The 115,343-nt window shown below is 60.1% G+C and carries 92 protein-coding genes and 1 pseudogene (2 of these 93 only partly in view); 49 read left to right on the plus strand and 44 right to left on the minus strand.

Annotation, left to right across the window (positions count from 1 at the left end; translation table 11 throughout):
- Positions 1 to 373, minus strand: partial view of a methyl-accepting chemotaxis protein gene (locus tag LOY31_RS14075; RefSeq protein WP_258713546.1) — the 5' portion only. It extends 1,262 nt beyond the left edge of the window; 373 of the gene's 1,635 nt are visible here — the first part of the coding sequence; it begins with the start codon at positions 371 to 373; its stop codon lies beyond the left edge, outside the window.
- Between the two features lie 304 nt (positions 374 to 677).
- On the opposite strand from LOY31_RS14075, the gene LOY31_RS14080 reads away from it, so the two are divergent.
- Positions 678 to 1,508: an undecaprenyl-diphosphate phosphatase gene (locus LOY31_RS14080; RefSeq protein ID WP_258713547.1), complete on the plus strand. Its 831-nt coding sequence runs from the start codon at positions 678 to 680 to the stop codon at positions 1,506 to 1,508.
- Positions 1,505 to 1,933 (plus strand): DUF1294 domain-containing protein, encoded by a 429-nt coding sequence (locus tag LOY31_RS14085; protein WP_258713548.1) that lies wholly within the window; start codon positions 1,505 to 1,507, stop codon positions 1,931 to 1,933. Before LOY31_RS14080 ends, LOY31_RS14085 begins: the two co-directional genes overlap by 4 nt.
- Here the strand turns inward: LOY31_RS14085 and LOY31_RS14090 are convergent.
- A complete protein-coding gene (locus tag LOY31_RS14090; protein WP_085603902.1) occupies positions 1,930 to 2,289 on the minus strand; it encodes an MmcQ/YjbR family DNA-binding protein in 360 nt (119 codons plus the stop codon). The two genes, LOY31_RS14085 and LOY31_RS14090, sit on opposite strands and share 4 nt — an antisense overlap.
- A complete protein-coding gene (locus tag LOY31_RS14095; RefSeq protein ID WP_258713549.1) occupies positions 2,286 to 3,194 on the minus strand; it encodes a LysR substrate-binding domain-containing protein in 909 nt (302 codons plus the stop codon). The genes LOY31_RS14090 and LOY31_RS14095 overlap by 4 nt, the downstream gene beginning before the upstream one ends.
- Positions 3,195 to 3,321: 127 nt before the next feature.
- On the opposite strand from LOY31_RS14095, the gene LOY31_RS14100 reads away from it, so the two are divergent.
- Both LOY31_RS14100 and LOY31_RS14105 read left to right on the plus strand, forming a co-directional pair.
- Positions 3,322 to 3,933 carry an FMN-dependent NADH-azoreductase gene (locus LOY31_RS14100; RefSeq protein WP_258713550.1) on the plus strand — a complete coding sequence of 204 codons (612 nt, stop codon included), beginning with the start codon at positions 3,322 to 3,324 and terminating at the stop codon, positions 3,931 to 3,933.
- A gap of 235 nt (positions 3,934 to 4,168) precedes the next feature.
- Positions 4,169 to 5,206: a hypothetical protein gene (locus LOY31_RS14105; RefSeq protein WP_007957461.1), complete on the plus strand. Its 1,038-nt coding sequence runs from the start codon at positions 4,169 to 4,171 to the stop codon at positions 5,204 to 5,206.
- 4 nt (positions 5,207 to 5,210) lie between these two features.
- On the opposite strand, the gene LOY31_RS14110 is transcribed toward LOY31_RS14105, so the two are convergent.
- Together LOY31_RS14110 and LOY31_RS14115 are read right to left on the minus strand one after the other, a co-directional pair.
- Positions 5,211 to 6,398: an MFS transporter gene (locus LOY31_RS14110; RefSeq protein WP_258713551.1), complete on the minus strand. Its 1,188-nt coding sequence runs from the start codon at positions 6,396 to 6,398 to the stop codon at positions 5,211 to 5,213.
- 295 nt (positions 6,399 to 6,693) lie between these two features.
- On the minus strand, positions 6,694 to 8,280 hold the full coding sequence (locus LOY31_RS14115; protein ID WP_045121838.1) for an ABC-F family ATPase: 1,587 nt from the start codon (positions 8,278 to 8,280) through the stop codon (positions 6,694 to 6,696).
- A 390-nt stretch (positions 8,281 to 8,670) separates the two neighbouring features.
- Between LOY31_RS14115 and lpxO the strand changes: the two genes are divergently transcribed.
- Positions 8,671 to 9,570, plus strand: a complete 900-nt coding sequence (gene lpxO, locus LOY31_RS14120) for a lipid A hydroxylase LpxO (protein WP_221535435.1) — start codon at positions 8,671 to 8,673, stop codon at positions 9,568 to 9,570.
- 42 nt (positions 9,571 to 9,612) lie between these two features.
- Here the strand turns inward: lpxO and LOY31_RS14125 are convergent, their stop codons facing one another.
- Positions 9,613 to 10,473, minus strand: a complete 861-nt coding sequence (locus LOY31_RS14125; protein ID WP_258713552.1) for a Ku protein — start codon at positions 10,471 to 10,473, stop codon at positions 9,613 to 9,615.
- A 194-nt stretch (positions 10,474 to 10,667) separates the two neighbouring features.
- On the opposite strand from LOY31_RS14125, the gene LOY31_RS14130 reads away from it, so the two are divergent.
- Both LOY31_RS14130 and LOY31_RS14135 read left to right on the plus strand, forming a co-directional pair.
- Positions 10,668 to 11,009, plus strand: a complete 342-nt coding sequence (locus LOY31_RS14130) for a hypothetical protein (protein ID WP_085603893.1) — start codon at positions 10,668 to 10,670, stop codon at positions 11,007 to 11,009.
- A 50-nt stretch (positions 11,010 to 11,059) separates the two neighbouring features.
- Positions 11,060 to 12,205 (plus strand): PQQ-dependent sugar dehydrogenase, encoded by a 1,146-nt coding sequence (locus LOY31_RS14135; RefSeq protein ID WP_258713553.1) that lies wholly within the window; start codon positions 11,060 to 11,062, stop codon positions 12,203 to 12,205.
- A 5-nt stretch (positions 12,206 to 12,210) separates the two neighbouring features.
- Here the strand turns inward: LOY31_RS14135 and LOY31_RS14140 are convergent, their stop codons facing one another.
- Positions 12,211 to 13,314, minus strand: a complete 1,104-nt coding sequence (locus LOY31_RS14140) for a GNAT family N-acetyltransferase/peptidase C39 family protein (protein WP_258713554.1) — start codon at positions 13,312 to 13,314, stop codon at positions 12,211 to 12,213.
- A gap of 92 nt (positions 13,315 to 13,406) precedes the next feature.
- Here LOY31_RS14140 and LOY31_RS14145 point away from each other — a divergent pair, with 92 nt between their 5' ends.
- Positions 13,407 to 14,981, plus strand: coding sequence for a RimK family protein (locus tag LOY31_RS14145; RefSeq protein ID WP_258713555.1), 1,575 nt, complete (start codon positions 13,407 to 13,409; stop codon positions 14,979 to 14,981).
- A 7-nt stretch (positions 14,982 to 14,988) separates the two neighbouring features.
- On the plus strand, positions 14,989 to 15,912 hold the full coding sequence (locus LOY31_RS14150) for a magnesium transporter CorA family protein (RefSeq protein WP_258713556.1): 924 nt from the start codon (positions 14,989 to 14,991) through the stop codon (positions 15,910 to 15,912).
- Here LOY31_RS14150 and LOY31_RS14155 read toward each other — a convergent pair.
- Positions 15,893 to 16,231, minus strand: a complete 339-nt coding sequence (locus LOY31_RS14155) for a DUF2834 domain-containing protein (RefSeq protein ID WP_085603881.1) — start codon at positions 16,229 to 16,231, stop codon at positions 15,893 to 15,895. The genes LOY31_RS14150 and LOY31_RS14155 overlap by 20 nt on opposite strands.
- Positions 16,232 to 16,482: 251 nt before the next feature.
- Here LOY31_RS14155 and ilvA point away from each other — a divergent pair.
- Positions 16,483 to 17,472: pseudogene (ilvA, locus tag LOY31_RS14160) on the plus strand (threonine ammonia-lyase, biosynthetic); the annotation flags it as partial.
- A gap of 26 nt (positions 17,473 to 17,498) precedes the next feature.
- Here the strand turns inward: ilvA and eco are convergent.
- Positions 17,499 to 17,984: a serine protease inhibitor ecotin gene (gene eco / locus LOY31_RS14165; RefSeq protein WP_258713557.1), complete on the minus strand. Its 486-nt coding sequence runs from the start codon at positions 17,982 to 17,984 to the stop codon at positions 17,499 to 17,501.
- 371 nt (positions 17,985 to 18,355) lie between these two features.
- Between eco and LOY31_RS14170 the strand changes: the two genes are divergently transcribed.
- Positions 18,356 to 18,622 carry a DUF1652 domain-containing protein gene (locus tag LOY31_RS14170; RefSeq protein WP_007957441.1) on the plus strand — a complete coding sequence of 89 codons (267 nt, stop codon included), beginning with the start codon at positions 18,356 to 18,358 and terminating at the stop codon, positions 18,620 to 18,622.
- Here the strand turns inward: LOY31_RS14170 and LOY31_RS14175 are convergent.
- Positions 18,619 to 19,017, minus strand: a complete 399-nt coding sequence (locus LOY31_RS14175; RefSeq protein WP_258713558.1) for a hypothetical protein — start codon at positions 19,015 to 19,017, stop codon at positions 18,619 to 18,621. The two genes, LOY31_RS14170 and LOY31_RS14175, sit on opposite strands and share 4 nt — an antisense overlap.
- Before the next feature lie 90 nt (positions 19,018 to 19,107).
- A complete protein-coding gene (locus LOY31_RS14180) occupies positions 19,108 to 19,377 on the minus strand; it encodes a DUF2790 domain-containing protein (RefSeq protein ID WP_258713559.1) in 270 nt (89 codons plus the stop codon).
- On the opposite strand from LOY31_RS14180, the gene LOY31_RS14185 reads away from it, so the two are divergent.
- Together LOY31_RS14185 and LOY31_RS14190 are read left to right on the plus strand one after the other, a co-directional pair.
- Entirely contained in the window at positions 19,370 to 19,507 is a 138-nt protein-coding gene (locus LOY31_RS14185) for a hypothetical protein (protein WP_258713560.1), read from the plus strand. The two genes, LOY31_RS14180 and LOY31_RS14185, sit on opposite strands and share 8 nt — an antisense overlap.
- Before the next feature lie 364 nt (positions 19,508 to 19,871).
- Positions 19,872 to 20,168, plus strand: coding sequence for a hypothetical protein (locus tag LOY31_RS14190; RefSeq protein WP_039768225.1), 297 nt, complete (start codon positions 19,872 to 19,874; stop codon positions 20,166 to 20,168).
- 59 nt (positions 20,169 to 20,227) lie between these two features.
- Here the strand turns inward: LOY31_RS14190 and LOY31_RS14195 are convergent, their stop codons facing one another.
- The 5 genes from LOY31_RS14195 to LOY31_RS14215 form a co-directional block, all read right to left on the minus strand.
- On the minus strand, positions 20,228 to 22,453 hold the full coding sequence (locus tag LOY31_RS14195) for a lipase family protein (protein ID WP_258713561.1): 2,226 nt from the start codon (positions 22,451 to 22,453) through the stop codon (positions 20,228 to 20,230).
- An 11-nt stretch (positions 22,454 to 22,464) separates the two neighbouring features.
- Complete coding sequence (locus LOY31_RS14200) at positions 22,465 to 23,325, minus strand: hypothetical protein (protein ID WP_258713562.1); 861 nt, start codon at positions 23,323 to 23,325, stop codon at positions 22,465 to 22,467.
- Positions 23,318 to 24,208 carry a hypothetical protein gene (locus tag LOY31_RS14205; protein ID WP_258713563.1) on the minus strand — a complete coding sequence of 297 codons (891 nt, stop codon included), beginning with the start codon at positions 24,206 to 24,208 and terminating at the stop codon, positions 23,318 to 23,320. Before LOY31_RS14205 ends, LOY31_RS14200 begins: the two co-directional genes overlap by 8 nt.
- Positions 24,209 to 25,054: 846 nt before the next feature.
- On the minus strand, positions 25,055 to 25,903 hold the full coding sequence (locus tag LOY31_RS14210; RefSeq protein WP_258713564.1) for a DUF4123 domain-containing protein: 849 nt from the start codon (positions 25,901 to 25,903) through the stop codon (positions 25,055 to 25,057).
- On the minus strand, positions 25,900 to 27,972 hold the full coding sequence (locus LOY31_RS14215; protein WP_258713565.1) for a type VI secretion system tip protein VgrG: 2,073 nt from the start codon (positions 27,970 to 27,972) through the stop codon (positions 25,900 to 25,902). Before LOY31_RS14215 ends, LOY31_RS14210 begins: the two co-directional genes overlap by 4 nt.
- A gap of 362 nt (positions 27,973 to 28,334) precedes the next feature.
- On the opposite strand from LOY31_RS14215, the gene LOY31_RS14220 reads away from it, so the two are divergent.
- Positions 28,335 to 29,636 (plus strand): OprD family porin, encoded by a 1,302-nt coding sequence (locus tag LOY31_RS14220; RefSeq protein WP_258713566.1) that lies wholly within the window; start codon positions 28,335 to 28,337, stop codon positions 29,634 to 29,636.
- A gap of 57 nt (positions 29,637 to 29,693) precedes the next feature.
- Here the strand turns inward: LOY31_RS14220 and LOY31_RS14225 are convergent, their stop codons facing one another.
- From LOY31_RS14225 to LOY31_RS14280, 12 genes are all read right to left on the minus strand, one after another.
- Positions 29,694 to 30,314 (minus strand): lipoprotein, encoded by a 621-nt coding sequence (locus LOY31_RS14225; RefSeq protein ID WP_039768240.1) that lies wholly within the window; start codon positions 30,312 to 30,314, stop codon positions 29,694 to 29,696.
- A 44-nt stretch (positions 30,315 to 30,358) separates the two neighbouring features.
- Positions 30,359 to 31,297, minus strand: a complete 939-nt coding sequence (locus LOY31_RS14230) for a carbohydrate kinase (protein WP_258713567.1) — start codon at positions 31,295 to 31,297, stop codon at positions 30,359 to 30,361.
- Between the two features lie 13 nt (positions 31,298 to 31,310).
- Positions 31,311 to 32,807: a xylulokinase gene (gene xylB, locus LOY31_RS14235; RefSeq protein WP_258713568.1), complete on the minus strand. Its 1,497-nt coding sequence runs from the start codon at positions 32,805 to 32,807 to the stop codon at positions 31,311 to 31,313.
- A gap of 123 nt (positions 32,808 to 32,930) precedes the next feature.
- Positions 32,931 to 34,406 (minus strand): mannitol dehydrogenase family protein, encoded by a 1,476-nt coding sequence (locus tag LOY31_RS14240; protein WP_085603841.1) that lies wholly within the window; start codon positions 34,404 to 34,406, stop codon positions 32,931 to 32,933.
- Positions 34,407 to 34,422: 16 nt separating this feature from the next.
- Complete coding sequence (locus LOY31_RS14245) at positions 34,423 to 35,526, minus strand: ABC transporter ATP-binding protein (protein ID WP_258713569.1); 1,104 nt, start codon at positions 35,524 to 35,526, stop codon at positions 34,423 to 34,425.
- A gap of 23 nt (positions 35,527 to 35,549) precedes the next feature.
- On the minus strand, positions 35,550 to 36,380 hold the full coding sequence (locus tag LOY31_RS14250; RefSeq protein ID WP_007957423.1) for a carbohydrate ABC transporter permease: 831 nt from the start codon (positions 36,378 to 36,380) through the stop codon (positions 35,550 to 35,552).
- An 8-nt stretch (positions 36,381 to 36,388) separates the two neighbouring features.
- Entirely contained in the window at positions 36,389 to 37,315 is a 927-nt protein-coding gene (locus tag LOY31_RS14255; RefSeq protein WP_039768250.1) for a carbohydrate ABC transporter permease, read from the minus strand.
- A 153-nt stretch (positions 37,316 to 37,468) separates the two neighbouring features.
- Entirely contained in the window at positions 37,469 to 38,779 is a 1,311-nt protein-coding gene (locus LOY31_RS14260) for a sugar ABC transporter substrate-binding protein (protein WP_221533323.1), read from the minus strand.
- A 226-nt stretch (positions 38,780 to 39,005) separates the two neighbouring features.
- Positions 39,006 to 39,911 carry an AraC family transcriptional regulator gene (locus LOY31_RS14265; RefSeq protein ID WP_085603832.1) on the minus strand — a complete coding sequence of 302 codons (906 nt, stop codon included), beginning with the start codon at positions 39,909 to 39,911 and terminating at the stop codon, positions 39,006 to 39,008.
- Between the two features lie 75 nt (positions 39,912 to 39,986).
- Positions 39,987 to 40,832, minus strand: a complete 846-nt coding sequence (locus tag LOY31_RS14270) for a phospholipase (RefSeq protein WP_258713570.1) — start codon at positions 40,830 to 40,832, stop codon at positions 39,987 to 39,989.
- A 154-nt stretch (positions 40,833 to 40,986) separates the two neighbouring features.
- The gene (locus tag LOY31_RS14275) at positions 40,987 to 42,276 is read right to left on the minus strand and encodes a glycosyltransferase (protein WP_258713571.1); all 1,290 of its coding nucleotides are present in this window, start codon (positions 42,274 to 42,276) and stop codon (positions 40,987 to 40,989) included.
- Between the two features lie 165 nt (positions 42,277 to 42,441).
- Positions 42,442 to 42,807 carry a response regulator gene (locus LOY31_RS14280; RefSeq protein ID WP_258713572.1) on the minus strand — a complete coding sequence of 122 codons (366 nt, stop codon included), beginning with the start codon at positions 42,805 to 42,807 and terminating at the stop codon, positions 42,442 to 42,444.
- Between the two features lie 263 nt (positions 42,808 to 43,070).
- Between LOY31_RS14280 and LOY31_RS14285 the strand changes: the two genes are divergently transcribed.
- From LOY31_RS14285 to LOY31_RS14305, 5 genes are read left to right on the plus strand one after another with little or no spacing between them, the layout of a single operon-like run.
- Entirely contained in the window at positions 43,071 to 46,562 is a 3,492-nt protein-coding gene (locus LOY31_RS14285) for a response regulator (protein ID WP_258713573.1), read from the plus strand.
- Positions 46,562 to 47,395, plus strand: a complete 834-nt coding sequence (locus tag LOY31_RS14290) for a protein-glutamate O-methyltransferase CheR (RefSeq protein WP_085603817.1) — start codon at positions 46,562 to 46,564, stop codon at positions 47,393 to 47,395. Before LOY31_RS14285 ends, LOY31_RS14290 begins: the two co-directional genes overlap by 1 nt.
- Entirely contained in the window at positions 47,392 to 47,985 is a 594-nt protein-coding gene (locus LOY31_RS14295; protein ID WP_221533319.1) for a chemotaxis protein CheB, read from the plus strand. Before LOY31_RS14290 ends, LOY31_RS14295 begins: the two co-directional genes overlap by 4 nt.
- Positions 47,979 to 49,193 (plus strand): hybrid sensor histidine kinase/response regulator, encoded by a 1,215-nt coding sequence (locus tag LOY31_RS14300; protein WP_221533318.1) that lies wholly within the window; start codon positions 47,979 to 47,981, stop codon positions 49,191 to 49,193. Before LOY31_RS14295 ends, LOY31_RS14300 begins: the two co-directional genes overlap by 7 nt.
- Positions 49,194 to 49,237: 44 nt before the next feature.
- Complete coding sequence (locus tag LOY31_RS14305; protein ID WP_007954537.1) at positions 49,238 to 49,615, plus strand: response regulator; 378 nt, start codon at positions 49,238 to 49,240, stop codon at positions 49,613 to 49,615.
- A gap of 13 nt (positions 49,616 to 49,628) precedes the next feature.
- Here LOY31_RS14305 and LOY31_RS14310 read toward each other — a convergent pair whose 3' ends face one another.
- The 3 genes from LOY31_RS14310 to LOY31_RS14320 form a co-directional block, all read right to left on the minus strand.
- Positions 49,629 to 51,299 (minus strand): ATP-binding protein, encoded by a 1,671-nt coding sequence (locus LOY31_RS14310; RefSeq protein WP_221533317.1) that lies wholly within the window; start codon positions 51,297 to 51,299, stop codon positions 49,629 to 49,631.
- Positions 51,296 to 52,798, minus strand: a complete 1,503-nt coding sequence (locus LOY31_RS14315) for an ATPase domain-containing protein (RefSeq protein ID WP_085603805.1) — start codon at positions 52,796 to 52,798, stop codon at positions 51,296 to 51,298. Before LOY31_RS14315 ends, LOY31_RS14310 begins: the two co-directional genes overlap by 4 nt.
- Positions 52,799 to 52,927: 129 nt before the next feature.
- Positions 52,928 to 53,983, minus strand: a complete 1,056-nt coding sequence (locus tag LOY31_RS14320; RefSeq protein ID WP_085603802.1) for a tetratricopeptide repeat protein — start codon at positions 53,981 to 53,983, stop codon at positions 52,928 to 52,930.
- Positions 53,984 to 54,175: 192 nt separating this feature from the next.
- On the opposite strand from LOY31_RS14320, the gene LOY31_RS14325 reads away from it, so the two are divergent.
- The 3 genes from LOY31_RS14325 to LOY31_RS14335 are packed head-to-tail and all read left to right on the plus strand — an operon-like array spanning position 54,176 to position 57,486.
- A complete protein-coding gene (locus LOY31_RS14325; RefSeq protein ID WP_085603800.1) occupies positions 54,176 to 56,311 on the plus strand; it encodes an FUSC family protein in 2,136 nt (711 codons plus the stop codon).
- Positions 56,301 to 56,501 carry a DUF1656 domain-containing protein gene (locus LOY31_RS14330; protein WP_039768281.1) on the plus strand — a complete coding sequence of 67 codons (201 nt, stop codon included), beginning with the start codon at positions 56,301 to 56,303 and terminating at the stop codon, positions 56,499 to 56,501. The genes LOY31_RS14325 and LOY31_RS14330 overlap by 11 nt, the downstream gene beginning before the upstream one ends.
- A gap of 4 nt (positions 56,502 to 56,505) precedes the next feature.
- Positions 56,506 to 57,486 carry an HlyD family secretion protein gene (locus LOY31_RS14335; protein ID WP_085603797.1) on the plus strand — a complete coding sequence of 327 codons (981 nt, stop codon included), beginning with the start codon at positions 56,506 to 56,508 and terminating at the stop codon, positions 57,484 to 57,486.
- 59 nt (positions 57,487 to 57,545) lie between these two features.
- Here the strand turns inward: LOY31_RS14335 and LOY31_RS14340 are convergent, their stop codons facing one another.
- The 6 genes from LOY31_RS14340 to LOY31_RS14365 all read right to left on the minus strand — a co-directional run bounded on the left by LOY31_RS14340 (position 57,546) and on the right by LOY31_RS14365 (position 66,589).
- A complete protein-coding gene (locus LOY31_RS14340) occupies positions 57,546 to 58,967 on the minus strand; it encodes an efflux transporter outer membrane subunit (protein WP_127798089.1) in 1,422 nt (473 codons plus the stop codon).
- Positions 58,964 to 62,155, minus strand: coding sequence for an efflux RND transporter permease subunit (locus LOY31_RS14345; protein WP_258713574.1), 3,192 nt, complete (start codon positions 62,153 to 62,155; stop codon positions 58,964 to 58,966). Before LOY31_RS14345 ends, LOY31_RS14340 begins: the two co-directional genes overlap by 4 nt.
- Before the next feature lie 15 nt (positions 62,156 to 62,170).
- On the minus strand, positions 62,171 to 63,424 hold the full coding sequence (mexE, locus tag LOY31_RS14350) for a multidrug efflux RND transporter periplasmic adaptor subunit MexE (protein ID WP_258713575.1): 1,254 nt from the start codon (positions 63,422 to 63,424) through the stop codon (positions 62,171 to 62,173).
- Between the two features lie 796 nt (positions 63,425 to 64,220).
- The gene (locus LOY31_RS14355; protein ID WP_258713576.1) at positions 64,221 to 64,955 is read right to left on the minus strand and encodes an alpha/beta hydrolase; all 735 of its coding nucleotides are present in this window, start codon (positions 64,953 to 64,955) and stop codon (positions 64,221 to 64,223) included.
- A 5-nt stretch (positions 64,956 to 64,960) separates the two neighbouring features.
- Positions 64,961 to 65,458, minus strand: a complete 498-nt coding sequence (locus LOY31_RS14360; RefSeq protein WP_085603781.1) for a PAAR domain-containing protein — start codon at positions 65,456 to 65,458, stop codon at positions 64,961 to 64,963.
- A 213-nt stretch (positions 65,459 to 65,671) separates the two neighbouring features.
- Positions 65,672 to 66,589, minus strand: a complete 918-nt coding sequence (locus LOY31_RS14365; RefSeq protein WP_258713577.1) for a LysR family transcriptional regulator — start codon at positions 66,587 to 66,589, stop codon at positions 65,672 to 65,674.
- A 270-nt stretch (positions 66,590 to 66,859) separates the two neighbouring features.
- Here LOY31_RS14365 and LOY31_RS14370 point away from each other — a divergent pair, with 270 nt between their 5' ends.
- The 4 genes from LOY31_RS14370 to pgm all read left to right on the plus strand — a co-directional run bounded on the left by LOY31_RS14370 (position 66,860) and on the right by pgm (position 73,087).
- A complete protein-coding gene (locus LOY31_RS14370) occupies positions 66,860 to 67,882 on the plus strand; it encodes a zinc-dependent alcohol dehydrogenase family protein (protein WP_007954559.1) in 1,023 nt (340 codons plus the stop codon).
- A 547-nt stretch (positions 67,883 to 68,429) separates the two neighbouring features.
- Complete coding sequence (locus LOY31_RS14375) at positions 68,430 to 69,884, plus strand: hypothetical protein (protein WP_258713578.1); 1,455 nt, start codon at positions 68,430 to 68,432, stop codon at positions 69,882 to 69,884.
- 49 nt (positions 69,885 to 69,933) lie between these two features.
- Positions 69,934 to 71,364 (plus strand): PLP-dependent aminotransferase family protein, encoded by a 1,431-nt coding sequence (locus LOY31_RS14380; RefSeq protein ID WP_085603773.1) that lies wholly within the window; start codon positions 69,934 to 69,936, stop codon positions 71,362 to 71,364.
- A 76-nt stretch (positions 71,365 to 71,440) separates the two neighbouring features.
- Positions 71,441 to 73,087 carry a phosphoglucomutase (alpha-D-glucose-1,6-bisphosphate-dependent) gene (gene pgm, locus LOY31_RS14385; RefSeq protein ID WP_192561059.1) on the plus strand — a complete coding sequence of 549 codons (1,647 nt, stop codon included), beginning with the start codon at positions 71,441 to 71,443 and terminating at the stop codon, positions 73,085 to 73,087.
- A 61-nt stretch (positions 73,088 to 73,148) separates the two neighbouring features.
- Here pgm and LOY31_RS14390 read toward each other — a convergent pair whose 3' ends face one another.
- Entirely contained in the window at positions 73,149 to 73,844 is a 696-nt protein-coding gene (locus tag LOY31_RS14390; RefSeq protein ID WP_085603767.1) for a pirin family protein, read from the minus strand.
- A 278-nt stretch (positions 73,845 to 74,122) separates the two neighbouring features.
- Between LOY31_RS14390 and LOY31_RS14395 the strand changes: the two genes are divergently transcribed.
- A complete protein-coding gene (locus LOY31_RS14395; protein WP_258713579.1) occupies positions 74,123 to 76,597 on the plus strand; it encodes a UvrD-helicase domain-containing protein in 2,475 nt (824 codons plus the stop codon).
- 58 nt (positions 76,598 to 76,655) lie between these two features.
- Here LOY31_RS14395 and LOY31_RS14400 read toward each other — a convergent pair whose 3' ends face one another.
- Positions 76,656 to 76,928, minus strand: a complete 273-nt coding sequence (locus tag LOY31_RS14400) for a DUF1652 domain-containing protein (RefSeq protein WP_011334086.1) — start codon at positions 76,926 to 76,928, stop codon at positions 76,656 to 76,658.
- A 263-nt stretch (positions 76,929 to 77,191) separates the two neighbouring features.
- On the opposite strand from LOY31_RS14400, the gene LOY31_RS14405 reads away from it, so the two are divergent.
- The 14 genes from LOY31_RS14405 to LOY31_RS14470 all read left to right on the plus strand — a co-directional run bounded on the left by LOY31_RS14405 (position 77,192) and on the right by LOY31_RS14470 (position 98,592).
- A complete protein-coding gene (locus tag LOY31_RS14405) occupies positions 77,192 to 78,007 on the plus strand; it encodes an AraC family transcriptional regulator (protein ID WP_085603761.1) in 816 nt (271 codons plus the stop codon).
- Positions 78,008 to 78,058: 51 nt separating this feature from the next.
- Positions 78,059 to 79,465 (plus strand): FAD-binding oxidoreductase, encoded by a 1,407-nt coding sequence (locus LOY31_RS14410; protein WP_085603757.1) that lies wholly within the window; start codon positions 78,059 to 78,061, stop codon positions 79,463 to 79,465.
- Positions 79,466 to 79,494: 29 nt separating this feature from the next.
- A complete protein-coding gene (locus LOY31_RS14415) occupies positions 79,495 to 79,839 on the plus strand; it encodes a cupin domain-containing protein (RefSeq protein ID WP_011334089.1) in 345 nt (114 codons plus the stop codon).
- 56 nt (positions 79,840 to 79,895) lie between these two features.
- Positions 79,896 to 80,981 (plus strand): polyamine ABC transporter substrate-binding protein, encoded by a 1,086-nt coding sequence (locus LOY31_RS14420; RefSeq protein WP_085603755.1) that lies wholly within the window; start codon positions 79,896 to 79,898, stop codon positions 80,979 to 80,981.
- Positions 80,982 to 81,367: 386 nt separating this feature from the next.
- Positions 81,368 to 82,834 carry a serralysin family metalloprotease gene (locus LOY31_RS14425; RefSeq protein ID WP_007954582.1) on the plus strand — a complete coding sequence of 489 codons (1,467 nt, stop codon included), beginning with the start codon at positions 81,368 to 81,370 and terminating at the stop codon, positions 82,832 to 82,834.
- A gap of 93 nt (positions 82,835 to 82,927) precedes the next feature.
- Positions 82,928 to 83,356, plus strand: a complete 429-nt coding sequence (locus LOY31_RS14430) for a protease inhibitor Inh/omp19 family protein (protein ID WP_258713580.1) — start codon at positions 82,928 to 82,930, stop codon at positions 83,354 to 83,356.
- Between the two features lie 204 nt (positions 83,357 to 83,560).
- On the plus strand, positions 83,561 to 85,348 hold the full coding sequence (locus LOY31_RS14435) for a type I secretion system permease/ATPase (RefSeq protein WP_258713581.1): 1,788 nt from the start codon (positions 83,561 to 83,563) through the stop codon (positions 85,346 to 85,348).
- Positions 85,345 to 86,694 carry an HlyD family type I secretion periplasmic adaptor subunit gene (locus tag LOY31_RS14440; RefSeq protein ID WP_127798103.1) on the plus strand — a complete coding sequence of 450 codons (1,350 nt, stop codon included), beginning with the start codon at positions 85,345 to 85,347 and terminating at the stop codon, positions 86,692 to 86,694. The genes LOY31_RS14435 and LOY31_RS14440 overlap by 4 nt, the downstream gene beginning before the upstream one ends.
- A 2-nt stretch (positions 86,695 to 86,696) precedes the next feature.
- The gene (locus LOY31_RS14445; protein WP_045121741.1) at positions 86,697 to 88,064 is read left to right on the plus strand and encodes a TolC family outer membrane protein; all 1,368 of its coding nucleotides are present in this window, start codon (positions 86,697 to 86,699) and stop codon (positions 88,062 to 88,064) included.
- Between the two features lie 56 nt (positions 88,065 to 88,120).
- Complete coding sequence (locus LOY31_RS14450; protein ID WP_258711714.1) at positions 88,121 to 91,072, plus strand: autotransporter serine protease; 2,952 nt, start codon at positions 88,121 to 88,123, stop codon at positions 91,070 to 91,072.
- A 201-nt stretch (positions 91,073 to 91,273) separates the two neighbouring features.
- Complete coding sequence (locus LOY31_RS14455; protein ID WP_258711715.1) at positions 91,274 to 94,360, plus strand: autotransporter serine protease; 3,087 nt, start codon at positions 91,274 to 91,276, stop codon at positions 94,358 to 94,360.
- A gap of 57 nt (positions 94,361 to 94,417) precedes the next feature.
- A complete protein-coding gene (locus LOY31_RS14460; RefSeq protein ID WP_007951424.1) occupies positions 94,418 to 96,106 on the plus strand; it encodes a hypothetical protein in 1,689 nt (562 codons plus the stop codon).
- Between the two features lie 100 nt (positions 96,107 to 96,206).
- Positions 96,207 to 98,060 (plus strand): polyurethanase, encoded by a 1,854-nt coding sequence (locus LOY31_RS14465; RefSeq protein ID WP_258711716.1) that lies wholly within the window; start codon positions 96,207 to 96,209, stop codon positions 98,058 to 98,060.
- Positions 98,061 to 98,217: 157 nt separating this feature from the next.
- Positions 98,218 to 98,592 (plus strand): hypothetical protein, encoded by a 375-nt coding sequence (locus LOY31_RS14470; protein WP_221533295.1) that lies wholly within the window; start codon positions 98,218 to 98,220, stop codon positions 98,590 to 98,592.
- A gap of 60 nt (positions 98,593 to 98,652) precedes the next feature.
- Here the strand turns inward: LOY31_RS14470 and LOY31_RS14475 are convergent, their stop codons facing one another.
- Positions 98,653 to 98,877, minus strand: coding sequence for a YgdI/YgdR family lipoprotein (locus LOY31_RS14475; protein WP_011334101.1), 225 nt, complete (start codon positions 98,875 to 98,877; stop codon positions 98,653 to 98,655).
- Between the two features lie 195 nt (positions 98,878 to 99,072).
- Between LOY31_RS14475 and LOY31_RS14480 the strand changes: the two genes are divergently transcribed.
- From LOY31_RS14480 to LOY31_RS14495, 4 genes are all read left to right on the plus strand, one after another.
- On the plus strand, positions 99,073 to 100,725 hold the full coding sequence (locus LOY31_RS14480) for a VRR-NUC domain-containing protein (protein WP_258711717.1): 1,653 nt from the start codon (positions 99,073 to 99,075) through the stop codon (positions 100,723 to 100,725).
- Positions 100,722 to 103,040: an ATP-dependent DNA helicase gene (locus LOY31_RS14485; RefSeq protein WP_258711718.1), complete on the plus strand. Its 2,319-nt coding sequence runs from the start codon at positions 100,722 to 100,724 to the stop codon at positions 103,038 to 103,040. Before LOY31_RS14480 ends, LOY31_RS14485 begins: the two co-directional genes overlap by 4 nt.
- A 10-nt stretch (positions 103,041 to 103,050) precedes the next feature.
- Entirely contained in the window at positions 103,051 to 104,970 is a 1,920-nt protein-coding gene (locus tag LOY31_RS14490; protein WP_258711719.1) for a PAS domain-containing sensor histidine kinase, read from the plus strand.
- 73 nt (positions 104,971 to 105,043) lie between these two features.
- On the plus strand, positions 105,044 to 105,580 hold the full coding sequence (locus tag LOY31_RS14495; protein WP_007951411.1) for a hypothetical protein: 537 nt from the start codon (positions 105,044 to 105,046) through the stop codon (positions 105,578 to 105,580).
- On the opposite strand, the gene LOY31_RS14500 is transcribed toward LOY31_RS14495, so the two are convergent.
- From LOY31_RS14500 to LOY31_RS14515, 4 genes are all read right to left on the minus strand, one after another.
- Complete coding sequence (locus LOY31_RS14500; RefSeq protein ID WP_258711720.1) at positions 105,479 to 106,942, minus strand: sodium:proton antiporter; 1,464 nt, start codon at positions 106,940 to 106,942, stop codon at positions 105,479 to 105,481. The two genes, LOY31_RS14495 and LOY31_RS14500, sit on opposite strands and share 102 nt — an antisense overlap.
- A gap of 48 nt (positions 106,943 to 106,990) precedes the next feature.
- Complete coding sequence (locus LOY31_RS14505; RefSeq protein WP_085603717.1) at positions 106,991 to 107,602, minus strand: Yip1 family protein; 612 nt, start codon at positions 107,600 to 107,602, stop codon at positions 106,991 to 106,993.
- A gap of 90 nt (positions 107,603 to 107,692) precedes the next feature.
- Positions 107,693 to 108,550 carry a glucose 1-dehydrogenase gene (locus LOY31_RS14510; RefSeq protein ID WP_007951408.1) on the minus strand — a complete coding sequence of 286 codons (858 nt, stop codon included), beginning with the start codon at positions 108,548 to 108,550 and terminating at the stop codon, positions 107,693 to 107,695.
- A gap of 95 nt (positions 108,551 to 108,645) precedes the next feature.
- Positions 108,646 to 109,794 carry a MalY/PatB family protein gene (locus LOY31_RS14515; RefSeq protein ID WP_258711721.1) on the minus strand — a complete coding sequence of 383 codons (1,149 nt, stop codon included), beginning with the start codon at positions 109,792 to 109,794 and terminating at the stop codon, positions 108,646 to 108,648.
- Positions 109,795 to 110,013: 219 nt separating this feature from the next.
- Between LOY31_RS14515 and fdnG the strand changes: the two genes are divergently transcribed.
- The 4 genes in view from fdnG to fdhE are tightly spaced (at most 14 nt apart) and all read left to right on the plus strand, a layout consistent with a single transcriptional unit that may run on beyond the window.
- Entirely contained in the window at positions 110,014 to 113,079 is a 3,066-nt protein-coding gene (fdnG, locus tag LOY31_RS14520) for a formate dehydrogenase-N subunit alpha (RefSeq protein ID WP_258711722.1), read from the plus strand.
- Between the two features lie 14 nt (positions 113,080 to 113,093).
- Complete coding sequence (fdxH, locus tag LOY31_RS14525) at positions 113,094 to 114,029, plus strand: formate dehydrogenase subunit beta (RefSeq protein WP_007951403.1); 936 nt, start codon at positions 113,094 to 113,096, stop codon at positions 114,027 to 114,029.
- Entirely contained in the window at positions 114,026 to 114,679 is a 654-nt protein-coding gene (locus tag LOY31_RS14530; protein WP_064381623.1) for a formate dehydrogenase subunit gamma, read from the plus strand. Before fdxH ends, LOY31_RS14530 begins: the two co-directional genes overlap by 4 nt.
- A 3-nt stretch (positions 114,680 to 114,682) precedes the next feature.
- A protein-coding gene (gene fdhE, locus LOY31_RS14535) for a formate dehydrogenase accessory protein FdhE (RefSeq protein ID WP_258711723.1) crosses the window boundary here: on the plus strand, positions 114,683 to 115,343 show its 5' portion. Its footprint extends 266 nt past the window's final position; the window shows 661 of its 927 coding nt (coding positions 1–661); it begins with the start codon at positions 114,683 to 114,685; the stop codon falls past the right edge of the window.

Raw genomic sequence — 115,343 nt, forward strand, 5'->3', positions numbered from 1 at the left:
CGTCCGGGTCGCGGATCGCCGAGAGGTTCTGGCCTTCAAGCTTGGGATTGGTCGGGTGCATGACCATCACGGGTGTGAGGTCGTTGATCCAGAAGTAATCGTTCTGGTCATAGCGCAGGCCACGGATCGCGGTCAGCGCCTGTTTCTGCGCCACATCGCGGGTCAGGGTCCCCGCAGCTTCGAGGCCCTGGTAGTAAGTCAGCAAACCGCTGGCGGTCTGCACCACATGCTGGGTTTTCTGGGCCTTGGCGTGGTAAAGGTCATCGTGGATCTGCTTGAGCATCAACACGCCCAAGGTCAGCAGCATGACCACTGCCACAATCAAGATGAGCCACAAGCGTCGGCTGATCGACACACTGCGCAAGCTGTTCATAACGCTGTCACTCCGGATTCTTTTTCTTGTAATAAACCACCGCCAGCATCCAACCACGTTTCGGTAGCCGGGCATACGCGACCCAAGTCGTATAACGCGGCAGCGCTATTACGGCTTGTCTGTTAGGATTTCGGCGCCGCGCGTGAAAACCTGAATCCAAATTGATTTTTCACGGAATTTTGACTGTTTCGTGTGGATCCTGTGCGTGCGGAATCGGTACAGCTTTAACCAGCTACGCTGAACGCAGTGAACGTAAAAAAATACTATCGGGGCATGCCGCCGGGCATCGCTCTTTGGGGGATTGATGGATCTTTGGACCGCCTTGCAGGCATTGATTCTAGGAGTTGTAGAGGGGCTGACGGAGTTTTTGCCCATTTCCAGTACCGGACACCAGATCATTGTTGCCGACCTGCTCGATTTCGGAGGCGAGCGGGCCATGGCGTTCAACATCATCATCCAGCTCGGCGCGATTCTCGCGGTGGTCTGGGAATTCCGCCGCAAGATCCTCGACGTGGTCATCGGCCTGCCAACCCAGCCGAGTGCGCGGCGTTTTACCGCCAACCTGCTGATCGCCTTCCTGCCCGCCGTGGTGCTGGGCGTGATCTTCGCGGATCTGATTCACCATTACCTGTTCAACCCGATCACCGTGGCCACCGCGCTGGTGGTGGGCGGTATCGTGATGTTGTGGGCCGAGCAGCGTCAGCATGAAGTGCACGCCGAAACGGTCGACGAGATTCGCTGGACGGATGCGCTGAAGATCGGCTTCGCCCAGTGCCTGGCGATGATCCCCGGCACTTCGCGTTCCGGCTCGACCATCATCGGCGGCCTGTTGTTTGGCCTGTCGCGCAAGACCGCCACCGAGTTCTCGTTCTTCCTGGCGATGCCGACCATGGTCGGTGCGGCGGTGTATTCGGGCTACAAGTATCGCGACCTGTTCGTTCCGGCAGACTTCCCGGTGTTCGCCATCGGTTTCGTCACGGCGTTCATCTTCGCCATGATCGCGGTGCGCGGGCTGCTCAAGTTCATCGGCAGCCACAGCTACGCGGCGTTCGCCTGGTACCGGATCGTCTTCGGTCTGGTGATCCTGGCGACCTGGCAGTTCGGCTGGATCGACTGGACGGCCGCCCAGCCATGAGTGATTCCCGCGCACGCCGCCCTGATCGCGGGCCTTCCGGTGGCAATATTCAGCATCTTAAATTGAAGCTGGTGGTGCTGCTGATCGTCTGCGCGTTGCCGTTGTCCGGCTCGCTGTCGATGTGGCTGCGCGGGATTTCCCTGATACCGCTGACGGCTTACGGGCTGGTCAGCGTGCTGGCGTTTTTTCTGTACTGGGCGGACAAACGCAAGGCCCGCGCCGACGCCTGGCGCACACCGGAAAACATCCTGCACGCGGTGGAACTGGCCGGCGGCTGGCCGGGCGCATTGATCGCCCAGCAGGTCTTCCGGCACAAGACGCGCAAGGTGTCGTTTCAGGTGCTTTTCTGGATGATCGTGGCGTTGCACCAGGTGTTCTGGATCGATCAGTTGTTCCTCGGTTCGAACCTGCTGGCGCTGTTCTAGAGCAACAGCCCGACCTGCACGCGCTTGGGCAGCTTGCTCACCACCAGTTGATGGGAGCGCTGCAGCAACCCTTGCAGCTCCTCGGTGCCCAGCGGGTAGGGCGGGTGCATGATGATCCATTGCGCCCGGGCCAGATACGGTGCCGGGTGAATGCCCGGACGGTCGCAATGACCGAGAAACAGGTCCTTGTCGACCTTGAACGCCAGCGAATCACCGCGCAAACCCTGCAAGGCAAACATCTTGTTGCCGGCAATCGAAAACACCCGCACGCCACCCCATTTGTAGTCTTCCCGGGCGCCGGGCAGGGCCAGACAGAAATCCGCGACATCCTGCTCGTTCATCTTCCCTTGTTTCATAACAGCCGCTCTCCACAGGCATTGAACGATTCGACCAGATGATCGATCCATGCGCGCACCGCCGGCATCACCCCACGCCGGTGCGGATACACCGCTTGCAGCCAGCCGCCGGGCAGTGACCAGTCCGGCAGCAACTGCACCAGCGTGCCTTTGTTCAGCTCCGCTTCGCAATACATCATCGGCAACAGGGTGAACCCCTGGCCGGCCAGCACACAGGCCTTGCGCACGATGAAATCGTCGATGCCCAGCCGTGCTTCCAGCGCCAGATCACAACTCTCGCCGTGCTGATCGAGCAGGCGCACATGCACCATGCGATCCGCTTCCAGCGCGCCCAACACCGGCAGGTTCTTCAGGTCCTGCGGATGATTGATTTCCACGCCCTGTATAAAGGAAGGGCTCGCCACCACCACCATTTGCGCCTGACGCAGGCGGCGGGTCACCAGCATCGGTTCTTCATCGCCGTGTTCGCGCACGCGCAGGGCCACGTCGATGCCTTCGGTGATGAGGTCGACCCGGCGATTGATCAGGGTCACTTCCAGTTGCACCTTGGGGTATTTGCCAAGGAAATTGCTGATCACCACCGGGAGCATTTCATGGGCCAAGCCCGTCGGGCTCGAAACCCGCAGGCGTCCGCGAGGCTCGCTGGACATGCTGGCCACCGTCTCGTCGGCCATTTCCGCTTCCAGCAGCATTGCCTGACAGTGACGCAAATAGCGTTCGCCGACGGCTGTCAGCTTCAATTGGCGAGTGGTGCGTTGCAGCAAGCGTGCGCCGAGGCGTTCTTCCAGCTCGGCGATGCGCCGCGAAAGGCGTGACTTGGGAATGCCCAGCAAGCGGCCGGCGGCGGCGAATCCGCCGGCTTCGACCACTTTGGCGAAATAGTAGAGATCGTTGAGGTCTTGCATCTGGAAATCCGACTGTTCTATCAGTGGGACAAACTATCGCATTGTTGCCGTCTAATCAGCTATTGGTTTCGTCGGTAGGATTGTCTCCATTCCGTCGCCACCGGCGATTCATTCCAGGAGATTCCACATGAAACTGCTGCACATCGATTCGAGCATTCTGGGCGACAACTCCGCTTCCCGTCAGCTGAGCAGTCAGGTGACTCAAGCCTGGCAAGCCGCCGAGCCAAGCGCTGTCGTGACCTACCGCGACCTGGCCGCCGACGCCATCAGCCACTTCTCGTCGACTACTCTGGTTGCCGCCGGCACCACCGCTGAACTGCGCAACGCCGCCCAACAGCACGAAGCCGAACTGAGCGCCACCACCCTGGCCGAATTCATCGCCGCCGACGCCATCGTCGTTGCTGCACCGATGTACAACTTCACCGTGCCGACCCAGCTCAAAGCCTGGATCGACCGCATCGCCGTCGCCGGCCAGACCTTCCGTTACACCGAAGCCGGCCCTGAAGGCCTGTGCGGTGGCAAGAAAGTGGTGATCGTGTCCACCGCTGGCGGCATCCACGCAGGTCAAGCTTCGGGCGTAGCGCACGAAGACTACCTGAAACTGGTCTTCGGCTTCCTCGGCATCAGCGACATCGAAGTCGTGCGTGCCGAAGGCCTGGCCTACGGCGAAGAAGTGCGCAACAACGCCATGACTGCCGCTCAGGCGAAGATCAGCGAGCAACTGTTCGCCGCCGCGTAAGGCTTGCGTAAAGAACAGCTCCTGTTCAGGCAAACCCAAAAAAACTCTGTATTCTGGTTCCGCAAGGGCCAGATACGGAGTTTTTTGTTTCTGACTGTTACATAATCTGGCCCAGGTTATGCAGTCTGATGATCAACGTCTGAGTGCAACGTCGCGCCGGATCACCGAACCTCGGAATTTCGGGCGTCGAACACAACGGATCTTTCGATTGAGTAACAACAGGGTGGGGCATCCCATGATGCGTCTTTGTGCAGCGTTACTGATTTGCCTGCTCGGCAGCCTGAATTCAGTGCACGCTGCGCCCGGGCAGCACCCGCGCTGGAGCGTCGGCTATCACGAGATGACGTTCCTCGATCCGCTCGACCTGCAACCGATGCGCGCCATCGCGTTCTATCCCTCCAGCGACCGCGAACACATGAGCCTGCTCGAAGGCTATTCTGTCGAAGCCGGCGAAGACACCAAAGTCGCCATCGGCCGCTTCCCGATGCTGATGCTGTCCCACGGCAACACCGGCACGCCACTGGCACTGCACGACCTGGCCACGTCACTGGCACGCAAGGGCTTTGTAGTGGTGGCGGTGATTCACCCCGGCGACAACTCCAAGGATCACAGCCGCCTCGGCACACTGAGCAACCTTTATGGCCGGCCGATCCAGATTTCCGAAGCCATTACCGCGACGTTGGGCGATCGCATGCTCGCGCCGTATGTGAACGCCGAGCAGGTCGGCGTGATCGGCTATTCGGCGGGCGGCGAAACGGCGCTGATTCTGTCCGGCGCACAGCCGGATCTGGATCGTCTGCGCCGTTACTGCCAGGAACGCCCGGACGACCGCGACGCCTGCAACACCCAAGGTGAGTTGATTGTCGACCGCGACGATCTGCAACCGGTGGCCGATCCGCGCGTGCATGCGTTGTTGCTGATGGCACCGTTGAGTCTGAAATTCGGTCGGCACACTTTGGCTGATGTGCATGTGCCGGTGCTGCTCTACAGCGGCGACGGCGACAAACTGGTGGCCTTCGACAAAAACGCCGCCGCCCTGGCGCGCAAACTGCCGACCGCACCCGACTTCAAATTGCTGGCCGGGGCAGGGCACTTCGTGTTCATGGCGCCGTGCACCGAAGAGCAGATCCTCGCCATGCCGGCGCTGTGCACCGATGCCGATGGCGTGGACCGCGAAGACATCCACCGCAACCTGATTTCCGAGGCCGGGCGGTTCTTCTCCCATGCCTTGGGCCGGCCGACCCGCGCGGGGATGCAGACGGCGGATCAGTGAGCCTTTACGTCATGGCTCGGCGCTTGAGCAGCAAGGTCAGTCCCAGTCCGGTCACGGACAGCACCGCTGCGCTGAAGAAAATCCACGAATAGCCCAGATTCAGCGCCACCGCGCCCATCAACGGCCCGGCAATCGCCAGCGCCAGATCGAAAAACACCGCATAGGCACTCAGCCCGGCACCGCGACTGGAGTTGGGCACTTGCTTGATCGCCTCGACGCCCAGCGCCGGATACACCAGCGACAGGCCGAAGCCGGCCAGACCGGCGCCAATCAAGGCATACGCGGTCGAGGGCGCCAGCCACAGCATGACCAGGCCGACGGTTTCGATGGTCATGCAGGCAATCGCCGAGGTGAATCCGCCGAAACGCCCGATGGCCGAAATGAACAGCAACCGCGACAGAATGAAACACACGCCGAATACGGTCAGGCAGTACGCCGCACCGGACCAGCCGCGATTGAGGTAATACAGGGTGATGAAGGTGGTCAGCGTGCCGTAGCCAATCGACGCCAGGCTCAGACTGGCGCCGAACGGTGCAATCCGCCCGAACACTGCCCAGAACGGCAGCCGTTCACCGCGCACCACCGGCACCGACGGCTTGTTGCGGATCAGCAGCAGTGCGCCGGCTGCGAGCAGCGACAACGCAATGCCAAGGCTTTCGAAACCGTAATCGGCGACCATCACCACGCCCAGCGGCGCACCGATGGCAATCGCACCGTAGGACGCGATGCCGTTCCAGGAAATCGAGCGTGCGGTGTGTTCGGCACCGACCTGGCCCATGCACCAACTGATGGTGCCGACGCCGATCAAACCCTGCGCGATCCCCAGCAACAGGCGACCGACGATCAGGATCGACAGGCTCAACAACGGCAAGCTCTGCAGCAGCGTCGAAACCAGCGTCAACACGCCGCTGAGCACAATCCCCGACAAGCCATACACAATCGCCCGTTTGGTGCCGATGGTGTCCGACATGCGCCCGGCCATCGGTCGGCTGAGCAGGGTGGCCAGGTATTGCGAACCGATCACCAGCCCCGCGATCACGGCGCTGAAACCCAATTGTTCGTGCACGTAGCCGGGCAGCACCGCAATCGGCAGGCCGATGCAGAGGAAGGCAATAAAGGTATAGAAAACGATGGAGACGATCTGCAGGGTGATCGCCATGGAGCTTTGCGGTGGCTGTTGCTGCGCAGACATGAGGACTCGTTCGCGGGCGGCGGTGGGAGAGTCCGCATCATGGCGTGGCGCTGAAATAAAAGAAAGCAGGCTAACGATCGTTTCCCCGTTTCCCCGTTTCCCCGTTTCCCCGTTTCCCGTTGATCGTTCCCACGCTCCGCGTGGGAATGCAGCCCGGGGCGCTCCGCGTCCCTTCCAGAGCTGGAACGCGGAGCGTCCCTTGAGGCATTCCCACGCAGAGCGTGGGAACGATCAGGAATGAGTAAAAAAAACCCTGTCACAAGGACAGGGCTTTCTGTTTACCGCTCGATTCGACTTAGAACACTACGCCTTGGCTGCGCAGGTAATCGTCGTAGGTGCCGCTGAAGTCGGTCACGCCGTTCGGGCTCAGCTCGATGATGCGCGTGGCCAGGGACGATACGAACTCACGGTCGTGGCTGACGAAGATCAGCGTGCCCGGGTAGTTTTCCAGCGCCAGGTTCAGCGCCTCGATCGATTCCATGTCCAGGTGGTTGGTCGGTTCGTCCATCACCAGTACGTTCGGCTTTTGCAGGATCAGCTTGCCGAACAGCATGCGACCTTGCTCACCACCGGAAATCACCTTCACCGACTTGAGGATCTCGTCGTTGGAGAACAGCATGCGACCGAGGGTGCCACGGATCACTTGCTCGCCCTGAGTCCACTGACCCATCCAGTCGAACAGGCTGACGTCGTCTTCGAAGTCGTGGGCGTGGTCCTGAGCGTAGTAGCCCAGCTCCGCGCTTTCGGTCCACTTCACCGTGCCTGCGTCCGGGGTCAGTTCGCCCATCAGCGTGCGCAGCAGAGTGGTCTTGCCGATACCGTTCGGGCCGATGATCGCCACGCGCTCGCCGGCTTCAACGGTGAAGCTGAAGTTCTTGAACAGGGTCTTGCCGTCGAAGCCCTTGGACATCTGCTCGATGGTCACGGCCTGGCGGTGCAGCTTCTTGGTCTGTTCGAAACGGATGAAAGGGCTCACGCGGCTCGATGGCTTGACCTCGGCCAGTTGGATCTTGTCGATCTGCTTGGCGCGGGAAGTGGCCTGCTTGGCTTTCGAGGCGTTGGCCGAGAAGCGGCTGACGAACGTTTGCAGTTCGGCGATCTGGGCTTTCTTCTTGGCGTTGTCCGACAGCAGTTGCTCGCGGGACTGGGTCGCCGCAGTCATGTACTCGTCGTAGTTGCCCGGGAACAGACGCAGCTCGCCGTAGTCCAGGTCGGCCATGTGGGTGCAGACGCTGTTCAGGAAGTGACGGTCGTGGGAAATGATGATCATGGTGCTGTTACGCGCCGTCAAAATCGTTTCCAGCCAGCGGATGGTGTTGATGTCCAGGTGGTTGGTCGGTTCGTCGAGCAGCAGCACTTCCGGATCGGAGAACAGTGCCTGGGCCAACAGAACACGCAGTTTCCAGCCCGGCGCAACTTCAGTCATCGGGCCGAAATGCTGTTCCAGCGGAATGCCCAGACCCAGCAGCAGTTCACCGGCGCGGGATTCGGCGGTGTAGCCGTCCATCTCGGCGAACTCGGTTTCCAGCTCGGCCACGGCCATGCCGTCTTCTTCGCTCATTTCCGGCAGCGAGTAGATGCGGTCGCGCTCGGCCTTGACCTTCCACAGCTCTTCGTGACCCATGATCACGGTGTCGATCACGGTGAATTCTTCGTAGGCGAACTGATCCTGGCGCAGTTTACCCAGGCGAATGTTCGGCTCCAGCATGACCTGGCCACCGGACGGCTCGAGGTCGCCGCCGAGGATTTTCATGAAGGTCGACTTGCCGCAACCGTTGGCGCCGATCAGGCCGTAGCGGTTGCCGCCATTGAATTTGACCGAAACGTTTTCAAACAGCGGCTTGGCGCCGAACTGCATGGTGATGTTAGCTGTAGAAATCAAAGGTTTTTCCTGCGAAGCGTGCTGAGTAGCGAGGGTGCAGCCGGAGCGCTTGGCCCGAGTCGAAGTGCGCTGAGGCGGGACAATCCCGTCATCAACCAAGGGGGGCGCGTAAAGTTTGGCGGCGATTGTACTGGTCTGGCTCTTTAAACGATAGGGCAGTGACATCCCGATTGCCGTTTGGCGCGATCGCGGGACAGTTTTTCACAGATGAGTGTTCACTATTGGTTACAAACTGTGGCTAAAATGCCATCCATTCACCCAATGCCTTGTACGGCATGGGCTCAAGGATGCGCCACCGGGACGCTTTTTGATTTCAGACCACTGCCACAGACCTTGGGCCACAGCCCTAAAGGCGCGCAGTTTGTTCACTTCTGACGTGTGACGATTTCCGTGAAACTCATCATTGCCGCTGTATATGTCATTTCCATTGCATACGTTCACCTGCGCGGTCGTGTGCGCCACAAAATCGGTCGTCAACTGAGCGATCACTCTTCGTTTCTGGCACCGATCAACTGCTTCCTTTACCTGTTCTCGAAAAAACCCAACACGCCGTACCTGGATCCGAAGGACTTTCCGGATCTGAGCCCGTTGCAGGCGCACTGGGAAGAAATCCGCGAGGAAGGCCGCAACCTGCTGCGCGCCGGCGAAATCAAACGTTCCAACCAGTACGACGACGTCGGTTTCAACTCGTTTTTCAAGACTGGCTGGAAGCGTTTCTACCTGAAGTGGTACGGCGACAGCCACCCGTCGGCGCTGCAATTGTGCCCGCGCACCACTGAACTGGTGCAGAGCATCGGCTCGATCAAGGCTGCGATGTTTGCAGAATTGCCGCCGGGCTCGAAACTGGTGCGTCACCGCGACCCATACGCCGGTTCCTACCGTTATCACCTGGGCCTGGAAACGCCGAACGACGCCGGTTGCTACATCAACGTCGATGGCGAGAACTATCACTGGCGTGATGGCGAAGCGGTGATGTTCGACGAGACCTTCATTCATTACGCGGAAAACACCACCGACCAGAACCGCATCATCCTGTTCTGTGACGTTGAACGTCCGATGAAGTATCGCTGGGCAGCGGCGTTCAACGGCTGGTTCAGCCGCAACGTGATGTCGGCGGCCGGTGCGCCTAACGATGCGGGTGACCGCACCGGTGGCATCAACCGCTTGTTTACCAAAATCTACAAGATTCGCCTGCGCGGCAAAGAACTGAAAAAGCGCAATCGCAAACTCTATTACATGGAAAAGTGGGCGATCTTCGGCGGTCTGCTGGCGATCTTCATTCTGATCTGATGAGTCGGGCGACTGTTGAAAGACAGTCGCCCGATTTCATTTTCACGACGCTTTTTTGGTTTTTTTCGCCGCTGTGGTCTTGCTGGCGGTCTTCTTCGCCGGTTTGGCCGGGGCTTTCCCGCCGAGACTGCGCTTGAGCAGTTCGGTCAGGTCGATAACATCGGCCGATTTACGCTCTTCTTCACCGGAAACCGTCTCAACGTCTTCGATCTTGCCTTCATGGGCCTTTTTGTCCACCAGCGCCATGATTTTGTTTTCGAACTCGTCGCTGTAATCCTCTGGCGTCCAGTCCGCCGTCATGTCTTCCACCAGCCGTTTGGCCATGTCCAGTTCACCCTTGGCCAACTGCGGCTTGGTCACTTCGCTGCCCAGCGCCAATTCGTCGAGGCTGCGCACTTCCTGCGGCCAGCGCAGCTTCACCAGCACCAGCGCCGATTCCAGAGGCATCAGCGCCGCCAGGTATTGGCGCGTGTGTAAAACCACACGGGCGAGGGCGACCTTCTGGGTTTTGCTCAGGGTTTCACGCAGCAAGGCGTAGACCTTGCCACCGCGCTTGTCCGGGGCCAGGTAATAGGGCGTGTCGATGTTCTGCAACGGAATTTGCTCGCTGTCGACGAAGGCGAAGATGTCGATGGTTTGAGTCGATACCGGGTGCGCCGAACGGATTTCTTCTTCGCTGAGCACCACATAGCGGCCTTTTTCGAACTGCACGCCTTTGACGATGTGCTCTTTGGTGACTTCCTTGCCGGTGACCTTGTTGACCCGTTTATAGCCGACCGGATCCATGCTGCGGCTGTCGAGCCAGTCGAAATCGACGCCTTGGGACGAGGTCGCCGAAACGAGCGCCACGGGGATGTGCACCAGACCGAAACTGATTGCGCCTTTCCAGATTGCCCGAGCCATGGTGCTGTTCTCCGAGTGATGTTCGGGTGACCCGTGGCCCGGCGTAAAAGTTTCCGTTGTTTGCGGGGTGCGGCGGTAAACGGCAGGTCAAGCCGTGTTACATCTTGTTTAGCGGTGACGGGTTAACAAATCCGAACCCTGGGCGTAGCGTGGACTCGAAGGCTCTAATCCACGTGCATCGAGAGAGGCCGTTCATGAACCGTTTCCTGCTTGGCATTGCGTTGCTGGTCCTCAGTGGCGGGCTGGTTCACGCCGAGGACGCCACCACGCATTCATCGTTGTTGCTGGCACAAAGTCCGACCGGCAACAGCAACAACCCCTACAACAGCCCGATCCGCCGGGCGAACCCCAACAGCATGCAAGGCACCCAGCCCAGCGCTCCGCCTGTACGCGGGCCGAACACGGTGCCCGTGCCTCGGCCGCCGACCCTGGAAAACCACGGCATCGGCAATGGCCAGCCGCTGCGCTCGGTCCCGAGCACGCCACCCACCTTCATTCCCAATCCTCCAGCCCGTGACAGCGGGAGCAACCGTTGAATGGCAGAACCGCTTCTGTCAGCCCTTCAAACGAACAAAAGGAATCGTGCATGTTGCGTAAAACCCTTCTGGCCGGCCTGTGTGCCAGTGCACTGATCGCCGCCCCGGCGTTCGCTGCCGCTCCCAAAGAGCTGCAAAGCGAGCAGGGCACCCTTGAAGTCACGACGATTACCCAAGGCCTCGAGCATCCATGGGCCTTGGCGTTCCTGCCGGATCGCCAGGGCATGCTGGTGACAGAACGCCCCGGCAACCTGCGTGTGGTAGGCGCTGACGGCAAACTGTCTGCGCCGATCACCGGTGTGCCGGATGTCTGGGCCAAGGGGCAGGGCGGATTGCTCGACGTGGTGCTGTCACCGGACTTCAAACAGGATCGTCTCGTGTACCTGTCCTACGCCGAGGGCGGCGGAGCGGGTGACAAGGCCGGAACGGCGGTGGGGCGCGGGCGTCTGTCGGATGACCTGAAAACCCTGAAGGACTTCAACGTGATTTTCCGTCAGGAACCGAAACTGTCGGTCGGCAACCACTTCGGCTCGCGGCTGGTGTTCGACCGGGACGGTTATCTGTTCATCACTCTGGGCGAAAACAATGATCGCCCGACCGCGCAGGATCTGGACAAGCTGCAAGGCAAGGTCGTGCGGATCTACCCCGACGGCAAAGTACCCGATGACAATCCCTTTGTCGGCCAGTCCGGTGTGCGCCCGGAGATCTGGTCCTACGGGCACCGCAATCCCCAGGGCGCCGCGCTCAATCCGTGGACCGGAACCGTGTGGGAAAACGAGCACGGCCCGCGCGGTGGCGACGAGGTGAACATCATCGAACGCGGCAAAAATTACGGCTGGCCGCTGGCGACCCACGGCATCAATTACTCCATGCAACCGATCCCGGAAGCCAAGGGCAAGACCGCCGAAGGCACGGTCGGGCCGCACCATGTGTGGGAAAAGTCCCCGGGTGTCACCGGTATGGCGTTCTACGATGCCGATCGGTTCAAACCCTGGCAGCACAACGTGTTCATCGGAGCGCTGGTTACGCAGGAACTGATCCGTTTGCAGTTCGACGGCGACAAGGTGGTGCATGAAGAACGCTTGCTGGGCGAACTGAAACAGCGGATCCGTGATGTGCGCCAAGGGCCGGACGGTTACCTGTATGTGCTGACGGATGAGTCCGACGGCTCGCTGTACAAGATCGGACTCAAATGAAGCCTTCATGCGGGTGAGCGAGCGTAAAGCACCACCGCTGCCCGCAACTTGCCGCGACCGAAGCGGCACATCTTCTCGAACTCCCCATGGCTGACCGGCACGTGCTGGCAGTCCATGGGCTGACGATGCTGGCTGTGATCGACATCAGGGTCGTGCAGGTAGACGAAGTCTTCATCGCAGTCGGTGACGATCACCCAGTGCGGCGACTTGGACCGGGTCAGGCGATAGCTGCTGATCAGCACCAAGGGTTGACCACCGTTGGCCAGCAATGCGGGCAAGTCCAGCATTACGCCAATGACCTGATCGACGTCTGTGTCGTTCAGTTGCGCCATGAACTCGTCGTGTACCAGGCGCATGACATCTTTTTTATGCGCATCGCGCACGCCGTCGAGAAATAGCGGCCCGGTCATGCTCAGTTGCAAACGCACTTTAAAACCCCGGCGCCACGCCGCAAGCGCCAAGCCTTGGGGGCTGCAACCGCCATGGCCGGCCGTCATGAACACCGTGGTTGCCTCGCGCCACAACTGCAACTCTTCGCGCCGCTCCAGCAAACGATCGGCCTGCAATGCGCCCATGGCCATCAACAAGCAGGCCGGGCCGCAGGTGAAATCGGTGGTTTGTCGGTAATAGGGGACCTTGATGTTGCGTGAGTCGCGGTGCTGGAGAATGCGTTTCTCCAGACGCAGCGCGTCGGCGTGATCCTCGTAGTAGTCATGGATCAGCGCAAAGCGCCGGTAACCGTTGCGCTCGTACAGGGCGATGGCGGCCGGATTGTCTGTGCGCACTTCCAGCCGGAGGTAGGCGCAGTCGTGCTCGAGCGCGCAGGCCTCGATCCGATGCAGCAATTGCTTGCCCAGACCACCGCCGCGCGCCTCGGGAGCAATCGCAATCGAATACAACCGGGCCAGCGAGGTGCCGCGATGAAACAGCACCAGCGCATACCCGGCCAGTTGACCCTCGCGTTCGGCCACCCACAATTGCCCGTGGGCCCGGGTGATCATCCATTGGAAACTGCGGCGGGTGAGCCGGTCCGTGGTGAAGCAGTGCATTTCCAGCGTGAGCAACGCTGGCAAATCATCAACGACCGCCAGGCGAAAAACAGCATTCATATGACCACCGTAAAAGTTGCGTAACGAAACGGGACTTTCGAAAAACTTCGTGCTTAATAGAAAAGGTCTTGTTCTCCAACGGATCAATTTCTATGTCAGCGGTACAGGGTCATTGGCGCGAAGTATCCAGTCAAAGTTTGCCACCGGCAACTTATTTAAAACCGCAGATCAGAACTTCCAGTCAAGTGTTGATCATCGTCGAACGCAAGGAAGACTGGGCCTCGTACTTCCCCAGCGAAGACATCCTGACGGCTCAGGAATACCTCGAACAACCACCCGACAGCGAGCCGGGAAAACGGGTGCAGGTGATCAACCTGTGCCGCAGCTACAAGTACCTGGGCCACGGCTATTACTGCTCGCTGTTGGCTGAAGCCCGGGGGCACAAGGTGATTCCTTCGGTGCGCACCATCAGCGAGCTGACGCGAAAATCTCTTTATGGCCTGGCACTGGACGACCTGGATAAAACCCTGGAAAAAGCCCTCAGCCATCATCTCTACAGCGACACCGAAGGTTTTACGCTGACACTTTATTTCGGCAGAACCCATATTGAGCCATTGCAGGATCTGGCCCGGCAATTGTTTGAAGTGTTCCCGTGTCCGATTCTGTTAGTTGAATTCCGTAGAACTAACGGCTGGCACATCGAAGGTATAAAGTCCGGCGTCTTGCACAAGTTGCGCGACGATCAGGAAGATCAGTTCGCCAATGCGCTGGACGGCTTCAGTCGCAAGGTCTGGCGTGTTCCGCGTTCGCCGCAAGTGGCGCGTTATGACCTGGCGATCCTGCACGATCCGCAGGAGGCGTTGCCGCCATCCAACGCTCGCGCGCTGGAAAACTTCGTGCGGGTCGGCAAGGGCATGGGCATCGATGTCGAGCTGATCGAACGCAAGGACTACGCAAGGCTGGCCGAGTACGACGGCCTGCTGATCCGCGAGACCACCAGCGTCGACAACCACACTTACCGCTTCGCCAAGAAAGCCGAAAGTGAAGGGCTGGTGGTGATGGACGACCCGACGTCGATCCTGCGCTGCACGAACAAGGTCTACCTCACCGACCTGCTCAACAGCCATCAACTGGGCATGCCGGCTACGGAAATCCTCTACAAGGAGCGACCCGAAGACTTCGAGCGGGTCGGCGAGCGCCTCGGTTTTCCGCTGGTGCTGAAGATCCCCGACGGTTGTTTCTCCCGTGGCGTGATCAAGGTCGAGAGCCAGCAGGCCTTGCTGGAAGCCACCGCCGAACTGTTCGAGCATTCGGTGCTGCTGCTGGCTCAGGAGTTTTTCTACACCGAGTACGACTGGCGCATCGGCGTGCTCAACCGCAAACCGATCTTTGCCTGCCAGTACTTCATGTCCAAGGGCCATTGGCAGATCTACAACCACAAGGCCAAAGGCCAGGACGTCAACGGCGAATGCCGCACGCTGGCGATCCACGAGGCGCCGCGTGCGGTGGTGGAACTGGCGGTGAAAACCGCCAACCTGATCGGCGACGGACTTTACGGTGTCGATTTGAAACAGGCCGGCGACAAGGTGGTGGTGATCGAGGTCAACGACAACCCGAACCTCGACGCCGGCATCGAAGACGCCTACCTGCAGGACGACCTGTATTCGCTGGTACTGGAAGAGTTCGTGCGGCGCCTCGAACTCAAACGTCGCGGCCAGGCCTGGTGACCGGCCGATGATCAACAGCTTTGCACTCAATCACGGCGCCTTGCAGCGGGTCGAGCGGCTGGACGCCGAGGTGATGCTGTTCAGCGACCCCGACGCCGCCGAGCGCGACTTGCTGCACAGTCACTTCAAACTCGATGAACACGCGCTGGCCTCGGCGCTCGACCCGGACGAGGTGTCGCGGATCGAGTTTCACCCCGATCACTTGTTTCTGATCTGGAAACGCCCGGAAAACTATTCCGGCGGTGGCAGCCTGGCCTTCGAGGTGTCGTCCTGCGGTTTGCTGTTCTCACCGGGCCAGTTGCTGGTCATCGCCACCGACGACACGCCGTTGCACGGCGTCGGCACACGTCAGCCACTGAACACTCCGCTGGATGTGTTGCTGGATCTGCTGTTCAACAACATCCATCACTACCTCGGGCACCTGAAGGTGATCAAACTGGTCGCCCGGGAGTTGCAGCAGAAATTCAACGCCTCGATGCAAAACCATCATCTGGTGCAGATGTTCAATCTCAGCGAAAGCCTGATCTATTACATCAACGCCCTGCACAGCAACGGCGCGGTGCTCACGCGGTTGCGCAATCACGCGGAAAAACAGCATTTCGGCAGCGAAGCGATCGGCCTGATCGACGACCTGATCATCGAAAACAACCAGTGCTACAAGCAGGCGGAAATCTACTCGACGGTTTTCTCCGGGCTGATCGACGCCCGGGGCAACCTGATGAACAACAGCATGAACAACCTGCTGCGCAAACTGACGCTGATCAACGTGGTGTTTCTGCCGCTCAACCTGATTGCGAGCATCGGCGGCATGTCGGAATTCAGCATGATGACCGCCGGCACGCCGTGGTGGGTGTCGTACCCGTTGTTCCTGGCGGCGATGCTGTTGGGGGCGGGGGGGATGCTGTTCGGGCTCAGGCGTCTGGCGAAATGACCGGGGCCGGGCGTTTGCGATCCTGCAGGCCCCGAATCACCAGGTACAAAAGCGGCCCGACTGAAACAAACACCGCCGTCAGCAACAGATACGGCACCACGGACCAGCCCGACTGCCCACGCTTGCGCGCGTCCTTGTACATCCAGACGCCGGCCAGTGTTGCCAGCAGATAGAGGTCGATCACCACTTGCGCTGTGTCGGGCCGCGACATCAGGCTGATGCCGAAGTCGATCAGCGATTGCTCGGCTTGCAGCATCACGGAAACGGTGTAGCCGCTGAAGGCAATCAATGCAGTGAGGGGCAGGGCGATGGACATCAGGTATTCCTTCCTTGGGCAGATGAGCGAAAGGCCAGCCTACAGACCCGCCGCAAAAATCGCCATTGACTTGCCAGCACCGCCCGGGCTAATTTCGGGGCCATGACTTTCACCGTACTGCGCTGCCAGCCAAGCATTATTACCGCCATTCCTCATTTGGCGGGCTAGCTCACGACTGCAGCACCCAACCCGCCCTAGAGGCGGGTTTTTACTTTCTGTCTCCGGGGTTCTGAATCACACGTCAGGAGACGACCATGCGCTACAGCCCCGCCCAGCAAGCCCTGCTTGAGCAGTACGTGAAAAAGATCCTCGCCGCGCCAGTGTATGAACTGGCGGTGCGCACGCCGTTGCAACCAGCGCCGGCGCTGTCCGAAGCGCTGGGCAACCGGATTTTGCTCAAACGCGAGGATCTACAACCGACGTTCTCCTTCAAGATCCGTGGTGCCTACAACAAACTGGTGCAGCTGAGTGATGAGCAGAAGGCGCGCGGGGTAATTACGGCGTCGGCGGGCAATCATGCGCAAGGCGTAGCGCTGGCGGCGCGGGAACTGGGCATTGCCGCGACCATAGTCATGCCGGCAACCACGCCTGAGTTGAAAGTGCTGGGCGTCAGTAGTCGCGGAGCCGAGGCGCTATTGCATGGAGAAAGCTTCCCCTTTGCCCTGGCTCACGCGCTGCAACTGGCTGAGCAGACCGGCCGAACGTTCGTCTCGCCATTCGACGATCCCGATGTGATCGCCGGCCAGGGCACGGTCGCGATGGAAATCCTGCGCGAGCACCAGGGCGCACTGGATGCGATCTTCGTCCCGGTGGGCGGCGGCGGGTTGATCGCCGGCATCGCGGCGTATGTGAAATACCTGCGACCTGAAGTACGGATCATCGGTGTCGAGTCGGAGCACTCGGCCTGCCTGAAGGCTGCCATGCAAGCAGATGAGCGAGTGGTGCTGCCCAAAGTGGGCACATTCGCCGATGGTGTGGCGGTGGCGCAGATCGGCGCTTACGGGTTCGAGGTTTGTCGCTTCTGCGTGGATGAGGTCATCACCGTCAGCAACGATGAGCTCTGCGCGGCGATCAAGAATATCTACGACGATACCCGCTCGATCACCGAGCCTTCCGGTGCATTGGCGGTCGCAGGCATCAAACAGTACGTCGCGCAAACCGGCGCACGGAATCAGACGTTTATCGCCATCGATTCCGGCGCCAATATCAACTTCGACAGCCTGCGCCATGTCGCCGAGCGAGCGGCGGCGTGCGGCGTTGTGGCTTGAGATTATTCGGGAATGGCCACGCCAACCTTGTCCGCAGCCGACCAGATGCGGAAGCGCACTTCGACGTCCTGCGGTGCGTAGATCACGATCGGCAGCTTGCTGTTGTAGCGCACGGTGAAACCGTCACCGATTACCGGTACGAACGCGCGTTTTTTCGGGGTGCCGGGTGGGCAGGCCATCAGCGTGCTCATCGGGCCGCTGACTTTTTCCAGTCGGTAGAACGGATAGCCCCAGCCTTCGAGGTTTTTCTCTTCGAGGGTGCCGCCCAGACGCTGGCGGTTGCAGTCGACTTCGAGGGTCTTGCCAGCGAGGATTTCTACTTTGAAGTTTTCTTCCTGGGCTTGTTGCGGCAGGTGGATGACCTGGCGCGTGAAGCCCGCTTCGGCCTTCGGATAAGGCGCGGTGTCTTCAAGCTTGGCGGCGTGGGCGAGGGTGGACAGGCTGGCGAGCATCAGGCCGGCGGTCGCGTAAACAGTGAAATTTCCCATTGAAGCCTCCTGGCGGGTGTACGTTGGTTGGCGGGCATTCTCACTGTCACAGGCGATGAATGCAAACCGCCAGCCGCATGCAAATTGCAGTGCCTGCACGATCGAATCTTGCATTTTGCAACTGGCCAGTGGCCTGCCTTTTCCACAAGTCATTGATTTGCAAGGAGGTGAAAGCGACCCGATGAAAGGCACGTTTTATGCGTTGATTTGGTGCGGCGCACCGAGTCTGGGCGCCTACACTCCAATGGGCATTTCGCATTACAGCCGCTTGTCACACCCAAGGATTCAGCGGGGATACACCCGTGGGAAGCCGTGGCAACGGTCGACGTGAATACTTGATTGGCAGTCTCACAGTAAGGAGAGGTTTCGCCATGTTTCTGTCTGCCTTGGAACTCCGCAACATCATAGAAAGCAGCTTTCTACCAAAACGCTGCCAGTGCACGCTGTCCCCGGATCTGTCGATGACCGTTAAGGTGTATGGCGATCACCAGACCGATCAGGTTGAGCTGCTGGTGAGTGGCATCGATGCCAGTCACTTGAACAGCTGTCGCGAAATCAACGGCCTGATCGCCGGGTTGCGCTCGGATCTTGCGCAACATTCGGCAACTCATTCAGTGCCGCGATCCCGAGTCGTCTAACCGACTGTTTCACCCAGTTCGACCGTCACGCGCCGGGCCTGCAAGAAGCCAAGGCCCAGCGCGAACTCGACCAGCACCGCAAGCAGAATCCCGGGGCCGGCGTGGCCGTTAAGCCATTCAGCAAACCCCAGCACTGCCAGGCCAAAACAGCCGACGATAAAGCCGTTGCTCAGCGCATTGCGCGCGATCGACACCGGCGCGTTGCGCACCAGATAAAACATCACCCCCAAGGCTGCAAACAGCACCGCACTGCGCCGTGCGACGAATCCGGCTGCTTCCGAATACTCGATGCTCCAGATCGCCAGTAACAGCTGTGGCGCCAGGCCCCATGCAAGGGAAAGCAGAAAACACAGGCAGAAGGTGAGGGTCGAGAGCGTGCGAAACGACAACTGCATGGCGAATCCTTGCGGCAGTGAGGAGGGCCCCGAGCATACCCTTCGAGACCCGTGCTCGCCTACCGCAAAGCCGCAAATCAGAGCTTTCTGTCAGTTCTGGAAGTTGCAGGCGTCAGACATTTTCCGGTAACTGATTTCTTCGGGTTTGCCGGCGTTGTCGAGGTACTTCATGTCGGCGGTAATGACCTTGCATTGCTGCGTCTGCGGCTCGGTCATCGAGATCACTTTGCTGACGTGCAGCGGCATGCCGTATTCGTAGGGCACAGCCTTGGTGTTGGCGGACGTGTCATTGGCCTGGGCCAGCCCGGCAAATGCGGTGCAGGCGAGGGCGGTGGTGAGCAGGACCGGACGAATGTTCATGATGGACTCCGGTGCGACGGAAATGGAGTTCGGCATGTTGCAAGCCAAACCTGCCGCACTCGGCGTCAGCCTGTGGCTGAGGGGGTGCGGTTCAGTAGAGTTTTTGACCGCGGCGTTAAGCGATGGTTAACCGGGCTGAACGCCGGCTGTCTGGGCGGGGATCGATTCGTGGGGGAGTCTCGGCGGATTCCTACAAGGGTGGATGCCTTGTCTGCTTTCGAGGGCTGGAGTGGGGCGGTTATGGTTTGGCGTCGCTGCAAAATCAGCGTCTTAGGTTTGGTCACCTAACGTAATCACCTGTGCATGTGTGCCATTATTCGCCCCGACGAACATTCGTGTCCGTGGAGTGCATTGCTGTGGCGGCTGTGTGCAGGGTCGCCTTCGGGCGAGCCGAGTCAGGTGGTTCTCGGTTGACCAAGCCTGTTCACAGTCCGCCTCCCCATCGTTTGGTCACGGTGCTGGCGGTTACTTTCAAGCTGCCTTGAGTAATTCCAATGCCAATCCTGAAATTAAGCTCCGCCCGCTACCTCCCGCTCAACAGCGGCGTCACCGACAGCGCACCGCTGGTCATCGACACCCAAGCCAACCCGAAAGACCTCTTCGAAGCCGCTGTGCAACGCATCCGCGCCGCCAGCGACCTGCTCGAAACCTTGCACTGCCTGTGCTTCAAACACGCCGATGTCCAGGACATTCCCCACATCACCCATGCGCTGTACCTGCTGACGCAGGATGGCAGCGATTTGCTGCAGGTTGCGCAGCAGAAAATGTTGAACTGGACTGCACCTGCCTGACATCTGTAAGGATTTAACGGGAAACAGACCGTTTTCCCGTTAAACCCGACGTTTTCACTTCAAGCCATGCTGGCAGACATAGAAGAAGGAATTTGCGCGAGACGCACAGACTCCTGGTTCTCACGATGTTCAGCCCATCTGTCAATGTGGGTTTGCAGCTCTGGCAGTGAGCTGCAATCGCCATAGAGGTCCGCCATCGTGAGTTTCGTTTTGCTCAGGGTGATCACCGTTTGCAGCGTACCCTCAAGGGCTTTGAGTTCTTTTTCATTGTGTCGAATGGCCTGGCGGATGGCTGTCTGGCGATCCTGAAGGTCCGACATGGTGGAGCGTCGTTGCAGCGCAGTTGCGCGATCCTGGGGCCGGCTTTCGATTGTGCCGCCCGGGAACTCGGCACTGGCTTCACGCTGCCATTTTTGCAACTCCGTGCGATACGTCTCGATTTCGAGCTTCAGACGATCGGACTCCGTCGTACTGATGATGTAGCCGCCGGTTTGCTGTGTGTCCTGCCAGCGGCGAAGCGATGCCCAACACGCTGGAATATAACCGTCCAGCATCTTGTGATCGGCGCCGTTGGCCGCCTGAGTCAAAAAGTTCTTGCGATCTGGTGTGTCGTTGTTTTTCAGCTGCTTCAGACAGCGGTTCATGGCGGCTTCTTCATAGCCTTCGCATCCGGGTGTCCACAGGACGGAGGAGAGCTGTCGGCCGGGCAGTTGCAATGGCATGAAATAGCGTTGTTCGCCGTGGTGCCAGTAAGGTTTGCCGCCGAAGCGCCCCATACCGACCGCCATAACCACTCCGCCTGCGGCTGGCGTCAGAACACCGGATACAGTTGCGGCGAGGCCGGTGATCCAGATCGGTTTTTTGGTGTCCATCCAGCCGGCCGGGACGCTGGGAACCGGATCGTTCTGGTTGACGATGCGGTGGTGAATCAACCCGCTCGCTGACTCGACAAAATCTTTGTCACCCGCGCGGGGAGAACCGAAGGTATAGAGAATGACGTCATCGGTGATCTCGCGGTGCAGCCATTCGGAGAGCAGCAACGCAATTGCACCGCCGAGGCTGTGGCCGCAGACGAGGATTTTTTGGTCGGTGCGGAAGCGACGGATGTAGTCGTCAATAAAGGGCTTTAATGCCATGAATGCTTCGTAGAAACCTTGGTGTGCCTTTCCTGTTCCGCCCTCTATCGGTACCTGTTTGGCGTCTACATCGCGCCAGGCGTCCCATCCTTCAGCAGTCCCTCTGACGCCAATCAGTAACACTCGGTCATCGTGTGTGGCGTACGCTTGGGTATCTGTATTTTTCCAGTCTGTACTACCTTTCCTGGAATCGTTGAAAAAATGCACGGTTGAAGGCGTTTCACGGGCGTCGCCTGACGCGGAATCGTTTTGCGGATAAAGTTCTGGATCAAAGGGCACGATTTCCAGACGTTTGGAGTAGGGAACATCTTCAACCAGCGGGAACGACGGCTTCTTGGAGTCCGCATAGCTTGATGGTTCTTCGTGACACGCAAGGCAGGTGTTCAATACGTGACCGATAGTTCCGCGCTTCGGATAGGTAAACGCAAAGTCTTTTTCAGGAGCTGGTTTCGGTTTTTCCGGTGTCTGTCCGAATTCGCCATAGCTTAGTGTGGCCAATAGGGAGAGCTGGTATAGATTCAAAGCGCTGAATTCGGGCGCAAGCGACAGAAGTGGTCTGAATGCACGCAGAGCGCGGACTTCCAGAACATAATGTTTTTCAGGAAGAAGTCCAACACCAAAATTCGGAACCTTGTCTCCGGCAAAGTCCCGTGCAAGTTTGGCGCACCCTGCGGGTACGGGATTTGAGAGTTTCGCAGCGGCGGGCAGATGCTTGGTCCGTTTGACAAAATCGCGAACTTCAACATTGTGAAACTCACCTTTTTCAGCCGAGGCGCGATAGGCACCGGTTTTTTCGTTACTACCAATCGGACGACGCAGGGTTTTCTCTGCAGCAACTTGCAAGTCTGTAAGAGGTATGCGGTAAAAACGGCGGTCGCTTAGGTTTTCATACCACGTATCGCTTCCGGAGTATTTTTCATCCAGAGTCAATATCAGTGGGCCACTGTAGTTGCCTGTAACTTTTGCATATCCATCGGCATCGAGCGAGCCTGACTGCTTGCTACCCTCAGAATCTGTCACCTCATACTTCAAGTTGGCATATGGCTTGCCATCTCCAAACTCATCGACGAGTCGAAAGCTTAGCCAGCCACCTTTTAAAGGGCAGGAACGTGACTGATCATTTAACATGCGACTTTCTTGTGATTGCATCTGTAATATCCTTATTCACTGCATGCTGGGTAAATGCTGCAGTCACGCCCGTTCATTTTGAAAGTTCTAAACACTGGCGGAGTGGCGCAGCGCTCGGATTTCTCAGTTTTCTGGCATGGTCTCCATCCGCTCGCAGTTTTTATCCAGCGATTATCTTTGGACGGCTCTTCGATTTCAGATAGTTGGAATCGAATTTTTACTGTTTTCTGATTTAGGTTGTTGCGATATACCACGCCGCCTGGTTTTTTACGCTCAAAATAGTCCTCCGGGACACTCCATTGGTTGTCTGCCGCATTACAAGAAAGTATTTTTTCGATGCCGTCTTTTTTGGCCTTTGCTGTGCTGATCTGAAACAACCAAGTACATAAGCCACGTTGATCTATTACATTTGGTGATGGATCTTTGGCAGTTTGCAGGGGTTTCTCTCTAACTAATAGGCCACCAGCTCTATCCATGCCGTGGTCCCAAGCATCCGTACCGTATGTGCCGCTTATCTCATAGTCAACCCTGGTCAATTCCATCGAGCAATCGGCGATGTGGAATTCTAGTGGGATATCCGTAGATACCGTCTGTTCGACGTCCTTGGCCTCTGTCGTATTTGATTTTTGTTGCTGACGAGTAACTGATCCACCTAACCCTGGACTGTACGTTTGGCAGCTTTCGCCCGCTTTTGGCGAATATTGGGCTTTTGATGTAAAGCCGAATTTTGCAGGGAAGGTTGCAACTAACGTGAAGTGTTCCCGGCTGTAATAGCTGGTAGCTCCTTCAACAGAGTCCTTCGCAATCTGTCCTGCAAAGCTGCATGCACCTATCAATGGCAGAGCAAGGAAGAACGCGGCTTGAACACTGCATGAAAAATACTTGCTAGTCATGAACTACTCCCTGTTCAACGCAATTTGGATAGATGGTGCACTCGCGTTTATTCATTTTGAAGGTTCTGAAGTTTCTAGTGTCTCCACGGCAGAATCCGTAGGGATCGCTGGGCCCATTTCCGAGACAAGGTTTCCAACCCTCTGGAACCTTTTGCCATGTGTCGCCGACTGCTGGACGTTCTTCATTCGAAAGGTGAAATTCGATTTTTACCGTTTTGTTCGCTAGCTGATTTCTGTCTATGGTCATCCCAGGCTTGCGACGCTCATATTTTTTGGAGGGGGCCGACCAGTTGTCATCTAATGCATTACAAGAAAGGATTTTTTCTATCTCACCTAGCTTTACTTTGGACTTGCTGATTTGGAATAGCCATGAGCACAAGCCTTTTTGTTCGATAACAGTCGACTCTTTCTTTGGGTCGGTGTTGACCGTTGAGGATCTGACAGAAAGCCCTCCCGCAACATCCAATCCATGATCCCAGGCATCAGGTCCATACGTAGCGTTTACTTCATAAATTACTCGGGACAACTCCATGGAGCAGTCTGCGATATGGAACTCCAATGGAATATCTGTAGATACCGTCTGCTCCACGTCCTTGGCCACGGTCGTATGTGATCTCTGTTGCTGCCGAGTAACTGACCCGCCCAACCCAGGGCTGTACGTTTGGCAGCTTTCTCCTGCTTTTGGAGAATATTGGGCTTTTGATGTAAAGCCGAATTTGGCAGGCACAGTAGCAACCAGCGTAAAGTATTCTCTACCGTAATAGCTGGTAGCACCCTCTACCGAGTCCTTCGCAATCTGTCCCGCAAAGCTGCATGCACCCATCAATGGGAGAGCAAGGAAAAGCATAAATCGAGTGCTATATGAAAAATGGTTGCTACTCATGGGTAACGCCTTGCTCAGTGCAGCTCGGATAGACACTGCACTCGCGTCCGTTTTGTTTGAACGTTCTAAACTCTGGTGGTTTTGTACATAACTCTTCACGACTAGATTCCTGGCGTCCAGAGCACGGCTTCCAGCCGCCGGGCACCTCGAGCCAATAACCTTTGTAATAAGGACTTTCCTCAGGAGAGAATCTGAATTCAATGTGAACTGACTTGCCCGCTAAGTCGTTCCTTGCGAGTACTCCCCCAGGCTTTCGGCGCTTGAACTTATCCTTCGTCAACTTCCACTCAGGACCTGTAGCTTCACAGGATAGTATTTTCTCAACTTCCCCTTTTTTGATCTTTGCTGTGCTTATCTGGAAGCTCCAAGCACAGAGACCACGTTGTTCTATAATGTCTGGAAGTGGACTTTTAGTAGCTGCTCCGCTCATTTCTCTTATGGAAAGCCCCCCCGCCAACTCTAGGTCTCTGTCTAGAGATCCTGTTCCATATCGGGCACTCACCTCGTAACTCACACGCGTAAGCGCCATCGAGCACCCCGCAATATGAAAGCTCAACGGTATGTCCGTAGACACCGTCTGCGGTTCTGTCTTCGCCTCGGTTTTATTAGAATTTTGCTGTTGGCGCGTAACATTTCCGCCGAGTCCGGGGCTATAGATCTCGCAGTTGTAGCCCGACACGGGGTAGTAACTGGCCTTGGAGGTAAAGCCGAAGTTAGCAGGCACAGTAGCAACCAGCGTGAAATGCTCCCACGAGTAGTAACTCACGCTGCTTTCAGCCATCTGACGCGCAAAGCTGCAACCACCGAGTATTGGCACCGCCGCGACTGCAATCCACAGTCGCGCCCTCAAGCCGTGGCACCGGCTTTGGGATCTGCGAACACTCGTTGGCATCGGTCGAAGTGTTGTTCCGGCGTTTCCCCGGGGATGGGCTCCCAGGCAATGTCAGCGGCGCAGGGTGGCGAAAGGCGCAGGCTCAGCATCAGCTGTCGTTGCTCTTCGGTTCGCCAGCCCCACTCATCAAGCAAATCCATCTGTTCTTCCAGCCATTCACTGACCACGCGGGTTTCTGCCAGTGCAGCGGCGGCGTCGACGTGGTAAGTCAGCAACCAGCGCTTGAGGTTGTCACGCAGGATGCTTCTGGCCTGTTCGCCTGATTCGGGAGTACGAAGCCAAGGCGCCGGATTCGGCACCGCATACATGCCCGGCCTGTTGTTATCCGCGCTTTTCCACTGATCCTCATCCCAATACAGCACGCTGCTGATCGGGCCGAGCAGCAGCGGCCATTCGGTGTCTTTCATGTTGGCCAGGCAACGGGCGAGTACGCGGTTGTCCTGGAAGCGGAACAGTGAGCGGTCGCCATCCTCATCGATGACCATGCGTGCGATCCAGTGCTGGGTCAGGCTGTCGAGATCGGCCTTGTCCATGCTGCCGATCCAGCCCCAGTTGCGTTGCGGGTCATCCAGCAATTGGGTGAACGCGTCGTTGCCCGGGTTTTCGAGCTCGCTCAGCCACGGGCTGATGGCGGCGAACTGGGCGTACTCGGTGCGCCGGTAGAGCTGCACCGAGCGCTGCATTACGCCTGCGCTGTACAACGAAGTGACCGGGTTGGGTTCGGCAAGGCTGTCGAGCACGAGGATCAAAACACGATCGAGACGGGACTGTTCGCCCAGCCAGTTGTTGAGTGCATCACTCATGCCACGGCTCCCAGATCACATTTGCCTTCGCGGCAGGCCTCGCAGATCGGGCAGCGGGTGTCGCCTGCCTTGCGCGCGGCTTTGGCCAATGCCATTTGGGCGGCCGCCGGGACGAGCAGGGCTCCTGCCTTGTCTTTGGCAGCGGCCCATGGAATGACCGGGTCCAGAATCTGAATACCGGAACCCACACCCGGCGCACCGCCGGTGTTGGCCTTCACTTCCGCACCGCTGATGGTCACGCCACCCGCATCAACCTTGACGAAACTGCCGCCAGCCTTCGCCGTCAGTTCCATCCCGCCTTCGATCACCACTTTTTCGCCGGCGTGGTAATGAATCTCCGTGCCCGCCTCGACAAACTGCCCGGTGCCGACCTTCACGTGCTGGGTCACGCCCACGGTCAGGTGATCATTCGCCCGCATCTCACTGACACGATCCAGATGAGTGATGCGGTGTTCTTCGACCTTGAACTCGCTGTAGGTGTTGGCTTCGACCGTGTCATGCCGCTCGTTGCCGACGCGGATCTTCTGGTCGTGCTCGATGTTTTCGTCCCAGTCGCGCTGGGCGTGGATGTAGATCTGTTCTGCGCCTTTCTTGTCTTCGATGCGGAATTCGTTGTAGCCCTTGCCGCCCGGGGAACTCAGGGTCTTGAAGGTGCTGCGGGTCTTGTTCGCCGGCAAGTCGTAAGGAACAACGTTTTCCTTGTGGTACAGGCAGCCGGTCACCAATGGCTGGTCGGGGTCGCCTTCGAGGAAGGTCACCAGCACTTCCATGCCGATCCGTGGGATGGCGATGCCGCCGTAGGCTGCGCCGGCCCAGCCGCTGGCGACGCGTAGCCAGCAGGTGGTCTTGTCGTCGGCCTGGCCGTCGCGGTCCCAGTGGAATTGCACTTTCACGCGGCCGTACTGGTCGCAGTGAATCTCTTCGCCAGCGGGGCCGGTGACGATGGCGGTCTGGCTGCCGAGGACTTTCGGTTTCGGGTGATCGAGGGCAGGGCGGTAGTGGGCGTCCCACGGGGTGGCCACGAACGAGTTGCGGTAGCCCTGGTGGAAATCGCTCTTGTTGTCGGTGACGTCGCTGGTGACGTTTTCGCCCAGCACTTGCGGCTGTTTGCCTTCGTGGAAGACTTCCAGCAGCAGCCACAAATCGTTCCATTCGGCGCGCGGGTGTTCGGCCAGGGTCATGAAGTGGCCGCTGGTCAGGGTCGGTTCGTCACCTTTGCCTTCGGCGAGTTTGTAGTCGCTGCGATGGCGTTCCAGCGCTCGCGTCGAGAGGAACTTGCCGCGCTCGCGCGTGGTGAAGCGGCCGGGGTAGTCGTAGTCCTCCAGATCCGGCATGAACGCGGATTTGACCGCGCTTTCAGGCAGGATCTTTGGTTTCTCGAAATCGTAGTCGCGGCGGCTGACGCGGCTGGTACGGGTTTCCAGACGCAGGTTGAAGCGCTTGATCACCGGTTTGTCGGCGGTCATGCCGGAGTCTTGCTGGTAGTTGACCGGTTTCAGTTTGCGGAACACGGTCTGGTCATCGCCGAACACCAGCTTGTGGCCGCTGCTGCTGTGCTGGAAGTGGAAATGAATGCCTTCCTCTTCGCACAGGCGCTGGATGAAGTGCAGGTCGGATTCATCGTACTGCACGCAGTAGTCGCGTTCCGGGTATTCGGCGCCGAGCTGGAAGCTGTAGGCGTTGGCCAGGATGCCGCGATCTTCCAGAACCTGGGCAATGATCTTCGGCACGGTGAGGTTCTGGAAGATCTGCTGGTCATGGTTGTGCCGCAGGTAGGCCAGTTGCGGCACCAGGCTGAGGCTGTAACGGGTCAGGGTCTTGCCGGAATCGCCTTGCTCGATGCGATACACCAGACCGTGAATCTTGCCCTCGCCAGTGGCGCCGAAGGTCAGGCAGCCAGGCTTGTGCAGGAGTTCTTCAAGTTTGAGGTCGGGACGGGCGCTGACCAGTTCGATGTCGAAACGGAACGGTTCGTTGAGGGCTTCGCGACCGGTGAAGCTGAGGACTTGCAGGTCGGCGGAAGCGCCTTCGAGCGTGAGGGTAATGTGGGTAGCGTTGGCGTCCAGCATGCCTTTATTTCCGTCCTTTGGATTAGCGTGGGCGGATGGTGCAGGATTAAACCGCCTCGTTCAAGGCGCAAATGCCGTAGAGGAAGTGGTCAGAGCCCATAGGGAAAACCCTTAGACACACGGTTTGGCCCAGTAAAACCGGTACTTGCGGATGGACCGATCTGCCGCGAACGCCGCATCCGGCACCCGGGAACAACCAGTCAGTTTCAGACTAAAGTCGTCTGTGGCACGTCAAAGCCATCTGCCATCATTGCCCTTCACCCCTGCGTGTTCACTGCCTCCCGGTTCTTTATCGATCCGGGACGGGAGCTATTTCTGGTTGTTTGCGCCTCTGCGCAATCGTTGTTCTGTTGGAGTTTTCAATGCGTCCCCCATTTCCCCTCATCACCCCGCGCCAGTCGCTTGGCTTCGGAGCCTTTGTGCTGTGCGCCGGTTTTACCGCGCAGGTCCAGGCCAGCGGTTTTTTCGAAGACACCACGGCGAAGATCGAATCGCGCACGGTGTACTTCAACCGCGATTTCCGTGACGGGCACACCTCCAGTGATCAGGGCGCGTCCAAGCGCGAAGAGTCGGCGCAGGGCTTTATTCTCAATCTGCAATCGGGCTACACCGAAGGCACCGTCGGTTTCGGGATCGATGCACTGGGCATGGCGGGTTTCCAGCTCGATTCCAGCCCGGATCGCAGCAACAGCGGCCTGTTGCCGTCCAGCGGCGACAACCCGCGCGGTTCGAAAGGTCAGTACGCGAAAATGGGCCTGACCGCCAAGGTGAAAGTCTCGGACACCGTGCTGAAATACGGCGCACTGCTGCCGGATCTGCCGCTGCTCAAGTACAACGACGGCCGTCTGCTGCCGACCATGTTCAACGGCGCGATGCTGACCTCCAAAGAGGTGAAGGACCTGACCTTCATGGCCGCGCGGCTGGACAAGTACACCGCCCGGGATTCGACCGATTCCCAAGACATCCGCGTGCACTGCAAGAACAAGCGCTACGCCTGCAACAACACCGCCGATCATTTCGACATGTACGGCTTCGACTACAAGATCAACGATCGCCTGACCGCGCAGTACCACTACGCCGAGCTGGAAGACATCTATCGCCAGCACTTCGTGGGTCTGTTGGCCAATCAGCCGCTGGGTGACGGCGTGCTGAAAGCTGATCTGCGTTTGCTGAAAAGCGCCGACAGCGGTGATGCAAAAGCCGGCTCCATCGATAACCGGGCGTTGAGCGGCATGCTGTCCTACGGCATCAGTGGTCACACCTTCAGCGCTGGCTGGCAGCGCATGAACGGTGACAACTCGATGCCATATCTGGATGGCAGCAACCCGTATCTGGTGAATTACGTGCAGGTCAACGACTTCGCCGCCGCGCAGGAACGTTCCTGGCAGCTGCGTTATGACTATGACTTCAAGGCGATCGGCATCAACGGCCTGAGTTTCCTGACCCGTTATGTGAATGGCGATCACATCAAGGTGCCGGGCAGCGATCAGGAAGGCAAAGAGTGGGAGCGCGACAGCGAGTTGAAGTACGTGATTCAGACCGGGACGTTCAAGGATGTCAGCCTGCGGTTGCGTAATGCGACTTACCGTACCAACTACGAGAACTTTGCCCGGGATGTGGATGAGACCCGGTTGATCGTGAGTTACAACTTTTCGGTGTTGTAAATCCGAACCGAAAAAAAACCATCGCGAGTTAACTCGTGATGGTTTTTTGGCCTGCGATCAGAGCCAATGCCAGAACCGGCTCCAGAACCCGCGATTCAGATCATCCTTGCACGCTGCGTATTGCTGACCGTACATGTCCGAGCGGTTCTGCACCTTGCGCGCCACCGGCGGCAGCCAAGCCTTGCTGGCGTAGGTCTTCTGGCGAAAGCCGCCCCAACCTTCGTGGTAGTTGAGGTACTGGTTGTAGGCGTCGTACTTGTACACGCCGTTGATCGAGGTGGTCTTGTCCATGTACCAGCCGACGAAGTCGATGGCGTCATCGAAGTCTTCGCGATCGGCGCCATATCGGCCGGTGCTTTTCTGGTAGTCGGACCAGACTTCATCCTTGGCCTGGGCATAGCCGGAAGCCGTCGAAACCCGGCCCCACGGGATCACCCACAACAGGTATTTGCGCGGCGTCTTGGCGTCGTAGCGGTAGCCGGACTCCTGATACATGATCGCAAACGGCACCTGGATCGGTACGCCCCAGCGTTTTTGCGTGACTTGCGCCGCGTCGTACCAATCACTTTTTTCGCGGAAAATCTCGCAGAGGTTTTCCGGTGAACGCGGTGGCGATGTTCCGCAACCGGTCAATAGTGCCGCCAATACCAACAGTCCAACCGTGCGCCCCGAATTCAAAAGCCGTCATCCCGTCGTGCAAAAAAGGGCGCCAGTCTACGCGGTCAGGTCAACTGGTGGCGATAAGGCAAATCCGGACCTGTTTTACTGCATGTAAGGGCGGCGGCCTGTACGGCAAACCTGAGCATGCCGTCGATCTGCTCGCGGCTCAGGCGCTGCACGCCTTCCACCGAATCCAGCTCGTGCTCGGTCAGCCAGGTGATCAACGCGGCCTGGAAGGTATCGCCGGCGCCGACGGTGTCGGCAATCTTCACGGAGCTTGCCGGCACCGACCATGAACCGTGAGCGCGGCTGAACACGGTCGCGCCTTCACCGCCACGGGTCAGGAACACCACCTGGCAGCGATGCTGCAGCCAGCCTTCGATGACGCGCGCCGGATCCTGCTCGGGAAACAGCAGGCTCAGATCCTCGTCGCTGACCTTGATCAAGTCCGCCAACGGCACCAGCGTAGCGATTCGTTCGCGCCACAGGTCGATGTTCGGCTCGGGGTTGAGGCGCACGTTCGGGTCGAGGCTGATCAGGCGTTTGCCGCTTTCACGTTGCACCAGCGCAAGCAAGGTATCGGCAATCGGCTGCACCACCAGCGAGAAGGAACCGAAGTGCAAACCGCGCACTTCAGGGCCCAACGTTGGCAGGTGCGCCAGGCTCAACTGGCGGTCTGCGCAGCCGTCACCGCGGAAACTGTAATGCGGCGAGCCATTGGCGCCCACCGCGACCATCGCCAGCGTGGTCGGCGCAGCGAAATCCACCAGATAGTCCGGGCTTACGCCTTCATCCTGCAGCACTTGCTGCAAGCGCCGGCCGAGGTAGTCGGTGGACAACCCGCCAAACAGCGCCGAATCCACGCCCAGCCGGCGCAAACCCACCGCCACGTTGAACGGCGAGCCACCGGCAATCGCCTTGAAATTGACTTTCGATGCCTGTCCGCCGGCATCGTCTTCGCTGAAGAAATCGAACAGCGCTTCGCCACACACCAGGTACATAGTTGTTTGCTCTTTATAAGGTTGCGACATGCAGTCGATAGCGTTCATAGGCCTGCTGGAACGCCGCGACATTGGCGGCAACCGGCAGGGTTTCACTGTTCAGGTCGAGCTTCACGCAGCGCTGGCACAGATCGGCCAGAGTGTCTTCGTGGCCGTTCGACCACGACTTGCACCACGCCGCCTGAATCGCCGCGCCCAGCGCTGCGGCTTCGCTCTGCTCGGTGCAGATCACCGGGGTGTTCATGATGTCGGCGACGATCTGCCGCCACACGGCGCTTTTCGAACCGCCGCCGATCAGGCAAATGCTGCGGCTTTGTAAACCATTCTGGCGCAACAGATCCAGTCCATAACGCAGGCCGAAGGTGGTGCCCTCGACGGCGGCGCGGCACAGATTGGCTTGCGTCAGGTTATCGATCGTCAGGCCATGCAGGCTGCCGGTGGCGTGGGGCAGGGGAGGCACGCGTTCGCCGTTGAGGAATGGCAGCATGCTGACACCCTCGGCACCGATTGGGGCCTGGGCCACCAAGGCGTTGAAGGCGTCGAGATCGAGGTCGAACAGTTCGCGGATCGCACCAGTGGCATTGGTCAGGTTCATGGTGCAGATCAACGGCAGCCAGCCACCGCTGGACGAACAGAAGGTCGCGACCGACGCATCCGGGCTGACCTTCGGTGCCTCGGCGTAGGCGTACACCGTGCCGGAAGAACCGAGGCTCATGGTGATCGCGCCCGGCTGAATATTGCCAGTGCCGATGGCGCCCATCATGTTGTCGCCGCCACCGCTGGACACCAGTGCGTTGGGGTTGATCCCCAGCTGTTCGGCAACCGCCGGCAGGATCGTGCCGACCGCTTGATGGGCTTCGATCAGCTCCGGCAGCGCGGATTGCAGACGTCCGCTGGCGTCGATGTCACGCAGCAACTGCAGATCCCATTGGCGGGTGCGCACGTTGAAATAGCCGGTGCCGGACGCATCGCCGTATTCGCTGCACGCACGGCCGGTGAGCCAGAAATTCAGGTAGTCGTGGGGGAGCAGGATTCGTGCGATGCGGGCGAACACATCCGGATGCTGTTCCTTGGTCCACAACAGTTTGGAGACGGTGTAGCCCGGCGCGATGACCACGCCGAGGCGCTCCAGCGAGCCTTGTTCACCGCCGAGGTGAGTCAGCAGGCGATCGTTTTCAGGCGTGGTTTCGGTGTCGCACCAAAGCTTGGCCGGGCGCAGGACCTGGCCTTGATCGTCGAGCAGCACCAGGCCGTGTTGCTGGCCGGAAACGCCAATGCCCTGGATCGACTGGCCGTCGACATTTGCCGCCAATAAAGCGCGGCGGGTGGCGAGGGCGAAGGCTTCCAGCCATTGCGCGGTGTCTTGCTCGCGACGACCGTTGGCGCCGCTGATCATCGTGTGGGCGGCGGCGCCCTGGCCGAGAACCTGACCGCTGACCGCGTCGAGGATGATGGCTTTGGTGCCTTGGGTGCCGCAGTCGATGCCGAGGAAGAGTTGCTGGGTTGTCATATGCTCTCCACAAAGATCGTTCCCATGCTCCGCGTGGGAATGCCTCAATGGACGCTCTGCGTCCGCTGTTGAATGGGACGCGGAGCGTCCCGGGCTGCATCCCCACGCAGAGCGTGGGAACGATCAGGCGACGAGAATTTTTTCCAGAGTTCGTGTCACGCCGTCTTCTCGCAAGCTGTTCAGACACCACTCGAACGCCGCAACAAACTCTGGCGAACGCGGTATCGCCACGCCGAAAATCTCCTCAACCCCCAACAACCGCTCAGTGATCAAGGCATCCTCCGCCACCAACGCCTGACAAAACGCCGCCCGAGGATCCGGAATCGAATAAGTGTCGCCATTCTCATCCACACCCTTCAAGTAAAGCGCCCAGGCCGCCACCACCAACGCTGCCCGTTTGGTCTCCTGCCCATCGGCAATCAACCGATTGATCGTCGGAATAGTGAACTTGGGAAACTTCGACGACCCATCCGAGCAAACCCGCTCCAGTTGATCGGCAATCGCCTGATTGGAGAACCGCGCCACCAGCGTGTCCTTGTACTCGGTCAGGTCGATCCCCGGCACCGGCGCCAGTTGCGGAGTCACGTCCAGGTCCATATAGGCGCGCATGTAGCGCACGAACAGCGGGTCGTTCATGGTCTCGTGAACGAAGCGGTAACCCTTCAAAAAGCCCAGATAAGTCAGGGCCAGATGACTGCCGTTGAGCAGTTTGATCTTCATCTCTTCGTAGGGCGAGACATCGTCGGTGAACTGCACGCCGACCTTTTCCCAGGCCGGGCGGCCGTTGACGAAGTTGTCTTCCAGCACCCATTGCACGAACGGTTCGCAGACCACCGGCCAGGCGTCGTCGACGGCGTGTTTGTCCGCCAGTTGCAGGCGATGCGCGGTGCTGGTCATCGGCGTGATGCGGTCGACCATGGCGTTGGGGAAGCTGACGTTGGCGTCGATCCATTCGCGCAAGTCCGGATCCAGCAGCGCGGTGAAGGCCAGCAGTGCCTTGCGGGTGACGGCTCCGTTGTGCGGCAGGTTATCGCAGGACATCACGGTAAACGCCGGAATGCCCGCCGCACGCCGTCTGGCCAGCGCCGCACAGAGGAAACCGAACACGGTTTTCGGCTGTTGCGGGTACGTCAGATCGTGCTGAATCTGCGGCAGGTGCGCCATGAACTCGCCGTTGCTGTCATCGATGCAATAACCGCCCTCGGTGATGGTCAGCGAGACGATGCGGATCTGCGGGTCGGCGAGTTTGTCGATCAGCACCTGGGCGCTGTCCTCGGCCAGCAGCATGTCGCGGATCGCGCCGATGACGCGGACTTCGGTGTCGTCGCTGTCGCCGAGTTCAAACAGGGTGAACAGGTAATCCTGCTCCTTGAGGTCGTCCCGGGCGCGGCGGTCCTCGGCGCGAAGGCCGACGCCGCAGATGGCCCAGTCCAGCGCTTCGCCAGTGTTCATCAGCGCATCGGTGTAATACGCCTGATGCGCGCGATGGAAACCGCCGACGCCAATGTGAGCGATGCCCTGGCGGGTGTCGCTGAGGCTGTAGGCCGGCAGTTTCACTTCGGCGGCCAGGCGGTTGAGGTTTTGCTTGTTCAGTTTCATCGGGTCAGTCTCGAAATCAGGCGGCCGCGCGCAACGGGCGGGTCAGCGCCACACCGTCGGCATCGAACAGATGGCAGTGGGCAGCGTCCAGGTGCAGGTTCAGTTGTTCGCCGTATCGGCTCGCCAGATCACCGCGTACGCGCATGGTCAGGGCTTCGCCGGCGTTGGTCTTGACGTGGCAGAAGGTGTCGCTGCCCAGCCGTTCGCTGACGTCGGCGGTGACTTGCAGGGTGCAGTCGCCCGCTTGCGCCAGTTCCAGATGTTCCGGGCGAATGCCCAGGGTCACGGCGCTGCCGACGCTCAGGTTCGCCGCATTGAACGGCAGGGTGATGCGGGTGCCGGCGTCCAGCGAGACTTCGCAGCTCGCGCCATCGATCCGCACGATCTGGCCCTTGAGGAAGCCCATTTTCGGCGTGCCGAGGAAACCGGCGACGAACAGGTTGGCGGGGTTGTGATACAGGTCCAGCGGCGAGCCGACCTGCTCGATCTTGCCGCCATTGAGCACCACGACCTTGTCGGCCATGGTCATGGCTTCGACCTGATCGTGGGTCACGTAGATCATCGTCGCTTTCAGATCCTTGTGCAGGCGCAGCAGCTCCAGGCGCATCTGTACTCGCAGGGCGGCGTCGAGGTTGGACAGCGGCTCGTCGAACAGGAAGATTTTCGGGTTGCGCACGATTGCCCGGCCGATGGCAACGCGCTGACGCTGGCCGCCGGACAGTTGTTTCGGCTTGCGCTCGAGCATCGGACCCAATTCGAGAATCCGTGCCGCTTCGCCGACTTTTTTCTCGACTTCAGCCTTAGGCACGCCGGCCAGATCGAGGGCGAACGACATGTTTTTCTTCACGGTCATGTGCGGGTACAGCGCGTAGGTCTGGAACACCATCGCCAGATCGCGCTTGGCCGGGCTCACTTCGGTGATGTCGCGCCCGTCCAGTTCGATGGTGCCGCCGCTGACTTCTTCAAGGCCGGCGATCAGTCGCAGCAGGGTGGATTTGCCGCAGCCCGACGGGCCGACGAACACCACGAATTCCTTGTCGTTCACCTCAAGGTCGATGCCCTTGATGATGGAAAAACCTTCAAAGCCTTTTTGCAGATTCTTGATTTTCAGGTTGGCCATGGTGGCGCTCCTCATGCGAATTCTTATTTGACGGCGCCGAACGACAGGCCGCGCACCAGTTGTTTCTGGCTGATCCAGCCAAAGATCAGGATCGGCGCGCAGGCCAGGGTCGAGACAGCCGACAACTTGGCCCAGAACAATCCTTCAGGGCTTGAGTAGGAGGCGATCAGCGCGGTCAGTGGCGCGGCTTTGGACGAGGTCAGGTTCAGCGACCAGAACGCCTCGTTCCAGCACAGGATCAGCGACAGCAGCACGGTCGACGCGAGGCCGCCCTTGGCGATCGGCAACAGCACGCGGAGCATTTCCTGGGCGAGGGTGGCGCCGTCGAGGCGGGCGGCTTCGAGGATGTCTTTGGGGATGTCCTTGAAGTAGGTGTAAACCATCCAGACCACGATCGGCAGGTTGATCAGCGTGTAGATCACGATCAACGCAATGCGTGTGTCGAGCAGGCCGAAACTTTTGGCCAGCAGGTAGATCGGCATCAGCACGCCCACCGGCGGAAGCATCTTGGTGGAGAGCATCCACAGCAGCGTGCCCTTGGTGCGCTGGGTTTCGTAGAACGCCATCGAGTAGGCCGCCGGCACCGCAATCAGCAGGCAAAGAGCCGTGGCGCTGAAGGAAATCACCACCGAGTTCCAGGCGAAACTGAAGTAGTCGCTGCGCTCATTGATGTGCAGGTAATTCTCCAGCGTCGGCGTGAAGATGAACTGCGGCGGCGTGGCGAAGGCGTCGATTTCGGTCTTGAAACTGGTCAGCACCATCCAGAAGATCGGGAAGAAAATGATGATCGCGATGGCCCAGGCCAGCGTGCCGAGCAGCAGGCTTTGCAGCCGGCGGGATTGTTGAAGAGTCATGGCAGGCCTCAGGCTTTGTCAGTCAGGTTTTTGCCGATCATCCGCACCAGAATGATCGCGGCGATGTTGGCGATGACCACGGCGATCAGGCCGCCGGCCGAGGCCATGCCGACGTCGAACTGCACCAGCGCCTGGTTGTAGATCAGGTAGGCGAGGTTGGTCGACGCGTAGCCGGGGCCACCGTTGGTGGTGGTGAAGATTTCGGCGAACACCGATAGCAGGAAGATGGTTTCAATCATCACGACTACGGCAATCGGGCGTGCCAGGTGCGGCAGGGTCAGGTGCCAGAAGATCGCGATCGGGCCGGCGCCGTCGAGGCGGGCGGCTTCTTTCTGTTCCTGGTCGAGGGACTGCATGGCGGTCATCAGGATCAGGATCGCGAAGGGCAGCCATTGCCACGAGACAATGATGATGATCGACAGCAGCGGGTAGTGAGCGAGCCAGTCCACCGGTTGCGCGCCGAACAGTTTCCAGATGTAGGCGAGGATCCCGGACACCGGGTGGAAGATCAGGTTCTTCCAGATCAAAGCGCCGACCGTGGGCATGATGAAGAACGGCGAAATCAGCATCACCCGCACGATGCCGCGACCGAAGAACTCGCTGGCCTCCAGCAGCGCACTGATCAATACGCCGAACACCACGCTGATCAGCAGCACGCTGCCCACCAGCAGCAAAGTGTTGGTGGCGCCGGGCATGAAGCCGGAGTCGGTCAGGAAGTAGGTGAAGTTTTCCAGCCCGACGAATTCGTTGGTGCCCGGGTCGAGCAGGTTATAGCGGATCATCGAGAAATAGACGGTCATGCCCAGCGGCACGATCATCCACAGCAGCAACAGGGCCACCGAAGGGCTGACCAGAAACCAGCCGGGATTGGCCACACGGCTTTTGCGCCGGGGCTGCGACAGGTCGATGTGGGCTTTGGCAGTTGAAGTATTCATGGTGATCACAACCGAGTCATACAGACCTATGGAGATCCCCGGTGGGAGCGAGCTTGCTCGCGAAGGCGTCGTGTCAGACAGCAAATGTTTCACTGATACACCGCTTTCGCGAGCAAACCCGCTCCCACAGGAGGCAGGAGCGAGCTTTGCGGATTACTTCGGATAACCCGCGCGCTTCATCTCGCGTTCGGTGGTTTGCTGGGCGGCGGTCAAAGCCTGGTCGACCGTGGTCTGGCCGATCAGCGCCGCCGAGAACAGCTTGCCGACCTGGGTGCCCACGCCTTGGAATTCAGGAATGGTCACCAGTTGGATGCCGATGTAAGGCACAGGTTTGAGGGTCGGTTTGCTCGGATCAGCCGCTTTCAGCGACTCCAGCGTGACCTTGGCAAACGGTGCGGCGCTCATGTACGCGTCGCTGTAGGTCGACGCGCGGGTGCCCGGCGGAACGTTGGCGATGCCGTCGGTCTTGGCGACCAGTTCGCCGTATTCCTTGGAAGTGGCCCAGGCGCTGAATTGCTTGGCGGCATCCTTGGCCTTGGAGCTGGTCGGAATCGCCAGCGCCCACGAATACAGCCACGCCGAACCTTTGTCGGTGACCTGATGCGGCGCGTAGGTGAAGCCGACGTGATCGGCGACCTTGCTTTGGGTCTTGTCGGTGACGAACGAGCCGGCGACGCTGGCGTCGACCCACATTGCGCATTTACCGCTGTTGAACAGGGCGAGGTTTTCGTTGAAACCGTTGCTGGATGCACCGGGCGGACCGGACTTCTTCATGGTGTCGACGTAGAAGTTCAGCGCGTTTTTCCATTCCGGACCGTTGAATTCCGGTTTCCACTGCTCATCGAACCAGCGTGCGCCATAGGCGTTGGCCACGGTGGTGATCAGCGCGATGTTTTCGCCCCAGCCGGCCTTGCCGCGCAGGCAGATGCCGTACTGCTCCTTGTCCTTGTTGGTGAGTTTTTCGGCGAAGCCGGCGATCTGTTCCCAGGTCGGACGCTCCGGCATGGTCAGGCCGGCGTCCTTGAACAGGTCGGTGCGGTAATAGGTGATCGAGCTTTCGGCGTAGAACGGCAGGGCGTACAGCGAACCCTTGACCGACAGGCCTTCGCGCACCGACGGGAACACATCGTCGAGGGCGTAATTGGCCGGCAGATCCTTCATCGGTTCGAGCCAGCCTTTTGCACCCCAGAGTGCGGCTTCGTACATGCCGATGGTCAACACATCGAACTGACCGCCCTGGGTGGCGATGTCGGTGGTCAGGCGTTGACGCAGAACGTTTTCTTCCAGCACCACCCAATTGAGCTTGATGTCCGGATGCTCGGTCTCGAAGGTTTTCGAGAGCTTTTGCATGCGGATCATGTCGCTGTTGTTGACGGTGGCGATGGTCAGGGTCTGGGCGCCAAGGCTGACGCTGCTGAGGGTCATGCAGGTGAGGGCCAGCAGAGCTTTTGCAGTGGGTTGCATCGTGCACTCCTTTTCTGCACCCGGCGGGGGCAGAAGGACAGTTATTGTTTTTGTGTTCTTCCGGCGGGGGAAGAATGTGCACTGATTACAGCCTTCTAACGCAGGGCTGACAAATCATCCCTAGCACTTGAATCGATACTTTTTTGCACTCGGGATTGGCGTGATAAACGCAGGGAAGGGCGTTTCAGCAGGGCGGCAGCCATGAATCCGTACAGGTTTTACCCGGTCAGCCGTGGTTTTGCTCGGTCAGGCGCTGCACCACCAGCCGCCGATAATGCGACGGCGTCATGCCTTTGAGCTGCTGAAAGCGCCGATTGAAATTGGAAATATTGTTGAAGCCCGACTCGAAACACACCTCGGTCACCGGTTTGTCACCGTCCGCCAGCAGCTCGCAGGATTTGCTGATGCGCAGGCGATTGACGAATTCGATGAAATTGCGCCCGGTGGCCTGCTTGAACACGCGGCTGAAATACGTCGGCTTCATGCCCAGATGTTCGGCGACTTCCTCCAGCGGCAATTCGCGAGCGTAGTGGGCGAAGATGTAATCCACCGCCCGGTTGGTGCGGTCAATGTTGTGCTCGTCGGCCAGTTGCGGGGTGGTTGCGCCGGACAGGAGTTGGTAGTCGTCGGTGGCGGCCAGCAATTCCATCAGGATGAAAAAGTGCCCGAGGCGGGTGATGCCTTTGGTATCGGCGATCTTCTGCAGCAGGTTCGTCGCTTGGCGAATGGTGCGCGGGCAGCGGAACTCGATGCCGTACTGCGCACGCTCCAGCAGCGGTGCCAGGGTCTTCAGCTCGGCGAACACCTGATGACCGCTTTCGAACAGCTCATCGGTGAAGTTGACCAGCATGTCGCGCTTCTCGACCACTTCGTCTTCGGCCACCTGGCTGATCCAGTTGTGCGGCAGATTGGGGCCGGTCAGGAACAGCGTCTGCGGGTAGAAATTGCCGATGTAGTCGCCGATGAACACCTTGCCCGAACTGGCCACGATCAGGTGCAGTTCGTATTCCTTGTGAAAGTGCCAGCGCACCAGCGGGCAGGGGAAACCGTGCTGGCGATAGATGATGGACAACCCGTTGTGGTCATCCATCAGTTCATAAGAGGGGTCGGTGACGCGGGCTGTTCGGCTCATGATCGGGCGCTTTTTTTGTTATCGCCCGGCGATCATGCCTCTTGTCGCGCCGGTTGCGCCAGTTTCCATTGCGGCTCAGCGCGAGCGTTGGCCGGCCTTGATCACGTTGGCGACCCGGCAAAACTCCATCAGGTCGGACTCTTCCATGAAGTCGACGTTAATGATGTTGCACTTCAATGCCCAATCACTTTTATCCAGATCGAACCAGTCGTTAAGCGAACCATGGATATCGACGGGACCGCCCAGCGCGGTGTAACTGGTGGCGGACAGAGACCAGGGTCTCCAGCTGCCTGGCGGGTTTTGCAGAACACGTTCAATGAACTTCTTCAACTCGCCGGGGCTGGTGATGCCGTTTCCGGACCATTGATGATCGATATGGCTGTGGAATAACTTGTGGTCCAGTTGCCAGTGCGAGATGGCTGCAGCAAAAACCCGTTGTGTCTTGTTGACTTGCTTGAGGTCTCCAAGGCTGAGGGACTGATTGTTGCGCGGGATCATGCGGTGCCCCAAATACTGCACCATCAGTTTGTTGAAGTATTCGTAATCGAAGTTATCACCGTCCAGGCTATGAAAGTCCAGAACAATGAACTCGTCGGGGTTGTTTTCAAGAAAAGTATTGATGTCTACCACCAGATTTCCCAACGTTCGGGAGTTTCGATGGCCATTGTGGTGCATGACGAATTTCTCCAGGCCTTCGGCCTTGGGGTTATAGGTCAGGCGAATGTCGAGCGCCCGGGCCCCATGATCCAGCTGCGCATGAAAACTGTCATGCTGACACGCCAGCCAGTGCCGCGGAGGGCCTAAAAGCGGGTAGGAGGCGCTCCAGTCACTGCCTGCGTTGTGAGTGCCGGGCAACGTCAGTTCGCTGATGTTCAGCGAGTCAATGGCGGGGGTCGTCCCCATCCAGTTGGAAGTGCTCATGATTACATCCTGCATAATTTATTGAATAAGAATGGCGTCTTGTTGAATATTCAAGACGCCACTTGCAGGATGTTTATAAGGTTTAAGCGTTTGGCTGGCTATTCGAGGAGTGATGCAAGTTGTTGGGTGTTGTATTTATAGTTTTCCAGAGCATTTATTTGTTCTGGCTTTTTGCCTCGATCCACTGAGCCATATATTGCGTGCTCTTGTGTGAATGATGTCGCAACATGCTTCCAGTAAAATTTTTATGTCTTAGTTGGGTAATGTTGTCTCGGCATTCCAGCAGTTTATTGATCAGTGCCGGCCCATGAATGGCTTGCGGATAAACATTCTTGAGTAGCGCGTCCCCCTGAGACTGGGCTGTCTGCCAGCGGGCCTCGTCCCGATAAAGTTCGACCGCAGTGTTGGCAAGTTCCTGCGCCGTGCGGCAAACAGCGCCCGGCCAAGGCTGATCGGTGTGCATACCCTCGGCGCCGATGGGCGTGGTGATACTCGGCGTGCCGCAGAGCATCGCATCAATCAATTTGCCCTTGATTCCGGCGCCAAAACGCAAGGGCGCCAGGCAAATACGCGCATCGGACATGACCTGCAACGCATCCTCGGCCCAGTTCATGATGTGAAAACCCTGGGCGGCATTGTGCAAGGCCGCTGCCTTGGGCGGCGTGTAGGCGCCGTAGAGGTGCAGTTGGGCTTTTGGCAGTTGCTCGCGAATCAGCGGCCAGACGGTGGATTTCATCCACAACACGGCGTCCCAGTTTGGCGCGTGACGGAAGTTGCCGATACTCAGGAAGTGCGCGCGCTCCTCAAAGGGTTTCGCTGGCGTGCTCGGTGGCTCGACCATCAAGGGGCACCAGTGCAACAGCTCGGGTGGCAATTTGAACTGCTGCACCAGCAACTCGATTTCCACCTGCGAGATCATCAGGTTCAGGTCGCAGCGATACAGCGCGGCAATCTCGCGTTTGGCCAGATCGGTGTCCGCCATCAGCTCGAACTCTTCAGCCAGCGCCGGAGCAAACAGCTCAGCGAAGTCGTTGGTGTCATCGCTGGACTTCAGCCGGTCCTTCAACCGCTGATGCCGTGCATGCCGCAAGCTTTGCAGGTCCGAAGTTTCCAGTACTCGCAGGGCGTCGGGACAATGTTTCTCCACGCGCCAGCCGAACTGTTCTTCGATCATGAACTGGTCGAACAGCACGATATCCGGGGCGAGTTCGCTGATGAAGATGTCGAAGCTGCTGTTATTCAGTTCGATCGGGACTTCGCGAATGCCCAGAGCAGTCAGATCGGCGCGATGTTCACCGGTGCCGGCCGGGCTGGCAAAGGTGATTTGCCAGCCCTGTTGCAGGAACGTCTCGAGAATCTGCATCACATGCCCGCTCGCAGCGGAGGATCGGGGTTCCGGCCAGACGTAACCAATGACGAGGACTTTGGTTGCGGGCTGACTCATGAGAAACGGTTCCTGGGACGAATTGACGGAAAAAAGGCGCGCGGATTAGACCATAACCCACGTGTCGAGTGATCCGTTTTTATCGGGTGTACGTCGGGCAAGTCCGAGCGAGAAAGCCACCGGCAGGGCGCGTGAAAGCTCTACTCAGGCATCGACGTCTCGTGCTCAGGATTGCTCTAGAACGGATTTGACCTTGTCACGCAATTGATCAATGGAAAATGGCTTGCCGATCACATGCATGTCCGCCGGTACTTCAATCGTCTCGGCGTAACCGCTGGCAAACAGAATCGGCAGTGACGGGCGAATATTGCGGGCCTCAGTGGCCAGTTGACGGCCGTCCATGATCGGCAGGCCGACGTCGGTCATCATCAGGTCGATGTGCTGGTTCACGTCCTTGAGGATTTCCAGCGCCTGTTCGCTGCCGTCCGCTTCCAGGACCTTGAACTCCAATTCCTCCAGCACGTCGACGATCAGCATGCGCACGATGGCGTCGTCTTCTACTACAAGGATGGTGGACGCGGTGCTGGACATAGTGGCGGCTCTCAAGAATGGGTGATGGGGCGCCGGTCGATCAAAAATGCCGGGCTCTTGCATGAGTAAGTGGCGCATAGCCACAAGTTCCCGGATGGATACAAAAAAGCATAGGCGCAAACGGGCGGGCAAGGATAACCGTTGGCCTGGGATTCGGCGCAGGCAATTGTGGGAAAACAGTACTAAAACTGTGAGAAAAATGGATCCATGCCGCCGTTTTGGGGCAAACTCCCTGGTTTTCAACAGTTCGACAAGGCTGCCACATGTCCTCTCCGTCTTCGGTTGATGAGCAACGGTTTCGCAAACTCCTGAGCCGCAACGTCAGTTTGCCGTTGGGCGTCGGCGTCGTCAGTGCCGTGTTCTTCATTTCGCTGATCACTTATCTGTTGTCCGTGATCCAGTGGGTGGAGCACACCGACCGGGTGATCAATAACGCCAACGAAGCGGTGAAACTCACCGTGGACCTGGAAACCGGCATGCGCGGGTTTCTGCTCAGCGGCGACGAGCATTTCCTCGACCCTTACGAGACGGCCAAGCCCCGGATTGCCGTGGCACTCAACACGTTGCTTGAGCTGACTGCCGACAATCCGGCGCAGACCGATCGCCTGCGTCGACTTCAGGCGCTGCAAACCGAGTGGGCGACGTATGCGCAATCGATGATCGATCTGCAACGGGCCAGTGGCGATTACAAGTCGGCGGTCAAAGCGGGGAAGGGCAAGCGCCTGACCGACGAAATACGTAAACAGTTCGAAGATGTGATTGAAACCGAACAGTTGCTGCGCGCCTCGCGCAACGAAGACGTTCGCCGCACCACGATCTGGAGCATCAGCCTTTATCTGCTGTTCGTGGCCGGCATCAGCGGTCTGCTGGCCTATGTCGGTCGACGCGATTTGCTCAACCTTTCGCAAAGTTATGGTGCGACCCTCGCGGCGCAAGAGGCCAGCGCCCTTCGTCTGGAACAGCAAGCGTGGCTGCGCAACGGTCAGACCCAGCTGGCAGAGCAAGTGCTGGGGCAACTGACGCTGAATCTGCTGGGACGCAATATCCTGCAGTTCTGCGCCCAATACCTGGGCACTGCGGTGGCCGCGCTGTATGTGCGCGAAGAACATGGCGGCCTCAAGCGCGTGGCAACCTACGGTTTCTCCCGCGAGCAGGAGCAACAGGATCAATCGATCTACAGCGATGAAGGCCTTGTTGGTCAGGTTGCCCAGCAGGCGCGGCTGATTCGTCTGGATTCGGTGCCGTCCGACTATTTCAAGGTCAGCTCCGGTCTGGGTGAAGGTCTGCCGCACAGCGTGCTGGTGGTGCCGACCAGCGATGACGATCGGGTCAACGGCGTGATCGAACTGGGTTTCCTGCGGCCGCTTACCGATCGCGATGTTGCACTGCTGGAGCTGATCGCCGGCAACATCGGCACCTCCATCGAAGCGGCGCGTTATCGCCAGCGCTTGCAGGAAGTACTGGCCGAAACCCAGCAACTCAACGAAGAGTTGCAGGTACAACAGGAAGAGCTGAAAACCGCCAACGAAGAGCTGGAAGAACAGTCGCGGATTCTCAAGGAGTCCCAGGCGCATCTGGAAACCCAGCAAGTCGAGCTGGAACAGACCAACGAGCAACTGGCCGAACAGGCCCAGACCCTGGCCGAGCAGCGCGACGCCATGGACCAGAAAAACACCGAGCTCAATCAGGCCCAGGTGCAGCTCGAAGAACGCGCCGAAGAGTTGCAGCGTTCGAGCAAGTACAAGTCCGAATTCCTGGCCAACATGTCCCACGAACTGCGCACGCCGCTGAACAGCTCGCTGATCCTGGCCAAGCTGCTGGCGGAAAACCCGCAGGACAACCTCAGCGCCGAGCAGGTCAAGTTTGCCGAGTCGATCTATTCCGCCGGTAACGATCTACTGAACCTGATCAACGACATTCTCGACATTTCCAAGGTGGAAGCCGGCAAGCTCGAAGTGATGCCGGAAAACACCAGTGTCGCGCGCCTGGCCGACGGCCTGCGCAGCGTGTTCGAACCGTTGGCGGCGGACAAGAAACTGACGTTCACCGTTGAGTTGCAGCCTGATGCGCCGATCACCCTGTTCACCGACCGCCAGCGTCTGGAGCAGGTGATCAAAAACCTGCTGTCCAACGCGGTGAAATTCACAGAACAGGGCACCGTCAGCCTGACCATCGCCGGCCAGCCGGACGACCGCATCGCCTTCATCGTGCGTGACTCGGGGATCGGGATTGCGCAGGATCAACAGGAAAGCATTTTCGAAGCCTTCCGTCAGGCCGACGGCACCACCAACCGCAAATACGGCGGCACTGGCTTGGGCCTGTCGATCTCCCGGGATCTGGCGACGTTGCTGGGCGGTTCGATCAGCGTCAGCAGCGCGCCGGGGCAGGGCAGTGCCTTCACGCTGGTGTTGCCGCAGCAATACAGCGAGCCGGGCGATACGCCGGTTATGCCGCTGACCTTCAGCCCGCCGGCTTCTACTCCGGTCATCGCGCCTGTCGCAGCGGTTTCGCCTCTGGCGCCTGTCGACATCCCGCGCTTCAACGATGACCGCAACAAGGCACCGTTCGCTACCCGTTGCATTCTAGTGGTGGAAGACGAGCCGAATTTCGCTCACATCCTTTACGACCTGGCCCATGAACTGGGTTATCAGTGCCTGGTCGCCCATGGCGCCGATGAAGGTTATGACCTGGCGAAAGAGTTCGTGCCGGACGCGATCCTGCTGGATATGCGCCTGCCGGACCATTCGGGCCTGACCGTCCTGCAACGCCTGAAAGAACACGCCGAAACCCGCCATATTCCGGTGCACGTGATTTCCGTGGAAGACCGCGTCGAAGCGGCGATGCACATGGGCGCCATCGGTTACGCCGTCAAACCGACCACCCGCGAAGAGCTCAAGGACGTGTTCGCCCGTCTCGAGGCCAAGCTGACCCAGAAGGTCAAACGCGTGCTGCTGGTCGAGGACGACGATCTGCAACGGGAAAGCATCGCCCGCCTGATCGGCGACGACGACATCGAAATCACCGCTGTGGGCCTGGCGCAAGACGCGCTGGAGCTGCTGCGCACGACGATCTTCGATTGCATGGTCATCGACCTGAAGCTGCCGGACATGCTCGGCAACGACCTGCTCAAGCGCATGTCCACCGAGGACATCTGCTCGTTCCCGCCGGTGATCGTCTACACCGGACGCAATCTGACCCGCGATGAAGAGGCCGACCTGCGCAAGTATTCGCGCTCGATCATCATCAAAGGCGCGCGCTCACCGGAACGTCTGCTGGACGAGGTCACACTCTTTCTGCACAAAGTCGAATCGCAGTTGTCCCATGAACGGCAGAAGATGCTCAAGACCGCCCGCAGTCGCGACAAGGTCTTCGAAGGTCGCAAAGTGCTGCTGGTGGACGACGATGTGCGCAACATCTTCGCCCTGACCAGCGCGCTGGAAACCAAGGGTGCAGTCGTGGTGATCGGCCGTAACGGTCGTGAAGCGATTGAAAAACTGAATGAAGTCGAGGACATCGACCTGGTGCTGATGGACGTGATGATGCCGGAAATGGATGGTTTTGAAGCCACCATGGAAATCCGCAAGGATCCGCGCTGGCGCAAGCTGCCGATCATCGCGGTGACGGCCAAGGCCATGAAGGACGATCAGGAGCGCTGCCTGCAGGCGGGCGCCAATGATTACCTGGCCAAGCCCATCGACCTGGATCGCCTGTTCTCGCTGATTCGCGTGTGGTTACCGAAGATGGAACGCATTTAGTGGAACGTAGTAATCCCGTTGAACGAAACAGTGAAATCGAACTGCGGTTGCTGATCGAGGCGATTTACCTCAAGTACAGCTATGACTTTCGCGATTACTCCGGCGCCTCGATCAAGCGCCGGGTGCAACATGCGTTGAGTCAGTTCGAGTGCGCGACCATCTCGGCCTTGCAGGAGAAAGTCCTGCACGACCCGACGGCGTTCATGCAGTTGCTGCAATTGCTGACGATCCCGGTCAGCGAGATGTTCCGCGATCCGTCGCACTTCCTGGCGATCCGCCAGGAGGTGGTGCCGCTGCTCAAGACCTATCCGTCGATCAAGATCTGGATCGCCGGCTGCAGCACCGGCGAGGAGGTCTACTCGATGGCGATCCTGCTGCGCGAAGAAGGTCTGCTCGACCGCACGATCATCTACGCCACCGACATCAACCCGCGCTCGCTGGACAAGGCCAAGCAGGGGATCTTTTCGATGGAGAACGTGCGCGCCTACACCGCCAATTATCAGCAGGCCGGCGGTCAGCGCTCGTTCGCCGACTACTACACTGCAGCCTATGGCTACGCGATTTTCGACAAGAGCCTGTGCGAGAACGTGACCTTCGCCGATCACAGCCTGGCGACCGATAGTGTATTCTCCGAAACTCAATTAATTTCGTGTCGTAACGTGTTGATTTACTTCAACAAAAAACTTCAGGATCGGGCGTTTGGGTTGTTCCATGAATCGTTGTGCCACCGTGGATTCCTGGTACTGGGCAGCAAGGAAACTCTGGATTTTTCCGGCTACTCCAACCAGTTCGAACCGCTGGTGAAACAAGAACGGATCTACCGCAAATCATGAACATTGCAGCGGATTTGCCTCGGGTCGAGGCGATTGTGGTCGGAGCTTCCGCCGGTGGCGTCGAGGCTTTGTTGACGATGCTCGGTTCACTGCGTGCCGGGTTCGGGCTGCCGATCATCATCGTCCTGCATCTGCCGGAAGAGCGCCGCAGTCAGCTCGCCGAGGTGTTTGCCCGGCGAGTGGCGCTACCGGTGGCAGAAGCCATCGACAAACAGGACATCACGCCCGGCACTGTTTATTTCGCGACGCCGGGTTATCACCTGTCGGTAGAGCAGGATTTCAGCCTGTCGCTGAGCCTTGAAGACCGTCTGCATCACTCGCGGCCTTCAATCGATTTTCTGTTCGAATCCGCCGCCGATGCCTACGGGCCGGCGCTGGCCGCCGTGTTGCTGACCGGCGCCAACCACGATGGCGCGCGGGGCCTGGCGCAGGTCAAACGCCAGGGCGGGCTGACCATCGTGCAGGACCCGGACGAAGCGCAGGTCGCGACCATGCCCCGGGCGGCGCTGAAGACGCATCAACCGGATTACATACTTCCCATCCACGGCATCGGCCGTCTGCTTGTCGAGCTGGAACGAATCGCATGCTGAGTAATATCCAGGCAAAACTGCTGATCGTCGACGATCTGCCCGAGAACCTGCTGGCCCTCGAAGCGCTGATCAAACGCGAAGACCGCACCGTCTACAAAGCGCTGTCGGCGGACGAAGCGCTGTCGCTGCTGCTGCAACACGAATTCGCCATGGCCATCCTCGACGTGCAGATGCCTGGCATGAACGGCTTCGAGCTGGCCGAGCTGATGCGTGGCACCGAGAAAACCAAGAACATCCCGATCATCTTTGTCAGCGCCGCCGGCCGTGAACTCAATTACGCGTTCAAGGGCTATGAAAGCGGTGCGGTGGATTTCCTGCACAAGCCGCTGGATATCCACGCGGTGAAGAGCAAGGTCAACGTCTTCGTCGACCTGTACCGCCAGAGCAAGGCGATGAAGCAACAGGTCGAAGCCCTCGAGCAGAGCCGTCGCGAGCAGGAAGCGCTGTTGCAGCAACTGCAAAGCACCCAGGGCGAACTGGAGCAGGCGGTGCGCATGCGTGACGATTTCATGTCGATCGTCGCCCACGAAGTGCGCACGCCGCTCAACGGCCTTATCCTCGAAACCCAACTGCGCAAGATGCACCTGGCCCGGGACAACGCCGCCGCATTCACCCTCGACAAGATGCACGCCATGGTCGACCGCGACGAGCGCCAGATCAAAAGCCTGATCCGCCTGATCGAGGACATGCTCGACGTGTCGCGGATCCGCACCGGCAAGCTGTCGATCCGACCGAGTCGCTTCGATCTCGCGCAACTGGTGAGCACTCTGCTGGAGAATTTCGCCCAGCAGATCGAAGCTGCCGAGACCGAAGTCAGCTTCACCGTGACCGAGCCGGTGGAAGGGCAGTGGGACGAGTTCCGTATCGAGCAAGTGGTGTCGAACCTGCTGACCAACGCCTTGCGTTATGGCGGCAAAAGTCCGATCCAGGTTCGGGTCTATCGCGAAGGCAATGAAGCCCGGGTCGAAGTTCAGGATCAGGGCATCGGCATCAGCGAGGAGAACCAGAAACGTATTTTTCAACAGTTCGAACGGGTCTCTGCCAAGACGGTGGTGGCCGGCCTCGGACTGGGTCTGTTCATTTCCGAGCAGATCGTCGCCGCCCATGGCGGCTCCATCGTCGTCGAAAGCAAGATCAACGAGGGCGCCCTGTTTCGCGTTTGTCTGCCGCTCCAGGAAAACGGCAAAACAAACGCAACCTCTGAGTGACCACACGGTCGTATCAGCAGCTATTGACCGAACAAAGGCTTCCCATGAGCGTAGATGCACAAGATGTAGTACTCGTCGTCGAGGACGAACCGGTGATCCTGATGGTCCTGACCGATTATTTGTCAGGCCAGGGCTATCGCGTATTGCAGGCCGAAAACGGCGAGCAGGCGTTCGAGATTCTGGCGAGCAAGCCGCATCTGGACATGTTGATTACTGATTTCCGCCTGCCTGGCGGGATCTCCGGCGTGCAGATCGCCGAACCCGCCGTCAAGTTGCGCCCTGATCTGAAGGTGATCTTCATCAGCGGTTATCCGCAGGAAATCCGCGAGACCGGCAGCCCTATTACCCGTCGGGCGCCGATCCTGGAAAAACCGTTCGATCTGGATGTGTTGCAGGAGAAGATTCAGGAATTGCTGGCCTGAGGCGTTAACCGCCTCAGCTCTTGATCATTTCCCGCACCTTCGCCGTCAACAGATCGAAGGTGAACGGCTTGGTGATCATCTGCATGCCTGGGTCGAGGAATCCGCCGCGCACCGCCGCGTGCTCGGCGTAACCTGTGATGAACAGGACCTTCAAGTCTGGCCGGTATTGCCGACCGATTTCCGCCAGTTGCCGACCATTCATGCCCGGCAGGCCGACATCGCTGATCAGCAGATCGATACGTTGCTCCGAATCCAGAATCGGCATGGCACCGTCAGCGTCGCCGGCTTCGACAAACCCGTAACCCAATTCACTCAATACCGCGCTGACCAGCACGCGCACGGCCGGGTCGTCTTCGACGATCAAGACGGTTTCGCCTTCCACGGCGTTCGGCGCCTGCTCCGTGTCCGCTGGCGCGTGAGGCAGTGATTCGCCCTGGAAGCGCGGCAGATAGAGTTTGACCGTGGTGCCCTCGTCGATTTTGCTGTCGATCGACACATGACCACCGGATTGCTTGCTGAACCCATAGATCATCGAAAGGCCCAACCCGGTGCCCTGGCCGATTGGCTTGGTGGTGAAAAACGGGTCGAACGCGCGATTGATCACGCTCTCCGGCATGCCGCAACCATTGTCGGTCACGCTCAATACGACGTAATCACCGGGCTCAAGATTGCTATAGGTCGCGGTGTAGTCGCGATCCAGCACCTGATTGCCCGTCTCGACCACCAGATTGCCGCCGTCGGGCATCGCGTCGCGTGCGTTGATCACCAGGTTGAGCAGGGCGCTTTCCAGTTGGTTGGGGTCGGCCTCGGCCACCCACAATTGTTCGTGCAGGCGCATGTCCAGTTGAATGCTTTCGTTGAGGCTGCGTTGCAGCAGTTCGCCCATCGACTGCACCAGCTCGTTCATCTGCACGGCTTTGGAGTCCAGCGACTGGCGACGGGAGAAAGCCAGCAACCGATGGGTCAGGCCGGCGGCGCGGTTGGCCGAAGTCACACCGAGGTCGATCAGGCTGTCGAGATCATCCAGGCGGCCACGGGCCAACCGACGGCGTAGCAATTCAAGACTGCCGATGATGCCGGTCAGCATGTTGTTGAAGTCGTGGGCGATACCGCCGGTGAGCTGGCCGACCGCTTCCATCTTCTGCGACTGGCGCAGGGCTTCTTCGTTGTGCCGTAGTTGCGCTGTGCGTTCTTCGACTTGCTGCTCGAGGGTTTCGAGGGTCGATTGCAGGCGTCGCTCGCTATTGCTCAGATCGATCAGGCGGTCGCGGGCCTCGTACTGTCGTCGTCGCCCGCGCAGGGCGGTGGAAATCAGGCTGACCAACGTTGCCGGATGAAAAGGGCGCTCAAGGAACGTCACGTTGCCCAGTAATTTGCTGAGCTGCGACGAAGGTCCTTGTCCGGATCCGCCGTGATGGGTGAGCAAGACAATTGGCAAGTCCGACCACGCCGGTTGTTGCTCCAGATACAGCAGCAGGCCTTCGAGTTCCGGACCATTCAGGGCCTCGGCCGCGATCAGCAGCAGCCCGGCGCCGGGTTCAAGTTCGGTGCACAGGGTGGCCAGATCGGGCGTGATCAGGCCACCGTAGCCGGCCTCGTTGAGGATCATCAGCGCAACCTGGCTGTCGCGACCCAGGGGCGCAAGGATCAGCGCCCGTTCCGACAGCGGTACGGTGACGGTCACAAGTTGTCATCCTTGAGCAGCGGGTTACTCGCGCCGAGGTAGGTGGGGACTCCGCGCAGCACACCCTGGAAGGCTTCCAGCGGTTCACCGATGGTCATGCCTTGCTTGGAAATGCGGTATTCACGAATGGTCGATTCATGGCTGCCGGTACGTTTCTTGATGATCGAAATCGCCCGGCGTACCTTGCCGAGGGCTTCGAAATAACGCAGCAGAATCACTGTGTCGGCGAGGTAGGTAATGTCTACCGGGGCCTGCATGTCGCCGACCAGTCCATGCTGGGCGACGGTCATGAACGTCGCGGCGCCCTTGCGGTTCAGGTACAGCAACAGTTCGTGCATGTGCAATACCAGCGCGTTCTCTTCCGGCATCGCGGCCTGATAGCCGTTGATGCTGTCGATCACAACGGTCTTGATGTCACCTTCATCGACGCAGCGTCGCACCCGGTGGGAAAACTCGCCAGGAGAAAGCTCGGCAGCATCCACCTGTTCGATCAGCAGATTGCCGGTGGCCTGCAGGGCCTTGAGGTCGATGCCAATGTTATTCATGCGCTCGAACAGCAGGCCCAGTTCTTCGTCGAAAATGAACAGCGCGGCCTTTTCACCACGCGCCACGGCGGCTGCCGCGAAAATCATGGTGATCAAGGATTTGCCGGTCCCCGCCGGACCCAGAATCAGCGTGCTGGAGCCGGTTTCGATACCGCCGCCGAGCAGGGCGTCCATTTCCTTGATGCCGCTGGACAGTTGCAGCCGTGGGTAATCGCCCCGGTGCTCGGCCGCCACCAGGCGCGGGAAGACGTGCACGCCATCGCCCATGATGGTGAAGTCATGGAAGCCTCCGCGGTATTTCTGGCCTCGGTACTTGATCACCCGCACGCGACGGCGTTCGGCGCCATAGTTGGGGGTCAGTTCTTCGAGGCGGATCACGCCGTGCGCGACACTGTGCACGGTTTTGTCGAGGGATTCGGTGGTCAGGTCGTCCAGCAGCAATACCGTGGCGTCGTAGCGCACGAAATAATGCTTGATCGCCAGGATCTGTCGACGGTAGCGCAGGGAGCTTTGCGCCAGCAGGCGGATTTCCGAGAGGCTGTCGAGCACAACCCGCGTGGGTTTGAACCGCTCGACCACTTCGAAAATCTGCTTGGTCGCTTCGCCCAGTTCAAGATCCGAGGAGTACAGAAGGCTCTGATGATGCTCGGCGTTGAGCAGGCTTTCGGGCGGCGTCAGCTCGAAAATTTCGATGTTTTCGTTCAGTTCCCAACCGTGGGACGCCGCGCCCTGGCGCAATTCGCGCTCGGTTTCGGACAGCGTGATGTACAACGAACGTTCGCCGGCACGGGCGCCGGCCAGCAAAAAATGCAACGCGACTGTGGTTTTACCGGTTCCAGGCTCGCCCTCCAGCAAGAAAACATGACTGCGGGACAAACCACCAGCCAGGATATCGTCGAGACCCTCGATGCCGGTGGCGGCTTTTGCACTGATCAACGCGTTCGATGTAGACAAAAAATGCCCTCTCATGACTAGGGGAAACGCGGCAGCGGGCGCCGGACGCCGTTTTGGCACTGCCTGTTTACTTGACCTTTTGCCGTGGCGACGGTTCCGATTTTCTTGCGGGATGTGTCGCGAAGGCCGCTAGAGACCTTGCTGCAAAGAGGGATCGTCCGGGTTCATCTGTTCGAGCTGCGCCAGCAGAATCTGCACGTTCTGCAACTGACCGCTTTCTTTCCAGTAGTTGATCAGCAACACCCGCGCCTTACGATCGGCAGGATGACGCTGGACGATTTCCTGCAACTGCTTTTGCGCCGCTTCCAGTTCTTCGGCGCTGTGCAGGGTCGTGGCGAGGTCGTAGCGATAGTCCTTGTTATCGGGCTCGAGCTCCACGGCTTTGGACAAACCGAGCAGGGCGTACTCGCGTTGATCGTGGTGCAGCAGCCAGAGGCCCAGCGCGTGTTGCAGATAAGCCGAATCGGGTTGGGCCTTCAATTGTCGGGCGAGCAATTGCCGCGCGGCATCGCTCTGGCCTTGGCGGTCGAGTACTTCGATCTGCATCACCAGCGCCGGCAGGTTGCCCGGGTCGAGGCGCAGGGTTTGTTCCAGCGCTTCCTGCGCCTGTTTCAATTCGGCATTGTGCAGATACAGGCGCGCCAGTTGCGCATAGTTGGCGGCGCTTTCCGGCTGGGCCTTCAGCGCCTGTTCCCACACGTCGATGCCTTGCTGGAGCGGCGCGAAATACAAGCCCAGTTGATCCGGAGACAAGCCGAGCAGGGCGTTGATCGCGGCGAAGCGGACGGTTTGATCTTCATCGTCGAGCAACGGACCCAGCAGCAGGCTGCGCTGCCCGCCCGGCACCAGGCCGGTCACGCTTTTGATTGCTGCCAGCCGCACATCCGGCGACTCGTTTTGCAGATCGGCGTCCGCCAGCTTCAAGGCCTGCGGGCTTGGGTAATTGGGCAACTCGGCATGCAGCCAGACACGCCGTTTGACCGACAGATCCGGACGCCCCAGTTGCTGATACAAAACCCGCGCGGCACCCGGTTGGCCAGCCCGAGCGGCGGCCAGCGCTTCGCTGTACCCATGCTTGATCGCTTCCGGCACCACGGGCGCGGTACTGCGCAATGACAGCCAGGCCACGAAGAGGACCAGCACAAGGCCGAGGCTGATGAGCAAATAGCGGCGAGACTGAGGCATGCGAATTTCCGAAACTTTCGTTTTGTAGCGGAGGTCGCAAGCTTCTGTCAGCTCGCGCCGTGAGTCAAACCCTCTGCCCGATATGGCCTACTACAGGCGTTGAATCGACCTACAACTCGTGTCGACCCTGTTCGCCGTCATGCCCTCCTTGCAGTGTCTACGCTTGCAGAAGTTGTTTCGAAGAGGCTACCCATGCAATCCCTGCTTATTTATTTCAAGGCGGTGATCCACCCCAGCCAGGCAGTGCTGCTGTTTGGTTTGCGCACCATTGCCGCCGGATTGCTGACCTTGTATCTGGCGTTCCTGTTCGATCTGGATCAACCGAAGTGGTCGATCATGGCCGTCGTTATCATCAGCCAGCCACTCGCCGGGATGGCGCTGGCACGCAGCTTCGGGCAAATCATCGGCACGACCCTCGGTGCGGCGGTGGCGGTGCTGCTGATGGCGATTTTCCCCCAGGCGCCGTTGCCGTTCATCACGACTCTGGCGCTATGGCTGGCCCTGTGCACAGCCGGCGGCACGTTGTTGCGTTACACCAGCTCCCAGGCGTTCGTGCTTAGCGGGTACACCGCCGTGGTGGTGGCGCTATTGGCGATTCCGGATCAGGACGGCACCTTTCTGCTGGCGGTCACCCGGGTTACCGAAACCTTGCTGGCGGTAGCGTGCGTATGCGTGGTCAGCCTGCTGACGGCGCGGCCAGAGGCGGTATCGCGCAACTATTTCGCGAAGGTCGATCAGGTGATCAAGCTCGCCGCCACCCATGCCGCCGCTGTGCTTCGCACCGAAGAAAGCGACGCGGACTTTCAGCGCCGGCAAATGCAGCTGCTGGGGGAAATCAGCGCCCTTGAAGGGCTGCGCCGGCATTTGTATTTCGACGCTCCGCGCCTGCGCAGTGCCAACAATCTGGTGCTGTTGCTGGGCAATCAGCTGATGCTGCTGACTTCGCGCCTGACCGCTTTGCGCCACCAGCGGGAATTGCTCACCGAACGCTGGGAGGGCGATCTGCCGCTGGACATCCAGCAACTGCGCGCCGAGGAGCTGGCACTTCTTGATCAGCTCGCACAGCAAGGGCGCTCATTGCCGGCCGAGGTTCGGCACCAGTTCATCGCGCTGCAACAGCAATTCGAAGCGCTCGCCTACAAGGCCGAACAACTGACGGAAGACATGAGTGCAACCCTGCGCTCGCTGGCCTGGGCATTGCGCTGGGAACAGGCGCGGCTGTTGCAGCAGCTGGAGCAGATTCTCGAACTGAGCGACGCGATACAGGAAGGGCGGGAGGCCAGCTGCATGTTCCGTGGCCAGTCCAGCCCCTTGCACCTGGATTTTACCCTCGCGACGATGAACGCCATCCGCGCCTTCAGCGCGTTGCTGGTGGCCGGGTTGATCTGGATCGAAACCGCTTGGGACGGCGCGCGGGGCGGGATGATTCTGGTGGGGATTCTGTGTTCGTTGATGGCGACATTTCCACGTCCTTTAATTGCCGCGCAGAGTTACGCCCGAGGGCTGGGACTGGCCTTGTTGGTGTCGGCGTTCTATCAATTCATGCTGGTTCCGGCGATCAGCGATTTCGAAATGTTGGCCTTGTTGCTCGCGCCTTTGCTGTATGTGATCGCGGTCGGACTGTCCAGCCCGGCCACTGCCGGTATCGGAATGGGGCTGGGGCTGTCGAGTTTCCTGATGCTCGGTCCGCAGAACGTCGGCACCGGGCAGAACACCGCCATTCAATGGTTCGAATTCGCCGGAGCCTATGTCAGTGCAGCGATGCTGGCTCTGATTGTCTATGCCTGGATCTTCCCGTTCCGCCCGGCCTTTCGAATCAGGCGCTTTTATAACGAGGCGCGGGAGCAGGTCTACCAACTGACCAAGAGTCCGGCCACCGATGAACAGCAATTCGCCTTCGAAAGTCGAATGGTCGATCGCCTGACCTCGATGCTGGGCGTGCTGCCGGCCGCCAATGATCGGGATATGCAGCGTTTGTATGAAATCAGTCTCGCCTGTGTAGCGCTGGGCGTGGCCATGCACCAGCTCAGGCAACAGGCACAGAACAATACTCTGCTCACTGACGCATTCGGTCGGCAGCTGTCGACGGCATTGCGTCAGACCGGCCGTTTCGTCGCCGGCCGACCGGACGTGCGCCTGACACCGTTGCTGACTACGCTGCATGCGCTCGGCGATGAGCTGGATGCCTTGCATGTCGCCACCCATGAGCACTTGTGGTCGGTGTTTCGCATGCGTGTGGCCCTGTTGATCGTGGTGTCGTTTCTGGAGCGACATGGCGAGCATTTGCAGCCCAACCGTCCTGAAGGAGAACCCGTCCTTGCCCATTGATTTCGAGATCGGCGGCGTTTACCTGCCACCCATCGCCCAGGCTTTGTTACTGGCCATACCGGTTTTTCTGCTGCTCGACTGGGGTTTGCGCCGGCTTGGCGTCCTGCGTTTTGTCTGGCACGAGGCGCTGTTCGAAGGCGCCTTGTACGCCTGTGTATGCGCCGCATTGATATTGCTGATGGGAGCCTGAAACCTTGAAGACGTTGCTCACTCGATTGACGACATTGGCGGTGGTGCTGCTGGCAATCGTGCTTGGCTGGTTCGCCTGGGAACATTACACCCGGGCCCCGTGGACGCGGGATGCGCGGGTGAGGGCGGATGTGGTGACGCTGTCGGCGGATGTTTCGGGCCGCATCGTCACACTGGCGGTGCAGGACAACCAGCATGTCGACAAGGGCCAGTTGCTGCTTGAGATCGATCCGGCGCGCTACAGCCTCGCCGTCGAGCATGCGAAGCGCTCGGTGGAGGTCTCAAAGGCCACGCTCGGGCAGTCGCAAGCGGCGATTGTCGCCAGCGAGGCATTGCTCAAACAACGCCAGAGTGAAGAGCGCCGGCGACGTACGCTCAAGCAAGGATTCGCGATTTCCGGTGAGGAGTGGGAGAAGTCCAGCACCGACGTGGCGGTGGCCCAGGCCGATCTGTTACGCAATCAGGCGAATCTCGGTCTGGCCGAAGCCAACGTGCAACTGGCGATTGCCGCGCTGACCCAGGCAGAACTGGATCTGCAACGCACCCGTGTCGAAGCGCCGGTCAGCGGTTATGTCACCAATCTGCTGACCCGTCAGGGGGATTACGCGGTGGCCGGCGGCGCGTTGCTGGCGCTGGTGGACAGTAGCTCCTTTTACGTCAGCGGCTATTTCGAGGAAACCAAACTGCCACGGATCGAGGAGGGTGATCGGGTGCGGATCGAATTGATGAGCGGGGAAAAATTCGGCGGCACCGTGCAAAGCATCGCCTTTGCCATTGCTGACCGGGAAAATGCGCCGGGCAGTCGATTGCTGGCCAACATCAACCCCAGCTACACCTGGGTGAAACTGGCGCAACGAGTACCCGTGCGGATCGGCATCGATCCCGATTACGCGGGCAAGGACCGACTGAGAGCCGGCACTACCGCCACGGTCACCGTGCTGGAAAACCATGAAAGACAGGTACAAAAAAGCCCCGCGACCGAATGATACGCGGGGCAAAAAATTTGGTTGGTTGCGGCCAACCAAAGGAGCTCTTTAAAAAACTGTTACTTGCTGGCGACCGTCTCTGGCTGCCAACCGCCACCTAGGGCCTTGTAGATCGCGACGATGCCGCGATACAGATCCACTTCGGCCTGGGCCTGGCTGTCTTCGGCGTTCAAACGTTCACGCTGGGCGTCGAGCAACACCAGGAAATCGGTGGTGCCTTCGCGGTAGCGAATCTCGGCGAGGTCGGCAGCCTTGCGGCTCGACTCGCTCTGACGGATCAACGAGATCAGACGTTGCTGACGCTTGCCGTAATCACTGAAGGCGTTTTCCGACTCTTCCAGCGCGAGCAATACTTGCTGCTCGTAGGTCGCCAGTGCGCCTTCGGCATCGGCATCGGCGCCACGCAAACGGGCCCGCACGCTGCCAAGGTCAAACGCTGCCCAGGTGATGCTCGGGCCCAGAGCCCAGGCGTTGGCCGCCGAGGAACCGATCTGCGAACCACGCCCGGCCGTCCAGCCGAGGAAACCGCTGAGGCTGACCCGAGGAAACAGGTCGGCCTTGGCCACACCGATACGTGCCGTGGCCGACGCCAGTTTGCGTTCGGCGCTGAGGATGTCCGGACGACGCTGCAGCAGTTCGCCCGGATCACCGATCGGCAAGGCCTTGGCAATCGCCGGCAGGTCTTTCGGGCTCAGGTCGACGGTCAGTTTGTCCGGACGCTCACCCAGCAGGGTAGCGATGCGGTTTTTCTGCCGGGCCTGTTCCGCCTGCAACTGCGGCACACTGGCTTCGACCGACGCCAGACGGGCATCGGCCCGTTCAACATCGAGCTGATCACCAACGCCGGCGTCACGCAGGCTGATGGTGATCTTGCGCGACTCCTGCTGGTTGTTCAGGTTGGCCAGGGCGATCTTTTCCCGCAATTGAGCGCCGCGCAGTTGACCGTAAGCGTCCACCAGTTCGGCAATCATGGTGACTTGCAGTTGGTACAGATCGGCTTCGGCCGCTTGCTGGTCGGCGTCGCTGGCTTCCAGATTGCGCTGGATGCGTCCGAACAGATCCAGCTCCCAGGCCATGTCCAGCCCCAGGTCATAGCGCTCGCTATTGACCCGGTTGGTGGTCTGGCCCGGGATCTGACCTTTGGCCAGATCGCTGCTGGCGCGGCTGGTGATGGTCGGCATCGCGTCGTTGCTGGCGTCGTCGCGGATCGCCCGGGCGGCTTTCCAGCGGGCGAACGCCACGCGCAATTCACGGTTGCCTTGCAGCGATTGGGTCACCAACTGGTTGAGAGTCGGATCGTCGAACTGCTGCCACCAGATGCCTTCGAATTTCGAACGGTCGAAGTTCTTCTGGCCGGCGGCGCCGTCGGTGGCGGACGTGATGTTCGCCGCCTCCGTCGTCGGGGTCTTGTAGTCAGGGCCGACGGCGCAGGCACTCAGGGCCAGCACCAGCAGGCTCGGCAGGAAGACTTTCAGACTCATTGGTGCGCCTCCAGTGGCTTTTGAAGATTGTTCGCCTTGGCCGCTTTGCGCGCTTCGCTACGCTCCACGAAATTGCGGATCAGCACATAGAACACGGGGGTCAGCAGCAGACCGAAGAAGGTCACACCGAGCATCCCGGAGAACACCGCCACACCCATGGCGTGACGCATCTCGGCACCGGCACCGCTGGAGAACACCAGTGGCACCACACCCATGATGAACGCGAACGAAGTCATCAGGATCGGCCGCAGACGCAGACGGCAGGCTTCCAGTACGGCGGCCAGCGGATCGAGGCCTTCTTCCTGCTTATCCTTGGCGAACTCGACGATCAGAATCGCGTTCTTACACGCCAGGCCCACCAGTACGATCAAGCCGATCTGGGTGAAGATGTTGTTGTCGCCGCCAGAGATGATCACACCGGTGATGGCCGACAGCAGGGTCATCGGTACGATCAGGATCACCGCCAGTGGCAGGCTCCAGCTTTCGTATTGAGCCGCGAGCACCAGGAATGCCAGCAGTACGCAGAGCGGGAACACGAACAGCGCGGTGTTGCCGGACAGAATCTGCTGGTAGGTCAGGTCGGTCCACTCGTAGGTCATGCCGTTCGGAAGTTCATCCTTGAGCAGTTTCTCGATGGCTTTTTCGGCCTGGCCAGAGCTGTAGCCCGGAGCTGCCGCACCGTTGATCTCAGCGGTGATGAAGCCGTTGTAGTGCATCACGCGATCCGGGCCCGAGGTGTCGCTGACCTTGATGAAGGTCGCCAGCGGGATCATTTCGCCTTTGTTGTTGCGTACTTTCAGCTGGCCGATCTGGTCGGATTCGAGGCGGAACTGTTGCTCTGCCTGAACGTTGACCTGATAGGTACGACCGAAGCGGTTGAAGTCGTTGGCATACAGCGAACCCAGGTAGATCTGCAGGGTGTCGAAGATGTCGCTGACGGCCACGCCGTGGGTCTTGGCTTTTTCGCGGTCGATGGCGGCATCGACCTGCGGCACGTTCACGGTGTAGCTGGTGAACAGGTTGGCCAGTTCCGGAACGTTATGGCTCTTGGCAATAATGTTCATGGTTTCCTTGTACAGCTCTTCGTAGCCCAGGTTGCCCCGGTCTTCGATTTGCAGGCGGAAACCACCAATGGTGCCCAGGCCTTGTACCGGCGGCGGCGGGAAGATCGCCATGTAGGCTTCCTGAATCCCGGCGTACTGGCCGTTCAAGGCACCGGCAATCGCACCGGCGGACATGCTCGGGTCTTTACGCTCGTCGAACGGTTTCAGGGTCACGAACACGATGCCGGCGTTCGGGCTGTTGGTGAAGCCGTTGATCGACAGGCCCGGGAACGCTACGGCGCTTTCCACGCCAGGCTGTTTCAGTGCCAGGTCGGACATGCGTTTGATCACGTCTTCGGTACGGTCCAGGCTCGCGGCGTCCGGCAGTTGCGCGAAGGCCACCAGGTATTGCTTGTCCTGGCCGGGTACGAATCCGGTCGGCGTACTGGAGAAACCGAAGAAGGTCAGCACCATCAGGCCTGCGTACAGGAAGAGGGCGATGCCGCTGCCACGGATAACCCGGCGCACGGTGCCGACGTAGCCATGACTGGCACGGTCGAAGAAACGGTTGAACGGACGGAACAGCCAGCCACCGAAGATCTTGTCCAGCACTCGCGAGAAGCGGTCTTTCGGTGCGTCGTGACCTTTAAGCAACACAGCGGCCAGCGCTGGCGACAGGGTCAGCGAGTTGAAGGCCGAGATCACGGTCGAGATCGCGATGGTCAGTGCGAACTGCTTGTAGAACTGACCAGTGAGGCCCGAGATGAATGCCGCCGGTACGAACACCGCACACAGCACCAGCGCCGTGGCAATGATCGGGCCGGTCACTTCGCCCATGGCCTTTTTGGTCGCATCGAAGGGGTTGAGCCCCAGTTCAATGTTCCGCTCGACGTTCTCAACCACCACGATGGCGTCGTCCACCACGATACCGATCGCCAGTACCAGGCCGAACAGCGACAGCGCGTTGAGCGAGAAGCCGAACAGGTGCATCACCGCAAACGTACCGATCAACGATACCGGCACCGCCACCAACGGAATGATCGAGGCGCGCCAGGTCTGCAGGAACAGAATCACTACCAGAACCACGAGAATCAGTGCTTCGAAGAGGGTGTGAACCACCGCCTCGATGGAGCCGCGCACGAAGATCGTCGGGTCATAGACGATGCTGTAGTCCATGCCTTGCGGGAAGCTTTTCTTCAGTTCTTCCATCTTGCCGCGAACTTCGTTCGAGATTTCGATGGCGTTGGAGCCAGGGCGCTGGAAGATCGGGATCGCTACGGCCGGCTGATTGTTCAGCAACGAACGCAGGGCGTATTGGCTAGAACCCAGTTCGACGCGGGCGATGTCCTTCAGGCGGGTGATTTCACCATTGTCACCGGCGCGAATGACGATGTTCTCGAACTCTTCCTCGGTGACCAGGCGGCCCTGAGTGTTGATCGACAACTGGAAGCTTTGCGCAGTCGGGGCAGGGGGCGCGCCCAACTGGCCGGCGGCCACCTGACGGTTCTGTTCGCGAATGGCGGTGACCACATCAGTCGCGGTCAGATTGCGCGAAGCGGTCTTGTTCGGGTCGAGCCATACACGCAGCGAGTAGTCGCCCATACCGAACAGCTGCACGTCACCGACACCGCCGAGGCGAGCGAGCTCGTCCTTGATGTTGAGGATCGCGTAGTTGGACAGGTACAGCATGTCGTAGCGCTTGTCCGGCGAGGTCAAGTGCACAACCATGGTCAGGTCGGGCGAAGCCTTGTCGACGGTGATACCGATGCGCGTCACTTCTTCTGGAAGTTTCGGCTCGGTACGAGTCACGCGATTCTGAACTTGCACCTGCGCGTTATCCAGGTCAGTGCCCAGAGCGAAGGTGATAGTCAGGGTGATCTTGCCGTCAGCGGTGGATTGCGAGGACATGTACAGCATGTTCTCGACGCCGGTGATGGCTTGCTCCAGCGGAGCCGCCACGGTTTCACCGATGACTTTTGGGTTGGCGCCCGGGAAGTTGGCACGCACCACCACGGTCGGTGGCACGACTTCCGGGTATTCGCTGATCGGCAGCTGGAACAGCGAAATCGCACCGGCGATCAGGATCAGCAGCGACAGCACCGCTGCGAAGATCGGCCGTGAAATGAAGAATTGGGAAAAATTCATCGGAGTTGTCGTCCCTTAACCGCGTGGGGTCGCAGCAGCCAGTTTCACAACCGAACCCGGCGCGCCTTTGGCAGGTGCGACTTTGGGCAGGTTGCTGGCTTCCAGCGCTTGTCGTTGTTGAGCGAGAGCGGCAATGGTTTGCTCGCTGGCCATCGGGATCACTTCAGGCGAAACCGGGGAGCCAGGGCGAACCCGTTGCAGACCCTTGACGATGATCGTGTCGTCCTTGTTCAGGCCGCTGCGCACGATACGCAGGCCTTCGATCTTCGGCCCGAGCTCGACGGCGCGGTAGACGGTCTTGTTGTCGCCATCCATCACCAGCACGAACTTCTTGCCGAGGTCGGTACCGACCGCTTCATCGTTGATCAACATCGCGTTGTAGGTGCCGCTGCCGACCAGTTTCAGTCGTGCATACAGACCCGGGGTGTAGGTGCCGTCGCTGTTGTCGAACACGGCGCGACCACGGATGGTGCCGGTTTTCGGGTTGACCTGGTTGTCGACGAAGTTCATCTGGCCCAGGTGCGGGTTGCCGTCTTCATTGGACAGGCCCATGTACACCGGAGTGGTTGCACCGCGCTGACCCTGACGGGCGAGTTGGGTGTATTTGAGGAACACACGCTCGTCGGCGTCGAAATAGGCGTAGACCTTGTCGGTGGAAACCACGCTGGTCAGCGCAGTGGTGTCGGCGGTCACCAGGTTGCCGGCGGTGATCTCGGCACGGCTGACGCGGCCGCTGATTGGCGCGGTGACGCGGGTAAAGCTCAGGTTCAGTTTGGCCAGATCCAGTTGCGCTTGCAGCGCGCCGACAGCAGCACGGGCTTCTTGGGCAGCGCTGGTGCGCGAGTCGGCCAGTTCGGCGGAGATGGCGTTGCTGGCACGCAGGCGTTCGCCACGGCCGGCTTCGTTTTCACTGCGGGTGGCATTGGCGCGGGATTGGGCTACCAGAGCTTCGAGGCGGCGGACCTCGGCCTGGAACGGACGCGGGTCGATCTGGAACAGCAGGTCGCCTTTCTTGACCAGCGCACCTTCGGTGAAGGCGACTTCGTCGATCTGGCCGGAGACCCGCGGACGGATTTCAACGGTTTCCGGCGCCTCGAGACGCCCGGTGAATTCGTCCCACTCGTTGACCGGTTGTTCCAGCACCTTGGCCACGCTGACTTTGGCAGCAGGCATGGTGGCGGCGGTTTCCGGAGTCTTGCCGCAGGCGCTCATCACCAGCACGGCCAACATAGCCAACGGGAAGCGCAAATGTTTGAGTGATTGTTCCATGGATGCATCCGCCAATGTATTGAAGATGGGCGGATGATGCTCGGCGGGTAGATGGCAAACGAATCGAATGACACGAAGGTAACTATCATTCGGAATGATATAAGCCCGAGGGAAGCCCTCTAGCATGCACCTTTCGTTAGGGGGCTATCAATTGGTTTCAGGGCAATTCTCTGTTACCTGAGACGCAAAGGTCGGTTGTGAAACTGTACGGTGGTGATTACGCGAGGATTAAAAATGCCGACCCCGCCTTGCGACAGGGCCGGCAATAGACCTTCGATTAGCGTCTATCTGAAAATCTGCTCAATCATAACCCTGGACGGAATCAATAGCGTATTCGAGTAATAGGCTTCGTACCCATAGGCGGTTATCCGAACTTTGCATGGGATCGAATTTTGCGACTCGAGCAACGGCTTGATGGCGTCATAGTCATTCAAGTCGCGTTGAGTTCCATTCGGGTTGGTGTAGTAAAAGATGAGTTCGGAGGAAAACTTGTAATTGGGTTTGGTTTGACTGCTGGCGATTACTCGCCCTTCAGCTTTTACGGCAATTGGATGCTCGGATGAGAACTCCGTGTCTCGATTCAGGGAGCAAATCAGGGTCGGTGAGAGCTGATTGGACTGTTCGTAATCACTGAAAGCGTTCTGCAAATCCACAGTGGAGCTGAAGTGTGCCGTGAACAGATTACTGGAACCCATTCTGAAGGACGATAACGTGAGATCGGCCGGTGGAATGCTGGCCGTTTTGACACAGCCACTACAGAGAAGCAATGCAAGGTAAATGACACCGCGTAGTCCGTTCATTGGCCGAAGATACCGTTGATTGAATCAAAAATCAGATCGCAGGCGGACTTGGCCCCTTGAACAGGCTCAATAAACATCCAGTCAGCCGAGGCATGGTGTCGATCAATGGTTTTATTGACGGTCGGACCTGCCTCGATTATCCAGCGCTCCCCGAAATCAGCGACGCCATCAGAATTATCAGGCTTGCTGGCATTCGCCCGGATGTTGATCCATGTTTCAGCGACAGGTGTTGGTTCAGAAAAGTAGATGTCGGAACCCAGCCATACAAAAAAACCTTCACCCACTGGATCGAGCGTCACCAAAAATTTAATGGTGTAACCGGCCTCGGACAGGATCTGCGACAGATGTGCGCCATTCCATCCACCGAGGCTATGACCAACGATGTAAACCGGACAGGATTTACTGGGTATGTTGTCTATAAAGTGAGTCTGAATGTCGCCGGAACCCCTTGCGTCCTTATAGCTTTTTGGGAGTCCGGTATATTTCGTCTTCAGCTTTTTGTTGCCGGCGATTTTTGCATCGAGCAGTTTTTGGGCGTCATCGATATTGTGGAAAGCTCCCTGGAAATAGTATTTCTCCTGGTCGGCAGCTCCACCAATGAAAAAGACGATAGCCTTCTTCGCTGGAACGGGGGCCGTCTTTACAGTCTGATCTTTCACGACTGTCAATGTCGGTGTGACGGACAGGCTTGCGGTATTGCCATTGGGAAGTTTGATTTGCTCTGCCGGCATGGTTGTCAATCTTCCAAAAACAGTTTTATGGTTTCTGCCAAGTGTGAACTCACGACGTGTGTGAATCCCGACGCATCACTGGTTCCATACTCGAAGCTGCCATCAGCACGCTGAATCGCGTAACCATGATTGGGCATCGGTTCACCGGTGCTTTCGTCGATCAATTTGATCTTGTCGCTGAAGTGCACAGGCATCGGTAGCAGGCCGCTGAAAGGTGCCGGGACGAATGTGTCTCCGATGATGACTGTTCCGGAACCACCCACAACCACATTGCCGTGCCCGCCCGTGCTGTCTTTCGTCGCAGCGTTCAAACCATTGATAAAAACCGTTGCACTGACGCCTCCGGTGATGGGGCTACCGCAAGCGGACTTGTCGCCCATCCGGGCCGCAGCAAGCCCGTCAAAGTTGACATTGGGCGAGCCACTGGCGATCGGATTTGTTCCATGTCCCGGTAGAGGGCAACTAGTGGGATCTGTCAGGCGTGCAGCAGGTTTTCCGCTCATGTGAAGTTCCGTTTCAATATTTCAGACCAAGCAACTGCGACGGTTGCGCGTGTTCGCTTTCAATCACCTTGATGGTGTTCGAAATAGCGAAGGGGACGGGTGTCTGTATACGTGCAGCACGCATGGAATTTACCGTCCCTGGAAATTTCGTCGCGAAGAATGCCGCAAGCCACTGCCACATTCAACAATCTCTATAACTCGTTATGGCAAAGGCTATGCCAGGCTATCCGGATCCCCAAAAAACATCTGAATCCGCGACCGCAACCACCGCTCCCCCGGGTCGTTATCCTGCGACCCCCGCCAAGCCATATGCAGTTCAAACGTGCGCGTCGGCAACGGTGGATCTTCCGCGCGAAGACCACCAGCCGCCGTCAGCGCGTCCGCCGTGTAATCGGGGACGGTCGCGACGATGTCGGTGCCCGCCAGCAGCGTACCCAATCCGTTGAACTGCGGCACCGCCAGGACCACATGGCGTTTACGCTCGAGCTTTTCCAGCTCTTCATCGACGAAACCACTGAGGTCGCCCGCAAACGACACCAGCGCATGCGGTCGGGCGCAGTAATCGTCCAGGCTCAACGGCCCCGGCACAGTATCGGCGCGCAGCAATTTGGGTGCGCTGCGGCGCAGGACCTTGCGTTTGGCGTTGGCCGGCAGGTCGGTGGTGTAGCTGACGCCGATGGAGATTTCGCCGGAGGCGAGCAGGCCGGGCATCAGGATGTAGTTGACGCGGCGCACCACCAGCACGATGCCGGGGGCTTCGGCGCGGAGGCGTTTGAGCAGCATTGGCAGCAACGCGAATTCCACGTCGTCCGACAGGCCGATGCGAAATACCGAAGTGCTGGTCGCCGGGTCGAATTCCGCTGCGCGGCTGACGGCCGTCGAAATCGAGTCGAGGGCCGGGGAGAGCAGGGCGAAGATTTCCACCGCGCGGGCGGAAGGCTCCATGCTGCGCCCGGTGCGCACAAACAAGGGGTCGTCGAACAGGCCGCGCAGGCGTGAAAGCGCCGCGCTGATCGCTGGCTGGCCGAGAAACAGCTTCTCCGCCGCACGGGTCACGCTGCGCTCATGCATCAGCGTTTCGAACACGATCAACAGGTTGAGGTCGACACGACGCAGGTCATTACGATTCATCTGGAGTCCTGGCAGAGTCATCAAGCTTGACGAGAGCGACCATATGAGAACAATGGCCGGCATGAATCTTACGGGGAAAGGCTGGTAGTCTGCACCGGGTAATTCAGCTTTACTGAGAAGGCGGCAGCAGTTTTTTCATGGATTTTCTCAATGCTGACCATGCTGCGGAATCAATGACAGGCATGTCGACTATTAATAGCCACTGATAGTCTTGGCTGGAAAGCCCAGATAGAGTTCATGGCATTAGAGGTTACTTTGACGAGGTTTGCGATGTCCCGCACGATCCGTTTTCACAAGTTTGGTCCAGCCGAGGTGCTCAAATGCGAAGAGCATGCGGCTGCTCAGCCAGGTCCTGGCGAAGTGCAGGTGCGTGTCGAGGCGATCGGCATCAGCTGGTATGACACGCTCTGGCGCCAGAATCTGGCGTCGTCCCAGGCGCGTCTGCCTTCCGGCCTCGGTCATGAAATGGCCGGCGTGGTCACGGCCATCGGCGACGGCGTCGAAGATCTGGCCGTGGGCGACAAGGTGGCCAGCTTCCCGGCCGAGAGCCCCAATGATTATCCGGTCTACGGCGAACTGATCGTTCTGCCGCGCACCGCGCTGACCCGTTATCCCGACGTGCTCAGCCCGATTGAAGCCAGCGTGCATTACACGCCGCTGTTGATCGCCTATTTCGGTTACGTTGATCTGGCACGGGTCAAACCCGGGCAGTTCGCCCTGGTGACCGACGCCAGCCACTGTGCCGGTCCGTCCTTCGTCCAGTTGGGCAAGGCGCTGGGTGTGCGGGTGATTGCTGCCACCAAAACGGCGGAGGAGCGTGAGTACCTGCTGTCTCTCGGTGCCGAGAAAGTGATCGTCACCGAAGAAGAAGACCTGTTGATGCGGATCAACAAGATCACCGACAACCGCGGTGTCGACGTGGTGTTCGACGGTCTCGGCGGGCCACAGATGTCGCTGCTCGGCGATGTACTGGCACCGCGTGGCAGCCTGGTGCTGTACGGCCTGCAGGGCGGCAACCAGACGCCATTCCCGGCCTGCGCAGCGTTCCAGAAGAACATTCAGTTCTTCGTGCATTGCATCGGCAACTTCACCGGCAAGCCGGAGCTCGGCATCGTTCAGGATCACGTAGCCTTGCAGCGTGCCTTGCGTGATATCAACCAGCTCACTGCCGACCGTGTGCTGCTGCCGCTAAAAACGCGTGTGTTTCCGTTCAACGAGTTTGTCGAAGCTCACCGCTACATGGACGAGTGCCCATGCCGCGAGCGGGTTGCCCTGCAAATCGAAACTGCCTGACCCTTCCAATCAGAGTCCGTGGCCCCACGGACTCTTGTGCGTTTAATCCTTCAGATATCGAGAAACCCCTGGGCCAGACGCCTGGGGACGTTCAGCAACTGAACTGGTTTTTGCTCTCGATCTGTATCTTCTAATTGCCCTCCAGACCCTGATAATTGAATGACTACTTTCATCTCAAGGAATGAGCTATGTCTGTGCATTCTATTTGTTCTGTGCAGTATCAAACGGCTGTTTATCATCGCACCTCAAACTTCTGTTTAAAGTTTGTAGGGCTGCCATGTAATCCCTTCTTTTTTTCTTGTGCTCATTATGTGCAGGGGCTTGTAAGAAGTTTCCTAGGAAAATTCTGCCTTGCGAGGAGTCCAGCAGCGACGGGGCTTTCAGCCATGTCGCTCGTGATTCTTGAATGCCATGCGCTCAACTGTTTCAAATAACTACAAAAACATAAGTGTTAGCATTTAAGCGTCTATTAATTAATGAAGAATGATTGCGCGTCCGCCATTTTCGGCCGCGCGATATAAAACCTTTGATACCGGGTGAAGTACTGATGAGCACGATCCATGATCAGGCAATGAACTATGTCTACCAGCAAGTTCTGCAACGACTGCTGAGTTTCTTTTCCCGGGCCGAGCGCACGGCATTGCAGCTGTTGATCCAGCGTCTGGCGGTCGCTGCCGGGGGCATGGATCGCATCGGTGAATTCAAGGTGTTGGTGATTCAATCCGGCACACGCGACTGTTGCTACAGCCTGGCCCTGTTGCGCGCGGCGCAGTTGAGCATCGCCGGCCGCGCACCTGCCACATTTCAGTTGAGGGTCGCGACCCTGCGGTGCAACGGCGTACCGGCTTCGGCGTTGCACAACCTGCATCGCAGTTTCAGCGCACTGTTTCTGCATGATGACCCGAGGGTCGAGTTGTTGATGGTCGATCATCGGGAAATCCTGCCTTTCAACCATCTGGCGCCCATCTGCGATGAAGGGCGCGAGGCCGGCAGACTCGACCTGCTGATGGTGGGGCATCGCCGTGAATGGGATGAGGATCTGACATTGTGGGATGACCAGTATCTGACCACCGCTGAGTTCTATGGCCAGGTCGCCCGATGGAGCAACGGTGTCGATGCCTTGATCAGCAGCGACAACGCGCGCCGTCAGGAGCAGTTTCTCGATGGTCTGGACAGGGCAGTGCGCAAGGTCGGGATTGGCGAGTTGTCGCGAAAGGGCGGCGGGTTCGATGAGCTGTTCAGTCTGCTCGACAGCCTCGGCGGCGATTGTTATCGCGAACTCTACTCGCAAGACGATCGGGTGCCTTGGCGCCCCCTCGGCGAGTTCGAAGCCTGTCGTCGCACCAGCTATATCGGTATTGACGATATGGTCGTCGGCAAAATGGAGGAACGCTGGCCCTTGCTCAGCGATTTCCTCGGGTTTCAGGCCGACGATCTGATGCTTGAAGCGCGCACCGGCGAGTGCGCTGATCCCCTGGTCGGCGCCTACCTGAAAGGGTTGCAGGCCAGTTACACCGAAGGCCGGACCTATGAGACCGGCGTATCGGACTATCTGCAGCAATGCTTGGCGACGATGCGCCGCAGAAACACGCCAGAGCAGGTTTGCGAACGTTTTGTCTCCACATTCGGCAACTCTTGCGATCTAGCCGAGCAACGGTCGCTGGCAGCGTCGTCCCTGCAAAAGAATCTCGGCCTCAACGAGTCGCAACTGGTGTGTCTCCTGTTCGCTCCCTTCAACGATGCCGGTGCCGGCCTTGAGCGATTCCTGCGCACCTGTCATCCGGGGATGCTGGTCGCCATGCCGGACCTGCACCGCGCCATGCAGGGCCTGCACGCACCGGAGCAGGTCTTGCAATGGATGACCGATGTCAGCGGCTTGCCACTGCGACTGATCTGCCGGTTGTATGCAATGGGGGCTGTCCGGACAGGCGAGCACGTCGCACAAGCGCAGGAGTTGCCCGAGCGCGAGGTGACTCTTGGCGACCGCTCGGCGGAAGGTTGAATGGGATTTTGCTGCCCGATCACACGGACGTCTCAGCGGACGTACCCTCATGAGTGAGCCGAGAGAATCTGATTTTGCCTACCAGGCTGTCTATCGCTACCTGACGCAACTGATCAGCGAGCCGGGCAACCAGGGAGCGATTCGACTGCCATCGTTGAGGCAACTGGCCGAGCGGTTGAACGTGTCGATCTCGACCATTCAATACGCCTACGCACTGCTGGAGAAAGAAGGCCGGGTCTATTCCGTAGCCAAATCCGGATATTTCGCGCAGCCTGCATCGTCGTTCATGCCGCCCGGACGCGGCGGTGATTTGCTGGAAACGGTGTACGTCAATGCCAGATGCACTGGCATGCAGGTATTGAGCGCCGATGAGCCGGCGTCGATCCAGCCTCTCGATCGTCCGTTGCTGATGCTTGAACGAGAGCTGTTGCGCCAGTATCCCCGGCACCTGCAAACGCCGGCCCAGCCTTGCGGCGAGCTGGAGTTGCGCACGCTGCTGGCGGCCCGCTACACGTCATCGGCTGCCCATTGCTGGCACGCTGAAGATGTCTACATCGGTGCCGATCTGCGAGGAGTGCTGGAAATCCTGATCGCCGTCCTTGAGTTGCGCCACGCAACCGTGGTGATCGAATCGCCGTGTGACTGGATGATCCTGCGCTTGTTTCAGTCCGCCGAGGTTCAGGTGATCGAGTTGCCGCTGCAGCCAGACGGGGCATTCGATCCGCAGAAACTCCAGAGACTGCTTGAAAGCGAGCGGGTCCGATTGATCCTGCTGTCCTCCCGATTGAACATGCCCCACGGGAGTCGTATCCCGCCGGCCAGCCGTGAGGCCATTGCGCATTTGCTGCTGAGTCATGGCACCTGGTTGCTGGAAAATGACTGCCACGGCGACTTGCTGGACGACGCCGAAGGGGAGCCGCTGCGCGAGTTGGTGGATCCCGACCGTCTGCTGGTGTTTTCCATGTTCGAAAAAATCATCGGGGTCGAAGCCCCCTACGGTTTTGTCCTGTCGCGGCAATGGCGCGCGGACCTGCAGCGTCACTTTCTGTTGCGTTCGTTTCGCCTTTCACCAATCCGCCAGAAAGCGATTGCACGACTCTATGCGAGCGGGCGGGTCGACCAGCATCTGCCGATGCTCAAGCGCTTGCTCAAGGAGCGCCGGACTCAATGGATCAATTTGATACGCGAACGTCTGGGGGACATTCTGCACGTCATCGAACCTGAGGGCGGTGCGACGATCTGGCTGCATTCTGCGCGCCCGGTCGTGATGGACGCGGTGTTTCAGCGGCTGCTCAAGCAACATGTGCTGATTGCGCCGGGGGAGTTGTTCAGCCTCAGAGGGTTGCACGCGCAGCACATGCGTTTGAGCGCGATTGGTGGCACGGAACACGAGTTGTTAAGACTTGTCGGACTGCTTGGGGATGCGTTGCGACTGGCTCCGCGGACAGATGCGCGAAAACACTCGGCTTGTACGCAATAGACCCCATCGCACTCCGGACAAACTGCCAGTAAACTCCGGTGTAATTTCCTGAACCACTCTATTTCAGAGGTTTTGCATGACACTCAGTCCTTTTGCGGGCAAACCGGCACCGGCAGAATTGTTGGTCGACATCCCGCGACTGGTTACGGCGTATTACACCGGTCAACCCGACGCCTCGGTTTCCACCCAGCGCGTGGCGTTCGGCACCTCCGGGCACCGGGGCAGTTCCTTTGATTTGAGTTTCAACGAGTGGCACGTTCTGGCCATCAGCCAGGCGATCTGCCTGTATCGCGAAGCCCAGGGCATCACCGGGCCGCTGTTCGTCGGCATCGACACGCATGCGCTGTCGACCCCGGCCGGGGCGAGCGCCCTGGAAGTACTGGCGGCAAACGGCGTGACCGTTATGATCGCCGAAGGCGATGAATACACGCCGACCCCGGCGGTTTCTCACGCCATCCTTTGCTACAACCGTGGTCGCACCACGGGGCTTGCCGACGGCATCGTCATCACCCCGTCGCACAACCCGCCACAAAGCGGCGGCTACAAGTACAACCCAACCAACGGCGGCCCGGCCGACACTCACATCACCAAGTGGATCGAAGCCAAGGCCAACGAACTGCTGGCCAACAAACTGGCCGGCGTCAAACGCATCAGCTACGAGCAGGCGCTCAAGGCCGAAACTACCCACCGTCACGACTACGTCAACACTTACGTGGCCGACCTGATCAACGTCATCGACTTCGATGCCATTCGCGGCGCCAAACTGCGCCTGGGTGTCGATCCGCTGGGCGGAGCAGGGGTGCGCTACTGGTCGGCGATTGCCGAGCACTATCGTCTTGACCTGGACGTGGTGAACAAGGAAGTCGACTCGACGTTCCGCTTCATGACCGTCGACTGGGACGGGCAGATCCGCATGGACCCATCGTCCAGCCATGCCATGCAAGGCCTGATCGGTCTGAAAGAGCGCTTTGACGTGGCGTTCGCCTGCGACCCGGATCACGACCGTCACGGCATCGTCACACCGTCCGGTGGCCTGCTGGCACCGAACAACTACCTGGCGGTATCGATCGACTACCTGTTCCAGAATCGTCCGCAATGGCGTGCCGACGCAGCCGTGGGTAAAACCGTGGTCAGCAGCGGTCTGATCGATCGTGTGGCCAAGCGTCTGGGCCGTCGTCTGTACGAAGTGCCGGTCGGCTTCAAATGGTTCGCCGATGGTCTGTTCGACGGCTCGCTGGGTTTTGGCGGCGAAGAAAGCGCCGGTGCCTCGTTCCTGCGCAAGGACGGCGGTGTCTGGAGCACTGACAAGGACGGTCTGATTCCAGCCCTGCTGGCTGCTGAAATGACCGCCCGTACCGGCCGCGACCCAAGCCAGGCCTATCGTGCGTTGACCGATGAGCTGGGCGAGCCGTTCTCGGTGCGTGTCGACGCCAAGGCCAATCCGGAACAGAAAGCGCTGCTGAGCAAACTGTCGCCGGAGCAGGTCACCTCGACCGAACTGGCGGGCGAGAAGATCCAGAGCATTCTCAGCAAGGCTCCAGGCAACGATCAGGCCATCGGCGGTCTGAAAGTGATGACCGAAAACGGCTGGTTCGCTGCACGTCCGTCGGGCACCGAAGACATCTACAAGATCTACGCCGAAAGCTTCATCGGCGACGACCACCTCAAGCAACTGGTGGCCGAAGCGCAAACCCTGGTAGACGGTGCGATCAGCACCAAATAAATCCAGACGACGGAAAAGGGCGACCCTGAGGTCGCCCTTTTTTGTGCCCGCAATTCGCCCGTCAGGCCAGATCCACCAACACGATCTCGCTGTCTTCCAGCGCCGTGACGGTCAACACCTGTTCATCAGCCACCGCCACACCGTCTCGAGCTTGTGCACGCAAGCCATTGACTTCAATGACGCCCGTAGCCGGAACCAGATACGCCCGGCGTCCGGCATCGAGACGATATTCAGCGGTTTCCCCGGCCTTGATATTGGCCGCCACCAAACGCGCGTTGGCGCGGATGCGCAGGCTTTGATCGTCACCGTCTTTGCCGCTGGCGAGGGTCACGAAACCTTCGCGGTCGCCTTTCGGGAACGGTTTGGCGCCCCAGGACGGTGGTGCGCCGGTTTCGGTCGGCAGAATCCAGATCTGGAAGATCTTGGTGTCCGTGGCTTCCAGGTTGTATTCGCTGTGGGCGATCCCGGTGCCGGCGCTCATGACCTGCACGTCGCCAGCCTCGGTGCGGCCCTTGTTGCCCAGGTTGTCCTGGTGGCTGATCGCACCTTCACGCACGTACGTGATGATTTCCATGTCGCGGTGCGGGTGAGTAGGGAAGCCCGTGCCGGCGGCAATGATGTCGTCGTTCCACACGCGCAGGTTGCCCCAGCTCATGCGTTGCGGATCGTAGTACTCGGCGAACGAAAAATGGTGATGGGCATCCAACCAGCCGTGATGGGCGCCGCCCAGCGAGCTGAAAGGTCTGAGTTCAAGCATGATCGTCTCCTCAAAAGGTTCGTCATGGGGCGTGATGCCTGAGCCATGAAGCGAGACCGGTGATTGATGGCAGGCATCATCTATCAGTCAATCATCGATAAAAAGCGTAAAAAGTGCGGCATTCCCATCGAATCGATTGATATGAAAAAAGCTCGAAATCGTCTCATCCCACCTTCAGTTCATCGTCTAAACCAATGACCTGTAAGCATTTCGCTAGAACAAAAAAGCAAATGCAGACACCATAGCCCTCAACAGCCTCACATCCGGAGTCCGTCAGCGTGGCGCAACACACCCCCGATCTTCCTCCCGAACTTCGTCCCCTGGCCGAGATGCCCTGGTTCAAACGCCTGGCGGCGCGTTTCCTTGGCCATGGTCTGACGCAACTGCGCGCCCAGCACCGGGCTTCGTGGCTGCACGGTCAGGCCGACGGCTTTCGCAGCGGGCATACCGCCGGCGTGGATTACGGGTACAAGGAAGGCAAGGCCGACGGGCTGGAAGAGGGCCGCCAGGTCTTGTTGATCCGCGACAGCCGCAATACCGAGCATCGCCCGCCGGGTATCGACAATCACCTGTTCGACGACTGGCGCCTGCCACTCAGCGCAGAGCTGAAGAAGCGCATGAAAGCCGACGTCGCGCGTCTGTTGCCGGCCCATGCCCAGCCAAGCGTGGCGCAATGGAAGATGATTTTCAGCGATACCCCGTCCACCTCGGTGATTGCCGGCGCCGGAGCCGGCAAGTCGACCACGCTGGTGCTGCGGATCCTGCTGCTGACTCACTACCTGGGATTTGAGCTGGATTCGATGACCGTGGTGACGTTCACCCGCGAGTCGCGCAAGGACTTCATCAACAAGCTGATCGAACTGTTCGCGTTGTGGGGCCGGGCACTGAGTCAGAAAGACGCGCGGGATCTGGTGCGTACCTTCCACTCGCGGATCTTGCCGATGGTTCGCAGTTTGCCGGGGTTCGAGCGCTTGCAGGCATTCGAAAACCTCAGCCACCGCGCGCAGGGTGGGGACGAGGACGTCGACAGCAATCCGTTCGATCTGCGCATCAACGACGCGCAACGCCAGCAGCTAAACGCCTGCTACCACCGGCTCTACAAAGAAGACCCGCGCTTTGCGCAACTGATCCAGCCGTTGTCTCGGCACGCCTTGCAGCTCAAGGAGCTGGAACGCGATCACCCGGACGTGCAAAAGCGCGTCGCTGTAACGGAGCTGGCAGCTCGCCGCGATGAAGAGCTGTGCGACATGATCGAAGACATGTGGCTTCGCGCCGGCGCCTGGCCGATCAAGGGCATCGAACCGAGCCGCCAGACATTCGAAATCAACGGCGCGTCCTTCCATTGCCACGGCTACATTCCGAGCCTGGACGCTTGGGTCGTGCTGGGCTTCGATCCACGGGAAAATCCGCAGGTCTGCCGTCCCAACGCCAAGCTGACGGTGCGTGCAGAGTGGGCGGTCAAGCGCACCCTGTTTCAAGCTTTCTGTCGCAAACCATTGATTTGGCTGGATAGTTACGAGTCATCAAGGCGTCTATTGGCCACACTGGCAGGTGATGTCAGCGCCGGCCCCGGCTTCGACCACAAGGTCAAGGGTGAGCTGGCGTCCGCGCCATTGCTCGACTGTTTTGTCGCCGCCGCAGGCTTCATCGAGAACCTGGGCCTGGATGTGCCGGACGCCGTTGGCCGCATGAGTTTCGCCAAGGACGATCCGGACCGGTTTTTCTTCGAAGCCTTGAGCCTGTTCTGGCGAGCGCTGGAAGACCATTTGCTGGATCAGAAGCCGCCGGTCATGACCTACAACCGCATGTTCGCGCTGTTCAGCGAGCATTCGCCGGAAAACTTCAAGCTGCTCAGCGATGAGTTGCTGCGGCCGATGTCGCACCTGATGGTCGATGAGTTTCAGGACGTTTCGCCGCAGATCGTCTCGTGGATTCGCGCCAGCCTCTCGGAAATCCGCAGTCGCGGCCCGGCCATGCACGTTGGACGAGGCGCGCAGAGATCATCGCTGCTTTGCGTAGGCGATGACTGGCAATCGATCTACGGCTGGCGCGGCAGTTCGCCGAGTTACTTCATGGAGTTCAACAAGGAATTCCCGTCGCCGAGCACGACCCGGGTGATGCTCAGCGACAACTATCGCAGCCATCAGCACATCATCGACGCGGCGGAGCACATCGTTTGTGCAGCACCGGCGATCCCGGGCAAGAAGGCCAAGGCCAGCGGCGAGGAGAGGCCGTTGCAGCCAGTCAACGTGCTGGAGCGCGACGATCAGGCGCTCGGCGAGCGCCTGGCAGAACACTATCGAAAGGGCGACTCAATCTTGATGCTCTATCGAAAAAGCAGCGATAAGTTATTGATAGAAAAGCATATTCAGCCTGTAGTTAATGTAGATTCGAGCTTGCCGTACGAGTCCCGTCGACTGAAACAACTGACCTATCACAGCGCCAAAGGCCTGCAGGCCGACGCGGTTTTTCTGCTGGGCGATTGCCAGCACCTGACCAGTTCACCGTACAAGAATCAGGTGTATCGCATGGCCGGACTGGGCAAGGCCGGTGACAGCGAGCCGTATGACAGCGCGCAGAAAGACGAAATCCTGCGCCTGGCCTACGTCGGTATCACCCGTGCAGTCAGCCATTGCTACTGGTATGTCGAGCCGCAGGACACTCAGGCGGTCAACATGCCTCGGGCCTCGGACCGGATCGCCAAAGGCAAACCGTTCTTCGTCGATCATCGTCCGGAAAAGAAAACGGCCTGAATCCAACGCCCATGAAAAAGCCCGCACAAAGCGGGCTTTTTTATTTTAAATCAGCTAGTTACGCGTAACTCTTGAGAGATTCCGGAGGAATGAAAGCCTCCAGTTCGTCCTCGACGGCTTCGATTATTCGTTCCACATCCGCCGCGTTCATCACCGTGGCACAGGGAATGCCGGCGATCGCGATCAGGGTTTCGCCGCTGGCCCGATCGAACAGGCGCGCGACCAGACTGCCCGGCGCATCCATGGTCGCCTCGAAACCCATGGGATGAAAATGCCAGCGCATCAGCTGGCAGGCATTGGGGAACGTGACCTTGCTTGACCCTTTATTCATGTGTTGCCCGCCTTCTTCATCGAGCGCTTCCGTTTGCTCATGGTAGGTGGGAAGAGCCTTCATTGGCCCAACCGGTGATTGCCTTTAAAAGTAGCATCTGGATGTGAAATTCCTGTGAGAATTTTCAGTTCATTTAGCGATTGCGCGGATTTTTTTGATGTAAGTCACGGTCCACCCCAATCGTCGCCAAAGTGCCATTACGACGGGTTGTTGATGCAGGGCCAGAAGTTGGGCAAGCTCGGTTCTTTTCCCAAGAGTCCCTTATGCACGCCGATGATGACGGCCCGGAACAGACTCGGGCTACGGCCGAAACGGTCATGCGCTATCACCTGTGCTGGAAACACCGGGACCTGGATGGCGTGATGGCGCTGTACCACCCGGACATCCAGTACAACGATTTCTTCCAGAACCGCGTGCTCGGCCTCGACGAGTTGCGCGAGTACGTCCGGGTCAGCATGCCGCGCGAGTCCGACGAAGCACTGGAGCACTGCGACCGCATCCGCATCGACGGCAACACCGCCTTCATTCAGTACGAAGTGACGTTGCGTGGCGGCAGCGGGCTGGTGTCGTTTCGTTCCAGCGAAGCGATCACGGTCAAGGATGGACAGATCTGGCGGGTCAACGAATATGCCTCGCTGGTGCGCGAACAGGCCGACAGCACGACGGCAACTAGCCAGCGCCCGGCGGTGAGTCGACTGGGGCTGTCGCCGCGTCAGCTGAGTTTCATGGCCGATGACTTGCAGCAGTATTTTCAGCGTCAGCAGCCCTATCTCGACCCCGAACTCGACCTGCAACGGGTGGCGAAGGAGTGCGGGTACAGCCGCAACCAGATTTCCTATTTGCTGAATCAGGTGCTGGGGCAAAGCTTTTACCGTTACGTCAATCAGGCGCGTCTGCAACATCTATTGCAGTCGCTGAACAACGCCACGCCGCCGTTGCGCATCGATGAACTGGCCTTCGCTGCCGGTTTCAATTCGCTGTCGGCTTTCTATAGCTGCTTTCGCCAGCACACCGGCCAGTCACCCAAGGCCTACGCCAAGCAAATTTCTTTGCGGACACGCGCGCAAGACAATCCCTGAGTTCTGCCTCTAGGATCGACGCCATCGAAACCTGGATTGGCGGAGTCTTGCATGCCGGCGTGGCGCACTATCAGTTTGTGGATGGATCAACTCGACGAGCCGCTGACCGCGCGCCCGTCGCTTGCGCAGGATCTGGACGTCGACGTGGCGATCATCGGCGCCGGTTACACGGGGCTGTGGACTGCGTACTACCTGAAACAACAGGCGCCGAGCCTGAACATCGCCATCATCGAAGCGCAAACTGCCGGGTTCGGCGCGTCAGGTCGCAACGGCGGCTGGTTGATGGGCAATCTGCTGGGCGAGGATCGCCTGCTGGCCGGTCTGTCGCCACAACAACGCCGCGCTTCGTTCGACCTGTTGCACGGCATTCCTGATGAAGTAGAAGTCGTCCTCGAACGCGAAGGCATCGACTGCGATTACCGCAAAGGCGGGGTGCTGTACTGCGCCGCGCGCTATCCCGAACAGGAAGTCAGTCTTCGCGACTACCTGAAGAAACTCCACGCTCAGGGGCTGACCGACGACGATTACCGCTGGCTAAGCCCAGAACAACTGGCGCAGCAGCTGCGCATCGCCAAACCTTACGGCGGCATCTTTGCGCCACATGTGGCGACCATTCACCCGGCGAAACTGGTGCGCGGCCTGGCGCGAACCGTCGAAAGCATGGGGGTGAAGATCTACGAAAACAGCCCGGTGACCCATTGGCAGGCCGGCAGTTTGCGGACCGACAACGCCAGCGTACGCAGCCGCTGGATTGTCCCGGCCATCGAAGGCTATTCCGTCACGCTGCCACCGTTGGGCCGTTATCAATTACCGGTGCAGAGCCTGATCGTCGCCACCGAGCCGTTGTCCGCCGCGACCTGGGACGCAATCGGCCTCAGTCGGGGGCAGGCTTTCAGCGAATTCAGTCGTCAGGTCACTTACGGCCAGCGCAGCGCCGACAACCGGCTGATCTTCGGCGCCCGTGGCGGTTATCAGTTCGCCGGCAAGCTGCGCCACAACTTCGACCTGACCCGCGATGAAGTCGAGCTGCGCCGCTACCTGTTCGGTGAGCTGTTCCCGCAGCTGAAAAACGTCCAGATCACCCACGCCTGGGGCGGCAACCTCGGCATGTCCCGGCATTTCAAACCGCACATGCTCTGCGACCGGGCCAACGGCATCGCGCTGTCCGGCGGCTATGGCGGGGAGGGTGTCGGCGCTTCCAACCTGGGCGGGCGGACGCTTGCGGATCTGATTCTCGAGCGCGACACCGAGCTGACGCATCAGCCGTGGGTGCTGCCCGACGGCGGGATCCACGCGCTGCGGGCCTGGGAGCCGGAACCGTGCCGCTGGCTTGGCTACAACGCGATCATCAAAAGCTTCGTCCACGAAGACCAGACCCTGGCCAACCCGGCGACCGCGCCCTGGCGGCGCAAGCTTGCCAGCCAGGTGGCCGGGTTCATGGAAGGTTTCATGCACTAAACGTTGTTTACTACGAGACAGGTAACGCCATGAGCATCACCCAATTCAAGAACACCGCCACGTTGCAACTGGATGAGTCCAACCCGGTGGCCGTGCCGCTCGGCACGCCGGTGGCGATTGCCTCGACCACCAGCGTCGAGCGCGACGACGGCGTCGAAACCGGCGTCTGGGAATGCACCCCCGGTCGCTGGCGCCGGCAGATCACTGCTCAAGAGTTCTGCCATTTCATTTCCGGTCGCTGCACGTTCACACCGGACGACGGCGGCGAAACCCTGCACATACAAGGTGGCGACGCACTGATGTTGCCGGCCAACACGCTCGGGATCTGGGACATCGAAGAAACCGTGCGCAAGACCTATGTCCTGATTTTCTGACGTTTTGATCCTTTTGATTGCCTGCCAACAACAATAGCCAATACAGGAATCGATCCATGATCCGAAAGACCCTCGCGCTCGCACCCTTGATGCTCGCCGTTTCCCTCGCTCAGGCGGCGGATACGGTCAAGGTTTACAACTGGTCCGACTACATCGCGCCGGACACCGCCAAGAACTTCGAAAAGGCCAGCGGCATTGGCGTCACCTATGACGTCTACGACAGCAACGAAACCCTCGACGGCAAGTTGATGACCGGCAAATCCGGTTACGACGTGGTGTTTCCGTCCAACCACTTCATGGCGCGGCAGATCGAGGGCGGGGCGCTGAAGAAACTCGACAAGAGCCAGTTGCCGAACTGGAAGAACCTCAACCCGGTGTTGCTCAAAGCCTTGCAGACCAACGATCCGGGCAACGAACACGGCTTTCCGTACCTGTGGGGCAGCACCGGCATCGGCTACAACATCGCCAAGGTCAAGGCCGTGCTGGGTGACAATGCGCCAGTGGACTCCTGGGATCTGATCTTCAAACCCGAATACATGGAAAAACTGCAGAAATGCGGCGTAGCCATCCTCGACAACGGCCCGGAACTGCTGCCGGCGGCGCTCAACTACCTGGGTTTGCCGCATCACAGCAAGAACCCCGAGGACTACAAGAAGGCTGAAGCGCTGCTGATGAAAGTGCGGCCATATGTCAGCTACTTCCATTCCTCGAAATACACCAGCGATCTGGCCAACGGCGACATCTGCGTGGCGGTCGGTTTCTCCGGCGACATCCTGCAAGCGGAAAACCGCGCCAAAGAAGCGAAGAACGGCATCGAAATCGGCTACGAGATTCCCAAGGAAGGCGCCGCCATCTGGTTCGACATGGTCGCCATGCCCGCCGACGCACCGGACGAGAAGGCCGGCTACGCGTTCATGAACTACCTGCTGCAGCCCGACGTGATGGCCGGCATCAGCAACTACGTGCACTACGCCAACGGCAACGAACAGGCCGACGGCCTGATCGATCCGGCGATCAAGAACGACACCAAGGTTTATCCGAGCCCGGAAATGATGGGCAAGCTGTTCGCACTGGAAGCGATGCCGCTGAACATCGACCGGATCCGCACGCGGGTGTGGAACAAGATTCGGACTGGCAGCTGAAGAAAACAGGCGAGGGCAGTACAGCCCTCGCCTGATATGTACTGTTGAATCAACTTGATATCAAACCACTGGCATTGCACTGATAAAGTGCAGCAAAGTGAGACGCTGCTAACAAAATACAACTTACCGATATTTAATATTTAAATAAGAAATCGTCAGACAATTAGGCCAATTCACCACACTTACAAACTTCTTTCGGCGGCACGCGCTTTGTTTACGGGAGTTTTCCGGAACAGTTCAATTTGATCTCAAAAAAACGCTAGACGTTAGATTTCAAATTGTGTCAGGTTTCTTACGCCTTCATTGGGCGAGTGATAGGACAATCTCGCCAGAGGTTGTCGCTATCGGACAAAAACTGTTCCATTGCTAAACAAGGAAGTGTGTTTATGTCGAAAGTAAAAGCTAATGCTGTTGATACCGCCGAACAGGCTTTCCAGCTGGGCGCGGCGCCGCAACCTCTGGCAGCGACCAGTACGGCGTATAACCAGATCAATAGCTTCAGCCATCAGTACGATCGTGGCGGCAACCTCACGGTCAATGGCAAACCCTCCTTTTCCGTCGACCAGGCCGCAACCCAGTTGCTGCGCGACGGCGCTGCCTACCAGGACAAGGATGGCAGCGGCAAGATCGAACTCACCTACACGTTCCTGACTTCGGTATCGTCCAGCACGATGAACAAGCACGGGATCACCGGGTTCAGTCAGTTCAGTGCTCAACAGAAAGCCCAGGCCGTGCTCGCCATGCAATCCTGGGCCGACGTGGCCAATGTCACCTTCACCGAGAAAGCCTCGGGCGGTGATGGCCACATGACGTTCGCCAACTACAGCGGTGGTGTGGACGGCGCAGCAGCGTTCGCCTACCTGCCGGGTACCGGTCCGGGTTACGACGGCACTTCGTGGTACTTGATCAACAGCGGTTACACGCAGAACAAGACCCCGGACCTGAACAACTACGGTCGTCAGACCCTGACCCACGAAATCGGCCACACCCTTGGCCTGGCGCATCCGGGCGACTACAACGCCGGCAACGGCAACCCGACCTACAACGACGCGACCTACGGGCAAGACACCCGCGGCTACAGCGTCATGAGCTACTGGAGCGAAAGCAACACCAGCCAGAACTTCAGCAAGGGCGGCGTGGAAGCCTATTCCTCCGGCCCGCTGATGGATGACATCGCAGCGATCCAGAAACTCTACGGCGCCAACATGACCACCCGTACCGGTGACACCACCTACGGCTTCAACTCCAACGCCGGTCGCGATTTCCTCAGCGCCTCGTCGTCGGCCGACAAGCTGGTGTTCTCGGTGTGGGATGCGGGCGGCAAGGACACCTTCGACTTCTCGGGTTTCACCCAGAACCAGAAGATCAACCTCAATGAAGCCTCGTTCTCCGACGTTGGCGGCCTGGTGGGCAACGTGTCCATCGCCAAGGGCGTCACCATCGAGAACGCGATCGGCGGTTCGGGCAACGACCTGCTGATCGGCAACAGCGCGGCCAACGAGCTCAAGGGCGGTGCCGGCAACGACATCATCTGGGGCGCCGGCGGTGCCGACAAGCTGTGGGGCGGCGCGGGTTCGGACACCTTTGTGTTCGCGGCCAGCTCCGACTCTAAGCCGGGTGCGATCGATCAGATCCTCGATTTCGTCAGCGGTCTGGACAAAATCGACCTGACCGGTATCACCAAGGGCGCAGGCCTGCACTTCGTCAGCGCCTTCACCGGCGCGGCGGGTGATGCGGTTCTGACGTCCTCGGGCGGCAACAGCCTGCTGTCGGTGGACTTCTCCGGTCACGGCGTGGCTGATTTCCAGGTCAGCACCGTTGGCCAGGCAGCCACCAGCGACATCGTGGCGTGATGTAACACGGGAAAGCGGCGCGTCATGCGCCGCTTTCTTCACTTGCATCGCCGTGACCGGTAAGCAAGGCTACGTGCCGGAGTGAAATTTCCTATGAACCAATTCGCTTTTACCCGCAAAGCGGCGGCGTATCTGTTGCCGATGCTGATGATGATTTCTGGAGAAACAACCATGGCAAGCAGCCTGAGACTCGAAGCCCCATCGGTATTTGCCGGACAGTGGCAAGCGACCCTGAGCGACCGCAACGACGCTCCAGAGGCCCAGGCTTTGCAGGACAAACCGTCGAACACTTGTCTTATCGACCTTGAAGCCAACCAGACGCTGGGCAACGGTGCCGATTGCCTGAGCGCGTGGCTGCAAGACAGCGCCATCGGCTGGTTCCCCGATCCGGACGGTCTGTCGATCACCGGCAAGGAAGGCTCAAGAATCCAGTTTTTCAGCCGACAACGTGATGGGCTTTATCTGAGCACTTTGAAGTCGGGCCTGGTGATTACACTCAAGCGTGCTGTACAGCAACCTTGATGACCGAAACCGACTGACAGTTTAAATATAAAGCACCCCGTTACAGTTATAAGCCATAGCGCAATAACACGCAGGCCGGTGTTAATCGGCAAAGTTGTTATTGAAGTGTAAGCAAGTACTGGCGGTGTATGTCCCGCACTCAATGCGGACAATTAATTGAAGTCTCGCCAAGCAGGGCGGGAAATACCATTTCAGGAATAATCAATGAAGATGGCGAAGGCCCCAGCCACCGCTCCCTTATTCAAGGCATTGGGTGACTATAAAAGCATTCTGATCAGCGTCGGATGCTTTACCGCACTGATTAACGTGCTGATGCTGGTGCCCTCCATATATATGCTTCAGGTCTATGACCGGGTGCTGTCTTCGCAGAACGAAACCACCCTGGCGATGCTGTCGCTGATGGTCGTCGGTTTCTTCGCCTTCATTGGTCTGCTGGAAGTGGTGCGCAGCTTTATCGTGATCCGCATCGGCAGCCAGCTCGAGCGCCGTTTCAATCTGCGGGTCTATCAGGCGGCGTTCGAGCGCAACCTGTTCAAGGGCGAGGGCAACGCCGGGCAGTCCCTGGGCGACCTGACCCACATTCGCCAGTTCGTCACCGGGCCTGCGCTGTTCGCGTTCTTCGATGCGCCGTGGTTCCCGATCTACCTGTTCGTGATTTACCTGTTCAACGTCTGGCTTGGCGTGCTGGCCACGGCGGGTGCGCTGCTGCTGATCGCGCTGGCGTGCCTGAACGAATACATGACCAAAAAGCCGCTGGGCGAAGCCGCCGGCTTCTCGCAGAAATCCAGCCAATTGGCCACCAGCCACCTGCACAACGCCGAAACCATTCAAGCCATGGGCATGCTCGGCGCCTTGCGCAAACGTTGGTTCCAGGTGCATTCGCGCTTTCTCGGTCTGCAAAATCAGGCCAGCGACACCGGCGCGGTGATCAGCTCGCTGAGCAAGACCCTGCGTCTGTGCCTGCAATCGCTGGTGCTGGGCCTTGGCGCACTGTTGGTGATCAAGGGCGACATGACCGCCGGGATGATGATCGCCGGCTCCATTCTGATGGGCCGGGTGCTGAGCCCGATCGACCAGTTGATTGCCGTGTGGAAGCAGTGGAGCGGCGCGAAGCTGGCTTACCGTCGCCTCGATGCGCTGCTGCAAGCCTTCCCGCCGAGCGATGACGCCATGGCGCTGCCGGCGCCAAAAGGCCAGATCACTTTTGAACAAGTCAGCGCCGGCCCTCCGGGTCAACGTGCTGCGACCCTGCATATGGTCAACTTCAACCTGGCGGCCGGTGAAGTGCTCGGCGTGCTGGGTGCCTCCGGCTCCGGCAAATCAACTCTGGCGCGTGTGCTGGTCGGCGTATGGCCGGCCCTCGGTGGCACGGTGCGCCTGGACGGCGCCGACATCCACCGCTGGAACCGCGATCAGCTCGGCCCGTACGTCGGCTATCTGCCTCAGGACATCGAGCTGTTCAGCGGCAGCATCGCCGAGAACATCGCCCGCTTCAGCGAAGCCGATCCGCAAAAGGTCGTGGCCGCTGCGCAACAGGCCGGCGTGCACGAACTGATCCTGCGCATGCCGCAAGGCTACGACACCCAACTGGGCGAGGACGGCAGCGGTTTGTCCGGCGGCCAGAAACAGCGCGTGGCCCTGGCCCGTGCGCTGTACGGCAACCCGAGCCTGGTGGTGCTGGACGAGCCGAACTCCAACCTCGACACCGTCGGCGAAGCCGCGTTGTCCAGTGCGATTGTGCAACTCAAGGCCCAAGGCACCACCGTGGTGCTGGTGACCCACCGTTCTTCGGTACTGGCCCAGGCCGACAAGCTGCTGGTGCTCAACGACGGTCGCCTGCAAGCCTTCGGCCCGAGCCACGATGTGCTCAAGGCGCTGTCCGCAAACCAGCCCGGCAACCCATCACAACAAAATGAAAAACCTGCGCAAGCACCGGCCGGGCTCAGCATGAGCCGACAGTATCAGCCGACGACAAGGAATTCGGGTGTATGAGCAGCGCGAGCATGAACACGCAAAACGAAGCAAACATGGAACACGCGTACATCACCGAACGCCCGGAGCGCGATGCGAAGTTCTTCGCCCGCATGGGCTGGATTCTGGCGCTGGTCGGTGCCGGCAGTTTCTTCACCTGGGCGGCATTGGCGCCGCTGGATCAAGGGATCCCGGTACAAGGCACCGTCGTTGTATCGGGCAAGCGCAAGGCCGTGCAGTCGATGAGCAGCGGCGTGGTCAGCCGGATTCTGGTACGCGAAGGCGAAATCGTGAAACAGGGCCAGCCGCTGTTCCGCCTCGACCAGACCCAGGTCGCCGCCGACGTGCAATCGCTGCAGGCGCAATACCGCATGGCCTGGGCCAGCCTCGCACGTTGGCAGGCCGAGCGTGACAACCTCAAGCAAGTGACCTTCCCGGCAGAACTGAGCGACAACGCCGATCCGCGCCTGGCGCTGGTACTGGAAGGCCAGCGGCAATTGTTCAGCAGCCGCCGCGAAGCGTTCTCCCGCGAGCAAGCCGCACTGCGCGCCAGTATCGAAGGCGCCACCGCGCAACTGGCAGGCATGCGCCGCGCGCGTACCGACCTCAACGCGCAGGCTGACTCGCTGCAACAGCAGTTGAGCAACCTGCAACCGCTGGCCGACAACGGCTACATCCCGCGCAACCGCTTGATGGAATACCAGCGTCAGCTGTCGCAGGTTCAGCAGCAACTGGCCGAGAACACCGGCGAAAGTGGCCGAGTGGAGCAGGGCATCCTTGAGTCCCGCCTGAAGCTGCAACAGCACGGTGAGGAATACCAGAAGGAAGTCCGCACCCAGCTGGCCGACGCGCAACTGAAAAGCGTCACGCTGTCCGAGCAACTGACTTCCGCCGGTTTCGACCTGCAACACAGCGAAATCCTCGCCACCGCCGACGGCGTGGCAGTCAACCTCGGCGTGCACACCGAAGGCGCCGTGGTGCGTCAGGGCGAAACCCTGCTGGAAATCGTCCCGCAGGGCACGCGCCTGGAAGTCGAAGGGCACCTGCCGATCAACCTGATCGACAAGGTCGGTACGCACTTGCCGGTCGACATCCTGTTCACCGCGTTCAACCAGAGCAAGACGCCACGGGTTCCCGGCGAAGTCAGCCTGATTTCCGCCGACCAGATGGTCGACGAGAAAACCGGCGTGCCGTACTACGTGCTGCGCAGCAGCGTCAGCGATCAGGCCATGGAAAAACTCAACGGTCTGGTGATCAAACCCGGCATGCCGGCGGAAATGTTCGTGCGCACTGGCGAACGTTCACTCCTCAACTACCTGTTCAAGCCGCTGCTCGACCGCGCCGGTTCCGCGTTGACCGAAGAATAAGGATGTTCGGCTGTATGAATAAGCTTTCCATGCTGGCGGCAGCGTTCGCGCTGCTCGCGGGCAACAGTGCAGTGGCGGCCATGGGGCCGTTCGAGATCTACGAACAGGCGTTGCGCAATGACCCGGTGTTCCTCGGTGCGATCAAGGAGCGCGACGCCGGCCTTGAAAACCGCGCCATCGGCCGCGCCGGCCTGTTGCCGAAACTGGGTTACAACTACAACAAGGGTCGCAACTCGTCGAAAGCCACTTCACTCGACTCCCGCGCCCGCAACAACACTGACGAGCGTAACTACAGCAGCTACGGCTCGAGCCTGACCCTGCAACAACCGTTGCTCGATTACGAAGCCTACGCGGCGTATCGCAAGGGCGTAGCCCAGTCGCTGTTTGCCGACGAAAACTTTCGCGGCAAGAGCCAGGAACTGCTGGTTCGCGTACTGGATAACTACACCAAGGCCTTGTTTGCCCAGGATCAGATCGACATTGCGCAGGCCAAGAAGAAGGCCTACGAACAGCAGTTCCAGCAGAACGAGCACATGTTCAAGCAGGGCGAGGGCACTCGCACCGACATCCTCGAAGCCGAGTCGCGTTACGAACTGGCGACCGCCGAGGAAATCGAGGCCCGCGACGAGCAGGACGCCGCGCTACGGGAGCTGGGCGCATTGGTAGGCGTGCCGGCGATGGACATCAGTGATCTGGCACCGCTGGATCAGAACTTCCAGACATTCGCCTTGATGCCGGCCAATTACGACACCTGGCACGAGCTGGCGGTCAGCAACAACCCGAACCTCGCGTCCCAGCGTCAGGCGGTGGAAGTGGCGCGTTATGAAGTCGAGCGCAATCGCGCCGGGCACCTGCCGAAAGTCAGCGCTTACGCCACGATGCGCCAGAACGAATCGGAAAGCGGCAACACCTACAACCAGCGTTACGAAACCAACACCATCGGTTTCGAAGTCAGCGTGCCGCTGTATGCCGGCGGCGGGGTGTCAGCCTCGACCCGTCAGGCCAGCCGCACCATGGAACAGGCCGAGTACGAACTGGACGGCAAGACCCGCGAGACGCTGATCGAATTGCGTCGCCAGTTCAGCGCCTGCCTGTCCGGAGTCAACAAGCTGCGCGCCTATCAAAAGGCCCTGGCCTCGGCCGAAGCGCTGGTGGTGTCGACCAAGCAAAGCATTCTCGGTGGCGAGCGCACCAACCTCGACGCACTGAACGCCGAACAACAACTATTTACCACCCGCCGTGATTTGGCTCAGGCACGCTATGACTACCTCATGGCCTGGACCAAATTGCATTACTACGCGGGCACCTTGAGCGAACAGGATCTGGCGCGGGTGGACGAGGCCTTCGGACAGGGCCCACGGACGCAATAACACCGTAGCTTCATCGCAAAAAGCTTCGACCCAAAACAACAAAAAGAGTGGTGAACATGGACGTACGCATCAAGCCGGTTTCGGTCGGCACCCTGCTGCTTGTGATTTCTGCAACCCAGGCTCAGGCCCAGTACCTCGAAGCCGGCAAACCCGGCGATCCCGCCAGTTGGCGCAGCGCCGAATTCCTGCGTGACTGGGGCCTGGGCCGAATGCAGGCCGATCAGGCCTACGCCGCCGGCATCACCGGCAAGGGCGTGAAGATCGGCGCGCTGGACTCCGGTTTCGACGCCGCCCATCCCGATTTCGCCAGCGACCGTTATCACCCGGTAATGGCCAGCGGCAGTTACATCGACGGCACGCTGTTCAATGTCAACGGCACCCTCAATCCGAACAACGATTCCCACGGCACCCACGTGGTCGGCACCATGGGCGCGTCCCGTGACGGCACCGGCATGCATGGCGTGGCGTACAACGCGCAGATCTACGTCGGCAACACCAACAAGAACGACAGTTTTCTGTTCGGCCCCAACCCCGATCCGCGCTACTTCAAAACGGTGTACGACGCCCTGGCCGACGCCGGTGTGCGGGCGATCAACAACAGTTGGGGCAGCCAGCCGCCGGATGTCAGCTATCGAACCATCGCGGATCTGCACGCCGCTTACGCCCAGCACTGGAACAAAGGCACCTGGCTCGACGCAGCGGCGGACGTTTCCCGTCGCGGCGTGATCAACGTGTTCAGCGCCGGCAACAGCGGCTACCCGAATGCCAGCGTGCGTTCGGCGCTGCCGTACTTTCAACCGGATCTGGAAGGCCACTGGCTGGCGGTCTCCGGGCTCGATCAAAGCAATCAGCAGAAGTACAACCAGTGCGGCATCGCCAAATACTGGTGCATCACCACGCCGGGGGCGAAGATCGACAGCACCATTCCCGACGGCGGTTATGCGATCAAATCCGGCACCTCGATGGCCGCGCCGCACGCCACCGGCGCACTGGCGCTGGTGATGGAGCGCTACCCGTACATGAACAATCAGCAGGCCCTCGAAGTGCTGCTGACCACGGCCACTCAACTCGACGGTTCGGTGACAGACGCGCCGACCGAGCGAGTCGGCTGGGGCGTGGCCAACCTGTACCGGGCGATGCGCGGGCCGGGGCAATTGCTCGGGGCGTTCGACGCTAATCTCACGGCCGGGCAGAGCGATGTCTGGAGCAATGACATCAGCGACAAAGCGCTGATCCAGCGCCAAAGCGAAGACCTCGCCGAACACAGCGCCTGGCAGCAAACCCTGCAAAGCAAAGGCTGGCAGAACGGCGTGCCGGCCGGCGCCAGCCAGCAGGATCAGACTGATTACGCCGTGGGCATGGCCCGTGACGCAGCAGCTTCCACTCGGGTTTATCAAGGCAGTCTGATCAAGTCCGGCGACGGGCGACTGATTCTGACCGGTGAAAACACTTATCGCGGGCCGACCACGGTCAATGGCGGTCTGCTGACGGTGAACGGATCGCTGACCTCGGCCGTGACAGTCAATGACGGCGGTACCCTCGGCGGCTCCGGACGAATCGGCGCGTTGACCGCCAACAGCGGCGGCCGGGTGGCTCCGGGCAATTCGATCGGTACTTTGAATGTCGCCGGTGACGTGACCTTCGCGCCGGGTTCGACCTACGCCGTGGAGTTGTCTCCCACCAGCAGCGACCGCATCGTTGCCGGCGGCACTGCGTCCATCAACGGCGCCACCGTGAGCCTGTCGCTGGAAAACAGTCCGACGCTGCTCAGCACCACCGAGGCCAGAAGCCTGCTCGGCCGGCAGTACGACATTCTGCAAGCGGCGGGTGGCATTCAGGGTCGGTTCGGTGCGGTGCTGCCGGATTATCTGTTCATCGGTGGCAGCCTGGCCTACAGCGGTAACGGCATCGGCTTGAATGTCGAGCGCAACGCGACTTCGTTCGCCAGCGTCGGCCAGACACCGAATCAGCGCTCCGTGGCCACTGCCGTCGAAGGACTGGGCGCGGGCAATTCCGTGTACGAAAGCCTGCTGTTGTCGGCCACCGCCAGTGATGCGCAACAAGCCTTTCAACAGTTGAGCGGTGAAATCTACCCGGCCCTTGGCTCCGTGCTGATCAACGACAGCCGGCAACTGCGCGACGCCATTGGCGAACGCCTGCACGATGCGCAAGCCACGCAAAGCAACGGCTGGATCAAGGCGCTCGGCGCCTGGGGCAGCACCGATTCGCGCCACGACACCGCCGGTTACAGCACCTCCATCGGTGGGCTGCTGGCCGGTGTCGACGGCGCGGTCGACGAGCAGACCCGCATCGGTCTGGTCACCGGTTACAGCGACAGTTCGCTGAGCATGGGTTCAGGCACGCATTCCTCGGCCAAGGTCGACAGCTATCACCTCGGCGCCTACACCGGTCACGACATCGGCGCCTGGCGCCTGAGCACCGGCGCCGCTTACAGCTGGCACCGCGCCGATGTGAAACGCGACTTGCAGTACGGCAACGTCAGCGCCAAGCAGAAAGCCAAGGTCGATGCCGCCACCACCCAGGTATTCGGCGAGGCGGCTTATCGACTGAACCTGCAACCGCTGGCCCTGGAGCCGTTCGCCAACCTGGCCTACGTGCATCTCGACACCGACGGCTTCACCGAGAAGGGCGACGCGGCCGCGCTGAAAAGCGGCGACGACCAGCGCGACGCGGTGTTGAGCACCCTCGGCGTGCGGGCGATCAAGACCTTTGACCTGCCGTCCGCGCAGAAGCTGCAAGTGAGCGGGCATCTGGGCTGGCAGCACAGCCTGACCGACATCGAATCCGAACAGCATTTGCGTTTCGCCAGCGGCAGTGCGCCGTACACGGTCGAAAGCTCGCCACTGGTGCGCGACGCCGCGCTGGTCGGCGTGCAGGCCAGCCTGGCACTGACCCGCGACGTGCGGGTGAACCTCGATTACACCGGACAACTGGCCAGCCGCGAGAAGCAACACGGCGTGGGCCTGAGCCTGAACTGGCAGTTTTGATTGATCGCAACTGATCGTTCCCACGCTCCCGCGTGGGAATGCAGCCCGTGACGCTCCGCGTCACTGGACGCGGAGCGTCCCTAGAGGCATTCCCACGCAGACGGTTCGACGCCTCGACGTGGGAACGATCAACGGGGAAGGCGTGGGAACGATCAATTCAATAGACGGATTTTTCGCAACATCACTAAGGAAGGTCGCTGGATGAAAAACAACAACACCCCCGCGCAATCGGGTGGATGCTTTCGCCTGAAAACTCTCAACGTCGCCTTGCTCTGCGCGCTGGCCACCTGGGGCAGCGCACACGCCGCGCCCTACGTGGAAAGCGGTCGGGCAGGGGATCCGGGCAGTTGGCGCAGTGCCGAGTTCAGGGCCGACTGGGGCCTGGGCGCCATCGGCGCGGATTACGCCTACGCCGCCGGCTATACAGGCAAAGGCGTGAAACTGGGGATCTTCGACCAGCCGGTCTACGCCGCGCACCCGGAGTTCTCCGGGAGCAACAAGGTCATCACCCTGGTCACCTCGGGGATCCGCGAATACACCGACCCGTACATCCCGGTCAAAGCCGGGGACGCGTTTCGTTATGACGGTTCGCCTTCGGTCGGCTCCGACGGCAAGCTCGGCGCCCACGGCACCCACGTTGGCGGTATCGCCGCCGGCAGCCGAGACGGCGGCCCGATGCACGGTGTGGCGTTCGGCGCGCAGATCATCAGCGCCGACAACGGCGACCCGGGCCCCGAAGACGGCATCGTGCGCGGCAACGACGGCGCGGTGTACAAGGCCGGCTGGGATGCGCTGATCGCCAGCGGCGCGCGGATCATCAACAACAGCTGGGGCATCGGCATCACCGACCGTTTCGACCTCGGCGGCCGTGACCCGGCGCACCCGCACTTCACCGTCAACGACGCGCAATTGCAGTTCAACGAAATCCGCACACTGCTGGGCACCAAACCCGGCGGCGCCTATGACGGCGCAATCGCCGCCGCGCGCAGCGGGATCGTGACGATCTTCGCGGCGGGCAACGACTACAACCTGAACAACCCGGACGCCATCGCCGGCCTCGGTTACTTCGTGCCGGACATCGCGCCGAACTGGATCACCGTCGCCGCATTGCAGAGAAACCCGGATCAGGCCAGCGCCAACCCGTACATCATGAGTACGTTCTCTTCGCGCTGCGGCTACACCGCCAGTTTCTGCGTCTCGGCACCGGGCACGCAGATTTACAGCTCGATCATCGAAGGTACCAACGCCGACAACCTGACCACCGGCTACAAGAACTACAACGGCACCTCGATGGCCGCGCCGCACGTGGCCGGTTCCATGGCGGTGCTGATGGAGCGCTTCCCGTACATGTCCGGCGATCAGGTCGCCAGCGTGTTGCGCACCACGGCCACCGACCTCGGCGCACCGGGCATCGACGCCCTGTATGGCTGGGGCATGATCAACCTGCGCAAGGGCATCGACGGCCCGGCCATGTTCGTCACCGAGCAGGACATCCCCGAAGAATTCCGCATCCAGGGCGCCTACGGTTCCGGCCAGTTCGTGGCCGATCTGCCGGGCATCGGCGCGATTATCGATGCGGGCAAACCCACCGAGCGCGTGTGCAACGACATCACCTGCGGGCTCGACACCTGGCGCAACGACATCTCCGGCCATGGCGGTCTGACCAAACAAGGCATTGGCACCCTGGTGCTGACCGGCAACAACACCTACAGCGGCCCGACTCTGGTCAATCAGGGGCGACTGGCAATCAATGGCTCGCTGCAATCGGCGGTGACGGTCAATGACGGCGGCATCCTCGGCGGTAACGGCCGAATTGCGGCGCTGACCGCCAACAGTGGCGGCACCGTGGCGCCGGGCAATTCCATCGGCACCTTGAACGTGGCCGGTGACGTGACCTTCGCGCCAGGTTCGACCTATGCGGTGGAAGTGTCGCCGACCAGCAGCGACCGGATCGTCGCCGGCGGCAAAGCGGTGATCGAAGGCGCAACCGTGACCCTGTCGCTGGAAAACAGCCCGACGCTGTTGACCACCGGTGAAGTGAAAAGCCTGCTCGGCACCCAGTTCAACATCTTGCAGGCAGCGGGCGGCATTGAAGGGCAGTTCGGACAAGTGTTGCCCGACTACGCGTTCCTCGGCGGCACCCTGGCGTACTCGGCGAGCGGTGTGCAACTGGACGTCGGCCGCAATGGCGCCTCGTTCGCCAGCGTCGGCCTGACCCCGAACCAGCGCGCGGTCGGTGCTGCCGCCGAACGCCTCGGCGCCGGCAATGCGTTGTTCGAAACCCTGTTGCTGTCGCCGTCGGCGGCCGCTGCGCAGGATGCCTTCCAGCAACTGTCCGGCGAGATTCACCCGGCCATCGGCACGCTGCTGATCAACGACAGCCGCTACCTGCGCGATGCCGTGGGCGAACGTCTGCGCGAGCGTGACCTGTTCGATGCCGGCGCGCCGACCGATGACCGCAGCAACGCCTGGCTCAAAGTGCTGGGCGCTTGGGGCAAGAGCGATGGCGGGTCGAAATACGCCGATTCCACCAGCTCCATCGGCGGCCTGCTGGCCGGTGTCGACGGTTTGATCGCTGAAGATACCCGTCTGGGTTTCGTTACTGGTTATAGCGACAGCTCGTTGAGCATGGGCGAGGGTACACATTCGTCCGCCTCGGTCGATAGCTATCACCTGGGCGCGTACCTGGGGCATCAGATCGATGCACTGCGTCTGACCGCCGGTGCGGCCTACAGCTGGCATCGCATCGACGTCAAGCGCGACCTGCAGTTCGGTGGCGTCAGCGGCAAACAGAAAACCAAGCGCGATGCGACCACCGCGCAACTGTTCACCGAAGCGGCCTACGACCTGGGACTGCAACCGATGAACCTGGAGCCGTTCGCCAATCTGGCCTACGTGCACCTCAACAGCGACAGCTTCACCGAGAAGGGTAATGCCGCCGCACTGAAGGGCGGCGAAGACAACCGCGATGTGGTGTTGTCGACCCTCGGTGTGCGGGCCAAGCGCACGTTTGCCCTGTCGGAGAAACACCAGCTGGAACTGGGCGCAAGCCTGGGCTGGCAGCACAACTTGAGCAGCGTGGATTCCGACAGTCACTTGGCTTTCGTCAATGGCAACAGTGCATTCACCGTGCAAAGTGTGTCGATGGATCGAGATGCAGCGGTAGTCGGCGTGCGCGCCGGGCTGGCGCTCAATCGCGATGTCCGGGTCAACCTGGACTATAACGGGCTGATCGGCTCCAACGAAAAGGACCACGGTGTGGGCCTGACGCTGGACTGGCAGTTCTAAGAGGTAGCGGCAGTTCTTTCGAGAACTGCCGTTTTTGAAAGGAAGAGAGAGCACAACATGGGATTGTTCGATTACAAAAATGCCGACGGCAAAGCGCTGTACAGCGACGCCATCGCCCTGACGCTGTATGCCTATACGCCGACCGGGCAGGCTTTGCCCGGCACTGGCTGGAAGCCGATCGGCGCCACCGCGCTGGGCTATCAGGGCAAGGTCGGGGCGCAGGGCACGTTCTTCGGCGAGAAGGACGGTTTCACCAGCGCCGAAGCCGAAGTGCTCGGCAAGTACGACGCCGCAGGCAAGCTGATCGGCATCGGCGTGGCCTTCCGGGGCACCGGCGGGCTGGGTTACAGCGACACCTTCGGCGACATGAAAAACAATCTGCTGGCCGCCATCGGCCCGACGGATTACGCCACCCAGTACGCGAAAAATGCTTTCGACAACCTGCTCAAATCGGTGGCGGCGTTCGCCGTCGCTCATGGCATCGCGGCCAAGGACGTAATGATCAGCGGCCACAGCCTCGGCGGCCTCGGGGTCAACAGCGTGGCGGAGTTGAGCGCGAGCAACTGGGGCGGGTTCTTCAAGGACGCCAACTACATTTCGTTCGCCTCGCCGACCCAGAGCAGCACCGGCACCAACGTGCTGAACATCGGTTACGAGAACGACCCGGTGTTCCGCGTGCTCGACGGCACCACGTTCAGTACTGCGTCAATGGGCAAGCACGACAAGCCGCACGACTCGACCACCGACAACATCGTCAACTTCAACGACAACTACGCGTCCACCGCGCAGAACCTCGTGCCGTTCAGCATTGCCAATCCGCTGAACTGGTCCGCCCACAGCTCGCTGGGGTATGCCGACGGACTGAACCGGGTGATCGCGTCGAAGTTCTACGGCCTGACGCACAAGGATTCGACGATCATCGTCTCCAACCTTGAAGAAGCGTCGCGGGGCAAGACCTGGGTCGAGGATCTGGGCCGCAGCGGCGAGCCGCACACCGGCAGCACGTTCATCATCGGCACCGACAGCGGTGACTGGCTCAAGGGCGGGGCGGGCAACGACTTCCTCGAAGGCCTGGGCGGCGATGACCGTTTCCGTGACGACGGCGGCTTCAACATCCTGCTCGGTGGCCAGGGCCACAACACCTTCGAGCTGCAAAAGCCGTTGCAGAACTTCAGCTTCGCCAACGACGGCGACGGCACGCTTTACGTGCGTGACGCCTACGGCGGCATCAGCATGACCCGGGACATCGGCGCGCTGGTGAGCAAGGAGTCGGGTTCGTGGTGGGGCAGCAAGGAAATCACCTGGACCGTCACCGCCAAAGGCCTGGCCAACGGTGCCGAACTGACCCAGTACAACCATTCGCTCAGCGGCGGCGCCATGGGCGACACCCTCAAAGCCACCGCTGACGGCGACTGGCTGTTCGGCCTGGGCGGCAACGATCACCTGCAAAGCGACAAGGCCCACGTGACCTTCGTCGGCGGTGCCGGCAACGACGTGATGAGCGCGGTGGGTGGCAATAACACCTTCCTGTTCAGCGGCGCCTTCGGCTTCGACGCGATCAATGGCTACCAGGGCAGCGACAAACTGGTGTTCATGGGCGTCGAAGGCGCGGGGCAGGGCTACGACTACAAGCAACACGCGTCGCAGTCCGGAAGCGATACCGTGCTGAAGATTGGCGACTTTGCCGTGACGCTGGTCGGGGTAGGTGTGGCTAACCTGTCGGATTCGAGTTTCGTCTTCGCCTGACAAACGAAAGTTGTACTGAAATGCTCCGGGGCGCCTCGGGAGGGGCGTTCTGGTTGTGAGCTATCTCTGAACAATTCCAACAAAGAGAGAGGCAACAGCAATGGGTGTGTATGACTACAAGAATTTCGGTACGGCGGAATCCAAGGCGCTGTTCAGCGACGCCATGGCCATTACGCTGTATTCCTACCACAACCTCGATAACGGCTTCGCCGTTGGTTATCAGCACAACGGCTTCGGCCTCGGCCTGCCGGCCACGCTGGTGACCGCGCTGATCGGCGGCACGGATTCCCAGGGGGTAATCCCCGGCATTCCGTGGAACCCCGATTCGGAAAAAGCCGCACTCGACGCGGTGCAAAAAGCCGGCTGGACCCCGATCACCGCCTCGCAACTGGGTTACGAGGGCAAGACCGATGCGCGCGGCACCTTCTTCGGCGAAAAGGCCGGCTACACCAGCGCCCAAGTGGAAATCCTCGGCAAATACGACGCTCAGGGCCATCTGACGGAAATCGGCATCGCCTTTCGCGGCACCAGCGGCCCACGGGAAATCCTGATTGGCGACTCCATCGGTGACGTGATCAACGACTTGCTCGCCGCATTCGGGCCCAAGGATTACGCCAAGAACTACGTCGGCGAAGCCTTTGGCAACCTGATGAACGATGTGGTGGCGTTCGCCAAGGCCAATGGCCTGACCGGCAAAGACGTGCTGGTCAGCGGTCACAGCCTCGGCGGGCTGGCGGTCAACAGCATGGCGGATTTGAGCACGAGTAAATGGGGCGGGTTCTTCCAGGACTCCAACTACATCGCCTACGCCTCGCCGACCCAGAGCAGCACCGACAAGGTGCTCAACGTCGGCTACGAAAACGATCCGGTGTTCCGCGCCCTCGACGGCTCGACCTTCACCGGCGCCTCGCTCGGCGTGCACGACGCGCCCAAGGAGTCGGCGACCGACAACATCGTCAGTTTCAACGACCACTACGCCTCGGCGGCGTGGAACGTGCTGCCGTTCTCGATCGTCAACATTCCGACCTGGATCTCGCACCTGCCGACCGCCTACGGCGACGGCATGAACCGGGTGATCGAGTCGAAGTTCTACGACCTGACCAGCAAGGACTCGACGATCATCGTCGCCAACCTGTCGGATCCGGCGCGGGCCAACACCTGGGTGCAGGATCTGAACCGCAACGCCGAAACCCACAAGGGCAGCACCTTTATCATCGGCAGCGACGCCAATGACCTGATCCAGGGCGGCAGCGGCAACGATTATCTGGAGGGCCGCGCCGGCAACGACACGTTCCGCGACGGCGGGGGCTACAACATCCTGCTCGGAGGCTCGGGCAACAACACCCTGGAGTTGCAGAAGTCGGTCAATACCTTCGACTTCGCCAACGACGGCGCCGGCAACCTGTACATCCGCGATGCCAACGGCGGGATCAGCATCACCCGCGACATCGGCAGCATCGTCACCAAGGAGCCGGGTTTCCTCTGGGGCCTGTTCAAGGACGACGTGACCCACAGCGTCACAGCGACCGGTCTGAAGGTCGGCAACAACGTCACCCAGTACGAATCGAGCGTGAAGGGCACCGGCGGCGCCGACACCCTCAAGGCCAAGGCTGGCGGTGACTGGCTGTTCGGCCTGGACGGCAACGACCATCTGATCGGCGGGGCGGGCAACGACGTGTTCGTCGGCGGCGCCGGCAATGACCTGATGGAGTCGGGCGGCGGGGCGGATACCTTCCTGTTCAGCGGCGCGTTCGGTCAGGATCGCGTGGTGGGTTACACCGCTAACGACAAACTGGTGTTCCTCGGCGTGCAGGGCGTGTTGCCAAACGACGACTTCCGCGCCCATGCCACGGCGGTGGGGCAGGATACGGTGCTGAAATTCGGCGCTGATTCGGTAACGCTGGTCGGGGTTGCGTTGAACAGCCTGAGTGCCGACGGGATTGTGATCGCCTGACGGTAAGGGTGGGGAGGGGCGCGCTCCTCCCCATATCAAAAGTGACTCACCAGCCATTCCCTGACTCCAATCCCTGCACCAACAGGAAATGCGGCCTAAAGCCATGACGGCAACGTTCGTCATCCAAGGGTCGCCAACGAGTACAGGAGATTCACACGTGAAAGGTTTCAAGAGGTTTATCGGGATTGCGGGACTGGCGCTGCTGTCGGCCAATGCCTGGGCCGATCTGCCTCACAGCTCGATTCTGAGCCGCTATGGCGTCACCACCGATCAACTGCCAAAACCGGCCGAAAGTGATGACGTCAAACCCGTCGAAGAGAAAAGCCGCTTTCATATCCAGCCCGAACAACCGTTCGTGACCGTTCGCATCGGCGAAAACAATGAGCCGGAGATGACCGGCAACCTGAGCATCGATCGCATGGCGCAGCAGGAGCGTCAGCGCTGCCAGCGCTTGCAGGAAGAAATGGTCCGGCGCGGCGAGCGCGCGTTGAACTGCGACGGCTCCCTACCGGGCATGGCATTACCCCGCTGATCAATGCAAAAAAGGCTGCGCTCCTACAGGAACGCAGCCTTTTTTGATGGGGGGTAACCGTCAGTCTTCCTTGCGCACCGTAGCCACTTCGTCGGCACGCACGCGGACTTTGGCGCCGGAAATATCCTTGAACTCGTAGAAGCCGTCCTCGTTTTTGGTATCGGGCATGTCCTCAGTCAGGTACTGGGTGCCGTTCTGCAGGGTAACCACCGTCGGGGTCGAGCAACCGGCCAGGGTCAGCAGGGCTGCAACAGCCAACGGAATCCCGAGAGTCTTGATTTTCATAAGCAGCGTTCCTGTTCATTTCGACCATTGTCGGCCTCTAACGCGGTTGGTGCCATTACGCCGGGAAAAGTTCGATGGCCACCTGAAAAAATCCGCAATGAAGGTGCCATTGATCTTTTTCCGTTTGCGCCCGCCGAGGCAGGCTGGTATCTGTACGCATAACCAGTACTCGCTTGCCATGGCCCCGAAATCACCGTGACTGCCAATCCCCTTGACGACCCGTTCTATTACCTCAACAACTTCCGCCAGGTGCTTGATTGGCTTGAGCTTCGTTACGCCGACGTGATGAGCGAAGCGGAGCACGCCTTCATCCGCGACTTCAAGGCACTGCCGCGCGGATCCCAGGGATTGCTGGTGCGGATGGTGATGCGCAAGGGTGTGCATTTTCGTGCCGGCAAGCTGAATTATCCGGAAATCGGCGACATCGCCGAAGCGGCGCAACCGCTGCTGGAGCAGGGCTGGCTCGATGAACAGGCACCGTTGTCGATGGCGGAACTGTTCGAGGTGCTGCTCAAGGCCGAGATCCTGCAAGCCTTCGGCCCGGCCATCGATCAGCCTAAAGGCAAGAAAGTCGACTGGTTGCCGCTGCTGCACGAACAATTCCCCGAGTCCCGCAGTTTCCTGCAATGGTGCCCAACGCTGGCGGATCGGCTGTTCAGCCTGACACTGATGGACCTGTGCGACCGTTTTCGCCTGATGTTCTTCGGCAACCTCTATCAGGACTGGTCGGAGTTCGTGCTCGCCGACCTCGGCATCTTCACTTACGAAAAAGTCGAATTCAGCGCTGATTCCCGGGGCTTGCGCAGCCGCGCGGACGTCGATGCCTGCCTGTTTCTGCACGACTGCCAGCTGTATTTCGAAGCCGGTGAGCCGCTGGAGCCGATCGTAGAGCAGGTCGCGGCGCTGCATTTCGACAACCCGTGGCTGCAACGCCGGCGCGGCAAGCTGTTGTTCCAGATCGGCCAATACTGCGAGCGCCTCGGCGAATTCGCTCTGGCCCTGAAGATCTATCGCGACTGCGCCTATCCCGGCGCACGATTGCGGATGATCCGTGTGCTGGAGCGCAGCGCCGAATACGCGCTGGCCCTGGAACTGGCGCTCATTGCCGAGCAGGCGCCGGAAACCGCCACCGAACAGCAGGGCCTGCAACGGGTTTTGCCGCGCCTGCGGCGCAAGCTCGGCGGGCCACCCATCAAGCGCACGGCACCCGGTCTGGTGGAGCGGCTGGATCTGCACCTGCCGCGTCTCGATCCGGCGTTGTCGGTGGAATATCACGTTCAGGCGCACCTGCACGAAGAAACAGGCCCGGTGCATTACGTGGAAAACAGCCTGATCAATTCACTGTTCGGCCTGCTGTGCTGGCCGGCGATCTTCGCGCCATTGCCGGGCGCATTCTTTCACCCGTTCCAGCGCGGGCCGGTGGATCTGCTCAACGAGGACTTCCAGCCCCGTCGCGCCGAGCTGTTTCAGGCCTGTCTGGCCGAACTCGACGATGGCCGCTATGCCGACACCATCCGCGCGCGGTTCGCCACCAAGTGGGGCGTGCAGTCGCCGTTCGTGTTCTGGGGCGCGCTCAATGAAGATTTGTTGGAACAGGCGCTGGCCTGTTTGCCGGCCGAACACCTCAAGCACTGGTTCAGCCGTCTGCTGCTGGACATCAAGGCCAATCGCGCCGGCATGCCCGACCTGATCCAGTTCTGGCCGCAGCACAAGACCTACCGGATGATCGAAGTCAAAGGCCCGGGCGATCGCTTGCAGGACAACCAACTGCGCTGGCTGGAGTTCTGCCACACGCACCGGATGCCGGTCGCCGTGTGTTACGTACAATGGGCGGAGCAGGGCGCTTGAGCTACAGCATCGCGGTGCGGGCGTTGTGCGAGTTCACCGCGAAAACCGGTGACCTCGACTTGCGCTTCACCCCGTCACCGACCGCGCTGGAGGGGATTGCCGGGCATCGCACGGTGGCGTCCCGGCGCAACGACGCGTACCAGAGCGAAGTGGCGCTAGAGGGCGCATTCGGGCCATTGAAGGTCAAGGGCAGGGCGGACGGCTACGACCCGACGCAGAACTGCCTGGAAGAGGTCAAAACCTACCGCGGCGACCTGAGCAAGCAACCGGCCAATCACCGTTCGCTGCATTGGGCCCAGGCGAAAATCTACGGCTGGTTGATGTGCTGTCGATTGCAGCTTGAGCAGATCAATCTGGCGCTGGTGTATTTCGACATCGTCACGGAAAAGGAAACCTGTCTGGTCGAGGCTTTCAACGCCGATACGCTGCGGCAGTTCTTCGAACAACAGTGCGGTTTGTTCCTGGCGTGGGCCGAACAGGAAATGTCCCACCGCGACGCGCGCAACCGGGCGGCGCAGCAGCTGGGTTTTCCCCATGCCACGTTTCGCCCCGGCCAGCGCCACCTTGCCGAATCGGTGTTCAAGGCTGTCAGCACCGGCCGCTGCCTGATGGCCCAGGCGCCGACCGGGATCGGCAAGACCCTCGGGACCCTGTTTCCGATGCTCAAGGCGTTGGCGCCGCAGCAACTGGACAAGGTCTACTTCCTCACCGCCAAGACACCCGGACGCAAACTGGCGCTGGATGCCGCGCAAGTGCTGTTCGATCACTGCGAAACCTTGCCCCTGCGGGTGCTGGAAATGGTCGCCCGGGACAAGGCCTGCGAGCACCCGGACAAGGCCTGTCACGGCGAATCCTGCCCGTTGGCCCAAGGCTTTTACGACCGCTTGCCCGCTGCCCGCGAAGCCGCCAGCCAATTACGTCTGCTGGATCAGGCCGCGCTACGAGACGTCGCGGCGCAGCACGCGGTGTGTCCGTATTACCTGAGCCAGGAAATGGCCCGCTGGGCCGACGTGGTGGTGGCGGACTACAACTATTACTTCGATTTCAGCGCGCTGCTGTTCGGTCTGGCCCAGTTCAATCAATGGAGCGTGGCGGTGCTGGTGGACGAGTCGCATAACCTGGTCGAACGCGGGCGGCAGATGTACAGCGCCACCCTCGATCAGGCGACACTGGGCAGCGTGCGCAAAACCGCCCCCGAGGCGTTGAAAAAATCGTTGCAGCGGGTCAACCGCGAATGGAACGCCCTGCACAATGACCAGTCGGCGCCGTATCAGGCCTACGACAAGGCGCCGGAAAAACTCTTGCAGGCACTCTCTTCCTGCACGGCGAGCATCGGCGACTACCTCAACGATCACCCGCAAGGGCTCGACAGCGCCTTGCAGAACTTCTACTTCGAGATGCTGCAGTTCGGCCGGGTGGCGGAATTGTTCGACGCGCATTACCTGTTCGACATCAGCAAGCGTGACCTCGAACGCAAACGCCCGCTGTCACAACTGTGCCTGCGCAACGTGGTGCCGGCGGCGTTCGTCGGCCCGCGTCTGAAGGCGGCGCGCAGCAGCGTGCTGTTTTCCGCAACCCTCAGCCCGCGCCACTATTACGCGGATTTGCTTGGCACGCCGGCCGACACGGTCTGGATCGATGTCGAGTCGCCGTTCAGCGCCGAACAATTGCAGGTGCAGATCGTCAGCCGGATTTCCACGCGTTTCACGCACCGTCAGGCATCGCTGGAGCCGATTGTCGAGCTGATCGCCCGCCAGTTCAGCGAACGTCCGGGCAACTACCTGGCGTTCTTCAGCAGTTTCGATTACCTGCAACAGGTCGCACAGTTGCTGGCCGAGCGGCACCCGCACATCACCCGCTGGCAGCAATCCCGAGGCATGACCGAAGGAGCGCGGCAGGATTTCCTCGATCAATTCACCGCCGACAGTCAGGGCGTCGGTTTTGCCGTGCTCGGCGGCGCGTTCGGCGAAGGCATCGATCTGCCCGGCGCACGGCTGATCGGCGCGTTCATCGCCACTCTCGGGCTGGCCCAGCTCAACCCGGTCAATGAACAGATGAAGCGGCGCATGGCCGCGATCTTCGGTGCCGGTTACGACTACACCTACCTGTTCCCCGGCGTGCAGAAAGTGGTGCAGGCCGCCGGACGGGTGATCCGCACCCAGCAGGATCGCGGCGTGGTGATGCTGATCGATGATCGCTTTGCCGAAAGCCGGATCCAGCAATTGTTGCCGCGCTGGTGGCAACTTGGTCTCACAGAAGCAGCTTTCCAATCCGCCGGTTTGACGCATACTCCAGTGATTGAAAAACTGTTTTGAGCCAAGCCTGATGAGCGAGAACAAGAAGTCCGCTGCGATCGAAGAGATGCGCTTTCGTTTGCTGATCGATGCGGTGGTTGATTATGCGATCTACATGATCGACCCCGAGGGGATCATTACCAGCTGGAACTCGGGCGCCAAGCGCTTCAAGGGATACGAAGAGGCGGAGATCCTCGGCGAACACTTTTCCCGGTTCTACACCGATGAAGACCGTGCCAACGGTTTACCGCAACGGGCGCTGGATACGGCGATCCGCGAGGGCCGGTTCGAGGGTGAAGGCTGGCGGGTACGCAAGGACGGCACGCATTTCTGGTGCCACGTGGTGATCGATCCGATTTTCAGCCCGAGCGGGCAACTACTCGGGTTTGCCAAGATCACCCGCGACCTGACCGACCGCAAGATGGCCGAAGAAACCCTCAAGCAGAGCGAACAACAGTTTCGTCTGCTGGTGCAGGGTGTCACCGACTATGCGATCTACATGCTCAGCCCCGAAGGCCGGGTGACCAACTGGAACCCCGGTGCCCAGCGGATCAAGGGTTACAAGCCGGATGAGGTCATCGGCAAGCATTTCTCGATGTTCTACACCCCGGAAGACCGTGAGGCCGGTGAACCCCAGCGTGCCCTGGAAACCGCGGTCCGCGAGGGCCGTTTCGAGAACAAGAGCTGGCGCCTGCGCAAGGATGGCACGCGGTTTCTGGCGCATGTGGTGGTCGATGCGATTCGCGGCGACACCGGCACCTTGCTCGGTTTTGCCAAGATCACCCGCGACGTGACCGAGGCTACCCAGGCGCAACAGGCTCTGGAGAAAACCCGTGAAGCGTTGTTCCAGGCGCAGAAAATGCAGGCTATCGGCCAACTCAGCGGCGGCATCGCACATGACTTCAACAATCTGCTGACGGTGATTCTCGGCAACCTGGAAATCGTGCGCAAACGCGTGGGCGACGACCCTAAAGTCAGCCGTCTGCTGGAGAACGCCACGCAGGGCGCGTTGCGCGGCGTGTCGCTCACCCAACGCATGCTGGCCTTCGCCCGGCGTCAGGAGCTCAAGACCGAACCAATTGAAATCCCGAAACTGGTGCAGGGCATCACCGGGCTGTTGCGCAGCTCACTGGGGCCGGGGATTCGCATCGAAACGCAGTTTCCCGAAGACCTGCAAGCGGTGCTGGCCGACAGCAACCAACTGGAGCTTGCGGTGCTCAACCTGGCGACCAACGCCCGTGACGCCATGCCCGAGGGCGGTAGCGTCACCATCAGTGCCGAACCCGAAGTGGTGCTTGAACAGCACGATTCGACAATGGCGGCAGGACGCTATGTCTGCTTGAGGGTGACCGATACCGGTGAGGGCATGGACGCTGAAACGCTGGCGTCGGCGACCGATCCGTTTTTCACCACCAAAGGCTTGGGCAAGGGCACCGGGCTGGGGTTGTCAATGGTCCATGGCTTCATCGAGCAACTGGGTGGCCGCTTCATTCTGAAAAGTACCCAGGGGCAGGGCACCACCGCTGAACTGTGGTTGCCGGTGGCTATCGACGGTGTTGTCGCCAAACCGCTTGGCCCGATGGTGTCCACCGATACAGTGCCGCGCCTCAGCGTACTGGTGGTGGACGACGACAGTCTGGTGCGCACCAGCACGGTCCTGCTGCTGGAAGACCTCGGCCATCGCGTGATCAGCGCCACCTCCGGTGCCCAGGCGCTGGAGCTGTTCGATCAGGGCGAGGTCATCGATCTGATGATCACCGACATGGCCATGCCGCAGATGAGCGGCGCGCAACTGGCTCATGCCGTGCGCCTGCTCAAGCCGGATCTGCCGATCATCCTCGCCACCGGTTATGCCGAGCGCCTCGAAGGTTTTGCAGCGGGCTTGCCGCGACTGTCGAAACCGTTCAATCAGCTGAATCTTGTAGAGATCATTGCCCAGTCGATGAAGTGAACCGGGGGCACAATCGGGCTGAACTTGTCCGAGACGTGGCGCCTCCAAACGCTTTGTTTCGGAGCGTTCCATCGTGCCACGCATATTGACCCAACCGACCGCCGAAGAGACCCTGAACGAACATAACGCCAAAATGTTCGGTTCACCCAAGGAGCGGCTGGATTTCTACCGACGGGAAATCCAGTACGAAACCAGCATCCTGGCCAACCGCACCGACGCCTACCTGGCGGCGCAATCGTTTCTGGTGATTGCCTTCGCGTCCTGCATGGCCAACCTCAACCCCGAGTGGGGCAAGTTGTTCACCCTGGTGGTGCCACCGTTTCTGGCCTTGCTCGGCCTGCTCAGTTCGCTCAATGCCTGGCCGGGGATTCGTGCCGCCTACGACATCATCGATCATTGGCATTTCAAGCAGAGTGAATTGCTGCGCAGCGAACCCCTGATGGGCCTGGCGTATGACGAATCGCCGCTGTTCAGCGAAATGGAGTCGAGCCACAAGGGGTATCGCAAGTCACTGCTGTTTTCCATTCGTACGCCGTGGATCTTTGCCACGTTCTGGATGTTGCTCGGCAGCTATGCCTTCTACATTCAGGTGACCAACCCGGGCAGTTGAAGTACCACCGTGCTCTTCGGGTTTGCCCGGTTTTTGACGCCGCTCGTAGCGGGCGAGAATCGGCTGGGTGCTGACGCCGTGCAGCAGAATGCTCAGCGCCACCACCGACAGGGTCAGGTCGGTACACAGCGTGGCCACGCTGTCGCCCAGCCCATGGTTCAGCGCATAGAAGAGGTAGAACAGACTGCCGATGCCACGAATGCCGAACCAGCCGATCAATAGCCGTTGGCGCCCCGCGAGCAGCGATCCCCACGGCATCAACCCCACGCAGACCGGGCGGATGACACAGAACAGCACGCCGCCGACCAGCAGCGCCCGCCAGTCCCAGTGACTGACCAGCACCACGCCCAGCAGGGTGACCAGAAACACCTCCATCGCCCGCTCGACCAGACCGCCGAAGGCGAGCATGTCGCCCATCATGATGCCGGCGGCCACCTGGCTGTCTTCCAGTCGTTCGGTATCGCCGTGTACCGCGTGTTGCGGCTCGACGTTCTGATGGCCGACCACCGGTTGCACCAGATGCTCGGCGGGCGGTTGGTGGGCGCCGGTGGATTTGACCTCTTCCTGACGCAATCCCAGTCCGGCGGCGAACACCGACAGAAAGCCGTAGCCACCGATGGCTTCGGCCACCACATAGGCCAGCGCGATCAACGCCAGCGCCAGATAGTCGTTGGGGCTGAGGGTGCTGTCATCGTTGCGGATGCGCAGTGACAAGGTCAGGCGGCCGATGCCGCGGCCCATCCAGTAACCGCAGAGCAATCCGGCGGGCACGGCCCAGAGCAGGCTGCGCAGCACCCAGTCGGGCCATTCGGCGGCAAAACCTTCACCGTTCAGCAGTAACAGGCCGAGGATCACGAAGGGAAAGGCTATCCCGTCATTGAGCCCGGCCTCACCGGACAGGCCGAACCGTACGCTGTCGACGTCCCGCGCATCGTTGACCTGCACCAGCGCCGCGAGCACCGGGTCGGTCGGGGCGAGGATCGAGCCGATCAGCAACGAAGGCCCCCACGGCATGTGCAGGCCAAAGTGCAACAGCAGGCACACGCCGATGATGGTCAGCACCATCACCGGCCCCGCCAGGCCGAATGCGATCCGCCAGCGCTTGTCGCGTAACGGCAAACGCAGCTTCAAACCGCAGACGAACAGGGAAAACAGCACCGCGACTTCTGTCAGGTGCTCCATCCACTTAGAGGCTTTATCCAACGGCAATTCCAGCAGATCGAGCCCGACCGGACCGATGCCGATACCCAGCAACAGACACACCGCCGACGTCGTCACCGGCATCCAGCGCAGGTACGACGACGTCAGTGCGAGGGTCAGCAGCACGGCGCCGAGTACGGCGACCCAAATGATGAAGGTCACGACGGGCGGCCCGCCGCGCCGGTTGGATGCCGCCGCGACATGACCGGCCTAGCTCACAGGTGTGCGCAGGTATTCCGGCGTCAGCACGTTGAACCACAGCAGAATCATCGACACCAACAACGTCACCAGCACCAGCAGCGCGACACCCCAGACGCTGGCCGAGTACAGCAGACCCTGTTCCTTGCGCTCGTGCATGAAGGTCGGCAGGCCGACGAACAACAGAAACGTCGAATAGATCGAGGCCGCGCCAAGCACCAGCACCGCCAGCCAGCGGCTCGGGTACAGGCCGGCGAGACCGGCAAGGAAAAACGGGGTGACGGTGTACGCCGCGAAACCGATGCACTGATTGAGCGTCGGCCGGGCATCAAAAGTGCGCGACATCCAGCGGATGAATCCGCCGATGATCGCCACGCCAACCACGATGGTGATGTAGAGCAGGACACTCAGCTGCAAAGCGCTGGCACTGCTGAGCCTGACGGTTTCACCCACAGCCAGGCTCCAGCCGACATAGGTGGTGCCAATGAACAGGCACACCGCCGGGACGAGGGCCAGCAACAACAGGTGAGCAAGGTAATGACGCGGATGCGCCTCTTCTTCGCGGCGGATGTCGGTCCAGGCGAAGTTCGGCTGGGTGAAGAGCTTGACGATAGGTGCGGACATGACGACCTCCTGATCTCTCGCAACCCGAACGGGCCATGAAGGTATGGAGAGGCCGTCTTGCCCAGCGGTTCACTTTTTTCGGCAGACGGTTCAGAGCATCGGTTTGCCGCCGGTCACGCCATAGCGCTGGCCGGTGATGTAGCTGGCTTCATCCGACGCCAGCAGCACGTAGATCGGCGCGACTTCCACCGGCTGGCCGGGCCGCCCGAGTGGCGTGTGCTCGCCGAAGTTCTGCACTTCCTCATCCGGCATGGTCGAGACGATCAGGGGCGTCCAGATCGGCCCCGGTGCCACGCAGTTCACGCGGATCTCCCGCGGGCCGAGCATCTGCGCCAGTCCGCCGGTGAAATTGGCAATGGCGCCTTTGGTGGTGGCGTAGGCGAGCAGGGTGGGTTTGGGCATGTCCGAGTTGACCGAACTGGTGTTGATGATCGAAGCGCCGGGGCCCATGTGTTTGATGGCGGCCTGACACAGGCGGAAGATCGCGGTGATGTTGACGTCGAAGGTCATCACCCATTCGTCGTCGGGAATCTCCTCGAAGGTTTCGTGGGTCATCTGGAAGGCCGCGTTGTTGACCAGCACGTCGATGCGGCCGAAGCGCTCGACGGTTTGGTCCACCAACGCCTGGCATTGGGCTTTCTGGGCAATATCACCGGGCAGCAACAGGCACTGGCGGCCGGCCTGCTCGACCCAGCGCGCGGTTTCCTTGGCATCTTCATGTTCATTCAGATAGGCAACCGCCACATCGGCACCTTCGCGGGCGAAGGCAATGGCCACCGCACGGCCGATGCCGCTGTCGGCGCCGGTGATCAGGGCGATCTTGCCGGCCAGCCGACCGGAGCCGGTGTAGCTTTGCTCGCCGCAATCGGGGTAGGGCTCCATCTTGCGCTGGGAGCCAGGAACCGCTTGCGCCTGTTTCGGGAACGGGGGTTTTGGATAGTCAGTCATCGTCAATCTCCGGGTCTCAGGGCAGGTAGGCCGGTTGACCCGGCCCGTTTGCGCTGAGTTCGATCGGATTGACGCTTGGGTTCGCCCTGACTTGATTACCGGGACTTGAGGGCTTGCTCCATTCGCGCAATGCCTTCTTCCAGCATCGAACGCGGACAGCCGAAGTTCAGGCGCACGAACTGCTGGCTGTGATCGCCAAAATCCAGGCCCGGGCTGAGGCCGACGCGGGCGTGGTCCAGGAAGAATTTCTGCGGGTCGTCCAGATCCAGCGCCGAGCAGTCGAGCCAGGCCAGATACGTGCCTTGCGGCACATTGATGGTCACGCCGGGCAAGCGGTTGCGCACGGCGTCCACCAGCCAGTCACGGTTGGCTTGCAGGTAGTGTTTCAGCGCTTCAAGCCATGGGCCGGCCTCGCTGTAGGCCACGCGCGTGGCTTCCATGCCCAGCGGGTTGACGCTGTCGACCATCCCGCAGCGGGCGTGGTTGACGCGTTCGCGCAGGGCGGCGTCCTGGATGATCATGAACGAGGTCTTGAGGCCGGCAATGTTGTAGGCCTTGCTCGCCGACATCAGGGTGATGGTGCGCCGGGCGATTTCCGGGCTCAGGGAGGCGGTCGGAATGTGTACGCGGCCGTCGTAGCACAGCTCGGCGTGGATCTCGTCGGAGATGATCCAGGCATCCTGCGCCATGCAGATGTCCGCCACCGCTTGCAGTTCTTCACGGCCAAAGACCTTGCCGATCGGGTTGTGCGGGTTGCTCAGCAGCAGGGCGCCGCCACCGGTCAGGGATTCACGCAGTGCGTCCAGCGGGGTGGCGTAGGTGCCGTCGGCCTGGGCGTTGAATTCCAGCTCGACCTTGTTCAGCCCCCAATGGCCCGGTGCATGGCGCAGCGGCGGGTAGTTCGGGGTTTGCACCACGACGTTCTGCTGCGGTTGCACCAGCGCCTTGAGCGCCATGTTGAAACCCGATTCGACACCTGGCAGGAAGATCAGCTCCTGCGGTTTGACCCGCCAGGCGAACTTGTTCCAGAGGTCGGCGACGATGGCCTCGCGCAGATTGTCCTGGGCCACGCTGTAGCCAACCAATGGGTGCAGCAGGCGCTTCTGCAGCGCCTCGATGACCACCGGCGGCGCGGCGAAATCCATGTCAGCGACCCACATCGGCAATACGTCGGCCGGATAGCGGCTCCACTTGGTGCTGCCGGTGTCGTGGCGGTCGAATACCTGATCAAAATCGAAAGTCATGCGCGGTCTCTGAAGGCGGAGATGGGTCGTGCCGGCGATGATAAACCCCCATCCCCTGTGGGCGCGAACTTGTGACCGATGAATGGCCGACGGTCGGTTTTCACACAGCCGGCCGGGGCGTTGTCTACAGTGAAAAGGTCGGCACTCAAGTGCCGCAACCGTGATTGTCCAGAACAAACCCGGCACCAGTACCGGGTTCCACCTGATCAGGAGTGCACGATGGATCTCAGCCGTCGTCAGTTCTTCAAGGTCGCCGGTATCGGCCTTGCAGGCTCTAGCCTGGGCGCGTTGGGCATGGCCCCGACGCAGGCCTTCGCCGAGCAGGTGCGCCACTTCAAGCTTGCCCACACCCATGAAACCCGCAACACCTGCCCGTATTGCTCGGTCGGTTGCGGCTTGATCATGTACAGCCAGGGCGATGCCGCGAAGAACGTTGCGCAAAACATCATCCATATCGAGGGCGACGCCGACCACCCGGTCAACCGCGGCACCCTGTGCCCGAAAGGCGCGGGCCTGCTGGACTTCATTCACAGCCCCGGCCGCTTGCAGTACCCGCAGGTGCGCAAGCCCGGCAGCAGCGAATGGACCCGGATCACCTGGGACGAAGCCCTCGACCGCGTTGCCGACCTGATGAAGGCCGACCGCGACGCCAATTTCGTCGAGCAGAACGCTCAGGGGCAGACGGTGAATCGCTGGCTGACCACCGGATTCCTCGCGGCGTCGGCAGCGTCCAACGAAGCGGGCTACATCACCCACAAGGTGGTGCGCAGTCTCGGCATGCTGGGGTTCGATAACCAGGCGCGTGTCTGACACGGTCCGACGGTGGCAAGTCTTGCCCCGACGTACGGCCGTGGAGCCATGACCAACACCTGGACCGATATCGCCAACGCGAATCTGATCCTGGTGATGGGTGGCAACGCAGCAGAAGCCCATCCTTGCGGCTTCAAATGGGTGACCGAAGCCAAGGCGCACAACGCCGCGCGGCTGATCGTGGTCGATCCGAGGTTTACCCGGACCGCGTCCGTGGCCGATTACTACGCGCCGATCCGCACCGGCAGCGACATCGCGTTCATGGGCGGGCTGATCAATTACCTGCTGACCGAGGACAAGATCCAGCACGAATACGTGCGCAACTACACCGACGTGTCGTTCATCGTCAGAGCCGGTTTCGGCTTCGAGGACGGGCTGTTCACCGGTTACGACGCGGCCAAACGCACCTACACCGACAAATCCACCTGGGGTTACGAACTGGGCGAGGACGGCTTCGTCAAAGTCGACCCGACCCTGCAGGACCCGCGCTGCGTCTATCAGCTGATGAAGCAGCATTACAGCCGCTACAACATCGACCTGGCGAGCCAGATCTGCGGCATGCCAGTCGATGCGATGCAGAAAATCTGGGAGGAAATCGCCACTTGCTCGATTCCGGGCAAGACCATGACCATTCTCTACGCGCTGGGCTGGACCCAGCACTCGATCGGCTCGCAGATCATCCGTAGCGCGGCGATGGTGCAACTGTTGCTGGGCAACGTCGGCATGCCCGGCGGCGGGGTCAATGCCTTGCGCGGGCACTCCAACATTCAGGGCCTGACCGACCTCGGTCTGCTGTCCAACGCGCTGCCGGGTTACCTGACCCTGCCGACCGACGCCGAGCAGGATTACGCGGCCTACATCCATAAACGCACGCAAGTACCGCTGCGGCCGGGGCAATTGTCCTACTGGCAGAACTACAGCAAGTTCCACGTCAGCCTGATGAAAGCCTGGTACGGCGTCAATGCCACCGCCGAAAACCAATGGGCCTACAACTACTTGCCGAAGCTCGACATCCCCAACTACGACATCCTCAAGGTGTTCGATCTGATGGGGCAGGGCAAGGTCAATGGCTACATGTGCCAGGGCTTCAACCCGATTGCCGCGTTGCCGGACAAGAACCGGGTGATGGCGGCACTGGCCAAACTGAAATGGCTGGTGGTGATGGACCCGCTGGCCACCGAAACCTCGCAGTTCTGGGAACACGTCGGGCCGTTCAACGATGTGAAGAGCGCTGACATCCAGACTGAAGTGATCCGCCTGCCGACCACCTGTTTTGCCGAAGAGGACGGCTCGCTGGTCAACAGCAGCCGCTGGCTGCAATGGCACTGGAAAGGTGCCGACGGCCCCGGCGAGGCGCGCACCGACGTGCAGATCATGAGTGCACTGTTCCTGCGCCTGCGTGAGCGCTATCAGGCCGAGGGCGGCAAATTCGCCGATCCGCTGTTGAAACTGTCGTGGCCGTACAAGATCGCCGAAGAACCCTCGCCGGAAGAGATCGCCAAAGAGGTCAACGGCTACGCCACCACTGACTTCACCGACGCCACGGGTGCGGCGATCAAGGGCAATTCGCAACTGGCCGGGTTCGCCCAGCTCAAGGATGACGGCAGCACCGCGTCCGGCTGCTGGATCTTCTGCGGCAGCTGGACCGAAGCCGGCAACCAGATGGCCCGCCGCGACAACAACGACCCTTACGGCATGCATCAGCATCAGGGCTGGGCGTGGGCCTGGCCGGCCAATCGGCGGATTCTGTACAACCGCGCCTCGGCGGACGTCGCGGGCAAGCCGTGGGATCCGAAAAAACGCCTGGTCTGGTGGAACGGCAAGACGTGGGGCGGTACCGACGTGCCGGACTACAAGGCCGACGTGCCGCCGGAAGCCGGGATGAACCCGTTCATCATGAACCCCGAAGGTGTGGCGCGGTTCTTCGCCGTCGACAAGATGAACGAAGGGCCATTCCCCGAGCACTACGAGCCGTTCGAAACGCCGATCGGCATCAACCCGCTGCATCCGGAAAACAAGAAAGCCACCAGCAACCCGGCGGCGCGGATCTTCGATTCGGTGTGGGACAGCCTCGGCGTGGCCAAGGATTACCCGTACGCCGCCACCAGCTACCGGCTGACCGAGCATTTCCACTTCTGGAGCAAGCACTGCAAGTTGAACGCGATTGCCCAACCCGAGCAGTTCGTGGAAATCGGCGAAGTGCTGGCCAAGGAGAAGGGCATCGCTGCCGGCGACAGGGTGCGGGTCAGCTGCAAGCGCGGATTCATTGAGGCGGTGGCGGTGGTGACCAAAAGGATCCGGCCGTTGCAGGTCAACAATCAGGTGGTGCACCAGATCGGCATTCCGCTGCACTGGGGTTTCACCGGCCTGACGCGCCACGGTTACCTGACCAACACCCTGGTGCCGTTCCTCGGCGATGGCAATACACAGACCCCGGAATCCAAGTCATTCCTGGTCAACGTGGAGAAGCTCTGATGGAGAATCTTTAGATGGCCAGCCAAGACATCATTGCCCGCTCGGCCACCACGACCCCGGCGCCTTCGATACGCGGCCAGGAACAGGTGGCCAAGCTGATCGACACCACCAAATGCATCGGTTGCAAGGCGTGTCAGGTCGCGTGCTCGGAATGGAACGAGCTGCGCGACGAGGTCGGCCACAACCACGGCACCTACGACAATCCGCAGGATCTGAGCGCCGATTCATGGACGCTGATGCGCTTCACCGAGCACGAAACCGACGCCGGTAACCTCGAATGGCTGATCCGCAAGGACGGCTGCATGCACTGCGCCGAGCCCGGTTGCCTGGCGGCGTGCCCCAGCCCCGGCGCGATCATCAAGCACGCCAACGGCATCGTCGATTTCGATCAGGACCACTGCATCGGCTGCGGTTATTGCATCACCGGTTGCCCGTTCAACATCCCGCGCATTTCGCAAAAAGATCACAAGGCCTACAAATGCACCCTGTGTTCGGACCGGGTGGCAGTGGGGCTGGAACCGGCCTGCGTGAAAACCTGCCCGACCGGCGCCATCGTGTTCGGCACCAAGGACGACATGAAGACCCACGCTGCCGAACGCATCGTCGACCTGAAAAGCCGTGGTTTCGACAACGCCGGCCTGTATGACCCGGCAGGCGTCGGCGGCACCCACGTCATGTACGTGCTGCACCACGCCGACACCCCGAAAATCTACGCCGGTCTGCCGGACAACCCCGAGATCAGTCCGCTGGTGGGCCTGTGGAAAGGCATCAGCAAACCGCTGGGCTTGCTGGCCATGGGCGCGGCGGTGCTGGCCGGGTTCTTCCATTACGTGCGGATCGGCCCGAACCGGGTCGAGGAAGATGAACATCCCGAACCGCCCGACACCTCGGTGCACGTCGTCGATCCGGCGGTGCACACCTTCGACCCACGCGGGGAGGGCCGGCCATGAGCAACAAGACGATCCTGCGCTACACCGCCAACCAGCGCACCAACCACTGGCTGGTGGCGATTCTGTTCTTCATGGCCGGGCTGTCGGGGCTGGCGTTGTTTCATCCGTCGATGTTCTGGCTGACCCACCTGTTTGGCGGCGGGCCGTGGACGCGGATCCTGCACCCGTTCATGGGCGTGCTGATGTTCGTGTTCTTCCTTGGCCTGGTGTTTCGTTTCTGGCGCTCGAACTTCTTCATCGACAACGACTGGAAGTGGCTGCGACGCATTGACCGGGTGCTGGTCAACGACGAGGAAACCGTGCCGGCGGTGGGCAAGTACAACGCCGGGCAAAAGCTGCTGTTCTGGACTTTACTGCTGTGCATGCTCGGATTGCTGTTCACGGGGCTGGTGATCTGGCGCGCGTATTTCAGTCATTACTTCGGCATCACCACGATCCGCTGGGCGATGTTGCTGCACGCACTGGCGGGATTTGTGCTGATCCTGAGCATCATCGTTCACATCTATGCCGGGATCTGGATCAAGGGCTCGGTGGACGCGATGATGCACGGCTGGGTCAGCCGCGCCTGGGCCAGGAAACACCATGCACTCTGGTATCGCGAGGTGGAAAGCCAAGATCCGCCAGAGCGGCCGGTCACGAAAAAGGGCTGACGTTTGCCAACCATCCTTGAACCCGGAGAAATCGAAGCGGCGGCCAGTTCGCCGCCGTTTCTGCACCTGCCGCCGCACAACCTGTTCATGCTGCGGGCCCAGCGCCTTGAGCGCTTGGCCGAAGGGCATCCGCTGGCCGATTACCTGCATTTGATCGCCGGTTTGTGCCATGTCCAGCAACAGATCCTCGACGACCCGCCCTCGACCGCGCCGCTTGATGAACAGCGGCTGGAAGTCTGTCGGCAACACGGCATGCCGCCGTTCGCCGCCGACACCCTGATTCGCGAAGACGCCTGGCAGCTTTATCTCGAAGCCTTGCTCCAGCGCTATGTCGCTCCCGAACAACCAGCGGTGGTCGAAGCTGTGACCAAACTGCGTATTGCCAGCCCCGGCCAGTTGCGCGCCTGGGCGGTGGCGCTGGTCAGCGGCCAGTATTCGCTGGTGCCGGCGGCGCTGGTGCCGTTTCTCGGGGCGGCATTGCAAGCGGCGTGGAGTCACTGGCTGCTCAGCGCACCAAACCTGCAACTGACGCCCGGCGACAGCCTCAGCCAGTGCCCGGCCTGCGGTTCGCCGGCCATGGCGGGGGTGATCCGCCATCGCGGCAAGCACAACGGCCTGCGTTATCTGGTGTGTTCGCTGTGCGCCTGCGAATGGCATGTGGTGC

The organism is Pseudomonas sp. B21-021 (assembly GCF_024749205.1).
GTDB classification, from domain to species: domain Bacteria; phylum Pseudomonadota; class Gammaproteobacteria; order Pseudomonadales; family Pseudomonadaceae; genus Aquipseudomonas; species Aquipseudomonas paraglycinae.

Excerpts from the sequence above, each read along its gene's own strand:
- LOY31_RS14080 (WP_258713547.1), top strand. The coding sequence starts at position 678 with ATGGATCTTTGGACCGCCTTGCAGGCATTGATTCTAGGAGTTGTAGAG.
- LOY31_RS14085 (WP_258713548.1), top strand. The coding sequence starts at position 1,505 with ATGAGTGATTCCCGCGCACGCCGCCCTGATCGCGGGCCTTCCGGTGGC.
- LOY31_RS14090 (WP_085603902.1), bottom strand. The coding sequence starts at position 2,289 with ATGAAACAAGGGAAGATGAACGAGCAGGATGTCGCGGATTTCTGTCTG.
- LOY31_RS14095 (WP_258713549.1), bottom strand. The coding sequence starts at position 3,194 with ATGCAAGACCTCAACGATCTCTACTATTTCGCCAAAGTGGTCGAAGCC.
- LOY31_RS14100 (WP_258713550.1), top strand. The coding sequence starts at position 3,322 with ATGAAACTGCTGCACATCGATTCGAGCATTCTGGGCGACAACTCCGCT.
- LOY31_RS14105 (WP_007957461.1), top strand. The coding sequence starts at position 4,169 with ATGATGCGTCTTTGTGCAGCGTTACTGATTTGCCTGCTCGGCAGCCTG.
- LOY31_RS14110 (WP_258713551.1), bottom strand. The coding sequence starts at position 6,398 with ATGTCTGCGCAGCAACAGCCACCGCAAAGCTCCATGGCGATCACCCTG.
- LOY31_RS14125 (WP_258713552.1), bottom strand. The coding sequence starts at position 10,473 with ATGGCTCGGGCAATCTGGAAAGGCGCAATCAGTTTCGGTCTGGTGCAC.
- LOY31_RS14130 (WP_085603893.1), top strand. The coding sequence starts at position 10,668 with ATGAACCGTTTCCTGCTTGGCATTGCGTTGCTGGTCCTCAGTGGCGGG.
- LOY31_RS14135 (WP_258713553.1), top strand. The coding sequence starts at position 11,060 with ATGTTGCGTAAAACCCTTCTGGCCGGCCTGTGTGCCAGTGCACTGATC.
- LOY31_RS14140 (WP_258713554.1), bottom strand. The coding sequence starts at position 13,314 with ATGAATGCTGTTTTTCGCCTGGCGGTCGTTGATGATTTGCCAGCGTTG.
- LOY31_RS14145 (WP_258713555.1), top strand. The coding sequence starts at position 13,407 with ATGTCAGCGGTACAGGGTCATTGGCGCGAAGTATCCAGTCAAAGTTTG.
- LOY31_RS14150 (WP_258713556.1), top strand. The coding sequence starts at position 14,989 with ATGATCAACAGCTTTGCACTCAATCACGGCGCCTTGCAGCGGGTCGAG.
- eco (WP_258713557.1), bottom strand. The coding sequence starts at position 17,984 with ATGGGAAATTTCACTGTTTACGCGACCGCCGGCCTGATGCTCGCCAGC.
- LOY31_RS14170 (WP_007957441.1), top strand. The coding sequence starts at position 18,356 with ATGTTTCTGTCTGCCTTGGAACTCCGCAACATCATAGAAAGCAGCTTT.
- LOY31_RS14175 (WP_258713558.1), bottom strand. The coding sequence starts at position 19,017 with ATGCAGTTGTCGTTTCGCACGCTCTCGACCCTCACCTTCTGCCTGTGT.
- LOY31_RS14185 (WP_258713560.1), top strand. The coding sequence starts at position 19,370 with ATGTTCATGATGGACTCCGGTGCGACGGAAATGGAGTTCGGCATGTTG.
- LOY31_RS14180 (WP_258713559.1), bottom strand. The coding sequence starts at position 19,377 with ATGAACATTCGTCCGGTCCTGCTCACCACCGCCCTCGCCTGCACCGCA.
- LOY31_RS14190 (WP_039768225.1), top strand. The coding sequence starts at position 19,872 with ATGCCAATCCTGAAATTAAGCTCCGCCCGCTACCTCCCGCTCAACAGC.
- LOY31_RS14195 (WP_258713561.1), bottom strand. The coding sequence starts at position 22,453 with ATGCAATCACAAGAAAGTCGCATGTTAAATGATCAGTCACGTTCCTGC.
- LOY31_RS14200 (WP_258713562.1), bottom strand. The coding sequence starts at position 23,325 with ATGACTAGCAAGTATTTTTCATGCAGTGTTCAAGCCGCGTTCTTCCTT.
- LOY31_RS14205 (WP_258713563.1), bottom strand. The coding sequence starts at position 24,208 with ATGAGTAGCAACCATTTTTCATATAGCACTCGATTTATGCTTTTCCTT.
- LOY31_RS14210 (WP_258713564.1), bottom strand. The coding sequence starts at position 25,903 with ATGAGTGATGCACTCAACAACTGGCTGGGCGAACAGTCCCGTCTCGAT.
- LOY31_RS14215 (WP_258713565.1), bottom strand. The coding sequence starts at position 27,972 with ATGCTGGACGCCAACGCTACCCACATTACCCTCACGCTCGAAGGCGCT.
- LOY31_RS14220 (WP_258713566.1), top strand. The coding sequence starts at position 28,335 with ATGCGTCCCCCATTTCCCCTCATCACCCCGCGCCAGTCGCTTGGCTTC.
- LOY31_RS14230 (WP_258713567.1), bottom strand. The coding sequence starts at position 31,297 with ATGTACCTGGTGTGTGGCGAAGCGCTGTTCGATTTCTTCAGCGAAGAC.
- xylB (WP_258713568.1), bottom strand. The coding sequence starts at position 32,807 with ATGACAACCCAGCAACTCTTCCTCGGCATCGACTGCGGCACCCAAGGC.
- LOY31_RS14240 (WP_085603841.1), bottom strand. The coding sequence starts at position 34,406 with ATGAAACTGAACAAGCAAAACCTCAACCGCCTGGCCGCCGAAGTGAAA.
- LOY31_RS14245 (WP_258713569.1), bottom strand. The coding sequence starts at position 35,526 with ATGGCCAACCTGAAAATCAAGAATCTGCAAAAAGGCTTTGAAGGTTTT.
- LOY31_RS14250 (WP_007957423.1), bottom strand. The coding sequence starts at position 36,380 with ATGACTCTTCAACAATCCCGCCGGCTGCAAAGCCTGCTGCTCGGCACG.
- LOY31_RS14255 (WP_039768250.1), bottom strand. The coding sequence starts at position 37,315 with ATGAATACTTCAACTGCCAAAGCCCACATCGACCTGTCGCAGCCCCGG.
- LOY31_RS14260 (WP_221533323.1), bottom strand. The coding sequence starts at position 38,779 with ATGCAACCCACTGCAAAAGCTCTGCTGGCCCTCACCTGCATGACCCTC.
- LOY31_RS14265 (WP_085603832.1), bottom strand. The coding sequence starts at position 39,911 with ATGAGCCGAACAGCCCGCGTCACCGACCCCTCTTATGAACTGATGGAT.
- LOY31_RS14270 (WP_258713570.1), bottom strand. The coding sequence starts at position 40,832 with ATGAGCACTTCCAACTGGATGGGGACGACCCCCGCCATTGACTCGCTG.
- LOY31_RS14275 (WP_258713571.1), bottom strand. The coding sequence starts at position 42,276 with ATGAGTCAGCCCGCAACCAAAGTCCTCGTCATTGGTTACGTCTGGCCG.
- LOY31_RS14280 (WP_258713572.1), bottom strand. The coding sequence starts at position 42,807 with ATGTCCAGCACCGCGTCCACCATCCTTGTAGTAGAAGACGACGCCATC.
- LOY31_RS14285 (WP_258713573.1), top strand. The coding sequence starts at position 43,071 with ATGTCCTCTCCGTCTTCGGTTGATGAGCAACGGTTTCGCAAACTCCTG.
- LOY31_RS14295 (WP_221533319.1), top strand. The coding sequence starts at position 47,392 with ATGAACATTGCAGCGGATTTGCCTCGGGTCGAGGCGATTGTGGTCGGA.
- LOY31_RS14300 (WP_221533318.1), top strand. The coding sequence starts at position 47,979 with ATGCTGAGTAATATCCAGGCAAAACTGCTGATCGTCGACGATCTGCCC.
- LOY31_RS14305 (WP_007954537.1), top strand. The coding sequence starts at position 49,238 with ATGAGCGTAGATGCACAAGATGTAGTACTCGTCGTCGAGGACGAACCG.
- LOY31_RS14320 (WP_085603802.1), bottom strand. The coding sequence starts at position 53,983 with ATGCCTCAGTCTCGCCGCTATTTGCTCATCAGCCTCGGCCTTGTGCTG.
- LOY31_RS14325 (WP_085603800.1), top strand. The coding sequence starts at position 54,176 with ATGCAATCCCTGCTTATTTATTTCAAGGCGGTGATCCACCCCAGCCAG.
- LOY31_RS14340 (WP_127798089.1), bottom strand. The coding sequence starts at position 58,967 with ATGAGTCTGAAAGTCTTCCTGCCGAGCCTGCTGGTGCTGGCCCTGAGT.
- LOY31_RS14345 (WP_258713574.1), bottom strand. The coding sequence starts at position 62,155 with ATGAATTTTTCCCAATTCTTCATTTCACGGCCGATCTTCGCAGCGGTG.
- mexE (WP_258713575.1), bottom strand. The coding sequence starts at position 63,424 with ATGGAACAATCACTCAAACATTTGCGCTTCCCGTTGGCTATGTTGGCC.
- LOY31_RS14355 (WP_258713576.1), bottom strand. The coding sequence starts at position 64,955 with ATGCCGGCAGAGCAAATCAAACTTCCCAATGGCAATACCGCAAGCCTG.
- LOY31_RS14360 (WP_085603781.1), bottom strand. The coding sequence starts at position 65,458 with ATGAGCGGAAAACCTGCTGCACGCCTGACAGATCCCACTAGTTGCCCT.
- LOY31_RS14365 (WP_258713577.1), bottom strand. The coding sequence starts at position 66,589 with ATGAATCGTAATGACCTGCGTCGTGTCGACCTCAACCTGTTGATCGTG.
- LOY31_RS14370 (WP_007954559.1), top strand. The coding sequence starts at position 66,860 with ATGTCCCGCACGATCCGTTTTCACAAGTTTGGTCCAGCCGAGGTGCTC.
- LOY31_RS14375 (WP_258713578.1), top strand. The coding sequence starts at position 68,430 with ATGAGCACGATCCATGATCAGGCAATGAACTATGTCTACCAGCAAGTT.
- LOY31_RS14380 (WP_085603773.1), top strand. The coding sequence starts at position 69,934 with ATGAGTGAGCCGAGAGAATCTGATTTTGCCTACCAGGCTGTCTATCGC.
- pgm (WP_192561059.1), top strand. The coding sequence starts at position 71,441 with ATGACACTCAGTCCTTTTGCGGGCAAACCGGCACCGGCAGAATTGTTG.
- LOY31_RS14390 (WP_085603767.1), bottom strand. The coding sequence starts at position 73,844 with ATGCTTGAACTCAGACCTTTCAGCTCGCTGGGCGGCGCCCATCACGGC.
- LOY31_RS14400 (WP_011334086.1), bottom strand. The coding sequence starts at position 76,928 with ATGAATAAAGGGTCAAGCAAGGTCACGTTCCCCAATGCCTGCCAGCTG.
- LOY31_RS14405 (WP_085603761.1), top strand. The coding sequence starts at position 77,192 with ATGCACGCCGATGATGACGGCCCGGAACAGACTCGGGCTACGGCCGAA.
- LOY31_RS14410 (WP_085603757.1), top strand. The coding sequence starts at position 78,059 with ATGCCGGCGTGGCGCACTATCAGTTTGTGGATGGATCAACTCGACGAG.
- LOY31_RS14415 (WP_011334089.1), top strand. The coding sequence starts at position 79,495 with ATGAGCATCACCCAATTCAAGAACACCGCCACGTTGCAACTGGATGAG.
- LOY31_RS14420 (WP_085603755.1), top strand. The coding sequence starts at position 79,896 with ATGATCCGAAAGACCCTCGCGCTCGCACCCTTGATGCTCGCCGTTTCC.
- LOY31_RS14425 (WP_007954582.1), top strand. The coding sequence starts at position 81,368 with ATGTCGAAAGTAAAAGCTAATGCTGTTGATACCGCCGAACAGGCTTTC.
- LOY31_RS14430 (WP_258713580.1), top strand. The coding sequence starts at position 82,928 with ATGAACCAATTCGCTTTTACCCGCAAAGCGGCGGCGTATCTGTTGCCG.
- LOY31_RS14435 (WP_258713581.1), top strand. The coding sequence starts at position 83,561 with ATGAAGATGGCGAAGGCCCCAGCCACCGCTCCCTTATTCAAGGCATTG.
- LOY31_RS14440 (WP_127798103.1), top strand. The coding sequence starts at position 85,345 with ATGAGCAGCGCGAGCATGAACACGCAAAACGAAGCAAACATGGAACAC.
- LOY31_RS14445 (WP_045121741.1), top strand. The coding sequence starts at position 86,697 with ATGTTCGGCTGTATGAATAAGCTTTCCATGCTGGCGGCAGCGTTCGCG.
- LOY31_RS14450 (WP_258711714.1), top strand. The coding sequence starts at position 88,121 with ATGGACGTACGCATCAAGCCGGTTTCGGTCGGCACCCTGCTGCTTGTG.
- LOY31_RS14455 (WP_258711715.1), top strand. The coding sequence starts at position 91,274 with ATGAAAAACAACAACACCCCCGCGCAATCGGGTGGATGCTTTCGCCTG.
- LOY31_RS14460 (WP_007951424.1), top strand. The coding sequence starts at position 94,418 with ATGGGATTGTTCGATTACAAAAATGCCGACGGCAAAGCGCTGTACAGC.
- LOY31_RS14465 (WP_258711716.1), top strand. The coding sequence starts at position 96,207 with ATGGGTGTGTATGACTACAAGAATTTCGGTACGGCGGAATCCAAGGCG.
- LOY31_RS14475 (WP_011334101.1), bottom strand. The coding sequence starts at position 98,877 with ATGAAAATCAAGACTCTCGGGATTCCGTTGGCTGTTGCAGCCCTGCTG.
- LOY31_RS14490 (WP_258711719.1), top strand. The coding sequence starts at position 103,051 with ATGAGCGAGAACAAGAAGTCCGCTGCGATCGAAGAGATGCGCTTTCGT.
- LOY31_RS14505 (WP_085603717.1), bottom strand. The coding sequence starts at position 107,602 with ATGTCCGCACCTATCGTCAAGCTCTTCACCCAGCCGAACTTCGCCTGG.
- LOY31_RS14510 (WP_007951408.1), bottom strand. The coding sequence starts at position 108,550 with ATGACTGACTATCCAAAACCCCCGTTCCCGAAACAGGCGCAAGCGGTT.
- LOY31_RS14515 (WP_258711721.1), bottom strand. The coding sequence starts at position 109,794 with ATGACTTTCGATTTTGATCAGGTATTCGACCGCCACGACACCGGCAGC.
- fdxH (WP_007951403.1), top strand. The coding sequence starts at position 113,094 with ATGGCCAGCCAAGACATCATTGCCCGCTCGGCCACCACGACCCCGGCG.
- LOY31_RS14530 (WP_064381623.1), top strand. The coding sequence starts at position 114,026 with ATGAGCAACAAGACGATCCTGCGCTACACCGCCAACCAGCGCACCAAC.